This window comes from Streptomyces actinomycinicus, from assembly GCF_016741775.1.
Classification (GTDB): Bacteria; Actinomycetota; Actinomycetes; order Streptomycetales; family Streptomycetaceae; genus Streptomyces; species Streptomyces actinomycinicus.
Map to the genome: position 1 here is coordinate 1 of NZ_JAERRK010000024.1, position 115070 is coordinate 115070.

A 115070-nucleotide genomic window follows, 5' to 3' on the forward strand; every position below is an offset into this window, starting at 1 on the left:
TTCTCGCTGGGGCCCGCCACGGCCCGGGCACGAATCTCGTGCAGCTCGGCGACCCGTCCGCGCGCGTCCGTCGGCTCACCGGTCGGCTCACCCGTCGTCTCTTCCAAAACGGTCATGTAGCGACCTTACGAAGGACCCGAAGGAATGCGAGCCGTCGACTCTGTACAGTCTCCGGCCCGTTTTCCTGGTACCAGTGAACAGAACCATCCCCGCATGCAGCCGTTCCGACTGCTCAGACGGCCGGGTCGTTGTAGGTGTGCCACAAAGAGGTCACCTGAGAGCCACCTCACATTCGTGTGTGGCGCATGCCATCCCCGGAGTGACACGGACCCTCAAACGGCGGTCGGCCGACAGGACCTCGATGCTGTCGTCGACCCGGCGGACCGCGCGCACCGGCCGGTTCCAGACCAGTTCCAGCGGGGCTCCGGTGCGGGGCGGCTCGCTCACGCAGAGGGTGACCGTACGGCCCCGGCGGACGAGGAGCACGCTCGCGGCGGCGGACACGGTGAGGTCCCCCACCGTACCGGCCCGCCAGAAGGTGGCTCCGACGAGGCCGAGGCGGGGTACGGCGACTGCCTGGCGGGCGGTGTCGTCGGCGAGGACGGACAGCCAGTCCCGGTCGGCGGCCCGGGCGGCGGTCTCGGCGCGGGTGGCGCCGGGCAGCAGGACGTAGACGTAGCGGGCGGCCACCGGGTCGGTGCCGTGGTCGAGCCAGAGGGTCCTCCAGCGCCGGGTGCGCCGCTCGGTGGTGCCGCCGGTGTTGATGTCGGCCCAGGCGCCGGTGCGGTCCTCGCACAGGGTGTGCAGCTCGCCGCCGCACGGCAGCACCCAGCCGCCGTGCTCCGCCAGGTGCGCCCAGTTACCGCCGCGCACGAAGGTCTGGGTGCCGTTCTCGCCCAGGTTGCGGTTGTCCACGATCGTCTCGACCGGGACGCCGTCGGCGCAGCTGATCCCGGCGCCGAGGCAGACGATCGCGTCGGCGAGGAAGAACCAGGACTTGCGGGCCTCCAGCGTGGAACCGAGCCCCCTGAGGTGCTGGCCGACGGCCGCGTAGGTGCCGTCGCTGGTGCCGCCGACCCAGCGGACGTCCGGCTTGGGGGCGCCCCACTCGCCGCCGGCCCGGTCGGCGAGCCGCCGGGTCGAGACGGTGGTGCCGGGCAGCCGGTACCAGTCGACGGTGGGCCAGTACCAGTCCGTGTACTGGTCGCCGCGGCCTTTCGGCCACCAGGAGAGCATGCCGGAGCCGGTGTGCCAGCCGCGCGGGTTCTCGCCGTTGCCGCATTCGTAGTGGGCGATGCGGTCGCCGGCCATGGCGAGGGCGGCGGTGAAGCGGGGGGTGCGGTGGACGGCGCGGTCCATGGCAGGGAAGAGACGGTGACCGAGGGGTTCCGGGGTCGCGGCCCCGGGTGAGGCGGCGATGGCGTGCAGCCGCGCGAGGTCGGCCACCCCGAACTGCCGCGACGTCAACACCGGTACGGTCGTGTCCCGTTCGATCCACCCCTTGATGCGGCCGTGCCAGCGGTCTCGCTCCGGCTCGCTCGCGCCGGCCGCGAGGAGGGCGATGGCCGCGATGAGGGCGTGCCCGTGGTAGTGGTCGCTGCGCACGATCCGCAGGTCGTCCGCCCACAGGAGTCCCCGGCTGATGGCACGGCCGTTGACGCAGTCCATCACCAGTCCGTCGTGGATCAGGGGCGCGTAGGCGTGCTCGACGCCGTCCAGGACGTTCTGCCGGGCCGGGTCCTCCACCTCCCACGCGGAACCGGCGAGCAGCGCGAACAGCCGCCCGAGACCGTCGAGCAGGACCTGGCCGTAGGTGCCGGAGTAGGCGACCCAGAGGTGCTGGACGAAGGAGCCGTCGGCGTAGAGGCCGTCGCCCCGGGTGACGTACGGGAAGACCGGCGAGAGGGCGTCCCGGGCCAGGGAGATCCGGCCGGGGTCGCGCCCCAGGATGCCGCGCAGGGCGACCGAGCGGCACAGGTCGACGCGGTTGGCGCCGGTGGAGGTGCCGGAGTAGTCGGTGAGCAGCGCGTCCGGGATGAAGTGGTCGACGGCCGTGCAGACCGCCGCGACGCGGGCCGCGCCGAGGTGGTCGTACAGGGCGGCCGTGATGTCCGTGAGCAGGCGGGGGCTGCCGATCCGCCATTCCCACCAGTTGCCGTAGGGGACGGTGGCGGGGTGGTAGACGGTGGCGGCGAGGTGGTCGAGGCCGCGGAGGAGGCCGGCGAGGAGTCCGGGGTCACCGGTGGCGCCCGTACCGCTCTGCACGTAGGCCTGGGCCATGGTCCACAGACGGCCGTAGCTGAAGGTGATGCCGGACGGCGGGTCGAAGGGGTGTCCGGGCCAGAGGGAGGTGGGGGCGGGGGCCATGGTGGCCTGGAAGTGACGTGCGTCCGTGCCGAGTTCGGCGAGCCGTGAGGCGTACGGTTCGGCGGCCGGGTCGTACCCGGCACCCAGCGCGATGCCGAGCCAGCGGCGGCGCAGGGCGTCGTACGGGTCGTCGGCCGCCCGTGCTCCGGGCGCCGGGGTCGTGGCGAGGGCGGCGGCCAGCAGCAGCGCGCGCCGGGTCATGCCCATGGGCCGGTCACCGCCCTCCCGCCGGCTCAGCAGCCGCCGCAGTTGTAGTACAGGACGTCCCAGTGGGAGCCCTCGTCGGCGTAGACGTTGCCGGAGCCGGACCGGTACTGCGGGGCTCCGTCGCCGCGCAGGCCGATGTAGGTGAAGTTGTTCTTGACGTACGAGGTGACGCAGGTGTTCTTGCCGTAGTCGAGCTTGTAGCCGTTCCAGTGCGAGTAGGTGCCCGAGGCATGGCCCGTCTCGGTGCCGCCGGTGATGTTCAGGGCGCAGCCGCTGGCTCCCTTGAGGGTCTGGGCGCCCTGGGCCGTGGCGAGGTTGAGCTGCTCGAAGGACGTGCAGGTGGGGTTGTTGCGGTCGGAGCAGTTGCCCGAGGACGACCAGGTGATGCCGACGTTGCGGAACATCTGGGTGGCGGTGGCGTGGCTGATCTTGGAGACGGCGAAGGCGTCGCCCGCGGTGCCGACGACGGCGACGCCGGGCGCGACGACAAGGGCGAGAGCGGTCAGAAGGGTGCGGACCTTCAGGGGCTTCATGGGGACCTTCCTGCGGTGGGCCGGGCTGCTTCGTGGGTCGGCTGTGCAGGTGGTGCAGGCAGATGGTGCCCGAGGCGCCGCCCGGTCCGCCAGAGGGCCGGCCCACTGACCCTGTGTGACGGTGAAGGCACGCACCGGATGATGTTGAAAATTGAACGGAATGGGTCTACCGTCGGAGGTGCTGGTTCGTTAAACGTTCAACTAGGAGCACGTCATGGGCATCTTCAGCCGCAAGGTCACCACCCCCGCCACCGCCACCCCGGCCGCCGCCGGCCCCGACCTGACCGCACTGAGCGGCGACTACACGATCGACCCGTCCCACACCACGATCGGCTTCGTCGCCCGGCACGCCATGGTCACCAACGTGAAGGGCAACTTCCAGGACTTCACCGGGACGCTGCACCTGGACGGCGCCGACGCCGCCAAGTCGACCGCCGAGATCGACGTCCGGATGGCGAGCATCGACACCGGCAACGCCGACCGGGACGGCCACCTGAAGTCGGCCGACTTCTTCAAGATCGACGAGTTCCCGGCGATGACGTTCCGCTCCACCAAGGCCGAGGCCCTGGGCGGCGACGACTACCGCATCACCGGCGACCTCTCCCTGCTCGGCGTCACCCGGCCGCTCACCATCCACCTGGAGTTCAACGGCGCCGCGAAGGACCCGTTCGGCAACGACCGCGTCGGCTTCGAGGGCAAGGCCGAGATCCTGCGTTCCGAGTGGGGCCTGACCTGGAACGCGGCCCTGGAGACGGGCGGCGTGCTGATCTCCGACAAGATCAAGCTGGTCTTCGACATCTCGGCGATCAAGAACGCGTGAGAACTCGCACCGCACGGGCTTGCCCGGGTGCCGCTCCTCCACCCCCCACTCGTCCGCGGGGGCGGCACGGATCAGAAGCCCCCGCCGAAGTCGCCGCCCCCGCCGTCTCCCCCGCCGAAGCCACCGCCGTCGCCGAAGCCTCCGCCGAAGTCGCCGGGGTCGAAGTCGGTGCCGGAGACGTCGCCGCCCTCGTAGCCGCCGGAGCCGTAGTCGCCGAAGTCGCCGTACCCGGTGCCGTAGTCGGCCGCGTAGGACGGGGTGGCCATCATGCCGCCCAGCAGCGTGCCGACGAGGAGGCCGGGCAGCAGGCCGCCGCCGAAGTAGCCGCCGGCCCAGGGGCCGTAGGCGGGACCCGCGTCCCAGTAGGGGCGGCGGCCGTACTCCGTGTCGACCTCGCGGATCACCGGGTCGCGGCCGTCGGCCAGCCGGGTGGCGTCGGCCGCGCAGACCGGGACCTGGCGCGGGGCTCCGCCGGGCGGGGTCCAGGTGGCGTCGGTGACCGAGGGTCCGTGCCGGGGGTCGAAGAAGCAGGGCGGGCGGCGCTCAGGCAGGGGGCGGTGTTCGCGCCGGGCGGCGAGCTGGGCCAGGGAGAAGCGGCCGTCCTCCAGCGCCTCGGTGACCCCTCGGACGTCCTCCGGTCTCGCCGCCGCGGCCATGCGCTGTTTGGCGGAGTCGTAGGCGTCCAGGGCGCGCTCGTAGTCGGCGCGCATGGCGTCGTCGACGCCTGCTTCCGAGGGGTGGAAGTCGAGGCGGTCGAGTTCCTCGCCGAACGCGGTGACGTCCTCGTCCACGACCACCCGCAGCCGGTCCAGCGCGGCCCGCTGCTCCTGCTCACGGCGTCGGCGGCGCCGGCGGACCAGTGCGTATCCGCCGGCGCCGGCGGCCACCAGCACCACGCCCGCCGTGACGAGCGCGGTGGTGGAGGTTCCGCCGCCGTCACCGGCCGGGCCGCCCCAGCTCTTCGGGGCGTGCCCGCCCATGTTGGCCAGGGCACGGTCGGTGAAGTCGGTCAGCTGGGCCTTGGCGTCCTCGCCCTGGACGCTGGTGACCAGGTTCCGCCGGGCCGCGGCCGACATGACGGAGGAGTCGGCGCGGGCGTCGAAGCGGTCGCCCAGGCGGATGCCGTACAGGCCGGTGACACCGGTGGCGGAGCGCAGGTTCGCGAAGAGGTTCGTCGTGGGGTAGCCGGCCGGGAGGACCGTGATGAACAGGGGTTTGCCGGCGTCCTTGATCCGTTCGGCGAGTGTGTCGGCGTCTGCCGCGGACAGCTGGTCGCGGGCCGCCGGGTCGACGTAGACCGGGCCCTTGCGCAGGGCCTCCGCGATCGTGGAGACGCCGGTGTCCGCCCTGGCCCCGGGCGTGAGCGCGAACACGCTCGCCAGCATCAGGGTCAGGAGGGCCAGCAGTGGGGGGAGGCTTCGGGTCCGCGGAACGGCCTTCATACCTCGAAACTACCCGAAGCCACCCCAAACCGGTCAGGAAATCGGCGCTGAAGGTCAGGCCGCCCGGCAGGCCTGTGGGCGCACCATCGCTCCTCGGTACACAAGTACGACGCCGGCCTCGCCGGCGGACAGGCCGGAGACTTCCGCGTGGTGCCCTGCGCGGTTCGCGGCGGCATCCTCGAACCGCACGTTCCGGGCCGCCCGGGCCGGGAAGCCCGTGCTGATCGCCGGCCGGGACCCGCCCCGGGGCGACCGGCACGCCCTGACACGGGTCGCGCTCCCGCCGGGCACGGCTCTCACGCCCGTGGGCGGCCGGCTGGGCATCCCCTTCGACGGCCACACGGCGGGCTCAGCGGAGTGAATTCTGCGGGAGGGGGCCCTGGCTGTCGCGCCCGGTGACCCAACGAGCCGAGGCGGCACCCCCGTTCGCATGACGGGCCGTCACGAGTGAAGGCGACCGGACGATGCGCCGCGTTGCGATGTGCTGGGCGTCGCGGCCGGTCGAGGCCGGTGCATCCCCGGAAAGCGCCGTCCGATCCGGCCCCATGAGGGTGGCTCACCCGCCCGGATGCGCTCGGCGGGCAACTGATCGCGTGGGTGTGCATGGTGAGTCCATGAACACTACACCTCAGCTCAAGAAGGCCGTTGTCCGGATTCCGCGAGCGTTCGCGGTGACCGCCACCGTAGGCATCGTCTGTGCGGCGGGGCTGGCGACTGCCACGTCCGCCGTGGCCGCGGCACCCGCCGCACACGTCGCCACCAAGGCCGCCCCGGCCCTCGCCCACGGCGGCGGGGGCGGAGAGGACTTCCAGTGCGGAAACGGACTCCTGCCCATCCTCAACTTCTGCAACTGACGCACAACCGAGGGCAGTTCCCGCCCGCGAATCACACGACCGCGACCGCACCACTGCACGACCGCGCATGAGAAGCAGACACCCTTCCCAGGGCGGTCAGGAACAGGGACAGGACCCCTCTCCCTGACCGCCCTGTCCATCCGCAACGTCAAACACCAGGCCCCGTCCGGCATTTGCCGGACGGGGCCTCGACTTTGCGCCACGAACCCCGGGTTCGCATCAGGGTGGCAGCAGGGCGGTTCCCGGCATGGACCTTGCTCAACTCTCATGGTTCACTCATGACTTAGATCACAGCGTGAGTTAACTAGGGCGCACAGCCGCCAAGACGTCCCGTCAGCTCTGCCGACCCGAGAGGAAGGGCACGCACCATGAGGAGAACCCCCCGCGCCGTCCGGCTGCTGCTGGCCGGACTGCTCTCCGCCGCCGGCGCCGGCGTGGCCGCACCCCCCGCGCAGGCGGCCGGTGAGCAGGTCACCGCCTATCTCACCACCACCGACGACTCCGCAGGACGGCACGTCGTACGCGGCCTCCAGGCGCAGACGCCGTTCTCCTTCCAGTCCGGGACGGGGGGTGCCGGCGAGAACATCACCGTGGACGAGAACACCCGGTACCAGACCTTCACCGGCGGCGGCGCCTCCTTCACGGACACCGCGGCCTGGCTGATGAACAGCAGCGGCGCGCTGTCTCAGGCGACCCGGGACGCGACCATGCGCAAGCTGTTCTCGCCGACGGACGGCATCGGCCTGTCGTTCCTGCGCAACCCGATGGGCGCCTCCGACCTCGCGCGCTACGGCTACACGTACGACGACGTGCCGGCCGGCCAGAGCGACCCGTCCCTGGCCGGGTTCTCCATCGCGCACGACCTGGCGGACGTCGTCCCGCTGACCAGGCAGGCGCTGCGGCTGAACCCGTCCCTGACCGTCATGGCCTCGCCGTGGACGGCACCGGCCTGGATGAAGGACAGCGGCTCGCTCAACGGCGGCTGGCTGAAGGCCGAGGACTACGGGGCGTACGCCGCGTACTTCGTGAAGTACCTCCAGGCGTACAAGGACCAGGGCGTCGACGTCTCGTACGTCACCGCGCAGAACGAGCCGACGTGCTGTTCCGGCTACCCGTCGATGAGCTGGAACGCGAGTGGCCTCGCCTACTTCACCAGGAACGAACTGCTGCCCAGGCTCCAGTCGGCGGGCCTCACCACCAAAGTGCTGGCGCACGACTGGAACTGGGACGTCTACGACTCCTACGCCGCGCAGACGGTGGACGACGCGGCCGTCCGCAACCACCCCAACTTCGGCGGGATCGCCTGGCACGGCTACGGCGGTGACATCGCCAGGCAGACCGCCGTGCACAACCGGTACCCGGCGCTGGACGCCTTCGGCACCGAGCACTCCGGCGGCACCTGGATCGCCGACCAGCAGCGCGAGGACATGTCCAACATCATCGACTACACCCGCAACTGGGCGAAGTCGGTCACCAAGTGGTCGCTGGCCGTGGACCAGAACAAGGGCCCGCACAACGGCGGCTGCGGCACCTGCACCGGCCTGATCACCGTGCACGACGGGGACGGCGCGAGCGGGACCGTCGACTACACCGTCGAGTACTACACGATGGGTCACCTCACCAAGTTCGTCCGCCCGGGCGCCCAGCGGATCGCCTCGACGGAGTCCGCCGCAGTACCGAACGTGGCCTGGCGCAACCCGGACGGCAGCAAGGCCCTGATCGCCTACAACGGCTCCTCCGCGGCGAAGACGCTGACCGTCGACTGGGGTGGGCAGCACGCCACCTACTCGCTGCCCGGCAGGACGTCGGCCACCTTCACCTGGTCCGGCACGCAGTCCGGCGGTGGCGGCAGCACCGGTGCCTTCGTGGGACTGGCCGGCAAGTGCCTGGACGTCGCGGGCGGTTCGAGCGTGAACGGTACGGCGGTGCAGCTCTACGACTGCAACGGCTCCACGGCCCAGCAGTGGACCGTCCAGGCCGACGGCTCGGTCCGGGCGCTCGGCAAGTGCCTGGACGTGACGTCCGGTTCCACGGCGGACGGGGCCAAGGTCCAGCTGTACGACTGCAACGGAACCGGTGCCCAACGGTGGTCGTACAACGCGGCCACGGGCGACGTGGTGAACACGGCGGCGGACAAGTGCCTGGACGTCACGGCCAATTCGCCGGCGAACGGGGCCCGGGCCCAGATCTGGTCGTGCACGGGGGCCGCCAACCAGAAGTGGACCCTGCGGTAGGGCGCGGCGCCGGAGCGCGCGACGCACAGGGGCCGGGTGGCGGGGTCCGTCGGCGGGATGCCGCCGCCCAGCGGCTGGGGGACGATGAGGAGGAACGGCCGTTCCCGGCCCCGGCGACCCTGGAGTCCTCATGACGACACCGCAGGACCTGTTCCTCGTCAGCCTGGACATCCCCCGCCAGCAGCCCGTCGAGCAGGGGGACCTGTCGCTGGCGCTGGCCGGGGCCGAGCTGATCGATCTCCTCGGCGCCCGGGCACTCACCGTGGAGGACGGGCGGATCGTGCCGGGGCCGGTCCTGACCACGGGTGACCGGCTGCTGGACGAGGCGGACGCGGCGCTGGTCCGCACGGAGCCCTACGAGACGGTCGAGGACTGGCTGTGGCGGCGCGGGCAGGGGCTGGCCACGGCCTACCGGGACGTCCTGGAGTCCGACGGGCAGCTCACCGGGCAGCGCCGGCGCTGGTTCGCGCTGCGCGACCGGGACGACCCGGCCGCCGACACCCCGGCCCGCCGGCACGCGGCCGACCGCTGGTGGTCCCACGAGTCCGTCCTGGCGGGCCTCGCCTCCACCCTGGGCATCCCGGACGACCGCCCGGCCGCGCCCGAGCCCGACGACGAGCAGGTCGTCACCGTGCTGGTGGCGGTCGGCGACGCGGTGACCGAGCTGGAGGCGGTCCGCGAGCGGCGCCGGATCGAGAACGTCGCCTTCGACAACATCTGGCGGGCGCCCTGAACCGGGACCGGCGGGCGCCTCGAGCCGCGGAGGACCGGGCGAGCCGCACGGCACGGGCTGAGCCCCGCCGAGAGCGGCCGGGGGGGACCGGGCGGGCCGCGTGTCACAGGATCAGCTGGCCGATGCCCAGCAGGTTCCCCTCGCTGTCCCGGAACCACGCGCCCCACTCCCCGCGCGCACCCTTGCTCGGGTAGTTGCCCTCGATCTCGGCGATGCCGTCCCGGGTGCGGAAGCCGGGCACGGCGACCTCCTCGAAGACGACGCCCCGGCGGCGCAGCTCCGTCACGGCCGCCTGGATGTCGTCCACCTCGAAGGCCATCTGGGTGAAGGTGCCGGGCGAGGCCCCCGTCGAGCGGAACACGACGAAGTCGACGCCCGCGCACCGGTACAGCAGCCCGCCGGGCCGCTCGTCCGCCGGGTACAGGCCGAGCTTCTCGGCGTAGAAGCGCCGGGCCCGGTCCAGGTCCCGCGCGGGCAGCCGGGTCGCCACGCGGGCCCCGGCCAGCACATCACTCGCGTGTGAGGTCATGCCTCCACTGTGACTACCGGGCCGGCTCCACGCCCGCGCGGAGGAGGCCGTACGTGTACGCGTCCTCCAGGGCCTGCCAGGAGGCGGCGATGACGTTCTCGGCCACGCCGACCGTGGACCACTCGCCCTTGCCGTCGGAGGTGGAGATGAGCACCCGGGTGGTGGACTGGGTGCCGTGCTTGCCCTCTAGGATGCGGACCTTGTAGTCGACGAGGTCCAGCTGGGCGAGCTGCGGGTAGATCTTCTCCAGTGCCACGCGCAGCGCGCGGTCCAGGGCGTTGACCGGGCCGTTGCCCTCCGCGGTGGCGACGATCCGCTCGCTCTTGGCCCACAGCTTGACCGTGGCCTCGTTGGCGTGGGTGCCGTCGGGCCGGTCCTCGACGATGGCCCGCCAGGACTCGACCTCGAAGTACTTCAGCGGCCCGCCCTCGACCTCGGCGCGCAGCAGCAGCTCGAAGGAGGCGTCGGCGGCCTCGTACGTGTAGCCCTGCAGCTCCCGCTCCTTGACCCGCTCGACCACCCGGCCGACCACCTCGCGGTCGCCGCCCAGGTCGATGCCGAGTTCCTTGCCCTTCAGCTCGACCGAGGCGCGGCCCGCCATGTCGGAGACCAGCATGCGCATGGTGTTGCCGACCAGCTCGGGGGCGATGTGCTGGTACAGGTCCGGGTCGACCTTGATCGCGGAGGCGTGCAGGCCGGCCTTGTGCGCGAAGGCGGACACGCCCACGTACGGCTGGTGCGTGGAGGGGGTGAGGTTGACGACCTCGGCGATGGCGTGCGAGATCCGGGTCATCTCGCGCAGCTTGCCGTCGGGCAGGACCTTCTTGCCGTACTTCAGCTCCAGGGCCGCGACGACCGGGAACAGGTTGGCGTTGCCGACGCGCTCGCCGTAGCCGTTGGCCGTGCACTGCACGTGGGTCGCGCCGGCGTCGACGGCGGCCAGCGTGTTGGCGACCGCGCAGCCGGTGTCGTCCTGGGCGTGGATGCCGAGCCGGGCGCCGGTGTCGGCGAGGACGGTGGAGACGACCGCGTGGACCTGGGCGGGCAGCATGCCGCCGTTGGTGTCGCAGAGGATGACGACGTCGGCGCCGGCCTCCGCCGCCGTACGGACGACGGCCTTGGCGTACTCCGGATCGGCGCGGTAGCCGTCGAAGAAGTGCTCGCAGTCCACGAAGACCCGGCGGCCCTGTTCCTTCAGGTACGACACGGTGTCGCGGACCATCTCCAGGTTCTCGTCCAGGGTGGTGCGCAGCGCCAGCTCCACGTGCCGGTCGTGTGACTTGGCGACCAGGGTGATCACCGGGGCGCCGGACTCCACCAGGGCCCTGACCTGCGGATCCTCGGCGGCTTTCGCATGGGCGCGGCGAGTGGCGCCGAAGGCGACCAGCTGGGCGTGCTTGAACTCGATCTCGGCCTGCGCGCGGGCGAAGAACTCGGTGTCCCGGGGGTTCGCGCCGGGCCAGCCGCCCTCGATGAAGCCCACGCCGAAGTCGTCCAGGTGCCGTGCGATGGCGAGCTTGTCCGCGACGGTGAGGTTGATGCCCTCGCGCTGCGCGCCGTCCCGCAGCGTCGTGTCGAAGACGTGGAACGAGTCGTCGAGCTCGCTGGTTGCCGTCTCGGTCATGGTCTCAAGGCTCCTGTTGTGGATCTTCGGTCTTTACCGGATTGACCGGCTCCACCGTTCCTCCATGGTCCCTCGCGCTCCGCTGCCGGCTGCGGGTGGGCCGGAAAACGAAAAAACCCCTCGCGGGTGCGAGAGGTCTGCGCGCGGGTCGAGGACGACGGTGGCCACCCGCACCTGGTCGTACGAGGTGGTCACTGCGGACCGGCGCGCCTGCTGCCAATAATCATGGCGAACGAGAGCACGGGGGAAGTGTGGCACAACCCGGCCCCCGGCTCCTCGTCCGTCTCAGGATGCGGGCGTCAGGCTGGACTCCTCCGATCCCCCTCCGGTTCCCCGGCCGGCCCGTACCCGGCCCAGGTCCAGGTCCTTGGTCTCGCGCATGCCGGCGTACACCACCAGGGACACGGCGGCACACCCCGCCACGTACCAGTAGAAGCCCGACTCGATGCCGGCGTCCTTGAACCACAGGGCGACGTACTCGGCGGTGCCGCCGAAGAGGGCGTTGGCGAGGGCGTAGGGCAGGGCCACGCCGAGTGCGCGCACCCCGGTCGGGAACAGCTCGGCCTTCACGCAGGCGTTGATGGAGGTGTAGCCGGTGACCACGACTAGGGCGAGCAGGGCGAGACCGAGGGCGGGCCAGTAGCCGTCCACGTGGCCCAGCAGGGTCATGACCGGCACGGTGAGGAGGGTGGAGCCGACCGCGAAGGTGATGAGCAGCGGGCGGCGGCCGATGCGGTCGGACAGGCGGCCGGCGAGCGGCTGGAGACAGGCGAAGACGATCAGCGCGGTGAAGGAGACCAGGGTCGCCGTCTCCTTGGACAGCCCGGCCGAGTTGGAGAGGTACTTCGTCAGGTACGTCGTGTACGTGTAGTAGGCCACCGTGCCGCCCATGGTGAGGGCGACGACCAGGAACGCCTCCCGGCGGTGCCGCCACAGGGCGCGCAGGGTGCCGCGCTCCGCGGAGTGTGAGGTGTCCTCCTCGTACACCTCGGTCTCCAGCATGTTCCGGCGCAGGTAGAAGATGACGGCGGCCCCGAGCGCGCCGACGACGAACGGGATGCGCCACCCGTAGCTGCGCAGGGCGTCGTCGGACATGGTGCGCTGCAGGACGATCAGCAGGCCGAGGCCGACGATCTGGCCGGCGGTCATGGACACGTACTGGAAGCTGGAGGCGAAGCCGCGTCTGCGCGGGTCCGAGGCCTCGGTCAGATAGGTGGCGCTGGCCGCGTACTCGCCGCCCACCGACAGGCCCTGGAGCAGGCGGGCGACCAGCAGGACGAACGCGCCGCCGTAGCCGGCGACCGCGTACGTGGGCGCCGCGGCGATGAGGACCGCCGACGCCGACATGAGCGTCACGGTCAGGGTGAGCGCCGCCTTGCGGCCCTTGCGGTCCCCGACCCGGCCCAGCAGCCAGCCGCCCACGGGGCGCATGAAGAAGCCGACGGCGAAGATGCCGGCGGTGTTCATCAGCTGGGCGGTGGGGTTGCCCTTCGGGAAGAACGCGCCGGCGAAGTAGGTGGCGAAGCTCGCGTACACGAACCAGTCGAACCACTCGACCATGTTGCCCGCCGAGCCGACCCAGATCTTCTTCCAGTGTTGTCGTCCCATGGGCCGTTCCTGCCCATGACGGAGGGAACGACTCCTCATCCGTGGTTCCCGTGCGGCCCAAGCTCCGCACGGGGTGGCGGACTTGAACCTGACACCGGTGTCAACTCCTAGCGTGGCGGCGGACGAGAACCGAACCGTTTGCGAGGGAACCGACGATGGGTGAACTGACCGGCAAGGTGGCACTGGTGACCGGCGGCAGCCGTGGGATCGGCGCGGCGATCGCGACGCGGCTGGCCGGCGAGGGGGCGGCGGTCGCGCTGACCTACGTCCGGGCCGAGGGCCGGGCGCGCGAGGTCGCCGAGCGGATCGAGGCGGACGGCGGCCGGGCCGTGGCCGTCCGGGCCGACCTGACCCGGCCGGACGACGCGGCCGGGGCCGTGGAGCGGACGGTGCGGGAGCTGGGCGGCATCGACGTCCTGGTGAACAACGCGGGCTTCCTCGCGTACGGGCCGCTGGACGAGGTGTCCGCCGAGGATCTGGACCGGGCGCTCGCCGTGGACGTGCGGTCGGTGTTCCTGGCCGCCCGGGCCGCGGCCCGGCACATGGGCGACGGCGGGCGGATCATCAGCATCGGGTCGTGCTTCAACGGGCGCGTGCCCGCAGGCGGCTTCGTCCTCCAGGCGATGGCCAAGTCCGCACTCGTCGGACTGACCAAGGGGCTCGCCCGCGAGCTGGGCCCGCGCGGCATCACGGCGACCGTCGTGGACCCGGGCCCGATCGACACGGACATGAACCCGGCCGACGGCGAGACCGCCGCCTTCCAGCGCTCCCTCACGGCCCTGGGCCGCTACGGCGAGGCCGAGGACGTCGCCGCCGCGGTGGCCTACCTGGCGGGCCCGGGCGGCCGTTACGTCACCGGCACGGCCCTGGCCGTGGACGGCGGCTACACCACCTGACACCGGGCGGCACTGACGAACCGGCCCGGGGACGGGCGCCCCCGGAGGGGCGCGGGGAGCTGCGCGGCAGGCCACGACGGACCAGCACGCCACACGCAGCGGGCAGCCCCCGAAGGGGCGCACGCACCGCGTGGCCGGCGGCGTTCAGCCGCCTCCGCCGAGCAATGCGTCCGCGATGAACTCCCGCACGTGCGCGAGCACTTGCTCCCGGTCCGTGCCGCGCAGTCCGATGGCGACGTGGATGGAGAAACCGTCGAGCAGCGCCCGTAGCCTCGCCGCGAAGCGGTCCGCGTCGACCCGCCGGAACTCGCCGCGCGAGACGCCCTCGGCGATCAGCGCGACAAGGTCCCGGTGCCAGGCGTTCTCGATGGCGGCCTGGCGGACCCGGGCCTCCTCGTCGGCGTTCTGCGACCGGTTCCAGACCTCCAGCCACAGTGTCCAGTGCGGATCGCGGTGGCCGTCGGGAACGTACAGGTCGACGTAGGCCGCCAGCCGGTCCCGGGCCGGTTCCGGCCGGTTGAGCAGCCGGGCGCGCTCCGCGCCCAGCCGGCCCTCGCTCCACTCCAGGGTCTGCAGCAGCAGTTCGTCCTTGGAGTGGAAGTAGTACAGCAGATGGCCGCTGCTCATCCCGACCTCACGGCCGAGCCCCGCCATGGTGAGCTTCTCCAGACCGCGCTCGGCGATCATGTCCATGGCGGTGGCGAGCACCTCCTCGCGCGGCGGCGCGTTCTTCCGCGCCCGTGCCGCACCGCCCATCACTGACTCCTACATGTTCATGCCTTCGGCTGCTGCTGGGTGATGCAGTGGATGCCGCCCCCACCCGCAAAGATCGTACGTGCATCCACCAGGGTCACCGTCCGCTCGGGGAACAGGCGGCGGAAGATGCCCGCGGCGATCTCGTCGCGCGGGTCGTCGAAGCCGCACAGCACGACTCCGCCGTTGCAGAGGTAGTGGTTGATGTAGGAGTAGTCGGCCCAGTGGCCGTCGGCCTCCAGCACGGTCGGGGCGGGTACCTCGACGACCTCCAGCTTGCGGCCCCGGGCGTCGGTCGCCGACTTCAGCAGGCCGATGACCTCCTTGGTGACCTCGTGGTCGGGGTGCGCCGGGTCCGGCTGGTGGTGGGCGACCACGACACCCGGGCGGGCGAAGGCGGCCACGATGTCGACGTGGCCGAGGGTGCCGAAGCCGTAGGGCGGGTAGTCGCCGGTCAGGCCGCGCGGCAGCCAGATCGCCTTCTCCGTGCCGAGGTGCGCGTGGATCTCCGCCTCGACCTCCGCCTTCGACCAGTGCGGGTTGCGCTCGGGGCCGAGCTGCACGGTCTCGGTGAGCAGCACGGTGCCCTCGCCGTCGACGTGGATCGCGCCGCCCTCGTTGACGAGTGCGCTGCTGTAGCTCTGCGCGCCCGCGAGGTCGGAGACGTACGCGGCGATCTTGGAGTCGTGCTCCCAGCGGGCCCAGTCCTGGGCGCCCCAGCCGTTGAAGGTCCAGTCGACGGCGGCCAGTCCGCCCTTGCCGTCGGTCAGGAAGGTGGGCCCGATGTCCCGCATCCAGGCGTCGTCCAGCTCGCGCTCGACGGTCTCGACACCCGGGCCGAGCAGGGTCCGGGCCTCCGCGGACTGGCCGGGGCCGCACACGACCGTCACCGGCTCGAAGCGCAGGACGGCGCGGGCCACCGACGCCCAGGCCGTGCGGGAGCGGCGGAGGTCGTCCGGGTCGTCGAAGGTGGGGTTGGGGCTGGGCCACGCCATCCAGGTCCGCTCGTGCGGGGTCCACTCGGCGGGCATCCGGAAGCCGTCGGCGACGGGGGTGGTCATGTCGCGGGTCCTTAGAGGAAGTAGAGGCGGTTGAGGGAGACGGAGTCGGCGGGCTCGGAGCGCAGCGGTTCGCCGTCGAGGGTGACCAGGCCGGTGCGCTGGTCGACGTCGACCGCTCCGACGCGGGCGTTCAGCCGCAGGTCGGCCGGGCCGATGCCGCGGGTGCCGCGCACGGCGACCCGGCGGCGGCGCGTCGGCATGGTGTCGTTGCCCTGGTCGACGGCGGCCCGGGCGACGAAGGCGACCGAGATGTCCGCGGCGGTGGCCCCGTACGAGCCGAACTGCGGGCCGAGTACGAGGGGTTCGCAGGTGTCGGTGGCCGCGTTGGGGTCGCCGACCACGCCGTACGCCGGGAAGCCGGACTTGAGGACCAGCTGCGGCTTGGCCCCGAAGTACTCCGGGCGCCACAGCACGATGTCGGCGAGCTTGCCGACCTCGATCGAGCCGACCTCGTGGGCGAGGCCGTGCGCGAGGGCGGGGTTGATGGTCAGCTTGGCCATGTACCGCAGGACACGGGCGTTGTCGTCGCCCTCGCCGTCGCCGTCCATCGGGCCCAGCTCGGCCTTCATCTTGCCCGCCATGGCGAAGGTGCGGCGGACCGTCTCACCGGCCCGGCCCATGCCCTGGGCGTCGGAGGAGGTGATGCCGATCGCACCCAGGTCGTGCAGCACGTCCTCGGCGCCCATCGTGCCGGCCCGGATCCGGTCGCGGGCCATGGCCGCGTCGCCGGGCAGGTCGGTCTTCAGGTCGTGGACGGAGACGATCATGCCGTAGTGCTCGGCGACCGCGTCCCGGCCGAAGGGCAGGGTGGGGTTGGTGGAGGAGCCGATGACGTTCGGGACCCCGGCCATCTTCAGCACGTTGGGCACGTGTCCGCCGCCGCAGCCCTCGATGTGGAAGGCGTGGATGGTGCGGCCCTCCAGCACCTTCAGGGTGTCCTCGACCGACAGGCACTCGTTCAGGCCGTCGCTGTGCAGGGCGACCTGGACGTCGTGCTCCTCGGCGACCCGCAGGGCGGTGTCCAGCGCGCGGGTGTGGGCGCCCATGTCCTCGTGCACCTTGAAGCCGGAGGCACCGCCCTCGGCGAGGGCCTCGATCAGCGGCGCGCTGTGCGAGGACGAACCCCGGCCCAGGAAGCCGATGTTGACCGGCCAGGCGTCGAAGGCGTTGAAGGCGTGCTTCAGGGCCCACGGCGAGTTGACGCCGACGCCCCAGACCGGGCCGAACTCCTGCCCGATGATCGTGGTCACGCCGGAGGCGAGGGAGGCCTCCATGATGCGCGGCGACAGCAGGTGGACGTGGGTGTCGACGGCCCCGGCGGTGGCGATGAGGCCCTCGCCGGACACGATCGACGTGCCGGTGCCGACGACGACGTCCACGCCGTCGAGGGTGTCCGGGTTGCCGGCCCGGCCGATCGCGCAGATGCGGCCCTCGCGGATGCCGACGGAGACCTTGCGGATGCCCTGCGCCGCGTCGATCACGACGACGTTGCTGATGACGACGTCGCAGGTGTCGCGTACGGCGGCGGCCTTCAGGTGCAGTCCGTCGCGTGCGGTCTTGCCGAAGCCGGCGAGGAACTCGTCGCCGTACCTCTGGGAGTCGGACTCCACGCGGACGGTCAGCCCGGAGTCGCCGAGGCGGATGCGGTCGCCGGCGCGGGGGCCGTGGGTGGCTGCGTAGGCGTGCGGGTCCACATGGATCGACCGGCTCACCTCTCGTCCCTTCGAGCGGCTCATCGCTTCTCGCCTCCTTCCGGCGTCACTCCGAGGTATCCGCAGGCGGCGGCCCTGCGCAGGGCCTCCTGCCTGGCTCCGGGCGCGTCCAGCGGCCCGTCGACGAGACCGGCGAAGCCGATCGCGACGCGCTCGCCGCCGATCGGCACGAGCCCGATCTCCTCGCTCTCCCCCGGCCCGAAGCGGACCGAGGAGCCCGCGGGCACGGCGAGCCGCATGCCGTAGGCCTGCGCCCGGTCGAAGTCGAGGCGCGGGTTGGCCTCGAAGAAGTGGAAGTGGGAGGTGACGGAGACCGGCACGGTCGCGGTGTTGGTGACGCGGAGCCGGACGTCCGGCTCCGGGTCGGCGTGCTCGGGGCCGGGCAGCAGCGCGCCCGGGGCCTGTTCGCCGAGGCCGCCGCCGATGGGGTCGGAGACGACCGCGAGCCGGGAGCCGTCGTCGAAGACGGCCTCGACCATCACCTCGGTGACGACGTCGGCGACGCCCGGCAGCACGTCCTGCGGGCCGAGCACCGAGCGGGCCGCCTCGATGGCCTCCGCGAGCCGCCGGCCGTCCCGGGCGGCCTCGCAGACGGTGTCCGCGATCAGCGCGGTGGCCTCCGGCACGTTCAGCCTGAGGCCGCGCGCCCGGCGGGCCCGGGCCAGCTCCGCGGCTCCGAAGAGCAGCAGCCGGTCACGTTCCGTGGGGGTCAGTCTCACGACGCGGCACCTCCTTGCCTTCCACACATTAGAGCATCACTCTAAACACAGAATTCATGAAACAGAAGCATTGACCCGGCGCCGCAGTTCACGTCACATTGAACGTCGCTCAAACCAGAAGAGGCGGCCGTCGAAGGAGACCAGCCATGCCGATAGAACAGCGCGGAGTCGACACCATCCCGGACGAGGAGCGGACCAGCGGTCCGCGTGACCTCGTCTCGATCCTGGTCGGCTCCAACCTCTGCCTCGGGGTGATCATCTTCGGCTGGCTGCCGCCGTCCTTCGGGCTCGGCTGGTGGGCGTCGGTGAGCGCGATCGTGGCGGGCACGGTCGTCGGCACCCTGTTCACGGCACCGCTCGCGCTGGTCTCCCTGCGCACCGCGACCAACCTCTCCACCTCCTCCGGCGCCCAGTTCGGCGTGCGGGGCCGGCTGGTCGGCTCGGTGGTCGGACTGCTGCTGGCCCTCGGCTACACCGCGCTGACGGTGTGGATCGGCGGGGACGTGATGCTGGACGTCCTCGGCCGGCTCCTCGGAGTGCCGGCGAACGGGGTGTCGTACGCCCTCGTCTACGCGGTGCTCGCCGCGGCTACCGTCGCGGGCGCGGTCTACGGCTACCGCGTGCTGCTCGCCATGTCCCGCGTCCTCGCGATCGGCATGACGGCCCTGCTCCTCCTCGGCGTCCTCGCCTACGCGCCGCACTTCACCACCGCCGCGCTGCCCGGGGCCGGCGGCTATCTGCTGGGCTCCTTCTGGCCCACCTGGTTCCTGGCCGCCGTGGCGGCGGGCCTGTCCGGCCCCATCGCCTTCATCACGCTCCTGGGCGACTACACCCGCTACGTCTCGCCCGCCCGCCACACCGGCAGGCGCGTCCTGCACGCCACCTGGCTCGGCCTGGTCCTGGGACTGCTGGTGCCGCAGCTGTTCGGCACCTTCACGGCGTACGCGGCCCGCGCGGCCACCGACTACGCCGGACCGCTGGTCGCCGCCTCCCCCACCTGGTACCTGGTGCCGCTGCTGCTCGCCGCGACGGCCGGCTCGGTCGGCAACGCCGGCCTGATGCTGTACTCCATGGGCCTGGACCTGGACGCGATCCTCCCCCGGGCCTCCCGTGCCCGCGCCACCTACACCGTGGCCGTCGTCGCCACGGGCTGCGTCTTCGCCGGCCACTACGCCTGGAACGCCCAGTCGGCGATGACGTCCTTCGTCCTGCTGCTCACCGCCATCGGCACGCCCTGGGCGGTCATCACCCTCATCGGTTTCGTCCGCTGCCGCGGTGTGTACGACGCCGACGCCCTCCAGGTCTTCAACCGCCGCTCGCGGGGCGGGATCTACTGGTACCGGGCCGGCTGGAACGTCCAGGCCGCGGCCGCCTGGGCGACCGGCGCCCTGGTCGGCCTGCTGGCGGTGTCCCTGCCGTCGTACGAGGGCCCGCTGCTGGGCCTGACCGGCGGGGTGGACTGCAGCTTCCTGCTGTCGGGCCTGGCCGGCGGGGTCACCTACCTCCTGCTGACCGCCCGCGGCGCCGGCGCGCCCGCTGCCCCGCAGGAGCCGGCCGAGCCGGGTGAGCGGGGTGAGTCGGCCGCCGCGGTGGCCGCCGGGGGCTGACCCGGGCCCCACATGGACGGCCCGGGCCGGCCGAGGACGGACGGCCGGCCCGGGCTTCTTCTCCGCGCGATGCCTGGCGGTGGCTAGCCGACGCGGTGCATCCAGCCGTGCTTGTCCTCGGTCATGCCGCGCTGGATGCCCAGCAGGGCCTCGCGCAGCCGCCGGGTGACCGGACCCGGCGTGCCGTCCCCGTGCGTCCACTGGTCCGTCTTGGTCTTGGCGTGACCGATCGGCGTGACCACGGCCGCCGTACCGCAGGCGAAGACCTCGGTCAGCGCGCCGGACGCGGCGTCCGCGCGCCACTGCTCGAGGGTGATCGTGCCCTCCTCGGCGGTGTAGCCGAGGTCCCGGGCGACCTGGAGCAGGGAGTCGCGGGTGATGCCCTCCAGGATGGACCCGGTGAGCGACGGGGTGACGATCCGGTCGCCGTAGACGAAGGCGACGTTCATGCTGCCGCTCTCCTCGACCTTGGTGCGGGTCACCGCGTCCAGGTAGACGACCTGGTCGCAGCCGTGCGCGGCGGCCTCGGCCTGCGGCAGCAGGGAGGCGGCGTAGTTGCCGCCGGTCTTGGCGTCGCCGGTGCCGCCCGGGACGGCGCGGACGTGGTCCTCGGCGATCCAGATGGTGACCGGCTTCACGCCGCCGGCGAAGTACGCGCCGGACGGGGAGGCGATCAGCATGAACAGGTACTCGTTCGCCGGGTGCACGCCGAGCGCGGCCTCGGTGGCGAACATGAACGGCCGCAGGTACAGGGACGCCTCGCCACCGTGCTCCGGCACCCAGTCGGCGTCCTGGGTGAGCAGCGCGTCCAGCGCCGCGATGAACAGGTCCTCGGGCAGCTCGGCCATGGCCATGCGGCGGGCGGAGTTGCGGAAGCGGCGGGCGTTGGCCTCCGGGCGGAACAGCGCGATCGAGCCGTCCGGATGACGGTATGCCTTCAGGCCCTCGAAGATCTCCTGGCCGTAGTGCAGGACATGAGTGGAGGGGTCCAGGGAGATCGGGCCGTACGGGACGAGCTGGGCGTCGTGCCAGCCGCGGCCCTCGGTCCACTTGATCGTCACCATGTGGTCGGTGAAGTGGCGGCCGAAGCCGGGGTTGGCCAGGATCGCCTCGCGCTCGGCAGCGGCGAGCGGGCTGGCGGACGGCTTGAGCTCGATCGTGGGCGTCGTCATCAGTGCTTGTCCTTCACCGGTTGTAGTGACGGGCCGCGCTCACGCCTGTCCTGCCGGCCGTCGGTGCTAGGACGTCCGAGCATTCCCTCATGACGCGACCCCGCGTTCGATTATCGCGCGGGGGTGTCAGCGGACGGAACCGGGGTGAAGCGGTCCAGGGGTTGATGGTGGCACCCGGCGAGGCACAGGAAAAGCCGCCGGGTGCGGTTGCGACCCGGCGGCTTGCTGTGTAGCGCGGCGGGTCAGCCTGCTACGCGTACGGCGAGCGCGTCGCCGATCTCGGAGGTGGAGCGGGCGGGCTTGCCCGCGCGCTCGGTGAGGTCGGCGGCGACGGCCGCGTCGATGCGGTCGGCCTCGGCGTCGTGGCCGAGGTGGCGCAGCAGCAGGGCGACGGACAGGACCGTGGCGGTCGGGTCGGCCTTGCCCTGGCCGGCGATGTCCGGGGCCGAGCCGTGGACCGGCTCGAACATCGACGGGAACTCGCGGCTGGGGTTGATGTTGCCGGAGGCGGCCACGCCGATGCCGCCGGAGACGGCCGCGGCGAGGTCGGTGATGATGTCGCCGAAGAGGTTGTCGGTGACGATGACGTCGAAGCGGCCCGGGTCGGTGACGAGGTAGATCGTCGCCGCGTCGACGTGGATGTAGTCCGTGGTGACCTCGGGGAACTCCCGGGCCACCTTGTTGAAGACGTTCGTCCACAGGTGCCCGGCGAAGGCCAGCACGTTGTTCTTGTGGACCAGCGTGAGCTTCTTGCGCGGGCGGGCCTGGGCACGGGCGAAGGCGTCGCGGACCACGCGCTCGACACCGTAGGCGGTGTTGACGGACACCTCGGTGGCGACCTCGTGCTCGGTGCCCTTGCGGATGGTGCCGCCGTTGCCGGTGTACGGGCCCTCGGTGCCCTCGCGGACGACGACGAAGTCGATCTCCGGCTGACCCGCGAGCGGGGTGGCGACACCCGGGAGCAGCTTCGAGGGGCGGAGGTTGACGTGGTGGTCGAAGGCGAAGCGGAGCTTGAGCAGGAAGCCGCGCTCCAGGACGCCGGACGGCACCGACGGGTCGCCGATCGCGCCGAGCAGGATGGCGTCGTGCTGCTTGAGCTGCTCCAGGTCCGCGTCGGTGAGGGTCTCACCGGTGGCGTGGTAGCGCCGGGCGCCGAAGTCGTAGTCCTTGGTCTCCAGCTTCACATCCTGCGGAAGGACGGCGGAGAGGACCTTCAGACCCTCGGCCACGACCTCCTGGCCGATGCCGTCACCGGGGATTACTGCGAGATTGATGCTGCGAGACATGTCCGCACCCTACTCCTCGTCCCATGTGATGACACACCCTGTCCGCCATACGGACACCCGGAAGAGTTGCGGGCGTCCTCCCGTCGGCTGGCGTTCACCCGTACGTGGGAAGGGCGTTGGGCTCCGGTGGAAGGTTCCCGGACATGGAGACCCCTGACGTCGGCATCCCGCGCCCGCTGGCCGAGCGGCTGAGCATGGCCGAACAGTACGAGTACCTGCGCACCCGCGTACTGCCCCGCCGCACCCTGGTGACGGCGGGCGCGCTGGCGGGCGGTCTGCTGACGGGCTGCGCGGCCACGTCCGCCGGGAAGCCCGGCGCGGCCGGCACCCGGGCCCCCGCCTCGGCCACCTCGAAGGCGCCCGGCTCGGTGGTCCGTCCGTTCGGCCGGCACCTGGCCTTCGGCGGCGACCCGCGCACGCAGATGCGGATCTCGTGGCAGGTGCCGTTCGCGGTGAAGCGGCCCTATGTGCGCATCGGCCTGCGCCCCGACGACCTCGGGCGCCGCGTGCCGGCCGAGGTGCGCGCGCTGCACACGCCCGGGGTGCAGGGGGTGCGGCCGGCGCTGGAGCAGTACTACGTGCACGCGGCCGTGGACGGCCTCGCGCCGGGCACGACGTACTACTACGGGGTGGGCCACGAGGGCTGGGAGCCCACCGCCGCCGCACACCGGCCGGCCATCGCCTCCTTCCGCACGGCGCCCGCGCGTCCGGAGCGGTTCGTGTTCACGGCCTTCGGCGACCAGGGCGTGGGCCGGGCGGCGCACGCCAGCGACGATCTGGTGCTGCGGCAGAAGCCCGCCTTCCATCTGCACGCCGGCGACATCTGCTACGCGGACGTCAACGGGACCGGGCACGAGTCGGACGGCTACGACCCCGGTTTCTGGGACCTGTTCCTGAAGCAGAACGAGCCGGTGGCACGGTCGGTGCCGTGGATGGTGACGACCGGCAACCACGACATGGAGGCCTGGTACTCGCCGGACGGCTACGGCGGCCAGCTGGCCCGCTTCTCCCTGCCGGAGACCGGCTTCGACCCGCACGGCACACCGGGCGCGTACGCCTTCACCCACGGCAACGCCGCCTTCGTGGCGCTGGACGCCAACGACGTGTCGTACGAGATCCCCGCCAACCTCGGGCTCAGCGGCGGCCGGCAGACGGCCTGGCTGGACCGGACCCTGCGGCGGCTGCGCGCCACCAAGGGCATCGACTTCGTGGTCGTCTTCTTCCACCACTGCGCCTACTCCACCTCCCAGCACGCCTCGGACGGGGGCGTGCGCCGGGAGTGGCTGCCGCTGTTCGCGAAGCACCAGGTGGATCTGGTGATCAACGGGCACAACCACGTGTACGAGCGCACGGACGCGATCAAGGCCGGGAAGGTCGGCCGGGCGGTGCCGGCCGGCGGCTCCACCGACCCCACCCGGGACGGCATCGTGTACGTCACCGCGGGCGGCGGCGGCCGGGACCTGTACGGCTTCCCCAACGGCGTCAAGGACAGCTACGAGGGACACGTCACCCGGCACGAGGCGGTGGAGTCCTTCGCGTGGACGAAGGACAAGGACCGTACGCCGGAGACGGTGGAGTGGTCCCGGGTGCGCTACACCGGTTTCTCGCTGCTCTCGGTGGAGGTACGGGCCGGCGCGTCGCCGCGGCTCGCGGTGTCCGCACTCGGGCAGGACGGGCGCCGGATCGACCACTTCGAGGTGCGTCGCGGCGGGTGACCGGCCGCCCCGGAGGCCGGCGGCGCGGGCCGCGCCGCGCCCCTCGCGGGCACGGCGGCCTGGCTGACGGTCCGGCTCAGTGGCCGGTCTCGCCGCCGTTGTCCCGGCGGTCCAGGGCGCGCTGGAGGGCGGCGGCGGCGTTCTTGCGGTCGGACTCGGCGGCGCGGGTCACGTGGCGGACCCGGCGGCGGACGGTCGTCTCGGCCATGGGAATCGACTCCTTCGACGGAACGCGGAGCACGGCGGTGAGAGGGGTTTCGAGACGCCGGAAGGGACGGGGAGCGTCGGCCGCAGGGGTTGCCTGCACGGGCCGGCTCACGACCGCCATTCGCTGGATCGAGCGAGACGTTCGGCTCCTACAAACGTAAGCGAGCCGGCCGCATCTGTCTGCCCAATTACTCGGACTTCCTACTATCTGAGACGGCGGACCGGCTCACACCGCCCTGAGCTGCCCCCTTCGTGCGTCCGGGGGACCTCCTTGCGCAGCCGGTCGGACGCCGGTCGGCCCCGTCAGGTGACGTCTCCGTCCCGCCAGTCGAAGACCAGCTCCCCCGCCGGGTCGAGGGGGCCGGCGAGGGCGGGCCGCAGGTGGACGCCCCCCTCCTCGTCCGGCAGCCGGACGATCCCGTCCGGCGAGAGTGCGTGCACCTGGCCGGGCCACCGCTGCCAGCCCCGGGCCGCGTACAGCAGGGCGCCCTCGTCGCTCGCCGAGAGGGCGCCGAGGTCGTAGGCCCGGTCGATCACCCGCTCCAGCCCGGCCATCACGCGCCCGCCGAGGCCGGTCCGCCGTACGTCGGCCCGTACTGCGACGGCCTCCACGTAACCCGTGCGCAGCCAGCGCCCCCGGTGCCGCACCCGGCGCATCACGACCGAGCCGTGCGCCGCGAGCCCGGCACCGTCCTGGACGAGCGCGTGCATGCCGCCCAGTCCGTGCTCGAAGTCCTCGTCGGAGAAGTCGCCGTCGAAGGCCGCGTCCAACAGGGCGCGGACGGCGCGGAGTTCGGACGGGTCGAGGCCGGCGGTGTGGACGAGGCGCGGGCTGAGGGTCATGGCGCCAGTATCGCGCCCGGCGCTGCGGCCACGGCGGCCGGCCCGTGCCCGGCCGGCCTCACCCGCCCCGGGGCGAGGGCCCGGAGCCGGGCACGGAACCGGCCCGGAGCCGGACCAGGAGTCGGACCGGAACCGGACCAGGAATCGAGCCCGGAATCGAGCCGGGAGCCGGACCTGGAACCGGCCCGGAATTGGGCACGGCCCGGAGAGCCCGCTCGGGTGGTCGGGCTCTCCGGGCCGTGGTCGCAGGGGGCCGGGTCAGCCCATGTGCGGGTAGGTGTAGTCGGTCGGCGGGACCAGGGTCTCCTTGATGGCCCGGGTCAGCGTCCAGCGCAGCAGGTTCTGCGGCGCGCCGGCCTTGTCGTTGGTGCCGGAGGCGCGGCCGCCGCCGAAGGGCTGCTGGCCGACGACGGCGCCGGTCGACTTGTCGTTGATGTAGAAGTTGCCCGCGGCGTAGCGGAGCTTCTCCATCGTGTACGCCGCAGCCGCGCGGTCGCCCGAGACGACCGAGCCGGTGAGGGCGTAGTCCGAGACCGACTCCATCTGGGTCAGCATCTCGTCGTACTTCTCGTCCTCGTAGACGTACACGGCGAGGATCGGGCCGAAGTACTCGGTACGGAAGACCTCGTTCTCCGGGTCGGTGCACTCGATGACGGTCGGGCGGACGAAGTAGCCGACCGAGTCGTCGTAGGAGCCGCCCGCGACGATCGTGCAGGACGGGTCGGCCTTGGCGCGGTCGATCGCGGCCTTGTTCTTGGCGAACGAGCGGTCGTCGATCACGGCGCCGATGAAGTTCGACAGATCGGTGACGTCACCCATGGTCAGGTAGTCGACCTCGGCCGCGAACTCCTCCTTGAAGCCGGAGTTCCAGATGGACGCCGGGATGTAGGCGCGGGAGGTGGCGCTGCACTTCTGGCCCTGGTATTCGAAGGCACCGCGGGTCAGGGCCGTCTTGAGGACGGCGCGGTCGGCGCTCGGGTGGGCGACCAGGAAGTCCTTGCCGCCGGTCTCGCCGACCAGACGCGGGTAGGAGCGGTACTTCTCGATGTTGTTGCCGACCGTCTTCCACAGGTACTGGAAGGTCTTGGTCGAGCCGGTGAAGTGGATGCCCGCGAGGTCCCGGTGCTCCAGGGCGACCTTGGAGACCTCGATGCCGTCGCCGGTGACGAGGTTGATGACACCCTTGGGCAGGCCCGCCTCCTCCAGCAGCTGCATCAGCAGGACGGCGGCGTGGGTCTGGGTCGGGGACGGCTTCCAGACCACCACGTTGCCCATCAGGGCGGGGGCGGTGGGCAGGTTCGCGGCGATGGCCGAGAAGTTGAACGGCGTGATCGCGTAGACGAAGCCCTCCAGCGGGCGGTGGTCCAGACGGTTCCACACGCCCGGGGAGTTCGCCGGGGGCTGCTCGGCCAGGATCTGGCGGGCGTAGTGGACGTTGAAGCGCCAGAAGTCGACCAGCTCGCAGGGGCTGTCGATCTCCGCCTGCTGGGCGGTCTTGGACTGGCCCAGCATGGTGGAGGCGGCGATCGTCTCGCGCCAGGGGCCGGCCAGCAGCTCGGCGGCGCGCAGGATGATCGCGGCGCGGTCGTCGAAGGACATGGCTCGCCAGGCCGGGGCGGCGGCCAGGGCCGCGTCGATGGCGTCCCGGGCGTCCTGCTGGGTGGCGTTGCGCAGGGTGCCGATGACGGACTTGTGGTTGTGCGGCTGGACCACCTGGATGGTCTCGCCGCCGCCCATCCGCTTCTCGCCGCCGATGGTCATCGGCAGGTCGAGCGGGTTGTCGGCCAGCTCCTTGAGCTTGGCCTCCAGGCGGGAGCGCTCGGGAGAGCCGGGGGCGTAGCCGTGCACCGGCTCGTTGACGGGGGTGGGGACCTGGGTCACAGCGTCCATGAGATCCGTAACTCCTTGTACGTGAGCGGGTGTTCGGGCTCAGCCCTTGCTGACCATGCTGCGGACGAAGAACCGGAGGTTGGCCGGCTTCTCCGCCAGACGGCGCATGAAGTAGCCGTACCAGTCGGTGCCGTATGCGGTGTAGACGCGCATGCGGTGGCCCTCGGCGGCCAGCCGCAGGTGCTCGTCACTGCGGATGCCGTACAGCATCTGGAACTCGTACTCGTCGAGCTTACGGCCGGCCTTGTGGGCCAGCTCCTGGGCGATGGCGATCAGGCGCGGGTCGTGGGACCCGATCATCGGGTAGCCCTCGCCCTCCATCAGCGTCTTCAGGATGCGCACGTAGGCCTTGTCGATCTCGTGCTTCTGCTGGTAGGCGACCTCGGCGGGCTCCTTGTAAGCGCCCTTGACCAGACGCACGCGGCTGCCGGACTCCGCCAGGCGGCGGGCGTCGGCCTCGGTGCGGAAGAGGTAGGCCTGGATGACGCAGCCGGTCCCCGGGAAGTCCTTCCGCAGCTCCTCGTGGATGGCGAACATCGAGTCCAGGGTGGTGTGGTCCTCGGCGTCCAGGGTGACGGTCGTGCCGATGGCGGCGGCGGCCTCGACGACCGGGCGGACGTTGGCGAGGGCCAGCTCGTGGCCGCCCTCCAGCGCCTGGCCGAACATGGACAGCTTGACCGACATCTCGACCCGCTCGCCGAGCTGCAGCCCGGCGAGGTGGTCGATCAGCGCCAGGTAGGCGTCCCGGGCGGCGGTGGCCTGCTCCGGGGAGGTGATGTCCTCGCCGACGACGTCCATCGTCAGCTCCAGACCCTTGTCCGTCAGGTCCTTGACGATCGGGACGACGTCGGCCACGGTCTCGCCGGGTATGAAGCGGTCGACGACCTGCTTGGTGACCGGGGCCGCCGAGATCAGGCGTCGCATCCGGTCGCTGCGCGACGCGGCGAGAATCACGGGACCCAGCACGGGGCACCTCCACAGACAAGCACCAGAACGGCCGTTACCCGACCATTCGGGTACGGCACGGAGAACCACCGTGAAACCTAAGGATCTCTCCGATCGTCGGCCATCGACAGCTGTCACGCATCCGTGCCCGGGATCTCAGACAGATGTATGAGGCCGGCCGGGAAATGGGGGAGAATGCCCGAGTGGCGGCGGAATACAGGGCGGACTACCAGGAGCTGGTGGACGAGATCTCGGAGTTGCTGGGCGCGCCGGCGACGCTGGAGAACCGCGACTTCGAGCTGATCGCTTTCGGCGCGTACGACAGCGAGGACGAGCTGGACCCGTCCGACCTGGACCCGGTGCGCACCCGCTCGATCCTGACCCGGCGCTCCACCTCGGCCGTGCGCTCCTGGTTCGAGGGCTTCGGCATCACCCGGGCGACCGGGCCCGTGCGGATTCCGCCGGGCCCGCAGGCCGGGGTCTACCGCGGCCGGATCTGTCTGCCGGTCCGCCACCGGGGTGTCGTCCTCGGCTACGTCTGGCTGCTGGACGGCGATCCCGGGCCGACGGACGCCCAGCTGAACGCCGCGCTGCAGGTGGCGGGCCGGATCGGTCCGCTGCTCGCCGACGAGGCGGAGGCCGGGGCAGGGCTGAGCCGGGAGCTGCGGGCGGTGCTCACCGCCGAGCGCGACTGGCAGCGGGACATGGCGGTGGCCGACCTGCGCACCGCGCTGGGCGTCCGCGCGGACGGACCGCACACGCTGGTCTGCGTCGCGCCCTGGCCCTCGGCCGACCCGGACGACGCCCCGGCCGCCCGCACGATCCCCCACGCCACGGCGCTGTGCACGCTTCCGTGGGGGACGTCGGAACAGAGCCTCGCCGTGCTGGTGCGGCTGCGGACCACGGAGCTGAGCACGCCGGCGCTGACGGCGGCCACGCGGGTGCTGCAGGAGGCCGAGGGGGAACGGGGAGCGGGCGCGGCGCGCGGGGCCGGCGCCCGGGTGGCCGCGGCGGCCGCGGCGGGAGTCGCCGGGCCGGCCAGGGCCGGGGGCGGCACCGGATGCGCCGCCGGGGTCGGCGAGCCCCGCGCGGGCCTCACCGATCTTGGGACGGTGTGGCAGGAGGCCGCCGCCGCGGCGCGCGCCGCACTGGCCGAGCCGCGGTTCGGGCCGGTCGCCGAGTGGGCGCGGATCGGGCCGTACCGGCTGCTGACCGCGCTGCCCGCGCAGGCCGCGCACGACCGCGTGGTCGGCCCGCTGCTCTCCCCCGCCCACCGGGAACTGGCCCGCACCGCGGAGGTCTACCTCGACTGCGCGGGCCAGGCCGGCCGCACGGCCTCCGAGCTGGGCATCCACCGGCAGACGCTGTACTACCGCCTGTCCCGGGTGGAACAGCTGACGGGCCTGGACCTGGACGACGGTGAGGACCGGCTGCTGCTCCACATGGCACTGAAACGGGCACGGCTGTGACCGGCCCGGGCTTCACCGCACCGGACCGGGCGCCGCCGTGACCGGCCCGGGCTTCGCCGCACCGGACCGGGCGCCGCCGTGACCGGCCCGGGGCTCGCCGCCGGCGGGCCGGATGCGGCTGTGACCGGCCCGGGTCTCACCGTCCGGCGGGGCGGGCACCGGTGAGCGTGGCGAGGGTCTGACGCAGGACGTCGTCGCCGGGCGGGGGCTCGGGCCAGCTGGCCGCGATGTGGCCGTCGGGCCGGACGAGGAGCGCCCCCTGCGGGCCGAGGCCGCAGGGGCCGGTGTGCTCCTTCGGGAGGGGCTCGATGCGCAGCGGCCAGGAGTCGCCGGGGTCTGTCGCCCAGGGAGCGGGATCCGGGGTGAGCAGGGTGAACCATTCGCCGCAGACGTCGAGCGTGGAACGGCCGCGGCCGAGCCAGAGGTGCGGCATACGACGGCCCGGGGCGGCGGTGGGAACGTACTCCGCGTTCGCGTACGCGTCCTCGTCCGGAGCCGTGTCCTGGTCCGCGTCCGGAGCCGTGTCCTGGTCCGCGTCCGGCGGGTGGACCGGCCCGCGGGTGTCGGGGCCGGGGAGAACGGCGGTGGAGCGGTAGGTGACGCCCAGCACCAGGCCGAGTTGTGCGAAGTACCGTTCGGACCAGGGGACTTCGGCCGGACTCGCGTCCGCCTCGCCGGTCCGTAGCTGTTCGTGGCGCCGGCTCTGCACCCGGCCCATGAGCCGGGCGTTGGCCACCGCCTGGCGGAGCGTCGCGTGTGCGACGGGCCGGCGTTCCGTGTCGTAGGTCTCCAGCAGGCCCGGGTCCGCCCAGCCGCGCAGCACCCCCGCCAGTTTCCAGCAGAGGTTGTGCACGTCGGCGACGCCCGCGTTCATGCCGAGACCGCCGATGATCGGGACCGCGTGCGCGGCATCGCCCGCCAGCAGGGTCCGGCCGTGCCGGAAGCGGTCGGCGACGAACGCGTTCATCACCCAGTGCTGGACGCGCACCACCTCGGGCCGTACGCCGGCACCGGGGCCGAGGGTCTGCTCGACGACGGCGGACCAGTCGGCGTGCGGGGCGTCCTCGGGCGTGGGCCCGAACCAGGCCCAGCCCCCCTCGGGGTAGAGCGGGGCGATGGAGCCGTGCGGGGTGAAGTAGACCCCGGCGGGCTGCCGGGCGCACCAGCGGCCGAGGTCGGCGTCGAACACGACGGTGGTGAAGCCGCCCAGTTCGCCCGGCCCGGTGGTGCCGATCCCCAGCAGCCCCCGGACCGTGGAGTTCGCGCCGTCCGCGGCGAGCACGTACCGGGCCCGGACACGGGTCCCGGCACCGCCCCGGCGGCCGGCGAGCGAGGCCACGACGGCGTCGGCCTCCTCGGTGAGCCCGATGAGTCCGGTCCCGAAGCGCACGGGTGTGTCCGCCGCGCCGAGGAGGGTGGGCTCCAGCCGGTCCTGCGAGGTGACGACGCCGGTCACGGGGCTCTCCGGCACCGGCGCACGGACGCCGGCCATCGCCGCGGTGGCGAAGTCGGGACCGTGCAGGGTGTCGCGGAAGCGGACCCGGCCGTACTCGGGGGCGAACGCGCGGGCGGCGATCCGTTCGGCGAGCCCGAGACGGCGGAAGATCTCCATCGACCGCACGTTCACCAGCCGGGAGCGCGGGAACGGCGACAGCTGCCGGTGTCTCTCCACCAGCAGACTAGGTACGCCCCAACGGGCCAGCAGCGCCCGGGCGGTGAGCCCGGCCGGTCCGCCGCCGACGATCAGCACCGCCGTGTCCGCCTCGGGCAAGGACGCCTCCGACCGGGTCCGAGCGGCTGCGGTCCGGCTCATGGGCTCACTGTTCCGCGGCCGCCGGCCGGCCGCAACCGCGCGTCGGTGCGCCGGGGAGGTGCGGCGGCGCGTCAGTGCTTCGCGGCGCCCTGGATCACCCGTCGCAGCCCCTCGGTGAGCTGCTCGGCGGTGGTCGCGGAGTCCGGGTCGAAGAGCCACTGGACCATGAGGCCGTTGAGGAGGGTCTGGTAGAGACGGCCCTCGGTCTCGGCCTCGTCCTCGTCGAGGTCGGCCTCCGGGACGCCCCTGAACAGCGACACGAGCCCCGTACGCCCCTCCTTCTGCGCCTCGGCCAGCAGCTTGCGCACCTCCACGATCCGCTCGTCCTGGAACATCAGCTCGAAGCTGAGCAGCCAGATCGCCCGCGATTCGGGGACGGTGCGGATGATGGTGCCCCACACCTCCTGGAAGCGCTCGAGCGAGCCCCCGGGCTGGGTCATCTCCCCGCCCAGGCCGGGGTCGAAGTTCTCCCCCACGGCCTCGATCAGCGAGATGTACGCCTTGACCAGCAACGCGTCCTTCGAGCCGTAGTGGTAGCCGATCGACGCCAGGTTGGTGCCCGACTCCTTGACGATGTCCCGCGCGGTCGTGCGCAGGAAGCCCTTCTCCAGCAGGCAGCGCTTGGCGCCTTCGAGCAGATCCTCACGGTGTCCCATGCGCCCAGCCTAACCCTCGATCCATACAACCGTCCTAGACGCATGACTTATACAAGCGTTCTAGACAAGCGTGTAAGACGCTCGTACAGTTCTCGGCATGACGAACTCGACGAGCACCACCCCCGGCGCCGCAAGCGCCCCCGTCCGCGCCGGACGCCGCGAGTGGACCGCGCTCGGTGTGCTGATGCTGCCCCTGCTCCTGGTCTCGATGGACGTGTCGGTCCTGTACTTCGCGACCCCCGCGATCAGCGCCGACCTGCACCCCAGCGGCACGCAGCAGCTGTGGATCTTCGACATCTACGGCTTCGTCCTGGCCGGACTGCTGATCACGATGGGCGCCCTGGGCGACCGCATCGGCCGCCGCAAGCTCCTCCTGGCAGGCGCCGCGGCCTTCGGCGGAGCCTCACTCCTCGCGGCCTACGCCGACAGCGCCGAGACCCTGATAGCGGCCCGCGCGATCCTCGGCATCGGCGGCGCCACCCTGATGCCGTCCACGATGGCCCTGTTGCGCACGCTGTTCGCCGACCCGGCCCAGCGGGCGAAGGCGATCGGGCTGTGGTCCGGCGTGATGACCGGCGGCATCGCCCTCGGCTCGGTGATGAGCGGCATCCTGGTCGAACACTTCTGGTGGGGCTCGGTCTTCCTGGTCAACCTGCCCGCGATGGTGCTGCTGCTGGCCCTCGGCCCGATCCTGCTGCCCGAGTCGAAGAGCCCTGAGTCCGGCCGGTTCGACTGGCTGAGCGTTCCGCTGTCGATGGCCGCCGTGCTGCCCCTGATCTACGGCCTGAAGGAGATCCCGTCCGAGGGCTGGCACCCGCTGTACGTCGTCTCGGTCACCGTCGGCCTGCTCTTCGCCGCCCTGTTCGTCCACCGCCAGCGCACCAGCGCCTCCCCGCTGATCCCGCCGGCCCTGCTGAAGGGCCGCGGCTTCGCCCCGGCACTGGTCCTGAACCTCGTCGCCGCCCTCGCCATGCTGGGCTCGGCCATCTTCACCACGCAGTACCTGCAGTCGGTCCTCGGCAAGGGCCCGCTGGCGGCGGCCCTGTGGAGCCTGCTGCCCTCGGTGTTCATCGGTTTCGCCGGTCCGGTCACCGCACAGCTCGTCCAGCGGGGCGTCAACCGCGGCCACGTCGTCGCCGGCGGCTTCGCGGCCATGACGGCCGGCTACGCGATGCTCGCCCTCATCGGCACCGACTCGCTGTGGCTGGTGCTGGCCGGGGCCGGGGTCCTCGCCTGCGGAATGGTCGCGATCACGTCCCAGCTGGTCGACCTGGCCATGGGCAGCGTCCCGGTGGAGCGGGCGGGCTCGGCCTCCTCGCTGCTGGAGACCGGCACCGAGTTCGGCGGCGCGCTGGGCATGGCGGTCCTCGGCTCCATCGGTACGGCGGTCTACCGCCACGAGATGCCGTCCACCGCTCCGGCCGCGGCCCGCGAGACCCTCGGCGACGCCCTCGTCACGGCAGCGCGGCTGCCCGGCGGAGCCGGTGAGTCCCTGCTCGCCACGGCCCGGGAGGCGTTCACCAGCGGCTTCCAGGCCGCGGCGATCGCCGGGGCGGTCGTGACGGCGCTGGCGGCGGCGGGCGCGGCGGTGAGCCTGCGCAAGGCCGGGGCCGGGGACGACGCGTAGGGGCGAGCAACAGCACACGAGAACGCCGGAGGGGCTGACTGCCGTCAGCCCCTCCGGCGTTCTTGCGCGTTCTCGTGTGGTCGAGCAGGTCCGGCCCACCGGGTCCGGTGGGCAGGGGCCCGGAATCAGACCAGGTTCACCGAGCGGGCGGACGTCGCACCGATCTCGGAGGCGACCTCGGCCAGCACGCCCGCGGCCACCGTGTCGTCGACGGTGAGCACGGCCAGCGCCTCGCCGCCCGCGCGGGCACGGGCGACCTGCATGCCGGCGATGTTCAGCCCCGCCTCGCCGAGGATGCGGCCGACGGTGCCGACGACACCCGGACGGTCCTCGTAGCGCAGGACGACCATGTGCTCGGCGAGCGCGAGGTCGACGTCGTAGTCGCCGACCGCGACGATCTTCTGGACGTGCTTCGGGCCGGCCAGCGTGCCGGAGACCGACACCTCCTCGCCGGTGCCCAGCGTGCCGCGCACGGTGACCACGTTGCGGTGGTCGGCGGACTCGGAGCTGGTGGTCAGGCGCACCTCGACCCCGCGCTCCTGCGCGAACAGCGGGGCGTTGACGTACGACACCGTCTCGTCGACGACGTCCTCGAAGACACCCTTGAGCGCGGACAGCTCCAGCACCTTCACGTCGTGCTGGGTGATCTCGCCGTAGACCTCGACGTCCAGCCGCACGGCCACCTCACCGGCGAGCGCGGTGAAGATGCGGCCGAGGCGCTCGGCGAGCGGCAGACCCGGCTTGACGTCCTCGGCGATGACACCGCCCTGGACGTTGACCGCGTCCGGCACCAGCTCGCCGGCGAGGGCGAGGCGGACGGACTTGGCGACGGCGATACCGGCCTTCTCCTGCGCCTCGTCGGTGGAGGCGCCCAGGTGCGGGGTGCACACGACCTGGTCCAGCTCGAAGAGCGGGGAGTCGGTGCAGGGCTCCTTGGCGTACACGTCGAGGCCGGCGCCGGCGACGCGGCCCTCCTTCAGCGCCGCGTACAGCGCCGCCTCGTCCACGATGCCGCCGCGGGCCGCGTTGACGATGCGCACGCTCGGCTTGACCTTGCGCAGCGCCTCGTCGCCGATGAGGCCGAGGGTCTCGGGGGTCTTGGGCAGGTGGACGGTGATGAAGTCGGAGACCTCGAGCAGCTCGTCCAGGGACAGCACCTTGACGCCCATCTGGGCGGCCCGCGCGGGCTGCACATAGGGGTCGTAGGCGACGACCTTCATGCCGAACGCGGACATGCGCTGCGCGACCAGGGCACCGATGCGGCCCAGACCCACGACGCCCAGCGTCTTCTCGGCCAGCTCGACGCCCGTGTACTTGCTGCGCTTCCACTCGCCGTTCTTCAGCGCGGCGTTGGCCTGCGGGATGTTGCGGGCGGTGGACAGGAGGAGACCGCAGGCCAGCTCGGCGGCGGTCACGATGTTCGAGGTCGGCGCGTTGACGACCATCACGCCGGCCTTGGTGGCGGCGGAGACGTCGACGTTGTCCAGGCCGACACCGGCCCGCGCGACGACCTTGAGCCGCTTCGCGGCGGCGACGGCCTCGGCGTCGACCTTGGTGGCCGAGCGGATCAGGATCGCGTCCACCTCGGCGATGGCCGGCAGCAGTTCGGCGCGGTCCGCGCCGTTGCAGTGCCGGATCTCGAAGTCCGGACCGAGTGCGTCGACGGTGGCAGGCGACAGCTCTTCAGCGATGAGTACGACGGGTTTCGAGCTCACGTGAGTCCTCACATGTGCGATGCGGACGGCCGTCCCGACGGCCGCAGGCGGTGGAGGGGGGCTAGCCGCGGAAGACGCACGACGCTGTGGGCCTGACGCGTTGTTGTGCAGCAGTCTAGTGGCGGGGCGGGGATCGCATTACGCCTCGGCGTAAGGATCACTCGAGTGGGGCTGGACGGGGTGGACAACAGGGGCCGGGACAGTCCGTCCCGGCCCCTGCCGTAAGGCTTACGCCTCCTCGTCGACCCAGCTCATCAGCTTGCGCAGCTGCTTGCCGGTGGTCTCCAGCAGGTGCTCGGAGTCCTGCTGCTTGTACTCGTTGTACTTCTTCAGACCGCCGTGGTACTCGTCCATCCAGTTCTTGGCGAAGGTGCCGTCCTGGATCTCGGCGAGGACCTGCTTCATCTCGGCCTTGGTGGCGTCGGTGATGATGCGCGGACCGGTGACGTAGTCGCCCCACTCGGCGGTCTCGGAGACGGACCAGCGCATCTTCTCCAGGCCGCCCTCGTACATGAGGTCGACGATCAGCTTCAGCTCGTGCAGGCACTCGAAGTAGGCGATCTCCGGCTGGTAGCCGGCCTCGACCAGGGTCTCGAAGCCCGCCTTGACCAGGGCCGCGGTACCACCGCAGAGGACGGCCTGCTCACCGAACAGGTCGGTCTCGGTCTCCTCGGTGAAGGTGGTCTTGATGACGCCGGCGCGGGTGCCGCCGATGCCCTTGGCGTACGACAGGGCGAGCGCGAAGGCGTTGCCGGAGGCGTCCTGCTCCACGGCGGCGATGCACGGGACGCCGCGGCCCTCCTCGTACTGACGGCGGACCAGGTGGCCCGGGCCCTTCGGGGCGACCATGCAGACGTCGACGCCGGCCGGGGGCTTGATGAAGCCGTAGCGGATGTTCAGGCCGTGGCCGAAGAACAGGGCATCGCCGTCCTTGAGGTTGTCCTTGACGGACTCCTCGTAGACCTGGGCCTGGATCGGGTCCGGGACCAGGATCATGATGACGTCGGCCTCGGCGGCGGCCTCGGCCGGGGTCACCACGCGCAGGCCCTGCTCCTCGGCCTTGGCCTTGGACTTCGAGCCCTCGTGCAGACCGACACGCACGTCCACACCGGAGTCACGCAGCGACAGGGCGTGGGCGTGGCCCTGGCTGCCGTAGCCGATGACCGCGACCTTGCGGCCCTGGATGATGGACAGGTCGGCGTCGGCGTCGTAGAACAGCTCGGCCACTTTGGGTTCTCTCCTTGGTGTGCAGGTTGTGCGTCCCACCGTATGACGGTGGGCGGGAAGGAAGTTTCGGGGTCTCGGCATACGGGCGACCGGCGCTCCACCGGCCGCCCGGTTTCAGCCTTACGCAGATCGGTCGAGCGCGCGCAGCGAGCGGTCCGTGATCGAACGGGCTCCACGGCCGATCGCGATCGTGCCGGACTGGACCAGCTCCTTGATGCCGTACGGCTCCAGCATCTTGAGCATCGCGGACAGCTTCTCGCCGGAACCGGTGGCCTCGATGGTCACGGCCTCCGGGGAGACGTCGACGGTCTTGGCGCGGAACAGCTGCACGATCTCCACGATCTGGGACCGGGTCTCGTTGTCGGCACGGACCTTCACCAGAACGAGTTCGCGCTGCACGGCCTGACCCGGCTCCAGCTCGACGATCTTCAGCACGTTGACGAGCTTGTTGAGCTGCTTGGTGACCTGCTCCAGCGGCAGGTCCTCGACGCCCACCACGATGGTGATGCGGGAGATGTCGGGGTGCTCGGTGACACCGACCGCGAGCGAGTCGATGTTGAAGCCACGGCGGGAGAACAGGGCGGCGATCCGGGCGAGGATGCCCGGTGTGTTCTCCACCAGGACGGAGAGCGTGTGCTTGGACATGGTCTTCTTCGTCTCTCTCGCTCAGTCGTCTTCGCTGTCGCCGAAGTCGGGGCGGACGTCCCGGGCGGCCATGATCTCGTCGTTGGAGGTGCCGGCGGCGACCATCGGCCACACCATCGCGTCCTCGTGGACGATGAAGTCGATGACGACCGGGCGGTCGTTGATCGAGTTCGCCTCCTCGATGACCTTGTCCAGGTCCTCCGGGCGCTCGCAGCGCAGGCCCACGCAGCCCATGGCCTCGGACAGCTTCACGAAGTCCGGCACGCGGGTGCCCTTGGCCTCCGGGTTGACGTCGTCGGGGCCGCTGTGCAGCACGGTGTTGGAGTAGCGCTGGTTGTAGAACAGGGTCTGCCACTGGCGGACCATCCCGAGGGCGCCGTTGTTGATGATGGCGACCTTGATCGGGATGTTGTTCAGGGCGCAGGTGGTCAGTTCCTGATTGGTCATCTGGAAGCAGCCGTCGCCGTCGATCGCCCAGACCGTCTGGTCCGGGGCACCGGCCTTGGCGCCCATGGCGGCCGGGACCGCGTAGCCCATCGTCCCGGCGCCGCCGGAGTTCAGCCAGGTGGCGGGCTTGTCGTACTTGATGAAGTGCGCGGCCCACATCTGGTGCTGGCCGACGCCCGCCGCGAAGATCGTGCCCTCGGGCGCGAGCTGCCCGACGCGCTCGATGACCGCTTGCGGGGAGAGCGAGCCGTCCTCGGGCTGGTCGTAGCCGAGCGGGTAGGTGTCGCGCCAGCGGCTGAGGTCGCTCCACCAGGCGGTGTAGTCGCCCTTGTGGCCCTCGCTGTGCTCCTTCTGCACGGCCTGGACCAGGTCGGCGATGACCTCGCGGGCGTCGCCCACGATCGGCACGTCGGCCGCGCGGTTCTTGCCGATCTCGGCGGGGTCGATGTCCGCGTGGACGATCTTGGCGTACGGGGCGAAGCTGTCCAGCTTGCCGGTGACCCGGTCGTCGAAGCGGGCGCCGAGGGCGACGATCAGGTCGGCCTTCTGCAGCGCGGTGACGGCGGAGACGCTGCCGTGCATGCCGGGCATGCCCACGTGCAGGGGGTGGGTGTCGGGGAACGCGCCGAGCGCCATCAGGGTGGTGGTGACCGGGGCCCCGGTCAGCTCGGCGAGGACCTTCAACTCGGCCGTCGCGCGGGCCTTGAGGACACCGCCGCCGACGTAGAGGACGGGCCGCTTGGCGGAGGTGATCAGCTTGGCGGCCTCGCGGATCTGCTTGGCGTGCGGCTTGGTCACCGGGCGGTAGCCGGGCAGGTCCATCACGGGCGGCCAGGAGAAGGTGGTCCGCGCCTGGAGGGCGTCCTTGGAGATGTCCACCAGGACCGGGCCTGGGCGGCCGGTGGAGGCGATGTGGAACGCCTCCGCGATGACCCGCGGGATGTCCTCGGCCTTGGTGACGAGGAAGTTGTGCTTGGTGATCGGCATGGTGATGCCGACGATGTCCGCCTCCTGGAAGGCGTCCGTGCCGATCGCCGAGGAGGGGACCTGGCCGGTGATCGCGACGAGCGGCACCGAGTCCATGTGCGCGTCGGCGATCGGCGTGACCAGGTTGGTCGCACCCGGGCCGCTGGTCGCCATGCAGACGCCGACCTTGCCGGTGGCCTGCGCGTAGCCGGTGGCCGCGTGGCCGGCGCCCTGCTCGTGCCGGGCCAGGACGTGGCGGACCTTGGTGGAGTCCATCAGCGGGTCGTACGCCGGGAGGATCGCACCGCCGGGAATGCCGAATACCGTGTCCGCGCCGACCTCCTCGAGGGAGCGGATGAGGGACTGCGCACCCGTGACGTGCTCGACGGGGGCGGACTGCTGTCCTCCGGAACGGGGCCGCGGCTGCGGATGGTGGGCCCCGGTGGCCTGCTCGGTCATCGGCATTCTCTTCTCGATGCTGAGGGTTTTTGCGAGGTTTGGGCGGAGTCAAAACGCTGCACGAAAGTCACTCGTGCAACAAAAAACCCCTCGTGCCGGGAGGCAAGCGAGGGGAGCGCGCCGGGGAGGTCGCTGGGGATTCCGGATCGTCCTCCGGTGGTTCCCAGCTCAGCCGACGCGCTGTCCAAGTACGAGAATTCGGGTGCGCATGGGACTGACCCTCCCCCCGGCACGCACCACGTGTCAAGTAGGTGGGACGGGAGTCTCAGAATGTGAACGAAGGGCACTGCCGCCTCCGAGAACAGCGGGCACACCCCCTGTGTACACCCTGTTCGGCTCGCGCGCGCTGCCCGCGAACGCCGGTTCCGCCGGAGCGTGCGGCACCGGGTAATGGCCGGATCCGAGCGCCCGGCGCAGCCGGTACTCGTCGAGCGCCCCGGCGAATGCCATGCCCTGCCCATGGGTGCAGCCCATCGCGCGCAGTGCGACGACCTGCTCCGGCAGGTCCACGCCCTCGGCGACCGACTGGAGCCCGAGGTCGCCCGCGATCCGCAGCAGACCACTGGTGATCTTGTGCAGGCGCGCGGACTCGACCACGCCCTCGATCAGGCTCCGGTCGAGCCTGAGGATGTCCACGGGCAGCCGGCGCAGGGCCGTGATGGCCGCGTAGCCGCTGCCGAAGCCGTCCAGCGCGATCCGCACCCCGAGCCGGCTGAGCGTGGTCAGCCGGCGCTCCAGTTCGTCCAGGGAGACCCGCGGATCGGTGTCGGACAACTCGACGACCAGCGCGCCCGGCGGCAGGCCGTGCCGACTGAGCAGCGCCTCCACGGAGCCCAGCGGCGCCGAGCGGTCCAGCAGCCGCCGGGCGCTCAGCCGGACGGCCACGGGCAGAACGACCCCGGTGGCGGCCCGCTCGGCGGCCTGCTCCACGGCCTCCTCGAGGATCCAGCGGTCCAGCTCGGCGGTCTTGTCACTGTCCTCGGCGACCCGCAGGAACTCGGCCGGCGTGAACAGCACCCCCTGCGAGGAACGCCAGCGCGCCTGAGCGGAGACCGCCTTGATCCGGCCGTTCTGCAGACACACCACCGGCTGGTGCAGCAGCGTGAACTCCCCGTCGTGCAGCGCGGCGCGCAGGCGCGTGGCCAGCTCCGCCTTGCGGACGACGTCCTGCTGCATCTGGGGCCGGTACAGCTCGACCCGGCCCTTCCCGGCGGATTTCGCGCGGTACATCGCCAGGTCGGCGTTGCGCAGCAGCTCTCCCGCGCCGAGGCCCGGCTCGGCGAAGGCGGCGCCGATGGAGGCGTTCACCCGGACATCGTTGCCGTCGATGGCGTACGGGTGGGAGAGGGTCACCCTGAGGCGGTCGGCGAGCTCCAGGATGTTCCGCTCCCGGGCGGCACGGTCCCGGGTGCCGTCCCCGACGATCAGGGCCGCGAACTCGTCGCCGCCCAGCCGGGAGGCGGTGTCCCCCTGCCGGACCGCTTCCTGGAGTCTGCGGGCCGCCTGCACGAGCAGTTCGTCCCCTGCCTGGTGCCCGATCGTGTCGTTGACCGCCTTGAAGCCGTCCAGGTCGATGAAGAGCACGGCCGTGCCGCGCAGGGCGGCACCCCGGTCGCTGGCGCGGCGGCCGGACAGGGCCTGCTGCACCCGCTGGGTGAACAGCGCGCGGTTGGGCAGGTCGGTGAGCGGGTCGTGCTCGGCGTTGTGCTGCAACTGCGCCTGCAGGCGCACCCTTTCGGTCACGTCCCGGCTGTTGAAGATCAGCCCGCCGTGGTGGCGGTTGACGGTCGACTCGACGTTGAGCCAGCCGCCGTCGCCCGAGCGGAACCGGCACTCGATGCGCGTGGTGGGTTCCTCGAGCGGGTTGGCGGCGAGGAAGCGGCGCACCTCGTGCACCACGCAGCCCAGGTCCTCCGGGTGGATGAGACCGGCCAGCTCGGTGCCCACCAGTTCCTCGGCGGGGCGGCCGTAGACCCCGGCGGCGGCCGGGGAGACGTACCGCAGGATGCCGTTGGGCGCGGCGATCATGATGACGTCGCTGGAGCCCTGCACCAGGGACCGGAAGTGGTTCTCCTTCTGCGCCAGTTCCTGGGTGAGGGTGATGTTGTCCAGCAGCATGATGCCCTGCCGGATGACGAGCGCCAGCACCACGGCACCCGCGGTGATCAGCACGACGTGATCGGGTCTGCGGCCGTTGAGGACGTTGTACAGGATGCCCAGGGTGCACACGGCTGCGGCGAGGTACGGGGTGAGGGCCGCGAGGGAGCCGGTGAGCGGCCGGCCGGCCGGGTACCGGCTGTGTTCGCCGCCCGGTGCGGGCGCCGGGTACCGGCTCTGTTCACCGCCCGGCGCGGGCAGGGCGGCGTACTGGTGGCCGGTGCTCCGCTGCCCGGGCACGTGCTCGTGGACCACGCGGGTGTGCCCGTCCGCCGCACCCGCGTCCTGGGCGCCCCGGCTGCGGGGGGTGGCCCAGGGGGCGTAGGCGAGCAGCAGGGAACCGGCGAACCAGCCCGCGTCCAGCAGTTGTCCGGAGCGGTAGCTGCTGTGCAGCAGCGGCGAGGTGAACAGCGCGTCGCACATGACGGTCAGCGCGAGCGCGCCGATCGCGGTGTTCACCGCCGTACGGTTGCCCGGCGCGCGCCGGAAGTGCAGCGCGAGGACCATGCTGACCAGCGCGATGTCGAGCAGCGGGTACGCCAGCGACAGCGCGGTCTGCGCCACGCCGGCCCCGTCGAACCTGGCCGTCTGGGCGAGGGCGAGGCTCCACGACAGGGTGAGCAGCGAGCCGCCGATCAGCCAGGCGTCCAGCCCCAGGCAGATCCAGCCCGCCCTCGTCACCGGTCGCTTGGCGAGCACCAGCAGGCCCACGATGGCGGGCGGCGCGAAGCACAGGAAGAACAGGTCCGCGTAACTGGGACTGGGCACGTCGACGTCCAGGACGACCTCGTACCACCCCCAGACCGCGTTGCCCAGGGAGGTCATCGTGGCCGAGAGGGCGAACAGCAGCCAGGCCGAGCGGAAGCGGACGCGCGAGCCACGGGCGTACTGGAAGCAGGAGACGGCGGCCGCGCCGGCCGCCGCGCTCAGTCCGAAGTCGCCCATGATGTCGGCGACTTCCTTGGTGCCCCAGCCGAACGCGGCTCCGGCACCGTAGGCCGCGCAGACGAGGGCGAGCACGAGCTGCTCCACGAGGCGCGGGCTGTCGCCGACCGTCGGCCGGCGTGGCGGCGCCTGCTGCGGGTGCGGTGCGCGCACGGCCCCGTCGAGGGGGCTCGTGACCGAGGGCGGCGCGCTCACCGGGGCCTCCCCGTACGCGCGGCTCCCGGGTCCCGGCGGTCCCGGCTCGCTGGATGCGCATGCCTGCGGCGGCCGCTGTGCCTGCGGTGCTGCTGACTGTGGTGGCTGGTGTGATGGCCGCGCCGGCGCGCGGCCGTCCGCCAGGGTCGCCGTCGGCGGCTCCGCCGCGTCGGATCGTTCGTCCATAGGCCGTGCATCGCCCGTCGCCCCCCTCACAGATCTCAACTGTCCATCCCCGGCGCCGAACGGTCAGCGGCGCAGCCCCTGTCCGGGACGATACACCAGGATCGTCACTCAGGGACATAGCTTCTCTACGCTCCGTGACGACCAGCGGCGATGCGGGCACGGCCCGCGTCCGAAAGGTTGCGGAGGGTGCCTGGAAGCGGGATTACCGCCCGTTTGCGCCCGTCGTGAGGATCACGTTCCGCAGGGGCTCGCCGTTCACGAACCGGGTCAGCTGGTCGGCGATCAGCCGCTCGGCGCGCGGCAGGAAGGCCGAGGAGGGCCCGCCCACGTGCGGGGTGATCAGCACTCCGGGCGCCTGCCACAAGGGATGTCCCGGCGGCAGCGGCTCCGGATCGGTCACGTCCAGGGCGGCGGTGATCCGGCCCGTCTCCACCTCGGTCAGCAGCGCGTTCGTGTCGACCACGGGCCCGCGTGCGACGTTCACGAGCAGCGCCCCGTCCTTCATCCGCGCCAGGAAGCCGGCGTCGACCAGGCCCAGGGTGGCCTCTGTGAGCGGCGTGCAGAGGATCACGACGTCCGCTTCCGGGAGCAGTGAAAGCACATCGGTGATCGGGTGCACAAGACCGCGCGCCGTGGTGCGCCGGGAGCGCGCGATGCGCGCCACCCGCGCGACTTCGAACGGTGCGAGCCGGTCCTCGATCGCGGCTCCGATGGACCCGTACCCGACGATGAGGACGTTCTTGTCGGCGAGCGAAGGCCGGAACACGCCCTCCCAGTGCTCCTTCTCCTGGGCGCGCACGAAGCCGGGGATGCCGCGCAGCGCGGCGAGGGTCAGGGTGAGCGCCAGCTCGGCCGTGCTCGTCTCGTGCACCCCGCGCGCGTTGCACAGCTGCACGCCCGGCGCGATGGCCGACATCCGTGCGGTGATGTCGTCGACGCCGGCGGTGAGCGTCTGGATGACCCGGACGTTCGTCAGCTGCTCCAGCGGACGCACCTTCACCGGCCACCGCTTCATGTACGGCACCACGTAGAAGACGCACTCGGCGGGGTCACCGGGAAACGGCTGGTCACCGTCGTCTCCCCCGTCCCAGAACAGGTACCGGGGGCCGTCGGGCAGTCCCTTGATCTCCTCGGGCGGAAGGGGAAGCCACACGTCTGAAGTCATGCGAGGAGGCTATGTCAGGCGCCTGCGCGTGCAGAGGTTAGGTTGGTGGCCGGTCAGAGGGAGGTTCACGAGCAGGTGGAGCGCAGGACGATCGGCGCGGGGGGACTCGCGGTGGGGGCCGTCGGACTCGGGTGCATGCCCATGAGCTGGGCGTACAGCGGATCACGGCAGCGGGGCGAGGAGTCGGTGAGAACCGTGCACCGGGCGCTGGATCTGGGCTCGGACCTCCTGGACACGGCGGACATGTACGGCCCGTTCACCAACGAGCTGCTGCTGGGCAGGGTGCTCAAGGAACGGCGCCGGGACGCCTTCGTGTCCACCAAGGTGGGTCTGCTGGTGGGCGAGCAGCACATCGTGGCCAACGGCCGCCCCGGCTACGTGAAGCGGGCCTGTGACGCCTCGCTGCGCCGGCTCCAGACGGACGTGATCGACCTGTACCAGCTGCACCGCGCCGACCCCGAGGTGCCCGTCGAGGAGACGTGGGGCGCGATGGCGGACCTGGTGCGGGCCGGGAAGGTACGGGCGCTCGGCCTGTGCGCGGTCGGGGCGCGCGGCGGCCGCCGCTCGGGGTCGGGGCTGTACGACGGCACGCTGCGCCAGTTGCAGCGGGTGCAGCAGGTGTTCCCGGTGAGCGCGGTGCAGGCGGAGCTGTCGGTGTGGTCGCCGGAGGCGCTGCAGGCGCTGCTGCCGTGGTGCGCCGCGCGCGGCGTGGGCTTCCTGGCGGCGATGCCGCTGGGCAACGGCTTCCTGTCCGGCACGCTCACCCCGGGCGAGGGCTTCGAACCGGACGACGTGCGCGCACGCCACCCCCGGTTCACCGCCGAGATGATGGCGGCCAACCAGCCGATCGTCGCCGGTCTGCGGCGCATCGCCCGCCGGCACGGCGAGGACGTCACCCCGGCGCAGGTGGCGCTGGCCTGGACGCTGGCGCAGGGCCGCCACGTGATCGCGCTGCCGGGCACCAAGCAGGAACGCTGGGCCGCTCAGAACGCGGCGGCCGCCGGGCTGCGGCTGACCGGGAAGGACCTGGCGGAGGTGTCCCGGCTGCCGGCGGCCCAGGGGTCCTGGGACTGAGGTTCCCGCCCTCGTTTTCCCGGGATCGGGAACCCGAGGCCCAGGGGTCCTGGGACTGAGGTTCCCGCCCTCGTTTTCCCGGGATCGGGAACCCGAGGCCCAGGGGTCCTGGGGCTGAGGTTCCCTCCCTCGTTTTCCCGGGATCGGGAACCCGGGCGGCGCGGGCGGAGTATGAGAGGGAGAGAGCCTGCCTGGGACCGCCGCCCCGAAGGGAACCGTGATCGTGCGACGTCGAGCTGTACCGGCCGTCCTGGCCGCGACCGCCCTCCTGCTGACGGCCGCCTGTTCCTCCGGGGGCGGGGGCTCGCCGGGCAGGACGCCGGCGGCCACGGCGTCGGGCGCCGGCCCGTCCGGGCAGGGCACGGGGTCGGCGCCCCCGGCCCAGGGCTCGGTGAAGGTGCTGCGCACGGTGGCCGAGGGCCTCAAGACGCCGTGGGGACTGGCTCCGCTGCCCGGCGGCGACGGCGTGCTGGTCTCCTCCCGGGACGAGGGCACGATCACCCGGATCGACGGGAAGACCGGCCGGAAGACCGAGCTGGGCACGGTGTCCGGGGTCTCGCCGGCCGGTGAGGGCGGCCTGCTGGGCATCGCCCTCTCCCCCGACTACGCCTCGGACCACATGATCTACGCCTACTTCACCTCGGCCTCGGACAACCGCGTCGTCCGCATGCTGTACGACGAGCAGCGGCCGGCCGGTGAGCAACTGGGCGCCCCGGACACGGTGTTCAAGGGCATCCCCAAGGGCTTCATCCACAACGGCGGCCGGATCGCGTTCGGCCCGGACGGCATGCTGTACGCCGGCACCGGCGAGAGCGGGCGGCGCGGCCTCGCGCAGGACCGGAAGTCGCTGGGCGGCAAGATCCTGCGGCTGACCCCGGAGGGCGAACCGGCGCCGGGCAACCCGTTCCCCGGTTCGCCGGTGTACTCGTACGGCCACCGGAACGTCCAGGGGCTGGCCTGGGACGACAGACAGCGGCTGTTCGCCTCGGAGTTCGGCCAGGACACCTGGGACGAGCTGAACGCGATCAAGCCGGGCGACAATTACGGCTGGCCGGAGGCCGAGGGCAAGTCCTCCGAAGCCGGCGTGCACGACCCGCTGGCGCAGTGGCACACGGACGACGCCTCCCCCAGCGGCATCGCCTGGGTGAACGGCGTCATCTGGATGGCGGGCCTGAAGGGCAACCGCCTGTGGCGCATCCCGCTGAACGGCACGTCCGCCTCGGCCGCCCCGCAGGCGTTCCTCCGGGGCACCTACGGCCGTCTGCGCACGGTGGCGGCTGCGGACGGCGACAGGGTCTGGCTGGTCACCAGCAACACCGACGGCCGGGGCACGCCGAAGAAGGGCGACGACCGGGTGCTGGAGGTACAGGTGAAGTGATCCCGGCCCGCAGGTGGGAACCGGCGGCGGCCTTCACCGAGGCCGCCTCAGCCGTCGCCGTCCCGGCCCGGACGGCCTTCGGCCGGTGGCTTTTCCGGCAGCCGTATCACCGCCGTTCCGGAGGCCAGGTCTATGGGCCCGCGGCCGGGATCGTTGTCGCCGACGTCCTCGCGGGTCAGTTCGAGCCGGTTCTCCTCGTCCCGGGTGTGCTTGCGGCCAGGTGCGAACAGTTCCTCGAAGGCGTTGAACACGGCTCCCCCTCACTGCCGGTCTTCCCGGACCACTCCAGCGTAGGGCTCAGCCCGGCGTTTCGGCGGGGAGCGGCTGCGCGGCGAACAGTTCCAGCCGGTGCGCCACCGCCGCCGCCTCGCCCCGGCCGGAGACGCCGAGCTTGCTGAGGATGTTGGACACGTGGACGCTCGCGGTCTTCGGGGAGATGAACAGCGCCTCGGCTATCTGGCGGTTGGTGCGGCCGGCCGCGACCAGGCCGAGGACGTCCCGCTCCCGGCTGGTGAGGCCGAGCGCCGCCGCCGGGTCGGCGGGGGCGGAGTCCCGGCCCGGGCCCGGCCGTGGCCCGGGGCCGAGGGTGAGGCGGGCCCGCTGGGCGAGGCGGGCGACGGCGTCGGCCAGGGGGCGGGCGCCGAGGCGGTCGGCCACCTCGGCGGCCGTCCGCAGCAGTTCCACCGCGCGCTCGCGTTCGGCGTCGCCGCCCTCGGCCAGCAGCACCCCGGCCAGGCGGTGACGGACCCGGGCGAGGTCGTACGGGCGGTCCAGGCACTCGAAGGCGGTGACGACCGGCGTCCAGGTGTCCTTGGTGTCCCGGCCCTGCGCCCGCAGGAGTTCGGCTCGGGTCCACTGCCCGTAGGCCGACCAGAGGGGGACGTCGGTGGTGAGGGTCCGTGCGGCGGCCGAGAGGCGGTCGAGGGTCTCGGCACGGCCGGGCTGGGCGGCCGGGAGGGTACGGACGCCGGCCTCGGCGGTCGCGGCGGCCAGCAGCAGCGGCCAGGCCAGGCGGTGGGTGCCGGGCGGGAAGCCGGCGTCCAGGGCCGGGAGCAGTGCCGCGCGGGTGTCGGCCGTGCGGCCCTCCGCGGCGGCGATGCCGAGGGTGATGCGGGCCAGCGGCAGGGACTGCTGGGGTCTGGGGTCGTGGGTGCCGTACCAGGAGCGGGCGGAGGCGAGCTGGCGGCCGGCCTCGGCGAGGTCGCCGCGGTGCAGGGCGAGGTGGGCCAGGCGCAGGGCGCCCGCGCCGCGCGGTTTGGCGCTGTGGTCGCCGTGGGTCGCGTGCGCGGCGGCCTCGGCGGCCTCCTCCCACCGGCCGAGCGCGTAGAGCGCGTCGGAGAGGTTGCCCCAGGCCCAGGCGCCGGAGTCCAGCAGTCCGTACCGGCGGCAGAAGTCGATGCCCTCGCGCAGCAGCGGGACGGCCTCCCGGTCCCTCCCGACGCTGCGCAGCGCGGACGGCAGGTTCACGTAGGCGCGGCCCGCGACCGGGTGCAGGCCCTCCTCCCGGGTCTCGCGCAGGACCTGCCGCATCTGCTCGAGGCCGGTGCGGTGGTCGCCGGCCTCCACCGTCAGGCCGCCCAGGGTGAGCAGGGCGTGCAGTTCGGTCTCCCGGGCACCCACCATCCGTGCGTACTGCACCGCCCGTTCGGCGGCGGCGAGGGCCTCGGGGCCGGGGCGGTGCTGCATGGACCAGGTGGCGGCGACCGCCAGTACCTCGGCGTGCACCTCGGACGGCGGCAGGCCGCGCACCAGGTCCTGGGCGGTGGCCAGTTCCTGCCAGCCGTCGCCGCGGGCCATGGCCTGCACCAGCCGGGAGCGTTGCACCCAGAACCAGGCGGCGCGCAGCGGGTCCGGCTCGTCCTCCAGGAGGCGGACGGCCCGCTTGGTGATCTTCAGGGCGCGTTCGCGTTCGCCGCCGAAGCGGCCCGCCACGGCCGCCTCGGCCATCAGGTCGAGGTAGCGCAGCGGGGTGGTGACCGGGTCGCAGCCGCACGGGGGGTAGACCTCCGTGTAGTCGACCGGGCGCAGGGCGGCGCGCACCTCTTCGGGGGCGCTGTCCCACAGCTCCATCGCCCGTTCCAGCAGCCCGAGTTGTTCGGTGTAGGCGTGCCGGCGGCGGGCGACGACGGAGGCGGCCAGGACGGCGGGCAGGGCCTTCGCCGCGTCGTGCGCGTGGTACCAGTAGCTGGCCAGGCGCATCACGCGGGCGTCGGCGGGGACGAGGGTGGGGTCGGTCTCCAGGGCCTCGGCACACCGGCGGTTGAGCCGGGAGCGTTCCCCGGGCAGCAGGTCGTCGGCGACGGCCTCGCGGACCAGGGAGTGCCGGAAGCGGTAGCCGTCGCCGGCCCGGGTGACGGTGAGGATGTTGGCACCGACGGCGGCGCGCAGCGCGTCGATGAGGTCGTCCTCGGAGAGCTGGGCCACGGCGGCGATCAGCCGGTACTCCACCGTCGAACCGCCCTCGGCGACGATCCGGGCGACCCGCTGGGCGCTCTCGGGCAGTGCCTCGACGCGCACCAGGAGCAGGTCGCGCAGGGAGTCGGACAGGCCGGTGCAGTTGCCGTCGTAGGTGGCGACGGCGAGTTCCTCGATGAAGAAGGCGTTGCCGTCGGAGCGTTCGTAGATCTCGTCGGCCTGGGCGGGGTCGGGTTCGGCGGCGAGGATGCCGGCGAGCTGACGGCCCGCCTCCTCACGGGTGAACCGGGCGAGTTCGATGCGGCGGACGGTGCGCAGCCGGTCGAGTTCGGCGAGCAGGGGGCGCAGCGGGTGGCGGCGGTGGATGTCGTCGGAGCGGTAGGTGGCCAGGACCAGCAGGCGGCCGGCGCGCAGGGTGCGGAAGAGGTAGGCGAGCAGGTGGCGGGTGGAGGCGTCGGCCCAGTGCAGGTCCTCCAGGACCAGCACGACGGTGTGGGCGGCGGCGACCCGTTCCAGGAGGCGGGCGGTGAGTTCGAACAGGCGGGCCATGCCCTGTTCGTCGTGACGGCCGGCGCCGGCCTCGCCGAGATCGGGCAGCAGCCGGGCCAGTTCTTCCTCCTGGCCCGCCGCAGCGGCGGCGAACTCCTCCGGCACGGCGTCGCGCAGGGCGCGCAGCGCGGTGGAGAACGGCGCGAACGGCAGACCGTCGGCACCGATCTCCACACAGCCGCCGACCGCGACGACCGCGCGCCGGGCGGCGGCCGTGGCGAACTCCTCCACGAGGCGGGTCTTGCCCACGCCGGCCTCACCGCCGAGCAGCAGCGCCTGCGGCTCGGCCGCGGCGGCACGGGCGAGCGCGTCGTTCAGCGTGTCCAACTCGTCGGTACGGCCGACGAAAACGGGACTGACGGACCTGGTCTCCACGGTCCCGAGCATCGCACGGGGCCGGGACGCCGGGGCACCGGTTTTCCACAGGACCGGTCCGATCGTCGTACCGGTAACCGGATCTGTCGTACCGGCAGACGAAAGGGCCGTACGACTCTGCCGGAGAGTCGTACGACCCTGGGGTGCTGAGCGGCCGACCCCCGTACGGCCGCCCTCCCCGGCCGTGGTCACGCGGTGCGCGGCAGCCGGTGCCGGCGGGGCCGGTCGGTATGGGACTCGGCGGCCGCGGTTCCGTCACCGGCGCTCGCCGCCCGGCGGGCGGCGCGGCGGGAACGTACGGCTTCCCGGGCCAGGCGCTCCTGCTGGGCCACACGGCGCAGTTCGGCGGAGCGGACCCGGTGGAGGTCGAGTGCGTGCATGGCGGTCTCCTTCGGAGAGTCGGTGTCGTGCGTCGCTTTCTGCGATGCCTTCACTTTCGTCTCTCAGGGAGGTGCGCCACATCGGGAGAGTTCCGCATCTTCGGGCGGCCGGCGGCCCGCACGCGCGCGTAAGGGGCCTCAGGGCGTCCATAAGGTGGTACCGGACTCCCTAAGGCCCCCGGGAGCTGCGGCTTCTCAGCCGGCCGAGGGCAGGCCGAGCAGTGCGTCGGAGTACTTCAGGACGGCCAGGAGCAGACCGATGACGCCGAGCGAGACACCCGCCCAGGCGACCGACCTGATCCAGGCGGCCTGGGGGCGGCCGGGGGCGCCGAACGCGGGACGGGCCAGTACGACGACGCCGGTGAGCAGGGCGGTCAGGGCGAACAGGCCGGCCCACAGGGCGGTGGTGTGCCAGGCGTCGCCGTAGACCTCCTTGATCTGCTGGGAGACACCCGCCGTGGTGGAGGTCCGGAGCTGGCCGACGAGCTGCTCGCGGGCGGATGCGACGGTGCCGATCCAGCCGCCGGTGAGGGAGACCAGGCCGAGTGCGGCGGAGACGACGGCACCGGCGCCCTGGCCGACCCCCGAGCGCACCACGTCACCGACGGCATCCACCCCGTCCAGGCCGTCCGCGCCGTCCAAGCCGTCCAAGCCGTCCAAGCCGTCCAGGCCGTCCGCGCCGTCCACCGCCCCGTCGGCCGTCCCGTCGGCCGCCCTGGGCTCCTCCGCGGTCGCCGTCCTCGGCGCCTCGGCGGTCGCCGTCCTCGTCTCGTCGTCCTTGTGCGCCCCGGTGCCGCCCGTGGCGCCTTCCGTTGTCTTCGTTGCCATGCCCGGCACCGTACGGACGCTGTCTGAGAGGTCTCTTAATGATCGCCGTGCGCGGTACCCGCGCGTGCCGCACGCCACTCGGGCGCGAGGACCGCCCAGATCTCGGTGCTGGTGCGCACCCCCCGGTGCAGGTAGTTCTCGCGGAACAGACCCTCGCGGGTCATGCCGAGCCGCCGGGCCACGGCGATGCTCGGCTCGTTGGCCGCGGACACGTACCACTCCACGCGGTGCATGCCGCGCTCCTCGAAGGCCCAGTCGAGCAGCACCCGCATGCCGCGCGTGACCAGTCCGCGCCCGGCCGCCGCCGGCTCCAGCCAGCAGCCGGCCTCGCAGACCCCGCCCGGGGTGTCCCAGACGCGGAACAGCAGCCCCCCGACGAGCGTGCCGTCGAGCCAGATGCCGTGCACGCTGCCGGCGTCGGCACTGCGCTTGTCGGCGTACGACTTCAGCCAGGCGTGCGCGCCGGCGAGGTCGGACACCACGTCCGGCAGGCCGACGTGGCGGCCGATGAACTCCCGGCCCCGGTCTATGTTGGCCAGGAGTTCCGCGGCGTGCCAGACCTCGAGGGGCTTCAGTTCGGCGCCGTCACCGAGCGATGTCGCGTACATCGTGCTGCTCTTCCTTCCGCAGTTCGTCCACCGGGACCCGGCCGAGCCTCTCATGCGCGGCGCGGCACTCGGGCGGCTCGGTGCCTCGGGGCGACGGCGGCGGCCAGGGCGATGCCGAACATGGCGATGACTTGTCCCCGCTGAGCACGGACGCGAGGAAGGCCGAGACCATGATGACCGCGGCGGAGTCGGTCACGCGGCTGGTCCCGGTGAGGCCCGGGCGGACGGCGCGCCGGTTGTCACCGGTCTCCAGCCACTCCCCGTACATCCGGCTGACCAGGAAGACCTGGCGGTCCGTTCCGTCCGGCGCTTCAGTCGAACTGGTCTCCGAGTGCCATGACCATCGTCCCGGCGACCAGCAGCCACAGGGCCCTGCGCGTACGGCCCGTGGCACCGAGGACGGCGGCGGGGGCGCACACGGCGGCGCCGAGCGCGTAGGCGGCGGGGACCAGGGCCGGGGCGGAGCCGGTGAGCCGGAGCAGCGCGGCGGCCAGTCCGGCGAGGGTCAGCAGCGCCCCGCTGCCGGCGGCGGTCCAGCGGGCCCGCCGGGCGTCCCCGGCCTGCTCCTCCGCGTCGTCCGCCGCCGCCTCGTGCGCGTCGTCCGTCCCGGTTATCGCGGGCTCGGTGTCGGAATCGGTGCTTCCACTCATGGCGGGCGAGCGTAGCGCCTCCGGCCGGGTGACCGGACGCGGGGCCGGTCCCGAACGGCCCGCTGACCCGGGAACGCGACGGCCCCGGAGGACACGCCTCCGGGGCCGTCGCAGGGCCGTGCGGCAGCCGGCTCAGCCCTCGCTGACGCCCAGCTTCTCCAGGATCAGTTCCTTGACGCGGGCCGCGTCGGCCTGGCCGCGGGTGGCCTTCATGACCGCGCCGACCAGGGCACCGGCCGCGGCCACCTTGCCGCCGCGGATCTTGTCCGCGATGGCCGGGTTGCCGGCGATGGCCTCCTCGACGGCAGTGGTCAGGGCGCCCTCGTCCGAGACGACCTTCAGACCGCGCTTGTCGACGACCTCGTCCGGGGTGCCCTCGCCCGCGAGGACGCCCTCGATGACCTGGCGGGCCAGCTTGTCGTTCAGGTCACCCTTCGCGACCAGCTCGGTGACCCGGGCGACCTGCTGCGGGGTGATCGCCAGCTCGTCCAGGGCCGTGCCGGACTCGTTGGCGCTGCGCGCCAGTTCGCCCATCCACCACTTGCGGGCGGAGGCCGCGTCGGCACCGGCGTCGATCGTGGCGACGATCGGGTCCAGCGCACCGGCGTTGATGATCGCCTGCATGTCGGTTCCGGAGATGCCCCACTCGGCGAGGAGCCGGGTGCGGCGGGCCAGCGGCAGTTCGGGCAGGGCCGCGCGGATCTCCTCGACCCACTCGCGCGAGGGCGCGACGGGGACCAGGTCGGGCTCCGGGAAGTACCGGTAGTCCTCGGCCTCTTCCTTGACGCGGCCCGAGGTGGTGGACCCGGTGTCCTCGTGGAAGTGGCGCGTCTCCTGGACGATCGTGCCGCCGGAGGACAGTACGGCCGCGTGCCGCTGGATCTCGAAGCGGGCCGCACGCTCCACGGACCGCAGCGAGTTGACGTTCTTCGTCTCCGAGCGGGTGCCGAACTTGTCGGCGCCCTTGGGCATCAGCGACAGGTTCACGTCGCAGCGCATCTGGCCCATCTCCATGCGGGCCTCGGACACGCCGAGGGCACGGATCAGCTCGCGCAGCTCGCGGACGTACGCCTTCGCCACCTCGGGAGCGCGCTCACCGGCGCCGACGATGGGCTTGGTGACGATCTCGATGAGCGGGATGCCGGCGCGGTTGTAGTCCAGCAGGGAGTGGGACGCACCGTGGATACGGCCGGTGGCGCCGCCGACGTGCGTCGACTTGCCGGTGTCCTCCTCCATGTGGGCGCGCTCGATCTCCACGCGGAAGGTCGTCCCGTCCTCCAGCTGTACGTCGAGGTAGCCGTCGAAGGCGATCGGCTCGTCGTACTGGGAGGTCTGGAAGTTCTTCGGCATGTCCGGATAGAAGTAGTTCTTCCGGGCGAAGCGGCACCACTCGGCGATCTCGCAGTTCAGCGCGAGACCGATCTTGATCGCCGACTCGACGCCGGTCGCGTTGACGACCGGGAGCGCGCCGGGCAGGCCGAGGCAGGTCGGGCAGGTCTGCGAGTTGGGCTCGGCGCCCAGCTCGGTCGAACAGCCGCAGAACATCTTCGTCTTGGTGCCGAGTTCGACGTGGACCTCGAGGCCCATGACGGGGTCGTAGGACGCCAGCGCGTCCTCGTACGACACCAGGTCGGTCGTGGTGGTCACGGTGAAACTTCCCTCTCAGCCCAGCAGGACGTCGTCGTCGCCCAGCCGCTTCAGCTCGCGGTAGAGGATGGCGAGGCCGGTGACGATGGCGGCGGCGGACACGGCGGCGTCGATCAGGCGCAGCGTGTCGCTCTCGGCGCGGGCCAGCTTGGCCTGCTTGGCGACACCGACCGCGCCGAACGCGGTGGTGGCCATGGTCAGGTACAGGCCGGACTTGGACTTCTTGAAGCCCTTGGCCTTGGACAGTGCCTTGCTCACAGCGACGGAGCCTCCTCCAGCAGCGGGTGCCCCCACTTTTCCACGAAGGCGGCCTCGACGGCGGCGCCCACCTTGTACAGCCGGTCGTCCTGCATCGCCGGGGCGATGATCTGCAGGCCCACCGGGAGGTTGTCCTCCGGGGCGAGGCCGCAGGGCAGGGACATGGCCGCGTTGCCCGCCAGGTTGGTCGGGATGGTGCACAGGTCCGCGAGGTACATCGCCATCGGGTCGTCGGCGCGCTCGCCGATCGCGAAGGCGGTGGTCGGCGTCGTCGGCGAGACGATGACGTCGACCTGCTCGAAGGCCTTTTCGAAGTCCCGCGTGATGAGCGTGCGGACCTTCTGCGCCGAGCCGTAGTACGCGTCGTAGTAGCCGCTCGACAGGGCGTACGTGCCGAGCATGATGCGGCGCTTGACCTCGGGGCCGAATCCGGCCTCACGGGTGAGGGAGGTGACCTCCTCGGCCGAGCGGCTGCCGTCGTCACCGGTCCGCCGGCCGTAGCGCAGGCCGTCGAAGCGGGCGAGGTTGGAGGAGCACTCGGACGGCGCGATCAGGTAGTACGCCGACAGGGCGAGGTCGAAGGACGGGCAGTCCAGCTCGACGATCTCGGCGCCCAGCTCCTTGAGCAGCTCGACCGACTCGTCGAAGCGCTGGATCACGCCGGCCTGGTAGCCCTCGCCGCGGAACTGCTTGACCACGCCGACGCGCATGCCGGCGACGGAGCCGTTGCGGGCGGCCTCGACGACCGGCGGGACCGGGGCGTCGATGGAGGTGGAGTCCAGCGGGTCGTGCCCGGCGATCACCTCGTGCAGCAGCGCCGCGTCCAGGACCGTACGGGCACAGGGGCCGCCCTGGTCGAGGGAGGACGAGAAGGCGACCATGCCGAAGCGGGACACCGCCCCGTAGGTGGGCTTCACGCCGACCGTGCCGGTGACGGACGCCGGCTGGCGGATGGAGCCGCCGGTGTCGGTGCCGATGGCGAGCGGGGCCTGGAAGGCGGCGAGGGCGGCGGAGGAGCCACCGCCGGAGCCACCGGGGATCTTGGTGAGGTCCCAGGGGTTGCCGGTCGGGCCGTAGGCGCTGTTCTCGGTGGAGGACCCCATGGCGAACTCGTCCATGTTGGTCTTGCCGAGGATCACGACGTCGGCGGCCTTCAGCCGCTTGGTGAGCGTCGCGTCGTACGGCGGGATCCAGCCCTCGAGGATCTTCGAGCCGACGGTGGTCGGCACGCCCTCGGTGGTGAAGATGTCCTTGAGCGCGAGCGGGACGCCGGCCAGCGGGCCGAGCTTCTCGCCGCGGGCCCGCTTCTCGTCCACGGCACGGGCCTGGGCGAGGGCGCCCTCGCGGTCCACGTGCAGGAAGGCGTGCACCTTCTCGTCGACGGCCTCGATGCGGGCGAGGTGGGCCTCGGTGACCTCGACGGCCGTCAGCTCGCCGGAGGCGATCTTCTCGGCGATCTGTGCGGCCGTGAGCTTGATGATGTTGCTGTCCGTCATGGTGGTCACTCCTCCCCCAGGATCTGCGGCACCTTGAAACGCTGCTGCTCCTGGGCCGGGGCGCCGGAGAGCGCCTGCTCGGGGGTGAGCGAGGGACGGACCTCGTCCGGCCGCATGACGTTCGTCAGCGGCAGCGGGTGCGAGGTCGGCGGTACGTCTTGGTCGGCGACCTCGCTGACGCGGGCGACCGCGCCGATGATGTCGTCCAGCTGGCCCGCGAAGTGGTCGAGTTCTTCGGGCTTCAGCTCCAGACGCGCCAGCCGGGCGAGGTGGGCGACCTCCTCGCGCGTGATGCCAGGCATGCAGCGATCCTCTGGGGTGAGTGTGGGTGTATTGGGGCCAATCCTATGGGGCGGCCCCCGGTAGCCGTGAAACGGTTTCCCCGGGGCCCGCCGTCAGGGGCGCCTGTTGTCCCACACGGCGCTCTCCAGGAAGTGGTTGTCGTACCGGTCCTGCACGGCGAGCAGGCTTTCCCGGGAGGCCTCGCCGAGCGCGACACGGCGCAGATGGCGGAAGTACTCGAAGCGCTCGACGCCCGGGGTGAGGACGATGAGCAGGTCGGCGTCGGCACCCGGCACGGCGGCGAAGGCGTGCGGCCTGCCGGGCGGGACGACGACCAGGTCGCCGGGGCCGGCGGTGACGACGTCGTCGCCGGACAGGATGTCGGCGGCGCCGTCCAGCAGGAAGAACATCTCGGCGGAGTTGTCGTGCCAGTGCGGCTCGGCGCCGTCGGCGCCCGCCGTGAGGGTGACGCGCTGGGTGGACAGGGCGCCGCCGGTCCGGCTGCTGTCGGCCAGCAGCCGGACGGTGACGGGCGCGCGGCCGACGACCTCCGCCTCGGCCGCCCGGACGATCACGGACTCGTCGAACTTCGGAACGAACAGGGACATCTCGAAACCCCCTGGTGACGGTGGGCCCGCGGTCGGACGGGGACGAGCGGTGCGGCGCTGATCAGCGCGAGGCGCGGTGGCGAAGTGGACACCTGAGGCGGCGGTCTCCGCACCGCCGTGCGCAGCACTGTCAGCGTGTCGACGAGAGGGACGAGTGCCACGCAGGCCATGAACCACGCCTCGGCGCGGGCGCCGGTGAGCAGGGCGGGGAAGATCAGCCCGAGGGTGCCGTCCCCAGGTCCCTGGACGGGCGGGCGGGCACGGGCGTCGCCGCGCGGGCCGGCCGGGGCGGGCGGGAAGACTACTCGGCGGCCGGCAGAGCCGCAGGCGGCCGTTGCCACCCCCGCGATCCCCGCGCCAGCAACCACGCCGTCGCCTCCTCCGGCGGCATGGCCGCGGCGACCAGCCACCCCTGCACGGCGTCGCAGCCCAGATCCCGCAGCCGCTCCCACGTCTCGTCGTCCTCCACACCCTCGGCGACGACGAGCAGGCCGAGCGAATGGGCCAGGTCGACGGTGCAGCGCACGATCTCGGCGTCCTCGGTGTCGACGGCCAGCCGGGCCACGAAGGAACGGTCGATCTTCAGCTCGCTGACCGGCAGCCGCCGCAGATGTACCAGCGAGGAATAGCCGGTGCCGAAGTCGTCGAGGGACATCTTCACGCCGTGCCCGGTGAGCCCGGCGAGGGTGTCGGCGGCCCGCTGCGGGTCCTCCAGCAGGACGTGTTCCGTTATCTCCAGCTGGAGCGCTCCGGCCGGGACCCCGTGCCGGGCGAGGCGCGCGGCGACCGACCCGGCGAACCCCGGGGTGTGGACGTCACGCGGGGAGACGTTGACGGCGACCGGGACCCTGAGGCCCTGCGCACGCCACTTCGCGACCTGCCCGAGCGCGGTCTCCAGCACGTACTCGGTGAGGTGGGGCATCAGCCCCGAGGACTCGGCTATCGCTATGAACTCGTCCGGCGGCACCTTCCCGCGCTCGGGATGCACCCAGCGGACCAGCGCCTCGAGGCCGGCCACCTGTCCGTCGAAGCGGACCTTGGGCTGGTAGTGCAGCTGGACCTCCTGCGCGTCCAGGGCGCGGCGCAGGTCGCCCAGCAGGCCGAGGCGGTCCGGGGTGTTGGAGTCCCGCTTGGACTCGTACACCTCGACGCCGGTACGGTCCCGCTTCGCCTGGTACATCGCCACGTCCGCCCGGCGCAGCAGGCCTTCGGCGTCGAGCGCGTGGTCGGGGAAGACCGCGACGCCCGCGCTGGCCTCCAGCACGAGGGTGAGTCCGTCGAGGTCGAGCGGGGAGCTGAGGGCGGCGACGAGGCCGCGGGCGACGCGCGTGGCCGACGTGGTGGAGTCGGCGACGGGCAGTAAGACGGCGAATTCGTCCCCGCCGAGCCGGGCGGCCTCGGCGCCGCGCGGCAGGGCGAGCCGCAGCCGGTCGGCGATCTGCAGGAGCAGCCGGTCGCCGGCGAGATGGCCCAGGGTGTCGTTCACCGAACGGAACCGGTCGAGGTCGATGAGCATGAGTGCGGCGCGGGCTCCGATGCGCTCGGCGTCGTCGAGCGCGGTCCATATCCGCTCCTGGAGCCACTGCCGGTTGGGCAGGCCGGTCAGCGGGTCGCGCAGTTGCTCCTCGGCGCGGGCGCGGGCCATCCAGAGCGTGGAGTCCAGTGCGACCAGGGGGATGGCGAACAGCGGGAGCAGGATCGGCTGCGCGTCGGCGACGACGCACAGCAGGGGCGCGATGCCGAGCAGCGCCAGGGCGACCAGGCCCTGCCGGACCAGGGCGGAACGGGCGACGGTGGGCACCCCGCCGCCGCGTGGCGCGTGCAGGTACCACAGCAGGCCACGGCTGACGGCGAGGTAGGCACCCGCGACCAGGACGACCTGGGGGGCCGTGGCGAGGGTCCAGGTGTCGGGCCGCCAGGGCTCCTCGACGCTCGGGACCCGGCCGAACGCGCCCAGCAGCAGGGCGCCGGCGCCGATGCCGAGGATGTCCACCGCACCGTGCAGCACCCCTTGGCGCCAGCGGTGCCGGCGGGCGATGCCGACCAGGACGACGACGGTGAGGCTGACCAGGCCGGCCGGCACCCAGCCGTACAGCAGCAGTACGGCGAGGGTGAGGGCGGCGCCCGATCCGGTGCCGCCCCACCAGCGGGCGCGGCCCAGCATGACGAGGTGGCCGACGATGATCCCGGTGAGCAGGGCCAGCGACCAGCCGACGGTGCCGCCGGGGAAGAGGGCGTGGTGGCCGATGTAGGCGCGGTAGAAGGCGGCGCCCAGCAGGAATCCGGCGGCGGCGACCACGGCCGCGGGCAGGGCCGGCCAGGACACGTGCCGTTCGGTGTCGGTGTCGCCGCCGGCCAGCCCCGGGACGGGCCGCACGGCCAGGGGCAGGGCTGCGTGCGCGTCGGTGACGGCCGCCGGTACGGCCGGACGCGGCTGTGCGCCCGTGCGTCCGTCGGCCCGCCCGGTCCACCGGCTCCCCCGCCATGCGCCCGCGCGGCGGCGCAGGCGCAGCCGTGACTCCGGCGCGGCGCTCTCGGTCGGTTCCATTCCCGTCCCTCTCACAGCCGGCGGTGCCCACGCCACGCGGCCCGATGACCGACAACCATCAGCAGCTCCGCGTCGAAGAAACCTTCCCCGTGCCTCTGGAGTGCACGGAGATGCCCCAGCCGCAGCTGGGCACGGCGGGCGCACACCTCAACAGTAGGCCGCAGAAGGCTTCCACGGGCAGCGGTCTCCGACGGTTGCCCGAATACGCCCGGGCCACCCGTATGCAACTGATATGCGCCGATCGGGTGGCCTTCAACCGCTACTCCCCGGTCGGAAGCGCGACTTCGGCCGCCGCTTCGGGCCCCTGTTCCAAGAGGACGTTGAAACCGTCCTCGTTCAGAACCGGCACCTTCACTTGCATGGCCTTGTCGTACTTCGAACCAGGGTTGTCACCCACTACGACGAATGAGGTCTTCTTCGAAACCGATCCGGTCACCTTCGCGCCCCGGCTCTGCAGCGCCTCCTTGGCGCCGTCCCGGGTGAAGTTCTCCAGCGTGCCGGTCACGACGACCGTGAGCCCCTCCAGCGGGCGCGGCCCCTCGTCCTCGCCGGACGACTCGTCCTCCAGCGGGACTCCGGCGGCCTTCCACTTGCGGACGATCTCGCGGTGCCAGTCCTCGGCGAACCACTCCTTGAGCGCGGCGGCGATGATCGGACCGACGCCGTCGGTGGCCGCCAGCTCCGCCTCGGTCGCCTGTTCGATGCGGTCGACGGAGCGGAACTCGCGGGCGAGGGCCTGCGCGGCCACCGGTCCCACATGCCGGATCGACAGCCCGTTCAGGAAGCGGGCCAGCGGACGGGCCTTGGCCGCCTCGATGTTCGCCAGCAGGGCCAGCGTGTTCTTCTTCGGCTCGCCCTTCTGGTTGGCGAAGACCGTGACGACCTTCTCCTCGCCGGTCTTGGGGTCGCGCCTGGGCAGGCCGCTGTCGGGGTCCAGGACGTAGGCCTTGATGGGCAGCAGCTTCTCCACCGTGAGGTCGAACAGGTCGCCCTCGTCCACCAGCGGCGGGTCGGCCGGCTCCAGCGGCCGGGTGAGCGCGGCGGCGGCCACGTCGCCGAAGTGCTCGATGTCCAGGCACTCGCGGCCGGCGAGGTAGGAGACGCGTTCGCGCAACTGGGCGGGACAGGTGCGGGCGTTGGGACAGCGGAGGTCGATGTCGCCCTCCTTCATGGGCCGCAGCGCGGTGCCGCACTCGGGGCACTCGCCGGGCATCACGAACTCCCGCTCGCTGCCGTCGCGCAGGTCGGCCACCGGGCCGAGGATCTCCGGGATGACGTCACCGGCCTTGCGGATGACGACGGTGTCGCCGATGAGGACGCCCTTGGCCTTGACGACCTCCTGGTTGTGCAGGGTGGCGAACTCGACCTCGCTGCCCGCGACCGTGACCGGCTCGACCTGGGCGTACGGCGTGACGCGGCCCGTGCGGCCGACGCCCACCTTGATGTCGACGAGCTTGGTGTTGACCTCTTCGGGGGCGTACTTGTAGGCGATCGCCCAGCGGGGGGCCCGCGCGGTGGAGCCGAGCCGCCCCTGCAGGCGGATCTCGTCCAGCTTGACGACGACTCCGTCGATCTCGTGCTCGACGGAGTGGCGGTTCTCGCCGTAGTGCGCGATGAACTTCCGTACACCGTCGAGGCCGTCGACCACGCGGTTGTGCCGGGAGGTGGGCAGGCCCCAGGACTTCAGCAGGTCGTACGCCTGCGAGAGCCGGGTCATGCCCGTGAAGCCCTCCAGGGCGCCGATGCCGTGGACGACCATGTGCAGGGGCAGTGTCGCCGTGACCTTGGGGTCCTTCTGGCGCAGGGAACCGGACGCGGAATTGCGGGGGTTGGCGTACGGCTTCTCCCCGGCCGCCACCCGGCGCGCGTTGAGGTCCGCGAAGGCCTCCATCGGGAAGTAGACCTCGCCGCGGATCTCCACCAGGTCGGGCACCTCGTCGCCCTCGAGGCGGTCCGGGATCTCCGCGATCGTCCGGACGTTCTGCGTGATGTCCTCGCCGGTGCGGCCGTCACCGCGGGTCGCCGCGCGGGTGAGGCGGCCGTTCTCGTAGGTGAGGTTGACGGCGAGACCGTCCACCTTCAGCTCGCACAGGAAGTGGTAGTCCTGGTCGCCCAGCTCCCTGGCGATGCGGTCGGCCCAGGCGGCCAGCTCGTCGTCGTTGAAGGTGTTGTCGAGCGACAGCATCCGCTGCCGGTGCTCGACCGCGGTGAACTCCGTCGCGTACGACCCCGCGACCTTCTGGGTGGGCGAGTCCGGGGTGCGCAGCTCCGGGTACTGCTCCTCCAGGGCCTCCAGCGTCTTCAGGAGCGTGTCGAACTCCGCGTCGCTGATGACGGGAGCGTCCTTCACGTAGTACCGGAAGCGGTGCTCCTCGACCTGCTCCGCCAGCTGCGCGTGCTTGTCGCGGGCCTCGGCGGGCACCGCCGTCGTCTCCGCCTGCTTGTCGCCGGCCACCGTGTTGTCCTCCCGTTACTCAGGGTTGTCCGCGAGGGATCTCGCCGCCCGGACGCAGTGGGCGAGCGCCTGGCGTGCGTAGGCGGGGGAAGCACCCGCCAGACCGCACGCCGGGGTCACCGTGACCGCCTCCGCGAGCAGCCCCGGGTGCAGGCCCAGCCTGCGCCACAGCGTCCTGACACCCATGACGCTACCGGCAGGGTCTGACAATGGGCCGTCCGTGCCCGGCACGACACCGGTGAACAGCCGCGTCCCGGCTTCGACGGCCTCGCCGATCGCCTCGTCGTCACGCTCGGTGAGGAGTGCGGCATCGAAGGAGACCGCTGCCGCGCCGGCCCGCCGCAGCAGCGCGAACGGCACGTCCGGGGCGCAGGAGTGGACGACCACGGGGCCGCCGCTGTGGGCACCGACGACGTCCCGGAGCGTGGCCTCGACCAGCTGCCGGTCCACGGCCCGGTGCGTGCGGTAGCCGCTGGCGGTGCGGACCCGGCCGCGCAGGACGGCGGTGAGCGAGGGTTCGTCGAGCTGCAGGACGATCCGGGCGCCCGGGACGCGGCGCCGCACCTCCGCGAGGTGCAGGCGCAGCCCCTCGGCGAGCGAGGCGGCGAGGTCCCGGCATGCGCCGGGGTCCGACAGCGCGGCCTCGCCGTTCTTCAGCTCCAGGGCGGCTGCCAGCGTCCAGGGCCCGACGGCCTGCACCTTCAGATCGCCCTCGTAGCCCTGCGTGAACTCCTCCAGGGCATCCAGGTCCTCGACCAGCCAGGACCGGGCCCGCCGGGTGTCCCGGCCCGGCCGGTCGCCGATCCGCCATCCGCTGGGCTCCACGCGCGCGTACAGCTCGACCAGCATCCCGGCGGTCCGCCCGATCATGTCGGCGCCGGGCCCGCGCGCGGGCAGCTCCGCGAGGAAGGGGAAGTCCTCGAAGGATCCGGTGGAGGTCTTGGCGGCCTCACGGGCGTCACCGCCGGGGAGGGACCCGACGCCGGTGGCGCCGGCGAACCTGAACACGCTGTTTTCGCTCACCGGGGCAGCCTACGGAACCCCGCGCCCGGGTCAGCGCCCCGGCCGGACCGTCAGGTCGTTGACCTCCGCGTCCCGCGGCAGGTCCAGGGCCATCACGATCGTCGTGGCGACCGACTCGGGGTCCATCCACCGGGAGGCGTCGTACTCCTTGCCCTCCTGCTGGTGGACCTTGGCCTGCATGGGACTGGCGGTGCGGCCGGGGTAGACCGTGGTGACCCGGACGCCGTTGCCGTGCTCCTCCTGGCGCAGCGAGTCGGCGAGGGCCTTCAGACCGTGCTTGGAGGCGGCGTACGCGGACCAGCCGGCGTTGGCGTTGAGGCCGGCGCCGGAGTTGACGAAGATCACCTGCCCGCGGGCGGCGCGGAGCTGGGGCAGGAAGTGCCGGGTCAGCTCGGCGGGGGCCACCAGGTTGACGTTGAGCTGGTGGCGCCAGGTCTTCGGGGTCAGGTCGCCGACCTCCCCGAGGTCCACGACCCCCGCGATGTGCAGCAGCGAGTCCACGCGGTCCGGGAGGGACTGGTGGGAGAACGCCCAGGACAGCTTGTCCGGGTCCGCGAGGTCGCCGACCAGGGTCCGGGCGCCCGGGTAGGCGGCGGCCAGTTCCTTGGCACGGCCCGCGTCGCGCGCGTGCAGCACCAGTTCGTCGCCGCGCGCGTGCAGCCGGCGGGCCACGGCCGCGCCGATGCCGGAACCGGCTCCGGTGATCACATGTGTAGCCATGCCCGCCATGCTCGCATCAGTGACCGGCGGCCTGCTCCTCCAGGTAGGCCAGCGCCCCGGCCGGCTCGTCCGCGAAGAAGACCAGCTCGGCCAGCGGGCGGGGCAGGAAGCCCTCGGCCTCCATGCGGCGGAACTGCTCGCGCAGGCCGTCGTAGAAGCCCGCCGTGTTCAGCAGCACGACCGGCTTCTCGGTGCGGCCGTGCTTCTTCAGCTCCAGGATCTCGGTGGCCTCGTCCAGGGTGCCGGTGCCGCCCACCATGATCACCACGGCGTCGGCCTTCTCCAGCAGCAGCTTCTTGCGCTCGGCGAGGTCGGCGGCGATCACCATCTCGTCGGCGCCGGGCCGCGCCTTGTTCGCCAGGAACTCCACGGAGACGCCCAGCAGCCTGCCGCCCGCCTCGTGCACACCGTCGGCGACCACCTTCATCAGGCCGACGTCGGAGCCGCCCCAGACCAGCGTGTGGCCGGCCTTGCCGAGCAGTTCCGCGAACTCGCGCGCGGGGCGCGTGTACCGCTCGTCGAGGTCGGCGGCGGACAGGAAGACGCAGATGTTCATGGGCTCTACCGTACGGTCCGCGGCCCGGCCGGGAAGAAGCGCGGCCCGTACGGTGCTGATCCGGTATGACCCATGGACACACGATCACGATCGACAAGAGCGAGCGGCACGTGCGCGTGGTGCACGGCGGCCAGGTGCTGGCCGAGACCGACCGCGCCCTGGAGCTGCGCGAGACGGGCTGTCCTGTGCGGTACTACATCCCCGCCGAGGACGTACGCCTCGATCTGCTGGCGCCCTCCGACACGCACACCGTCTGCCCCTTCAAGGGCACGGCGTCCTATTGGTCGCTGCCGGACGCGGCCGACCTCGTCTGGGCGTACCCGGACCCCTTGCCGCGGGTGGCGGAGATCAAGGACCACTACTGCTTCTACGAGCCCGACGTGTCGTGACCGATGAGCCGGGTGCCGTGCGGCAGTCTGCACGGCCATGGACAAGAAGACGACTTCCCGCGACGGCACCTCCCTCGCGTACGAAGTGACCGGCCGGGGGCCCACGGTGATCCTGGTGAGCGGCGCGATGTCCACCGGCGGCACGATGGCTCCCCTGGCCCACCGGCTCTCCGGCCGTTGCAGGGCCGTCGTCTACGACCGCCGGGGCCGCGGCGGGAGCGGGGACACGCCGCCGTACGAGGTGGCCCGCGAGGTCGAGGACCTGGCCGCGCTGACCGACGCCGTGGGCGGCGACGCCGCGCTCTTCGGGGTCTCCTCGGGCGGTGCGCTCGTCCTGGAGGCGGTGGCGAGCGGGCTGGCGGCCCGGCGGGCTGCGGTGTACGAGGTGCCGTACGCCGACCATCTGGAGGGCGGGGCCGCGCGGGAGGCCGTCTACAAGGAGCGGCTGAACACGGCGCTCGCTCAGGGCCGGCGCGGGGACGCGGTGGAGCTGTTCCTGCGCCTGACCGGCCTCGCGGAGGAGATGATCCAGGGCGCCCGTCAGTCCCCGATGTGGGCCGGCATGGAGGCCGTCGCCCCCAGCCTCGCCCACGACGACGCGGTCATGGGCGACGGCCTGCTCCCCCGGGCCCGGCTCGCCGCGATCCCCGTCCCCGTGCTGTCGGTCGCGGGCGGCGCGAGCCCGGAGTGGATGCGTACGGCGTCCCGGGAGATCGCGGAGACGGTCCCCCAGGGCACCTACCGGGTCCTGGAGGGCCAGACCCACATGGTGGAGCCGGACGTGCTGGGGCCGGTACTGGCGGAGTTCTTCGCGAGGTAGGCGCCCGGGCGGGCTGCGTCGGGGGATGTTCCGTCAGCAGCGGACGCCGAGCGGCTCGCCGCGTGCCTGCGCGCGCCGGCGGTACTCAGGCCGTCGCCGCCGCCGCGCGCGTGGTGGACGCGATCGTCGCCGAGCCCACCACACGGGTGCCGTCGTACAGCACGATCGCCTGGCCGGGGGCGACGCCGCGGACCGGCTCGGTGAACGTCACGCGCAGTTCGCCGTCGACCGGCTCGGCGGTGACCTCGGTCTCGCCGCCGTGAGCACGCAGCTGGGCGGTGTAGGTGCCGGGCCCGGTGGGGGCGGCGCCGCACCAGCGCGGCTTGATCGCGGTGAGGGCGGTGACGTCAAGGGCGGCGGCCGGGCCGACGGTGACCGTGTTGCTGACCGGGGAGATGTCCAGGACGTAGCGCGGCTTGCCGTCGGCGGCGGGCGTGCCGATCCTGAGCCCCTTGCGCTGGCCGATGGTGAAGCCGTACGCGCCCTCGTGGGTGCCCAGCTTGGCGCCGGACTCGTCGACGATGTCGCCCTCCGCCTTCCCGAGCCGCTTGGCCAGGAAGCCCTGGGTGTCGCCGTCGGCGATGAAGCAGATGTCGTGCGAGTCGGGCTTCTTGGCCACGGCCAGGCCCCGGCGCTCGGCCTCCGCACGGATCTCGTCCTTGGTGGTGACCGTGTCCCCGAGCGGGAACATCGCGTGCGCCAGCTGCTTGTCGTCGAGCACACCGAGGACGTACGACTGGTCCTTCGCCATGTCGGAGGCGCGGTGCAGCTCGCGGGAGCCGTCCTCGTTGACGATCACCTTGGCGTAGTGGCCGGTGCAGACCGCGTCGAAGCCGAGGGCGAGCGCCTTGTCCAGCAGCGCGGCGAACTTGATCTTCTCGTTGCAGCGCAGGCACGGGTTCGGGGTGCGGCCGGCCTCGTACTCCGCGACGAAGTCCTCGACGACGTCCTCGCGGAAGCGGTCGGCGAGGTCCCACACGTAGAAGGGAATGCCGATGACGTCGGCCGCGCGGCGGGCGTCGCGGGAGTCCTCGATCGTGCAACAGCCCCGCGCGCCGGTACGGAAGGACTGGGGGTTCGCGGAGAGCGCGAGGTGCACGCCGGTGACGTCGTGACCTGCTTCCGCGGCGCGCGCGGCGGCGACGGCGGAGTCGACCCCGCCGGACATGGCGGCGAGGACGCGGAGGGGGCGGGTGCGCTGCGGGGTGTCAGTCATAGCCCTTCCAGGGTACGGGGGCGTGGGAACCAGGTCCGCCGGACATCCGTTGGAGATCGCAGGGGCGTGCGACGGGGGTGACGGCGAGCGATGACGACGGGGGCGGCGATGGCTGCGGGGAAGGGCGCGGGGAAGGACGACTCGGACCGGCGGCCGAGCCGGCGGGTGCTGCTGGCCGGCGGGGCCGTGGCGGCGGTGGGTACGGCCGTGCTGGCCCGCGAGGAGCTGTCCCGGCTGTGGTGGCGGCTGCCGGGTGTGGAGAAGCCGCGGGTGGCGGGCGCGGTGGACTTCCGGGGCGCGCGGTGGGTGGCGGCGTCAGCTGCGAACTACCGGCGGGCGGACCGGCCGGCCGACTATCCGGTGGACCGTGTGGTCATCCATGTCACACAGGGCGGCTACGCGTCGGCGGTGAAGGTGTTCCAGGACCCGGCGCACGGTGCCGCGGCGCACTACATCGTGCGCAAGGACGGGCGGGTCACCCAGCTGATCCGGGAGCTGGACGTCGCCTTCCACGCGGGCAACCGGGGGTACAACGAACGCAGTGTCGGCATCGAGCACGAGGGGTTCGTGGAGAAGGCCGACTCCCTCACGGACGCGATGTACGCGTCCTCGGCGCGGCTGACGGCGGCGATATGCGGGCGCTACGGGATACCGGTGGACCGCGAGCACATCATCGGGCACGTGGAGGTCCCGGGGACCGACCACACGGATCCGGGGCCGTACTGGGACTGGGCCCGCTATCTGCGCCTGGTGCGCCGGGCCGGCTGACGGCGGAGCGGGGCGCGCTGCCCGGGCTCCGCGGGCCGGCTGACGGCGGAGCGGGGCGCGGTGCCCGGGCCCGCGTGACGACGAGGACCGGGCACGCCGGCCGCGCGACGCCCGGGCTCGGGCGCCCCGGCCCGCCGGCGAGGCGCTACGTCAGTCCCGCCGCGCGGGCCCGTTCCACCGCCGGGCCGATGGCCTTCGCCACCGCCTCGACGTCCGCCGCCGTGGAGGTGTGGCCGAGGGAGAAGCGGAGGGTGCCGCGGGCCAGGTCCGGATCGGTGCCGGTGGCGAGGAGGACGTGGCTGGGCTGGGCGACGCCCGCGGTGCAGGCGGAGCCGGTCGAGCACTCGATGCCCTGGGCGTCCAGCAGGAGCAGCAGCGAGTCGCCCTCACAGCCGGGGAAGGTGAAGTGCGCGTTGGCCGGCAGGCGGCCCCCGGGGGCCGGGTCGCCGCCGAGGATCGCGTCCGGGACCGCCGCACGGACGGCGTCGATCAGCTGGTCGCGCAGTGCGCCGATCTCGCGCGCGAACCACTCGCGCTGCTCGGCGGCGAGGCGGCCGGCCACGGCGAAGGAGGCGACGGCGGGTACGTCGAGCGTGCCCGAGCGGACGTGCCGCTCCTGACCGCCGCCGTGCAGCACGGGCACGGGTGAGTGCTCCCGGCCGAGGACGAGGGCGCCGATGCCGTACGGGCCGCCGATCTTGTGGCCGGAGACGGTCATGGCGGCCAGGCCCGAGGCGCCGAAGTCGACCGGGACCTGACCGAAGGCCTGCACCGCGTCGGCGTGCAGCGGTACGCCGAACTCGGCGGCGGCGTCGGCGAGTTCACGGACCGGCAGGATCGTGCCGATCTCGTTGTTGGCCCACATCACGGTGGCCAGGGCGACGTCGTCGGGGTTGCGGGCGATGGCCTCGCGCAGGGCCTCGGGGCGGACCCGGCCGTAGGAGTCGACGGGGAGGTACTCGACCGTGGCGCCCTCGTGCTCGCCGAGCCAGTGGACGGCGTCGAGGACGGCGTGGTGCTCGACGGGGCTGGCCAGCACGCGGGTCCGGGCCGGGTCGGCGTCGCGGCGGGACCAGTACAGGCCCTTGACGGCGAGGTTGTCGGCCTCGGTGCCGCCGGAGGTGAAGACGATCTCGCTGGGGCGGGCGCCCAGCGCTTCCGCGAGGGTCTCGCGGGATTCCTCGACCGTGCGGCGTGCCTGCCGGCCGGATGCGTGGAGGGAAGAGGCGTTGCCCGTGATGCTCAACTGGGCGGTGAGTGCCTCTGCCGCCTCCGGGAGCATCGGGGTCGTCGCGGCGTGGTCGAGGTAAGCCATGGTGAGGTGATTCTACGGCGCCCCCCGCGGTCGGCCTCGGCCCCGTCCCGGTTACGGCCCCGGGCACAGCGGGCTCCGCCGGCCGGGGCGCCTCGCCCAGGACTCGGTCGGCGGCGCACCCGGCACGGATACGCCCGCACCGGTGAGCACGGACCCGCCCGCTCCGGGGGCATGGACCCGCCCGCTCCGGTCGGCACGGACCCGCCCGCTCCGGTCGGCATGGATCCGCCCGCTCCGGTGGGCGCGGGCCGGGCTCACAGGCTCCAGGAGACCGTTCCCGAGATCTCCATCGCCGTCACCAGGACGGCGAGGTCGGCGACGCCCAGGGTCAGGCCGAGGTAGGCCCGGCCGCGGCGGGACGTGCCGCGCCAGAGGGCCACCGCGGCCAGCACGATGGCGATCGGGCCGAGGAAGAGGTTGAGGACGAGCAGGCCGAGGAGGCCGAGGATGAAGGACGCCACGGCCATGCCGTCGGCGTCGCGCGTGCGCGAACGGATGTCGGTGCGGCTCGGGGCCGGTGCGGTGAGGTGCATGGCTCTCAGCTCCTGATGGTCCTTCGAGTGGGTCAGTTGGCCGAGGTGTGCCGGCGGCGGCCGTGGCGCTCGCGCAGCGCGAAGACGCCGAGCCAGACGGCGATGACGGCGGCCAGGACGGCGGTGACGGTCAGTGGCGCGTGGGCGACGGTGCCCAGCACCACACCGAGCAGCATGAGTGCGGCGACGAGGAACAGCATGGGATCAGATCCCCCCTCCGAGATGCCTCGTGTTCAGCCGGTGTGAAGTTTCGGTGAACAGTTGTAGTAACAGTTGTTCACTGACTTCGAGTCTAGCGTGTCCGACGGCTTTTCAATTCCAGAGAACAGTTGTTAACTGATGACATGAGTCACACCCTCGGCATCCGGCAGGCCCAGAAGCAGAAGACCCGGCAGGCGTTCCTCGACGCGGCGCTCGCGCTGCTCGAGGAGCAGAGCCTGAGCAGCCTGGGCCTGCGCGAGGTCACCCGGGCCGTCGGGGTCGCCCCGACCGCCTTCTACCGGCACTTCCGCTCGACCGCCGACCTCGGTGTGGCGCTGGTCGACGAAGCGCTGGGCAGCCTGCACCCGATGGTGCGGACGACGGTGTCCACCACGGGCGACAGCGAGGAGCGCATCTGGCGTGCCATCGAACTGATCGCCCGTCATGTGGACGCGTACCCCGCACACGTCCGTTTTATCGCCCGTGAACGGCACGGCGGGGTCCAGCCGGTACGCGAGGCCATCCGGGCCCAACTGGTCCGGTTCGCCGAGGAGGTGAAGACCGAGCTGGCCAAGGACCCGGAGGCGGCGGGCTGGAGCGACGACGACCTGCTGATGCTCGCGCACCTCTACGTGGACCAGATGCTCATCACCGCGTCCTTGTTCCTGGAGGCGCTGGAGGCCCCGGCGGAGGAGCGGGAGCGGGTGACGCAGCTCGCCACCCGCCAGCTGCGGCTCATCACCATCGGCCGCGGCCACTGGCTGGACTGAGCCGGCGCGTACGCCCGCCCCGCCCAGCCGCGCATACGCCCGTCCCGCCCCAGCCGCGCATGCGCCCGTCCAGGCCGGCCCGGCCCGCCCCGGCTTCCGTGTGCCTGCCCCGCCCGGCCGCGCGTTCAGGCGCCCGGCGGGCGGCCCTCCCCCTCGTACAGGGCCGTGACGGACCGGGCCCCGGCCAGCAGTTCGGCGCGCGCCTCAGGCGGGTCCAGGACCTCCACCCGGTCGGAGAACGCGAGGAGCTGGCGTACCGCGCGGAGCGACGGGTAGACCAGCCGGGCGGTGACCCACTCGCCGGCGCCGTCGTCGTCGGGGGGCGCCTTCAGCATCGAGGCCGTGATCCGCTGGAACATGTCGAGGAACTCGCGCCGAAGCCGGACGGTGACCTCGACGCCGCCCTCGCGCTCCTCCACCTGGCGGCGCAACGCCTCCCACGCGTCCGCGAGTTCGATCCCGGGCCGGCGCCGGACCGGCTCGTCCAGCAGCCGGGCGGTGCGCACCCGGTCGGCGCGGAACAGCCGGGGCCGGCCGCGCCGGTCGGCGACGAGGTACCAGACCCCGGCCTTGGCGACCAGGCCGTAGGGGTCCACGGTGTAAGTGCGGGGCTCCCGCTCGCCGCCGTGCCGGTAGCGCAGCCGCAGGCGCCGGTCGGAGAACACGGCGTCCTGCAGCGCCTGGAGGTCGACGGCCTGCTGCGGGCCGCTCAGCCAGCGGGTGGCGTCGACCAGGATGCGCCGGCTGGTCACCTCGGCGGCCGGCCGGTACGGAGCCGGCAGAGCGGCCATCACCTTGCGCAGGGCGGAACCGAGGGCGGCTTCGAGGCCGAGCGCCGCGTGGGCGTCCTGCGTGGCGAGGATGAACAGGGCCCGGGACTCGTCGGCGGTGAGCCCGGTGACGTCGGTGCGGAAGCCGGCGAGGAGTTCGATGCCGCCGTGCCGGCCGCGCTCGGCGTACACCGGGACGCCGGAGGCGGACAGCGCCTCGATGTCCCGGTAGATGGTCCGGACCGACACCTCGAGCCGGTCGGCGAGTTCGTGCGCGGGGACGCGGCCGCGGGTCTGCAGGAGCAGCAGGATCGACAGCAGGCGGTCGGACTTCACGCGCCCAGAGTCCCGCCGTCGTACGGGCTTTCGCAAATGCTGACGGAAGTTGTCAGGTTATCCCGGGACCCTCGTCGCACCGACCACCGAGGGAGAGCCACACCATGACCACCACCGGCTTCACCGACCCGCGTCCCGTCTACGCCCGTGCCACCGAGCAGGCGGCGGCACTGGTCAAGACGGTGCGCCCCGAACAGCTCGACGGCCCCACGCCCTGTACCGAGTTCGACGTCCGCGGCCTGCTGGGGCACATCGTCGGCGGCACCCGGCGGATCGCCGTCGTCGGTGAGGGCGGCGACGGACTCGCCGTCGACCCGTCCGCCGAGGGCGTCGCGGACGACGGCTGGGCCGCGGCCTACGACGAGGTGCGCGTGCGCGTGCTGAAGGCCTGGGAAAGCGACGAGCGGATGACCTCCCCGGTGCGCGTGCCGTGGGGCGAGGTCCCCGGCCACGCGGCGCTGTCGGGCTATGTCATGGAGATCGTCACCCACACCTGGGACCTCGCCGAGGCGCTCGGCCACCCGCACGAACTCGATCCGGAGCTGGCCGAGTTCGCCCTGGCCACCGCGCAGCAGGTGCTGCCCGACTCGCGGCCCCGCGACGCGCAGACCCCCTTCGGGGCACGCCGGCCGGCCCCCGAAGGAGCCGGCCCCTACGCGGAACTGGCCGCCTGGCTGGGCCGCACGCCGCTCGACCGGGCCTGAGGCACCCGCGCGAGCGGGCCTGAGGCACCCGCGCGAGCGGGCCTGAGGCACCCGCCCGACCGGGACCGGCGCGCCCCCCGACCGGGACCGGCGCGCCCGTTCGGCCGGGACCGGCGCGCCCGCCCGACCGGGACGGCGCGCCCGTGCGGCCGGGGCACGGATCCCCGGTCCGGCGCCACGGGGTTCTCGTTCAGCCGAGCCTGACGCGGGCGAGCTGGCGGGACTGCGCGACCAGGCGGTCCTCGCTGTCCCAGACCTCGGCGTCCTCCTCCAGGAAGCCCCCGGCGAGGTTGCGGGTGGTGATCGACACGCGCAGCGGGCCGGGGGCCGGGCGGTGCCGGACGTGGACGGTGAGTTCCACCGTCGGCACCCAGCCCTTGAGGCCGATCTCGAAGGCGGTGGGCGGCAGGGCGTCCACCGTGAGGAGCAGCGACAGCGGGTCGGCGTCACGACCGTCGGCCAGGCCGAACCAGGCGCGCATCTCGCCCTTGCCCGAGGGCGCGCCGAGCGCCCAGCCGAGGGTGGCGGGGTCCAGCTTGAGCATCAGACGGTCGGTGATGGCCGAGCTGCCGGGGATGGGAGCCGGTGCGTCGTCCGGGCCGAAGCACTGCTCCAGCGGCGGGATCGGGGGTGGGGCGGCCGTCGTGCGGACGTCGTCGGGGAGGGTGGTGAGGTCACCGTAGGAGGCGAGGACGCGGATGCGTTCGACCTCGTTGCCCTCGTCGTCGCACTGGAAGAGCGAGGCCTGGCCGGTGGAGAGGGTGCGGCCGGTCCGGACGGTCTCGGTGCGGACGACCGCCGGGCCGGGCTGCGAGGCGGTCAGGTAGTGCGCGGACACGGTGAACGGGTCCGGGTGCGGAAGGGTGTCCGCGAGGGCCCGGCCGAGCACGGACAGCAGGTAGCCGCCGTTGACGGCGTTGATGATGGTCCAGCCGGCCGAGAGGTCGATGTCGTAGACACCGGGCTCGCGCCGGGTGACCGCGGTGTCGCGGTCGAACTCGCTGTCGCCGGCCACGGCCCGCGGCGGCGGTCCTCCCGCTCGAGCGAGGCCGAGAGCGGGAGACGGGGCGGAAGCTGCTTCTGGCATGCCTGAACGGTACAACAGGTGATTACTAAGCGGTAGCTTTTTGTGTGACGGCCGGATGACGGGATCCGGCCACGGGGTGTGATTCCGGAAACTTCTCGGCAAGTGTCCGGACACGTCCACAACCGGGCGCCGCCGTTTCCCCTCTATCGGGACATGAGCCTCACCGGGACTCCGTTCCTCTACACGACGGTCGTGCTGTCCGTGATCGCCCTCATACTCCCGCTCGTCCTGTGGTCGCGGATGCGCGGCCCCAGCGTGCTGCGGGCCGCGGGCCGGGTCGTGATGCTGCTCTTCGCCCAGGGCACGGCCGTCACGCTGGTCTTCGTCCTGGTCAACAACCAGAACAACCTGTACGACAACTGGGCCGACCTGCTCGGCACCGGGAACCACGTCCCGCGCGCCGCCGATCTCGGCCGGGACGGCACCGGCGGCATCTCGGTGAAACGATTGCCCAAGATCAAGCAGACCTTCGAGCCGGCCCGGGGTCCCCGCATGCACGCGGCCGGCGGAGTACGGGTCACCCAGCTCGAGGGCCGGATCTCGGGTGTGAACGCCGAGGTCTACGTCTGGCTGCCGCCGCAGTACGACGACCCGGCCTACCGCCACGAGAAGTTCCCGGTGGTGGAGCTGCTGCCGGGCTACCCCGGTTCGGCGAAGGCCTGGTTCGGCTCGATGAGGACCCACCAGCAGCTGCTGCCGCTGATGAGGAGCGGACAGGTGGCGCCGTTCATCCTGGTCGCGCCGCGCACCAATCTGCTGGCCGGCGTGGACACCGGCTGTGCCAACATCCCGGGCCAGGTCAACGCCGACAGCTGGCTCAGCCTCGACGTGCCGAAGATGGTCACGGACAACTTCCGCGCCCTGCCGGCCCCCCGGGGCTGGGCGGTGGCCGGGTACTCGGCGGGCGCGCACTGCGCGGTCAAGCTGGCCGTGGCCCACCCCGACCGGTACCGGGCCGCGGTGAGCATGTCCGGTTACAACGACCCGATCGGCGAGCGCAACTCCCTCGCCGCCCAGACCCCCGCCCTGCGCGCGGCGAACAACCCCTTCCTGCTGCTGAGGAAGGCGGCCGTACCCCCGCGGGTCGCGGTGTACGCCTCCGGCGAACCCGGTGACGGCTACCAGGCGGGGACGGCCCTGGAGTCCATCGCCAAGGCGCCGACCACCGTGCACGTGGTGTTCCTGCCGCGCAGCGCGGGCGGGCACAACATGGCGCTGTGGCGGCCGCAGGTCCCCGCGGCGTTCCGCTGGCTGACTCTGCAGATGGGCCAGAACCGGGCCTACGGACAGGACGGGTCGCCCGCCGGAGCTACTCCTCGGTCACCGTCGACCGGCGGTTCCACGCGCGAGGCGCTCGCCAGTGGAACCGCATCGCGAGCAGGCGCAGCACGAAGGCCGTGACGACCGCGAGCCCGCTGGTGAACGGGGTGAGGGCGTCGTAGCGGAGGCACAGCACGACCATGGTGGCGCCGACGATCGCCGGAACCGCGTAGAGGTCACGGTCCCAGCGCAGCAGCGAGGGCACCTCATTGGCCAGTACGTCCCGGAGCACACCGCCGCCGACGGCGGTGGCGAGGCCCAGTGTCGCCGACGCGGTCAGGCCGAGTCCGTAGCTGTACGCCTTCGTCGTGCCGCTCACACAGAACAGGCCGAGGCCCGCCGCGTCGAAGACCAGCACGGCAGCCTGGATGCGTTCCACGTGCGGGTGCAGGAAGAAGACGACGAGCGTGGCGAGCAGCGGGGTGAGGAAGTACCCGAGGTCGGTGAAGGCGGCCGGGGGCGTGGCCCCGATCACCAGGTCGCGGAACAGTCCCCCGCCCAGCGCGGTGACCTCGGCGAGGACGGCGATGCCGAAGACGTCGAAGTTCTTCCGGACGGCCAGCAGCGCGCCGGAGATCGCGAACACGAAGATGCCGATCACATCGAGCGTGTGCTGGACGGAGGGACTGAAGAGTTGCTGGAGCTGCACCCTGACATTCTCTCCTGTCAGAGGGTGTGAACCTTACAAAGCCAGGCTCACAGGGCAGGTTTCCCTGGCGTGAACAGCCAGGTGCCGAAGAGATCGTCCAGCTGCTGCCCGCTGACGTGCTCGGCGAGGCGCACGAAATCGTCGGTGTCCGCGTTGCCGTACCGGTGCAGCTTCGTCCAGGCCGGCAGCAGCCTGAAGAAGGTGGTGTCGCCGATGCGCTCACGCAGCACCTGGAGCGTCATCGCGCCGCGCTGGTAGACGGCCGAGGCGAACATCGTGTCCCGCTGCGGGTCGCCGGGCGCGATCTGCCAGAAGGGGGAGTCGGCGGGGCGGCCGTTGTAGGCGGCGAGGAAGGAGTCGTGGGCGGAGCGGGTGCCCTGGTGCTCGGCCCACAGCCACTGGGCGTAGCTGGCGAAGCCCTCGTTGAGCCAGATGTCCTTCCACTGCGCCACGCTCACCGAGTCGCCGAACCACTGGTGGGCCAGTTCGTGCACGATCGTCGACTCGCTGCGCACCGCCGAGTAGGCGGGCTTGCTCTGCACCTCCAGCGAGAACCCGGCCTCGGGCATGTCGTCCACGATGGCGCCGGTCTCCTCGAACGGGTACGGCCCGAAGACCTGCGACCAGTAGTCGGTGGCGGCGGCGGTGACGGCGTACACGTCGACGCCGTTGCCGCCCTTCAGGACGGGGTCGACGGCCACGTAGATCGGGATGCCGCCGGGCGTCCGCCCGGTGCGCACGTCGAACTTGCCGATGGTCGCCGTGGCGAGGTACGTGGCCATCGGCCTGCTCTCCCGCCAGTGGGTGTACGTCGAGCCGTTGCGGTCGTACGTCGACACCAGCCGGCCGTTGGAGACGGCGGTCAGACCGGCCGGGGCCTTGATCCGGATGTCGTAGGTGGCCTTGTCGGCAGGGTGGTCGCTGGACGGGAACCAGGTGGAGGCGGCGTTGGGCTCGCACGCGACGAAGACTCCGTCGGCCGTCTTCATCCAGCCGTACTCGGAGCCGAACACGATGGGCCCGCCGAGGGGCTCCGGTACGCCGCCGTACGTGACGGTCACCGTGAACCCGCGCCCCTCGCGCAGGCGGTGCCGCGGGGTGACGGTGACCTCGTCGCCGTCACGGGTGAAGTCCGCGCGTCTGCCGTCGACCACGATCCGCGTGATCTCCAGCCGCTGGAGGTCGAGGTCGAAGGAGGAGAGGGTGCGGGTGGCGCGCGCGGTGAGGGTCGTACGGCCGTCGAGGCGGCCGGTGCCGGGGTCGTAGGCGACGTCGAGGTCGTAGTGGCGGACGTCGAAGCCGCCGTTGCCCAGCCGGGGGAAGTAGGGATCGCCGATGCCGGGGGCGCCCGGGGCCGGGGCCGCGGAGGCGGCGATGACGAGGAAGGAGGCCGCCGCGGTGGCGAGGGCCCCCAGACGTGCCGAACGGGAGAGTGCCATGAGTCGTCCCTTTCAGGCATGTGCCGGTCAGTGACTGACACGGACGACTCTGCGCTCTCCCGTCCGGGCATGTGCATGACTTTGCCCAGTCGTCATGTGCTACTTGTCGGTTGACTCCTGGGACTCCGCCTCGGCCGACTCCCCGGACTCCGCCTCGGCCGACTCCTGGTCCCCGGCTTCGGCCTGACGACCCGTCTCCTCGGCGGCAGCCTCCGGCTCCCCGGAGGGAGCGTCGGCACCGGCACCGGTACCGGCGGCGGGGGCCTCGGCAGCGTCCTCGGCAGCGGGAGCGGCCTTCTCGGTGGAGACCTTGGCACCGGGCCCGGTCTTCTCCGCGGACGCGGCTCCCCCGGCAGCGGAAGCCTCGGCCTTGCCGGACGCGGCGGCCTCCTCAGAGGCGGCAGCCTCCTCGGACGCGGCGGCTTCCTCGGACGCGGCGGCCTTGTCGGTCGCCGCCGGCTCCTTCTCCACCGGACCGCCGCCGGCGACCGCGTCCGGGACCAGTTCCGACGCCTTCTTCGCCGCCGACAGCAGAACCGTGTCCTGCGGAGCCTGGTCGGCGAAGTTCTCCGGGTGGTGGCAGGCGACCCGCTGACCCGGCGTCAGCTCCACGAGCTGCGGCTCGGTCGTCTTGCAGATCTCCGTCGCCTTCCAGCAGCGGGTGTGGAAGCGGCAGCCCGACGGCGGGGCGATCGGGGACGGGACGTCACCGCGGAGCAGGATGCGCTCGCTCTTGGCCCCCCGGCGCTTCGGGTCCGGCACCGGCACCGCCGACATCAGCGCCTTGGTGTACGGGTGCATCGGCCTCTCGTACAGCGAGGTACGGTCGGCCAGCTCGACGATCTTGCCGAGGTACATCACCGCGATCCGGTCCGAGACGTGCCGGACGACCGAGAGGTCGTGCGCGATGATCACGTAGGTGAGGCCGAGTTCCTGCTGGAGGTCGTCCATGAGGTTGACGACCTGCGCCTGGATCGACACGTCGAGCGCGGAGACCGGCTCGTCGGCCACGACCAGCTTCGGCTTCAGGGCGAGCGCGCGGGCGATGCCGATGCGCTGGCGCTGGCCGCCCGAGAACTCGTGCGGGTAGCGGTTGTAGTGCTCCGGGCTGAGGCCGACCAGCTCGAGGAGCCGCTGGACCTCCTTCTTCACCCCGCCCTCGGGCTCGACGCCCTGGAGCCGGAAGGGCGCCGAGACGATCGAGCCGATGGTGTGCCGGGGGTTCAGGGAGCCGTACGGGTCCTGGAAGATCATCTGGATGTCGCGGCGCAGCGGGCGCATCTGCCCGGTCGACAGCCGCGTGATGTCCCGGCCCTCGAAGGTGATCTGGCCGCCGGTCGGGTCCTGGAGGCGGGTGATGACCCGGCCCATGGTCGACTTGCCGCAGCCCGACTCGCCGACCACGCCCAGGGTCTCGCCCTTGCGGACCTCGAAGTCGATGCCGTCGACGGCCTTCACGGCGCCGACCTGGCGCTGCAGGATGCCCTTCTTGATCGGGAAGTGCTTGGTCAGACCCTCGACCTTGAGCAGCACCTCACGGTCCGCGGAGCCTTCGGCCGCCGACGCCTGCTGCGGGATCACAGCCTCGTCCGTCTTCTTGGTCTCACTCACAGCTTCGGCGCAATCTCTTCGGTCCAGATCCGCTGGCGGTCCTCGGCCGAGAGGTGGCAGGCGGACCAGTGCCCGGTGCTCACCTGCTCCAGCTCGGGGCGCACCGTGCGGGTGACGTTCCCCTTGGGGATGTCCGCGTACGGGCAGCGCGGGTTGAAGGCGCAGCCCGAAGGGACGTTGATGAGGCTCGGCGGGGAGCCCTTGACCGGGATGAGCCGTTCGGAGGTCTCGCGGTCGATGCGGGGCATCGAGCCGAGCAGGCCCCAGGTGTAGGGGTGCTGCGGCTGCTCGAAGACCTCGCCGGCCGGACCCCGCTCCACGCACCGGCCGCCGTACATCACGAGGACGTCGTCGGCGATCTCGGCGACCACACCGAGGTCGTGGGTGATCATGATGACCGCGGAGCCGAACTCCTTCTGCAGGTCGCGGATCAGGTCGAGGATCTGTGCCTGGACGGTCACGTCGAGGGCGGTGGTCGGCTCGTCCGCGATGAGCAGCTCGGGGTTGTTCACCAGCGCCATGGCGATCATGGCGCGCTGGCGCATACCGCCGGAGAACTCGTGCGGGTAGCCGTCGACACGCTTGGCGGGCTCGGGGATGCCGACCCGGTCGAGCATCTCGATGGCCCGCTTGCGGGCGACCTTCTTGCTGACGTCGTGGTGCACCCGGTAGGCCTCGACGATCTGGTCGCCGATCTTGTAGTAGGGGTGCATAGCGGACAGCGGGTCCTGGAAGATCATCGCCATCTCGCGGCCGCGGAGCTTGCGCACCTCGTCCGGGGCGGCGTTGACCAGTTCCTTGCCGTCCAGCCAGATCTCGCCGGACATCCGCACGTTCTTGCCGCGGGTGCCGAGCCGGTGCAGGCCCATGATGGCCAGCGAGGTGACGGACTTGCCGGAGCCGGACTCGCCGACGATGGCGAGGGTCTGGCCCTTCTCCAGCGAGAAGCTGACCCCGTCGACGGACTTGACCACACCGTCGTCGGTCGGGAAGTGCACCTTGAGGTCGCGGACCTCCAGGAAGGCTTCGGGTGCCTGGCGGCCGGACGTGGGCTCGCCCACTGCGGCGCCGGTCTTGGAGAGTTCGGTCACGAGAGCCTCACCCGCGGGTCGGCGGCGGCGTAGAGCACGTCCACCACAAGATTTGCGATCACGACGAAGAAGGCGGCGAGCAGGGTCACGCCGAGGATCTTGGGCAGGTCGTTGTCGGTGATGCCCTGCACCGCGTACTGGCCGATGCCGTGCAGCGAGAACACCGATTCCGTGATCACGGCACCGCCGAGCAGCAGGCCGATGTCCATGCCGAAGACGGTGATGATCGGGGTGAGGGCGGCGCGCAGTCCGTGCCGGGTGATGACGGTGCCCTCCCGCAGGCCCTTGGCGCGGGCCGTGCGGATGAAGTCCTCGTTCATCGTCTCGAGCATGCCCGAGCGGGTGAGCCGGGCGTAGATGGCGGAGTACAGCAGCGCGAGCGAACACCACGCGGGGAAGAGGGTGTTGGCCCACTGCGAGGGGTTCTCCGTGAGCGGGACGTATTCGCTGCCGAAGATCGGCCACTGGTACCTGAAGAGCAGGATCGCCAGGTTGCCCGTGAAGAACATGGGCAGTGAGACGCCGGTGAGCGCGATGCCCATGAAGGCGCGGTCGAGAACCGAGCGCGGCTTCAGCGCGGAGATGACACCGGCGATCACACCGGAGACCAGCCACAGCACGGCGGCACCCACGGCGAGCGAGAGTGTGATCGGAAGGCGGGAGGTCAGCTCCGGCCAGACTGCCTGGTGGTTCTTGAAGGAGTAACCGAAGCAGGGTGCGTCGCAGTGCACCGTGGTGGGACCGATGCTGTAGTCGGCGCCGGCCACGATCCCCTTGATGAAGTGCCAGTACTGGACGTAGACGGGCTGGTCCAGACCCAGGTTGTGCTTCACCGCGGCGATGTCCGCCTTCGACGGAGCCTTGCCGATGTACTGCTGCGCCAGCTGATCCGCTGTCTGGCCGGCGAGCCGTGGCAGCAGGAAGAAGATGGCAAAGGTGACCGCGGAGACGACCAGCAGCAGGATCACTGCCGCGAACGTCCGGCGGAGGATGTACGAGATCACGGGGACCGGCGCTGGTGCCCGCGGGCCGCGAAGCCCGCGGGCACCAATGCCTTCACCTGCCTTCCGGGGCTGCTACTTCGACGCGACGCCGATGTTGAGGTAGTCGTACTGACCGCTGAAGGCCGCCGTGGAGACCAGGTTGGTGTAGTTCTGCGGTCGGGCGAGCAGGACCTTGAAGTAGGTCAGCGGGACCAGGACGGCGTCGTCCATGGTCTTCTTGTCGATCTGCGTGTAGAGGCTGTTGCGCTCGGTAGTGTCCTGGGTGCCGATCGCCTTGCCCAGCAGAGCGTTGACGTCCTTGTTGTCGTACTGCGCCAGGTTGGTGTTGCCGGACTGGCTGATCGCCTTGCCGTTCAGGATCTGCTGCAGGAAGCCGTAGCCGGAGGGCCAGTCGGCACCCCACTGCATCATGATCAGACCGAGGTTCTGCTTCTCGGTGAACTTCGGCACACCGGCGTAGTCGGTGAAGTACTTGCCGGACGGGTACTGCTTCAGGCTGGCGTTGATGCCGACCTTCTTCAGCGAGTTGATGATCGCCGTGGCGGCGTCGATCTCCTGCGGACGGTCCGAACGGGCCGAGATGTTGGTGGAGATGGACGACTTGCCGCAGGCCTTCAGCTGCTCCTTGGCCTTGGCGACGTCACCCTTGTTGCCGGAGGTCGCGTAGACGTCCGACTTGGCGTAGCCGGGGATGTCCGGCGGCAGCACGGTGGACGCGATCTCACCGCGGATCGGGCCGCCCTCGGCGGTCTGCACGGAGACCTTGTCGATCGCGTACTGCACGGCCTTGCGGCACTCGATCTTGTCGAACGGCGCGACCTTGGTGTTGATCGCCATGTAGACGAGACGACCGCCGAAGGTGTTGTCGGTGCCTGCCTTCTTGTCCGGGTCGGTGACGACGTCGGCCTGGGTGGAGGCCTGGACACCGGCTCCGGCCAGGTCGATCGCCTTGCCGGCGAGGACGTCCTGGTCGATCGTCTCCGGGTTGACCTTCAGGTTGACGACGATCTTGTCCGGCAGCTGCTTGCGCAGCGGGTCGGTCTTCGCGTCCCAGTTCTCGTTGCGCACCAGGACGGCCTGCTTGCCGTCCTCGTAGCTCTGGAACTTGTAGGAGCCGGAGGACACGATGTGCTTGACGTAGTCGACGCCCTTGTCCTTGGCCTGGGGCACCGGCGCCGTCTGCGGGGCGGCGACCAGGTAGTCGAACTCCTGGAAGGCCTGCTTCAGGTGGAAGACGACCGTGGTGTCGTCCGGCGTCTCGATGGAGGACAGGCCCTTGGCGCTCTTGTCCTTGTAGGGGCCCTTGTACTTGTCGGCGTCGGCCATGAACTGCTGGAAGTAGTTCGGGCCGAGGGAGAGCACGTCACGCGCGAAGTTGGAGCGCTCGACGGCGTACTTGACGTCCTTCGAGGTGATCGGCGAACCGTCCTCGTACTTCAGGCCGGGACGCAGCTTGTACGTCCAGGTCTTGCCGCCGTCGCTCGGGACGCCCTTACCCGCCGCGAGGTCCGGGACCAGGGTGTTGCCCTCTTCGCCGGCGCCCGGCTTGAAGGTCATCAGCGGGCGGGCCCACAGCCGGCTGAGGTTGTACATGTACGCGTAGTAGGTGTTGCCCGGGTCGAACGAGTCCGGGACGTCGGACAGCTCGTAGGTGAGCGTGCCGCCCTTCTTGTCCGACGCGTTGACGACGCCCTTGGTCGCGGCGTTGGCCCCGGCCGACTTGGTGTTGCCGTTCTCGTTCTTGTTGTCATCGGCCTTGCTGCAGCCGGCAATAAGCAGGCTGGCGGAGCCGATGGCCGCGATCGCGGCCAGCGCTGACCTTCGCATGATGGGCGCTTTCCCCTCCATTGTCGGAAACTTTTCGGGCTCTCTGCGGCCGGCGTCAGCGGCTGCGCGGGTCGAGAGCATCACGGAGACCGTCACCGAGCAGGTTGAACGCCAGCACGGTCACGAAGATGGCGAGTCCAGGGACGATCATGAACTGGGGGTCGACCTTGTAGAAGTTGACCGCCTCGCGGAGCATGCCGCCCCAGGACGCCTGCGGGGGCTGGATGCCGACGCCGAGGAAGCTCAGGGACGCCTCGAAGAGGATGTTGGTCGGGATGAGCAGCGTCGAGTAGACGATGATCGGGCCGACCAGGTTGGGCATCAACTCGCGGAAGAGGATGTACGGCGCCTTGGCGCCCATGCCCCGGGAGGCGTCGACGAACTCGCGCTCACGCAGGGCGAGGGTCTGACCGCGCACGATCCGGCCCAGGTAGGGCCAGTTGAAGAAGCCGATGACGAAGATCAGCACACTCAGGTGGAGCGGCAGTCCGTTGAGGCCGAAGGCGCCGCCTTGCAGCGTGGCGGAGATGGAGATGGCGAACAGCAGGAGGGGGAAGGCGAGGAAGGTGTCCATCAGCCGGCTGATGATCGAGTCGACCCGTCCGCCGTAGTAGCCCGCGATGACGCCCATGATGGCGCCGATCACGTTGGACAGGATGGTGGCGCCGAAGGCGACCACCAGCGACACCCAGGAGCCCTCCAGGACGCGGGTGGCGATGTCCCGGCCGAACTTCGGGTCCACGCCGAGCGGGTGGTCCGCGCTCATGCCGCCCCAGCTGCCCTTGGGCAGGGAGGTGTTGGGGTCGATCAGGTCCTGGTTGAAGGCGTTGGGGTCGAGCCCGAGCAGGGCCTGGATGGGCCGCGAGAGGATCGCGAGGAGGATCAGCAGGATCACGATGATGCCGCCCGCGACGGCGACCCTGTCCTTCTTGAACCGGTTCCAGGCGATCTGCCCCAGGGAACGACCCTCGATCTGCCCCTTACCGGCACCCTCCAGCACAACCTCCGGCTGTGCCTCGGCTGCCGCCCCGGTGGTCTCGATCGGTGCGGTCACGGTGAGCGACCCCTCTCGCCGGTGGTGACCGGCCTGCGCCTGCCGCGGATTGCGGCTTTGTCGACTTGCCATCGATCACGAGGTCTCCGCCTCGTGTCTGAGTCGCGAGTCTTCAGCGTCGCCGCGATCACCCGCCAGAGCTGGCGTCGAAAGTATGCGCAACCGTGATGCAGTGAAGGGGATTCCGTTATCCGAACAGTGGGTAACGACCCTCGGACGTGGGTCAGTTGGGGCGGAATGGCGAATTTGCACTGTTCTGGACGTAGCGCCGGGATCTACGCGCGCAGAAGTGTGTCGGCCGTGTAAATTCTGCGCCCGGGCCCCAAGAGGCCCCTTGTGCGGGCTCGTTGATCAGTAGCCGCCGTGCACCGGAGGGTAGCCGTAACCGGCCGCCGGGGCCTGCGGCGACGTGGGGGCCTGCAGCTGGGGCTGCGGCGCGGCGGCGTGGGCCTCACGGTCGTAGAAGGGGCGCGCGTTGGCCCGCATCCACATCACCACCGGGTCGTAGTCGTCGGTCATGGCGACCGTCGACACCGGCAGTCCCTCCGGGACCGCACCGACGGACTGCTGCATCATCGCGCGCACCGAGTCGACGGCGGCCGGCGAGGTGTCGTACACGTCGAGGCCGATGACGAGGTACGGCGCCCCGAGCGCCGGCTGCACCCAGGCGCGGCGCAGGGTGCGGAGGGCCGGGGTGCGGTGGGCGTTCTGCGCGAGCAGGGCGTAGAACTGCGGGATCTCGATGCCGGGCTCCGACAGGCGGAGCGGGCCGGCCGGCTGGCGGTCCAGGCCGGTGGCGATGCGGCGCAGGTCGAGCCAGGGGATGCCGACGCCGCCGCCCGGGGCGTGCGGGTTGAGCCAGAGGCCGTAGTGGTCCGGGTAGAGGGTGCGGGCCACGTCCAGGCCGTCGGCCACCTCGTAGGAGCGGTTCCAGCCGCTGGCCGACAGCTCCTGGGCGGAGGTGACACACGGGGCGTAGTGGGAGCCGTCGACCTCCATGTCCCCGTACTGGGCGTCCGGGGAGCCGGCCTGACCGTGCCACAGGAGCATCCAGATCTGGCCGGAGGAAGGGGTGACGAGGGCGCGGAGCAGGGCCTCGTAGGCGTCGTAGCGTCCGGGCGTGACCTGGCGCAGCGTGTTCTCCACGCTGCCGCTGTGGCTCGCGCTCACCTGTCATGCCCTTCTCTGTCAGTGCCCCGCGTTCGGAGACAGCTTATGCGCCCGGTGGCTCGGGGCCTTCGGTTCGTGCGCGCGTGCGGGTGTGCGGTGGGGACGCGCGCGGCTCCCCGCGCCCCCGGAGCCCGCTGCCCCACGGCCCGCTGATCAGTGTCCGTACTGATAGAAGGGGCGGACGTTGTCCTTCAGCCAGCCGGCCACCGGGTCGTCGGTCACGTCCAGCAGGACCAGGTTCACCGGCCACTTGACCGGGACTTTGCCCAGGGCCTTGCCCAGGGCCTCCAGCGGACGGGCGCGCAGGTCACCCTCCCACTGGGAGAGTTCGACGCCCACGAACATCACCGGGTCGGCCGTCTCGACGGCGGCCAGGCAGCGGCGGGCGGTGCGGACCACGCCCGTCTCGGCGAACTCGGCCGAGGCGGCGGCGAGGAAGTCGACCGGGTCGTCCTGCCAGTCGGGCTCGAAGAGCCGGACCCGGCCGCCGGTGCCGGGGCCGTCGAGCGGGGTGCGCCCCGCGCGGCACAGCTCGGCCACCGCCTCGGGCGGCAGCGGTATGCCGACCACACCGCCCGGGTTCACGGCCATGCCCGCCTGCGGCGGCAGCCCCTGGGCGAACTCGACGGCGGGGGCGATGGTGTACGACATGTGGGAGCCGGCCACCTGGCGCAGCTGCTCCTCGGAGCTGAACACCGGGACGTACACCTGGCCCTCGATCTCGAGGGTGGGCAGGTCCAGCGGGCCGCTGTCCGGGCCGCCGCCGCCGGGCAGCGGGATCCACAGGAAGCTGCGGCCGAGCACCTCGACGATCCGGCCGCCCGCCGAGGGGACGCCGAGGGAGGCCGACAGCGCCTCCTCCAGCTCGTTGCCGGGCCAACCGCCGTGCGGGTGGGGGTGCGCCTGTGCCGGGAAGTCCGCGGGAAAGTCCGCCGGGAAGTCCATCTGCCTACCGCCTGCTGGTCATCACTGCTGTGAGCAAGAAGGCTAGCGGGTGGCTGTGACAGCCCCTCACCGAGTGAAGCCGACGCGGCTCAGCACGCCCGCGGCGTCCCGGTCCAGCAGCACCGCCGAACCGCAGCCGGCGGGCAGCTCGCCCTTCTCCACCGCGCGCAGCAGACGGTCGGTCGCCCGGCGGTGCCGGCTGAAGGCGTAGCGGGAGACGCCCCGGCCGCGCTCGCGCTGGCCCTGCCGGGCCGTCTCGGGGTGCACGTCGAGCAGGAGCAGGTGCAGGGTGCCGCCGCGGCGCCGGGCCTCACGGGCCAGCCAGGCGCGCACCCAGGCCTGGGTGCCGCAGTCGTGCACGACGATCCCCTCGCCGGTGCGCAGGGCACGGCGCAGTCCGGCGTAGTGGGCGAGGCGGACCAGCGGGCGGTAGAGCGCGTAGGGGAGGCGGCGGGGGACGCGGGCGTCCCAGCGGTCGCGGGTGTCCTGGGAGTCGATGCGGTGGCCGGTGACCGCGCGGTGCATGAGGGTGGACTTGCCGCTGCCGGGCAGGCCGGTGATCACCACCAGGTCGCCGGCGCCGAAGAGCAGGGCGTGCGGGCTGCGGCCGGCGCGGTCGCGCAGGTCGCGGACGACCGGTGCGGTCCGGTCCGCGCAGTGCTCGCGGGCCGGGGCGGAGGGCTGCTTCGGCATCGCGATGCCGGCGTTCGTGGCGTAGGCCGAGGTCCTGTTCACCGTGATCGTCCTCCCCATGGGCTCGGTCCCTCTCATGCCCGTTGTATGTAAAGAGAAGGTAATGGGCAACGGTAGGGGGTTCGTGCGCGTAGTGCCACAGCTCGGTTACAGATGCGGGGCCCTGACGGGTGGGGGTGCGGCGTGCAATGATGTGGCCGCCAACTGCATACCGGCCGTTTGAATCCGCGCGGGAGAGTTCCCAGCAGCCTTCGCTGGGGCGCCGAAGGAGCAAGTCCCTCCCTTGAATCTCTCAGGCCCCGTTACCGCGCGGGCGAGGCACATCTGAAAAGCGGGCCGCTGTGTCAGTGGCCCCACCCAAGGTGCAAGCCGTGGTCGTCCCTGTGGCGGTCGCGGCGAACCTCTCAGGTTCCGATGACAGATGGGGAGGAAGTTCCTCGCCCTCCCCCACGCTCGGCATTCGCTCGCGCGGGGGGACCCCATGTCTGCCCTGGGAGACGACCGACCGATGAGCAGTACAGAACTCCGCCATACCGCGCTCGACGCCGTGCACCGCTCGCTGGGCGCGACGATGACCGACTTCGCCGGCTGGGACATGCCCCTGCGCTACGGCTCCGAGCGCGACGAACACCTCGCCGTGCGGACGAAGGCCGGTCTCTTCGATCTCTCCCACATGGGCGAGATCACCGTCACCGGCGCCGAGGCGGCCGCCCTCCTGAACCACGCCCTGGTGGGCAACATCGCCTCGGTCGGCGTCGGACGCGCCCGATACACCATGATCTGCCAGGCCGACGGCGGCATCCTGGACGACCTGATCGTCTACCGGCTCGCCGAGACCGAGTACATGGTCGTGGCCAACGCCTCCAACGCCCAGGTCGTGCTGGACGCGCTGACCGAACGCGCCGCCGGCTTCGACGCCGAGGTCCGTGACGACCGGGACGCGTACGCGCTGCTCGCGGTACAGGGTCCTCAGTCCCCCGGCATCCTGAAGTCCCTCACCGACGCCGACCTGGACGGTCTGAAGTACTACGCCGGCCTGCCCGGCACCGTCGCCGGCGTCCCGGCGCTGATCGCCCGCACCGGTTACACCGGCGAGGACGGCTTCGAGCTGTTCGTGAAGCCGGAGCACGCCGTGGAGCTGTGGCAGGCGCTGACCAAGGCCGGCGAGGGCGTCGGTCTGGTCCCCTGCGGTCTGTCCTGCCGGGACACGCTCCGCCTGGAGGCGGGCATGCCGCTGTACGGGCACGAGCTGACCACCGCGCTGACCCCCTTCGACGCCGGCCTCGGCCGCGTGGTGAAGTTCGAGAAGGAAGGCGACTTCGTCGGGCGCGCGGCGCTGACCGAGGCCGCCGCCCGCGCGCAGGAGAACCCGCCGCGGGTCCTCGTCGGGCTGATCGCCGAGGGCCGCCGCGTCCCGCGCGCCGGGTACGCCGTCGTCGCCGGCGGCGAGGTGATCGGCGAGGTCACCTCGGGCGCCCCCTCCCCCACCCTGGGCAAGCCGATCGCCATGGCGTACGTCGACGCCGCGCACGCGGCGCCGGGCTCCGCGGGCGTCGGCGTGGACATCCGAGGCAGTCACGAGCCGTACGAGGTCGTGGCGCTGCCGTTCTACAAGCGCCAGAAGTAGACACTGGGCGCGGAACGTCCCCGTGACGTGACCCTGCGCACATTTCCGCTGCTCACGAGCAGTTCCAGCAGTCCCCCTTTCACCACCACTCCCGCGCGTACAGGAGAATTCAGGCCATGAGCAACCCCCAGCAGCTGCGCTACAGCAAGGAGCACGAGTGGCTGTCGGCCGCCGAGGACGGCGTTTCGACGGTCGGTATCACCGAGTTCGCGGCGAACGCGCTCGGCGATGTGGTCTACGCCCAGCTCCCCGAGGTCGGCTCCACGGTCGCCGCGGGCGAGACCTGTGGTGAGCTGGAGTCGACCAAGTCCGTCTCGGACCTGTACTCGCCGGTCGCCGGCGAGGTCACCGAGATCAACGAGGACGTCGTCAACGACCCGTCGCTGGTGAACTCCGCCCCCTTCGAGGGCGGCTGGCTGTTCAAGGTACGCGTCACCGAGGAGCCGGCCGACCTGCTCTCCGCCGACGAGTACGCCGCCCACACCGCCGGCTGAGGAGTCGTAGCCGTATGACTGTCCTGAACACGTCCCTGCACGAGCTGGACCCGGAGATCGCGGCCGCGGTCGACGCCGAGCTGCACCGTCAGCAGTCGACCCTGGAGATGATCGCCTCCGAGAACTTCGCGCCGCTCGCGGTGATGGAGGCCCAGGGCTCGGTCCTCACCAACAAGTACGCCGAGGGCTACCCGGGCCGCCGCTACTACGGCGGCTGCGAGCACGTCGACGTCGCCGAGCAGATCGCCATCGACCGGATCAAGGAGCTGTTCGGCGCCGAGTACGCCAACGTGCAGCCCCACTCCGGCGCCTCCGCGAACCAGGCGGCCCTGTTCGCGCTGGCCCAGCCCGGGGACACCATCCTCGGCCTGGACCTGGCGCACGGCGGTCACCTGACCCACGGGATGCGGCTGAACTTCTCCGGCAAGCAGTTCGACGTGGTCGCCTACCACGTGGACGTCGAGACCGGCCTGGTCGACATGGCCGAGGTCGAGCGGCTCGCCAAGGAGCACCGCCCGAAGGTGATCATCGCCGGCTGGTCGGCGTACCCGCGGCAGCTGGACTTCGCCGAGTTCCGCCGGATCGCCGACGAGGTCGAGGCCTACCTGTGGGTCGACATGGCCCACTTCGCGGGCCTGGTGGCCGCCGGGCTGCACCCCAACCCGGTGGAGCACGCGCACGTCGTCACCTCGACCACCCACAAGACGCTGGGCGGCCCCCGCGGCGGCATCATCCTGGCCAAGAAGGAGTTCGCGAAGAAGCTGAACTCCTCCGTCTTCCCGGGCTTCCAGGGCGGCCCCCTGGAGCACGTGATCGCGGCGAAGGCGGTCTCCTTCAAGGTCGCCGCCTCGGCGGACTTCAAGGAGCGCCAGCAGCGTACGGTGGAGGGTGCGCGCATCCTCGCCGAGCGGCTGACCGCCCCGGACGCCCGTGAGGCCGGGATCAACGTGCTCTCCGGCGGCACGGACGTGCACCTGATCCTGGTGGATCTGCGTGAGTCCGAGCTGGACGGGCAGCAGGCCGAGGACCGGCTGCACGAGGTCGGCATCACGGTCAACCGCAACGCGGTCCCGAACGACCCTCGCCCGCCGATGGTCACCTCGGGTCTGCGCATCGGTACGCCGGCCCTGGCGACCCGCGGTTTCACGGCCGAGGACTTCGCCGAGGTCGCGGACGTGATCGCGGCGGCGCTGAAGCCGTCCTACGACGCGGAGGGCCTGCGGGCGCGCGTGAAGGCGCTCGCCGACAAGCACCCGCTCTACGCGGTTCTGAACAAGTAAGTCACGTTTCACGGGGCACCGCGCACACTGGAGGTACCGGCGTGCGCGGTGCCCGCGCCCTGTACCACCGGTTTTCGCACCGCCCCTTGCACCACCCCCGTATTGAGGAGTCATCCGTGGCCATCTCGGTCTTCGACCTGTTCTCGATCGGCATCGGCCCGTCCAGCTCCCACACGGTCGGCCCGATGCGCGCGGCGCGCATGTTCGCCCGCCGGCTGCGCAACGAGGACCTGCTCGGATCCGTCGCGTCCCTGCGCTGCGAGCTGTACGGCTCGCTGGGCGCGACCGGACACGGGCACGGCACCCCGAAGGCGGTGCTGCTCGGCCTGGAGGGCGCCTCGCCGCGCACGGTGGACGTGGAGACGGCCGACGAGCGGGTGGAGGGGATCAGGGCGGCGGGCCGTCTGAAGGTGCTCGGCGAGCACGAGATCGCCTTCTCCTTCGACGACGACCTGGTCCTGCACCGGCGCAAGGCCCTGCCGTACCACGCCAACGGCATGACGATCTGGGCCTTCGACGGCTCGGGGGCCGAGCTGCTGTCGAAGACGTACTACTCGGTCGGCGGCGGCTTCGTCGTGGACGAGGACGCGGTGGGCGCGGACCGCATCAAGCTGGACGACACGGTCCTGAAGTACCCGTTCCGCACGGGCGACGAGCTGCTGCGCCTCACCAAGGAGACGGGGCTGTCCATCTCCTCGCTGATGCTGGAGAACGAGCGGGCCTGGCGCACCGAGGAGGAGATCCGCGCCGGGCTGCTGGAGATCTGGCGGGTGATGCGCGAGTGCGTGCAGCGCGGCATGTCCCGTGAGGGCATCCTGCCGGGCGGCCTCAGGGTCCGGCGCCGTGCGGCCGTCTCGGCCCGCCAGCTGCGTGCCGAGGGCGACCCGCTGGCGCACGCCATGGAGTGGATCACGCTCTACGCGATGGCCGTGAACGAGGAGAACGCGGCCGGCGGGCGCGTGGTGACGGCCCCCACCAACGGCGCGGCCGGCATCATCCCGGCGGTCCTGCACTACTACATCAACTTCGTGCCCGGTGCGGACGAGGACGGGGTGGTCCGCTTCCTGCTCGCCGCGGGTGCGATCGGCATGCTCTTCAAGGAGAACGCCTCCATCTCGGGCGCCGAGGTCGGCTGCCAGGGCGAGGTCGGCTCCGCCTGCTCCATGGCCGCGGGCGCCCTCGCCGAGGTGCTCGGCGGCTCCCCCGAGCAGGTGGAGAACGCGGCCGAGATCGGCATGGAGCACAACCTGGGCCTGACCTGCGACCCGGTCGGCGGCCTGGTCCAGATCCCGTGCATCGAGCGCAACGGCATGGCCGCGGTGAAGGCGGTCACGGCCGCGAAGATGGCGATGCGGGGCGACGGCTCGCACAAGGTGTCCCTGGACAAGGTCATCAAGACCATGAAGGACACCGGCGCCGACATGAGCGTGAAGTACAAGGAGACGGCCCGGGGCGGTCTCGCGGTGAACATCATCGAGTGCTGACGGGCGAGGTCCGGCAGGCGCCGGCCCCGGCTGCGGCTGCGGCTGACAGGCGACGGCCGACGGCGGTGGCCGCAGGCGGTCGCCGCCGGGCCGTGGCAGGCGGGCGGCCGACGGACGCCGGCCGAGGAGGGGGCAGGCTGTGCACGCGGTGGTGGCGGAGGTCTGGCGGGGCGACTTCCTGGAGTCGGTGCACCACGGGACGGTCCATGCGGCCGGCCCGCGGGGACGCACCGTGCTGAGTGTCGGTGAGACGGACCGCCCCCTGTACCCGCGGTCGGCCAACAAGCCGCTCCAGGCACTCGGCATGCTGCGGGCCGGCCTCGGCCTGGACGGCGAACTGCTGGCGCTGGCGTGCGCCAGCCACTCCGGCGAGGCGTTCCACCTCGACGGCGTGCGCAGGATCCTCCGGGGCGCCGGCCTGGACCCGGGTGCGCTGCGGTGCACGCCGGGACTGCCCCTCGGCGAGGACGCGCTGCGCGCCCACCTCATGTCCGGCGGCGGCCCCGCCCCGCTGACGATGAACTGCTCGGGCAAGCACGCGGCGATGCTCGCCACCTGCGTCGCGGCCGGCTGGGACACGGCCACGTACCTGGACCCGCGGCACCCGCTGCAGCGTGCCCTGCGCGAGACCGTCGAGGACCTGGCCGGCGAGAAGGTCGCCGCCACCGGGGTCGACGGCTGCGGCGCGCCGCTGTTCGCCCTCGGCTACCGGGGTCTGGCGCGGGCGTTCGCCACGCTGGCGACGAGCGCGCCCGGCACCCTGGAGCACCGGGTCGCCCGGGCGATGAACCGGCACCCCGAGTACGTCGGCGGCACCGGCCGGGACGTGACCCGGCTGATGCGGGCGCTGCCCGGCTCGGTGGCCAAGGACGGCGCCGAGGGCGTCTACGCGCTGGCGCTGCCCGACGGCTCCTCCGTCGCCCTGAAGATCGCCGACGGCTCCCGGCGGGCCCGCCCCGTCGTCATGGTGGCCGCGCTGCGCAGGCTCGGCGTGGCGACGGACGCGGACGAGACCCTCGCCGGCCTGGCCACCGTCCCGGTCCTCGGACACGGCGAACCGGTCGGCGCGGTACGGGCCGCGCGGGCACTGCGCGCGTAGGACGACGGCGCTCGCGCGTCGCCCGGACGCCTCCTCCCGGTCATTCCCCGGACGTGTCGGCCTGTGACGGTCACGGGAAGCCGGCTGTACACGTCGGTACGAGGAGTGACTGTGCCCGGTTCCCCGCTCGGCGGACTGCCCGTGATGTGGCTGCGCGACAACTGCCCGTGCGCGCGGTGCCGTGATCCGCGTTCCGGGCAGAAGCTGTTCCAGATCTCTTCGCTGCCCGCCGGGCTGCGCATCGACTCGGCCGTCGAGAGGGACGGGACCGTCGAGGTGCTCTGGGCGCCCGACGGGCACCGCTCGGTGTACCCGGCGTCCTGGACGGCGGCCCACCGGCAGGGCGGGCCGGGCCGCCGGGATCCGCGCACCGAGGACGGCAAGGAACTGTGGACGGCGCGCGACCTGGCCGGGCGGCTGCCGGAGGCGGACTGGACCGCGTACCTGGAGGATCCGGCCGTACGCGCGCGGATGCTGCAGTCCGTGCTGCGGCTCGGCTTCATGGTGCTGCGCGGGGTGCCCCCGCACGAGGGCGAGGCGCTCGATGTGGCGGAGACCTTCGGGTTCGTCCGCGAGACCAACTACGGCAGGCTCTTCGACGTACGCGTCGTGCCCGACCCGAACAATCTCGCCTTCACCTCGGCGGCCGTCTCGCCGCACACCGACAACCCCTACCGTGATCCGGTGCCGACGCTCCAGCTGCTGCACTGTCTGGTCAACGACGCGGAGGGCGGCGACTCCGGTCTGGTGGACGGGTTCGGGGCGGCCGCGCTGCTGCGGCGCACGGACCCGGAGGCGTTCGAGGTGCTCACGCGGACGCCGGTGCCGTTCGTGTTCCGGGACGCGGACACCGAGCTGCGTGCCGAGCACCCGCTGATCGGCACCGATCCGCTCGGCCGGGTGCGCGAGGTGCGGTTCAACAACCGCTCCACCGGCACCCTGCGGCTGCCCGCCGGACAGCTGGAGGCGTTCTACCGCGCCTACCGCACCTTCGCCGAGCTGCTGCTCCGCCCGGAGCTGCGGCTGGACCTGCGGCTCGCGCCGGGCGACTGCCTGGTGTTGGACAACACCCGTCTGCTGCACGCCCGTACCGCGTTCGCCCGGGACGGGGCACGGCACCTCCAGGGCGCGTACGCCGATCTGGACGGGCTGGCGAGCACGCTGGCGGTGCTGCGGCGGGCGGACTCCCTGGCGCCGCTGGCCGCGTTGTTCGCCGGGGCGGGGTCGGCGGAGTACCTGGGCGAGCCGGTGTCCATGGCCCAGCACATGCTGCAGGCCGGAGCCCTGGCCGAGGCCGCGGGCGCCCCGCCGCACCTGGTGGCCGCCGCTCTGCTGCACGACGTCGGGCACGTGGACGGGGACGTGGTCACCGGGCGCGCCCTGATGTCCGGCAGCGACAACCGGCACAGCCACACCGGTGCCGACGCGCTGGGCCGCTGGTTCGGGCCCGAGGTCACCGAGCCGGTGCGGCTGCACGTGGCCGCGAAGCGCTATCTGTGCGCGGTGGAGCCGGGGTACCACGCCCGGCTGTCCGAGGCGTCGAAGTACACGCTGGAGGTCCAGGGCGGGGTGATGAGCCCGGTGCAGGCGGCCGAGTTCGCCGCGCTGCCGGGTGCCGCCGACGCGGTCGCCGTGCGCCGCTGGGACGACGAGGCCAAGGACCCGGACGCCTTCACCCCGCCGTTCGAGCACTTCCTCCCGCTGCTCACCGGGTTGCGGCGCGACTAGCGAGCCGGCAGCAGGGCAAGCCGGGAGCGAGGCAGGCGGGGCCCGGGGCAGGTCCGGGAGCAAGGCAGGCGGGGCCCGGGGCAGGTCCGGGAGCAAGGCAGGCGGGGCCCGGGGCAGGTACGGGAGCAAGGCAGGCGGGGCCCGGGGCAGGTACGGGAGCGAGGCAGGGGGGCGGAGGACGGCCGCGGGGCGGGAGCGGAGGCGGGACCGGCCGCCGTGGGCCGGCCCCGCCTCATGCCCGTCACACCGTGTGGACGGTCCCCGCGTAGCGCTGGGCGAAGCGGGTGCCGGTGCCCGCGGTGACCGTGACGTCGTACCGCCCCTCCTCGGTGCGCCACGTCAGCCGCCTGCGGTCACCCGCCCCCACCCATACGGTCCGCTCCTCGCCGCCGAAGTCGTTCGGCGTGAGCGTGAAGGCCACCTCGGTGCCGCCGGCGTTGCGCAGCTCCAGTTCCACGGCGCCGTGCCGCAGGGCGGCCGTGACCACGGGGACCGCCACGTCGTCCTGTCCCCCGCGGACGACCGTGCCGGAGAAGCGGCGGACGAACCCGTCGGCGCCGTACACGGAGAAGTCGTAGCGGCCGTCGGTGGCGGCGGCGTCCCAGACGTAGGTGCGCGACGAGCGCGCCGGGACCGTGAACGGGGTGCCGGTGAAGGGCAGGGCGGTGGTGGGCAGCACGGTGAAGTGGTAGCCGGCGGTGCCGTCGTTGGTGAGGGTGCAGGTGACCTTGCCGGTGGCCCGGTCGACGGTCACGTCGGCCCACGGCCGGTACGGCAGCGGGCGGCGCGGGCGGTGGCCCTCCTCCTGCACGGGCATGGACTGCTGGGCCGGCACCTTGACCGGCGGCAGCGCGTTGCCGGCGTCGGCCTTCGCCATCAGGGCGACCGTGTCGGGGAGCCCGGGAATGCTGTAGTCGGGCCTGCCGAAGTCGAAACAGCTGGTGAGGTCGCCGCAGACGGTGCGCCGCCAGTCGGAGATGTTGGGTTCGCGCACACCGGTGACGCGTTCGAGGAAGCGCAGCACCGAGGTGTGGTCGAAGACCTGGGAGTTGACCCAGCCGCCGCGCGACCAGGGCGAGACCACCCACAGCGGGACACGGGCGCCCAGGCCTATCGGCCTGCCGTCGGCGAACTCGTCCTTGGTGCCGGGCTCGGGGAACGGCGGGATGACGTGGTCGAAGTACCCGTCGTTCTCGTCGTACATGAGCAGGAAGACGGTGTGCTTCCACACGTCGGGGTTGGAGAACAGCGACTGCAGCGCGGTGTTCACCCAGTGGGCGCCGTAGTCGGGGCTGGCGTTCGGGTGCTCGCAGAACAGGTAGGGAGCCACCAGCCAGGAGACGGTGGGCAGGGTGCCGTCCTTGCAGTGCTGGTCGAAGGCCGTGAGGTCCCACTTCGTCATCGCGTTGACGTGGCGCGGGTCGTCCTTCGGGAACTCGTGGAACTGCTTGAAGTACGACAGGGCGTTGTCGTCGTAGTCGCCGTGGCGGTCGTCGGAGCCGTCCGGGTTGTGGTAGACCCGCCAGGTGATGCCGGCCTGCTCCAGGCGCTCGGCGTACGTCGTCCAGTCGGCCACCGGGTTGCCCGTCACCGGGGTGTTGTCGGTCCAGGGGCCGGTGGTGCCGTCCGTACCGGGGCCGGCGGTGCCGGTCCACAGGTAGAGGCGGTTGGGGTCGGTGGGGCCGTTCAGCGAGCAGAAGTAGCCGTCGCAGAGGGTGAAGGCGTCGGCGAGCGCGTACTGGTACGGGATGTCCTCGCGGGTGAAGTAGCCCATGGTGCGTTCGCCCTTGGCGGCGACCCACTTGTCCATGGCGCCGCCGTTGACGGCCGTGTGGCCGGTGTCCCAGTCGTGCGGGAGGCCGCCCGCGTTCTGCGCGTTGTACTTCGTGGTGTCCATGCGGAAGGGCAGGAGGTGGCCCTCCTTGCGGCCTCTGGCGGGCTGCCGGAACACCGGGTCACCGCTGCGCAGGACGGCGGCCTGGCGGTCGCCGAAGCCGCGGACGCCGCTCAGGGTGCCGAAGTAGTGGTCGAAGCTGCGGTTCTCCTGCATCAGGATGACGACGTGCTTGACGTCGGCGATGCTGCCGTGCGTGGCGCCGGCGGCCCCGGCCGTGCCGGGGAGTCCGGTGGCGAGGGCGGCTCCGGCCGCGGCGGTGCCGATGAAGGAGCGGCGGCTGATCTCGGTCATGGAGGTGAGTCCTTCGGTGCGTCGGGGGGTCAGCCGCGGGCGGGGAGGGAGAACGTGACGACGGCGGCGGCGTGGTCGGAGGGCCAGCCGTTGCCGGCGGTGTCCGGTACCGGCCGGGGCCAGCCGGTGCACAGGGTGTGCGCCTCCAGGACCTTGAGCCGGCCCGCGAACTGGACCTGGTCGATGCGGTCCTGCGGTTCCGCCCCGCCGCCCTCGTGCCGCGGCCTGACGGGGGACCAGGTGGTGCCGGGCTCCTTCACCGGGTCGGGGTGGGCCGCGCGGAAGGCGTCGACGAGGCCGGCCCGCTCCAGCGCCTCGGTGACGGGCCAGCGGACCCGCCCCATTCCCGCGTGCGCGGACGCCGTACGGCTCGTCCAGTCGTGGTGGGACGGCGAGGCGAGTCCGGCCGCCAGCACGACGGGCCTCCGGGCGGCCAGCTCCGGCCGCAGCGCGGCGACCAGCGCCTGCACCTGCCGGTAGCGCGCCGTCTCCTTCTCCGCCGCCTCGACCTGCGCGGGCGTCCGGCCCGCCGCGAGGGCGTACGGCCCGTAGTCGCCCTCGTCCAGCTGGGCCGACCACAGGCGTACCGTGCGGTCGCCGGGCAGTCGCAGGGTCGCCGCGGTGGCCGGCAGTTCCGGGGCGGGGGCGACGGTGTCGGTGAGCGGGTAGCGGCTCACGAGACCCAGGCCGCCGGCCTGGTGGGCGTGCCAGCCGAGCGCGCCGGCGAGCTTCTCGGCGGCGCCGTCGGCGCACTCCTGGAGGGCGACGGCGTCCCAGCCCTGGGTGAGCACCAGGCGCAGCTGCTTCTCCAGGGCGCCGTCGACGTGGGTGCCGCCGTCCCAGAGGTTCAGCGTGGCGACCTTCAGCCGCAACCGGTCGCGGGAGGCACGCACCGGGACCTGCACGGTGACGGTGTCGGAGCCGGCGACGCCGTCGGTGACCGAGACCACCATCCGGCCGGGCGTGCGCGGCGCGAGGACGGGCGCCGTGCCGCTGACCGTTCCGTCGGCGGCGACGGACAGCCACCGGTCGCCGGAGAGGCGCTCGAAGGCCGCGCTGCCGGGGGCGTTGCCCTGCGGCCGGATCCACAGTCCGCCGAGCTTCACCGTGAACGAGGTGCCCGCGGTCTGCGCGCCGGTGGTGACGGCGTCCACGACCGCGTACGGGCGCGGGTCGACCGGGCGGGCCGCGACGCTGAACGGGGCGGTGCGGGCGAGCACGCCGTAGCCGTCCTTCGCCAGCAGGTACGCGGTGTACGAGCCGCTGCCGAGCCCGGAGGTGTCGAGGGTGACGTCACCGGTGGCGCCGGGCGTGTACTCCCAGGCGAGGGAGGAGCCGTGACCGGGCTGCCGGTCGCCGTCGTACACGCCGACCCAGTTCTTGGCGTCCGGTGCGTCCGTCGTCCAGTGGAAGGAGAGCTTGTCACCCTCGTGCGGGGTGGGCGTGGTCAGGGTGACGGAGTCCCCGGAGGGCGCTCCGGCGAAGCTGAACGGCTCGGTCCGGGCCAGGACGCCGTAGCCGTCCTTGGCCAGCAGACAGGCGGTGTACGGCCCGCCGCTCAGCTGGGAGGTGTCCAGGGTCGTCTGTCCGGTGGCGCCGGGAACGTACGCCCAGACCAGGGGGTTGCTGCCGCTGCCGGGCAGCCGGTCGCCGGCGAGGACGCCGATCCAGTTCTTGGGGTCGGGCGTGTCCGTCGCCCAGGTGAAGGTCACTTTGTCGCCGCGTTGCGGGGGTGCCGGGGTGGCGCGGGTGATGCTGCTCCCGGCTGCGGTCTCGGAGGGGGATGACACGGTGACGGGCTCCCAAAGTTGTATAGATAACTTTGACCCCAGCTAGCCTTCCTCCGGCGACTCCCACATGAACGCCAGATGGCCACGTTCCAGTGCTCAGAAGGGAAATCGGATCGCACCGGTCCCCGGAAGGCGCCCCTGGGGCCGCCCCGGGTGAACACCTGCTGTGCACAGCACGTCGTGAGTGCCCGACTCCTGCGCATCCGGACGCCGTCCTGGGGCCACCCCGCGGCAACCACCCCGCCGTACGCTGAACGCCGACTCAACTCGCCTATTCAAAAGGGGACTTGACCGCATGCGAGCAGTGAGACGGCTGGCGGCGCTGCTGAGCGCCGCCGCGCTTGTGCTGGTGGTACCCGACTCCGCCCACGCGGCCGCGCCGAAGTTCTCCGGGACGACGGCCATCGGCACGCACAACGCCTACGAGAAGTCCAAGTACCCGTACTTCGCCCAGGCCCTGGACTCCGGCGCCTCGCTGCTGGAGCTGGACGTGTACGCCGACACCCTCAGCCACCGCTGGCGGGTCAGCCACAGCAACCCGTGGGGCAACGACAACAACTGCGAGGCGGCGAAGGCACCGGGCGAGCTGTACGGCAAGAGCCGCAACCAGGACCTCGGCGGCTGCCTGGACGACATGGCCGCCTGGAACCAGCTGCACCCCGACCACCCGCCGATCGTCGTCAAGGTCGAGTTCAAGGTCGGCTTCAACGACAGGGCCGGCCTCGGCCCCGACGAGTTCGACACGCTCGTCCGGCAGAAGCTCGGCAGCAGCGTCTACAAGCCGGCCGACCTGCTCGCCGGGACGTACCCCTCGCTGGACTCCGCCGCGAAGGCGGACGCCTGGCCCTCCCGCGACGCGCTCAGGGGCAAGTTCCTCTTCGAACTGATCCCGGGCACGGTGGAGAAGGCCAACCCGTTCGACCACTACTGGACGGACGAGGAGTACGGCGACCATCTGCGTGACCTGTACGCCGTCGGCCGTACCGACCAGGCGCAGGCCTTCCCCGCGGTACTGGGCGCCGAGAACGGCGATCCGCGCACCGGCCGCTACGACGCCTCGATCCGTCCCTGGTTCGTGTTCTTCGACGGCGACGCGGCGACCTACGTCGGCAACGGCTACGACACGTCGTTCTACTCCGCCAACCACTACATCCTGATCACGACGGACGCCCCCGGCGTGTCCCCGGCGATCTCCTCCACCGACCCGACGGACGCCGAGGTCGCCGCCCGCCTCGCCCTGCTGGCCGGGAACCACGCGAGCCTGATCACCTCCGACTGGTCGGCGAAGTCCGCGTCGGTGCTGGGCTCGGTGACCACCCGGGGCTGAGGTTCCGGCGGGCGCGCACGGGGGACAACCATCACATGCTGCATGGCATCGACGTAAGCGCCTACCAGTCCTCGTCCTATGCCACGAACGGCCTCTCCTTCGTCTTCGTCAAGGCGACGGAGGGCCGTTCGTACGTCAATCCCCGGCTGGCCGCGCAGACGAAGAGGGGCCGCGACGCCGGACTGGTCGTCGGCTTCTACCACTTCCTGTGGCCCGGGAACCTCACCGCCCAGGCCGAGTACTTCGTCCAGCACGCCCCGGAACGCCGCGGCGACATCCTCGCCGTCGACTGGGAGACCACCGGCGACGGCACCCGCGCGAGCAACGCCGAGAAGGACCGTTTCATCCGGAAGGTGAAGGAGTTACGCCCGCACAACCGGGTGGTCCTCTACACGAACCGTGACTTCTGGCTGACGGTCGACACGACCTCCTACGCCGGCGACGCCCTGTGGATAGCCGACTACGTGTCCGCCGGCAAGCCCCGCATCAAGGCCAAGTGGCTGTTCCACCAGTACACCAGCGACCCCCACGACAAGGACGTGGCGAACTTCGCGACCGCGGCCGCACTCAGGGAGTGGGCCGGCGGCGCGTGAGGGCACCGGCCAGGTCAGCCCCTGAAGTCCGCCGGGCGTTCCGGTGACGCCTCGGCGAGGGCCTTGCGCACCGCGTCCACGCCTGCGCGCAGACCGTAGACGGGGGTGCCGGGCTGCTGGCGCCAGGAGTCGGCGACGGTGCCCGCGTCGACCGTGTCGAAGCCGAGTTCGTCGATCAGGTCGCGGACGGTCTTCTTGGCCGTCTCGTCGTCGCCGGCGACCGGGAGGGCCATGCGTTCGGGGTCGCCCGCGGGGCGGGGGCGGTCCAGGATGTCCTGGGCGTAGGTGCCGTTGAAGGCCTTGATCACCGGGTGGCCGAGGTGCTGCTCGGTCCAGCGGCTCTCGGTGAGGCCCTCGTCCTCGATGGCGGCGATCCGGCCGTCCCGCTGCTGCGGGTAGTAGTTGCCGGTGTCGATCACCGCGACCGGGTCGGCGGCGCCGTCCAGCAGCCCGGCGGGCAGGCCCGGGACCGCCTTCAGCGGGACGGTGACGACCACCACCTGGGCGCCCTTGGCCGCGTCCACAGCCCGGACCGCCGTGGCGCCGGTCTCCTCGGCCAGTTCCCGGAGCGTCTCCGGGCCGCGGGAGTTGGCCACGGAGACGTCGTGTCCGAGGGCGGTGAGCCGCCGGGTGAGGTTGCCGCCGATGTTTCCCGCACCGATGATGCCGATCTTCATGGCTGACCTTCCGGATGATTCATGCACGTGCATGCCTCTGTCACGGGGGTCAACCACACCGGCCGCCGGCCTGTTCCCGCGCTCCGCCGACCGGTTCGCGCGCAGCGCCGCCGCGGGGCGGCCCACACCTCGGAGCAGGCGCGCAGGGGTGCCCCTCCCCGTGCGGGACGGGCACCCCCTGCCGTCATCGGGTCACTTGCTCAGGTAGGCCCAGAACTCGTCGAACGACAGCACCTTGTCGCCGTTGAGGTCGCGGGTCCTGATGATGGCCTCCGCGACCGTCTCGGTGACGTTCCAGTCACCTTCCTGGGCCAGGGCGGACTTGAACTCCGCTGCGGTGATGAAACCGTCACCGTCCGCGTCGATCCGCTGGAACTGCTTGCGTGCTTCCTCGATGTCCGCCACCGATCCGCCCCTTTTGTTCGTGTTTCTCATGCCGTGCTGGCGTACTGACGCTGGTCAGATTAACGGCCCCCGGAGATGCGGGGTGCGGCGACCACCCGGGGGGCTCCCCGGCGCGCGGGGGCGGGGCCGCCGGCCGGCCGACGGCGGAAAGTCCGGTGCCGTCGCCGGTCCACGGCCGTGACGGCGCGTCCGGCCGGTCCGGCTCAGCGGAAGATGCCGGTGTGCCCCAGTGAGTAGCGGCCGGGCTGGGGGTAGACGGCGAGGCCGTGGGGGCCGCTGCCGACCTTGATCCGGGCCAGTTCGGTGCCGGTGCGGGTGTCGATGGCGTACACCTCGGCGTTGTAGCGGCCGGAGAGCCACAGCACCTTGCCGTCGGCCGAGACCCCGCCCATGTCGGGGCTGCCGCCACCGGGCAGGCGCCACTTCCCGGTGAGCCGCTTGCGGGTGAAGTCGAAGAGGGAGATGGTGCCCTCGCCCCGGTTGGAGATGTACATCACGCGCGAGTCCCGGCTGACGTAGAGGCCGTGGGCGCCCTTGCCGGTGGCGAGGAACGTGGGCCGGGTGAACTTGTCGCCGTCGAGGATCCACACGCCGTCGGCGACCATGTCGGCGATGTAGAACAGCTTGCCGTCCGGGGAGATCTTGACGTCCTGCGGCATGGCGCCCTTCAGCGGCAGCCTCTCCTGGGCGACGACCTTCATGGCGGCCGTGTCGACCTTGAGGACCTCGCCGCTGAACTCGCAGGAGACGATGAAGTAGCGGCCGTCGGCGGAGAAGTCGGCGTGGTTGACGCCGTAGCAGCTGACCGGGACGGCCTTGACGACCTTCATGGTGTGCGCGTCCCGGAAGACGAGCTGACGGTCCATGGAGGCCATGACGACGGCGTACTTGCCGTCGGGCGTGAAGTACAGGTTGTACGGGTCGTGCACGTCGACCGGCTTGCCGGCCTTGCCGGTGCGCGGGTCGATGGGGGTGAGGCTGTTACCGAGGTCGTTGTTGACCCAGAGGGTCTTCAGGTCCCAGGACGGTACGACGTGCTGGGGCTGGCGGCCGACCGGGATGGTCTCGACGACCCGGTAGGTCGCGGGGTCGATGACGGTGACCGTGTCGGAGTTGGTGTTGGGGACGTAGACCCGCGCGGGGAAGTCCTTGACCACGGGCGAGAGCCGGCCTGGCCGGTCGGCGGCGTAGAGGTCGGCCGGGTCCTCCACCGGCGGCATCCCGGGCAGCACGTTCACCTGCGGCTGCTTGCGCACCTCCGGCTGGACCGGCGCCTTGCTGGCGACGGCCTCGTTCTCGTGCCGGGCGCCGCCGCCGCACGCGGACAGCAGGGTCAGGGCGGTGACGGCGGCACCGGCGGCCAGCAGGCGGGCGGCTTTCGTGGTTCGCATCAGCTCAGCAGCTCCGTGGTGGTGACCGCGCGCATTCCGCGGCGGCCGAGTTCGTTCAGGACGTCGGGGAGGGCGGTGACGGTGTCCGCATAGCCGAAGTGCAGGCTCACCACGGATCCGTTCCGCACGTCGGCGAGCACCTTGCGGGTGACGGCTGCGGCGCCGGGGCGGGTGTAGTCGAGCGAGTCGACCTCGTACGACAGCACGTGCGGGTAGCCGGCGGTGCGGGCCAGCCGGGCGACGAGCGGAGTGGCGGTCGCGGTGCGGGAGGGGCGGAACCAGGTGCCGATGGACCCGGTCAGCCGCTGGAGCCGCTCGGCGCAGTCGGTGATCTCCCGGCGCGCGTCGGCCTCGGACATGGCGTTGACGGAGACGTGCCGCTGGGTGTGGTTGCCGAGGTCGTGGCCGCCGTCGAGGATGCGGCGGGCGAGGTCCGGGTGCGTGTCCAGCCAGCTGCCGACGGCGAGCACGGTCAGCCGGGCGCCGTGCCGCTCGGCCGTGGTGAGCAGGGTGCGGGCGAGTGCGGGATCGCCCTGGCCGTGGAAGGTGAGGGCCACCTGGGCGCGGGTGCGCGGGCCGTGCGTGATGTGGACGGGCAGACCGGGGTAGGCGCGCGGAACGGGGGCCGACGAGGGGCGCGCGGAGGGGGAGGCGGGGACCGGGGCGGGGGTCGTCGTGGGGGTGGGGGTGGCACGGGGCGCGGCGGCCTGGCCGGTGCCGCAACCGGCGGTGAGCGCACCCCCGGCGACGACACCGGCGCCCGCGCGCAGCACCCCGCGTCGGTTGGTGGTGGTCACTCGCACCATTTAAGGGGTGGTTGGTACGAAAACCGCCGATTAGCCCGATGGTGGGGCCCTTTCGGGTCGCGGCGCCCGGAGTCCGCTAGCGGTCGGCGACCCGCATCTCGAACCAGGTCGTCTTGCCCCGCGGCAGCAGGTCGACGCCCCAGCGGTCGGAGAGCTTGTCCACCAGGAACAGGCCGCGTCCGCTGACGTCCAGTTCCTGGACCGGCATCAGACAGGGCAGGCCGCGCGAGGGGTCACGGACCTCCACCCGGATCCAGCCGGTGCGGCGGCGCATGCGGAGGCCGAAGACGCGGGCGCCGGTGTGCCGTACGGCGTTGCCGACGAGTTCCGACACGAGCAGGACGGCGTCCTCGGCGAGCTTGGGGGTGAGCCGCCAGGTGCGCAGGACGACGACCTGGGCGAGGCGGCGCGCGGTGGCCGCGGACTCCGGGCGGGACGGCAGCGGGACCTCTGCCTCCGTCGGGTTTCCGAACAGTTCGAGCGCCTTCAGCGCCTGTTCGTCCTCGACCGCGGGAGACCAGCGTGCCGCGGCAGTACGGCCGTGTCCCCGTGGCTGTTCGATGCCCTCCAGCCCCGCCATGCCCCCATGATGGCCGCCCGCGGCCGACTTGGGGGCCGTTCCGCAGGAATACGCCCCCCGTACGCCCCCGCTCCACTCCAGGCGACCGTCATATGCCGTAGGCATGGCACCGTCCGGTGCGGCCCGACTGACCTGCGACGACGGATCGCTCCCGGGCAATCGCCGATCTCCCTCGATACGGCAGACTTAAGGTTGCCTTAAGGCTTCCATAAACCGCCCCATCGAGGGACCCGGATGAGACGACGCGTCGACGGCAGGGCCACCCGCGCGAGTCAGCGCGAAGTCCGCACGGCTGACGCTCAGCGGAACTTGGCCTTGCCCGGCCCCTCCTCCACGAAGCTGCGCATGCCCTCGGCGCGGTCCTCGGTGGCGAACAGACCCGCGAACCAGTTCCGTTCGACGGCGAGGCCGGTGTCGATGTCGGTCTCCAGGCCGGTGTCGACGGACTCCTTGGCCGCGCGCAGCGCGATCGCCGGACCCTGGGCGAGCCGGGCGGCCCAGGCGTGGGCCTGCTCGTAGACCTCGGCGGCCGGGACGACCCGGTCCACCAGGCCGATGGCGAGGGCCTCGTCGGCCTTGACCTGACGGCCGGTGAAGATGAGGTCCTTGGCCTTGGAGGGGCCGACCAGCCGGGGCAGCCGCTGGGTGCCGCCGGCGCCCGGGATGAGGCCGAGCAGGATCTCGGGCTGGCCGAGCTTGGCGTTGTCGGCGGCGATCCGGAAGTCGGCGCACAGGGCCAGCTCGCAGCCGCCGCCCAGCGCGTAGCCGGTGACGGCCGCGACGACGGGCTTGGGGATGCGGGCCACGGCGGTGAAGGAGTCCTGCAGGGCGCGGGCGCGCAGGACCATCCCGGTGTGGTCCATGTCCTGCATCTCCTTGATGTCCGCGCCCGCCGCGAACACCCGCTCGCCGCCGTAGATCACCACGGCGCGCACGTCGTCGCGGCGCGTGGCCTCCTCGGCGAGTTCCTTCAGCCGGTCCTGGGTGGCCACGTCCAGCGCGTTCATCGGCGGCCGGTCCAGACGCAGCGTGCCGACGCCTTCGGCGACTTCGAGAGTGACGGTCATGAAGGCAGGTTAACGGGGACTAACGGCTGCCGGGCCGGTGCGGTCGGTCACATTCGGCCGGGGGTCCGGGGGTTGCCCCCGGACAGGCACAGCACGGGGACTAACGGCTGCCGGGCCGGTGCGGTCGGTCACATTCGGCCGGGGGTCCGGGGGTTGCCCCCGGACAGGCACAGCACGGGGACTAACGGCTGCCGGGCCGGTGCGGTCGGTCACATCCGGCCGGGGGTCCGGGGGTTGCCCCCGGACAGGCACAGCACGGGGACCAACGGCTGCCGGGCCGGTGCGGTCGGTCACATTCGGCCGGGGAGAACGGCAACGGGCCCGGTGCCGTGGGTTCCGGCACCGGGCCCGTACGTCGGCCGGGGCTCACTTCTTCCAGTCGGCCCAGGACATGTTCCAGCCGTTGAGGCCGTTGGCCGGGTCCACCGTGCGGTCGTCGGAGTTCTTCACGACCACGACGTCCCCGATCATCGAGTGGTTGAAGAACCAGGCCGCCGGGACGGAGCTGTCGTAGCCGCCGCGCACGTCCCGCAGGCCGACGCAGCCGTGGCTGGCGTTGAAGTTCCCGAAGGCGCCGCCGCCCCAGTAGTTGCCGTGGATGAAGGTGCCGGAGGTGGTGAGGCGGATGGCGTGCGGGACGTCCTTGATGTCGTACTCGCCGCCGTAGCCGACCGTCTCGCCGTTCATCCGGGTCACCGTGAGCTTCTCGCTCATGACCATCTGCCCGTTCCACGTGTCGTAGCCGGGCTTGCCGGTGGTGACCGGGATGGTTTTGACGGTCTTGCCGTCCTGGGTGACCTTCATCGTGTGCTTCTTGGCGTCCACGACGGAGACCTGGTTGCGGCCGATGGTGAACTTCACGGTCTTGTGCTGCTCGCCGTAGACGCCGTCGCGGCCCTCGACGCCGTCCAGGTCGAGGTCGACGGTGACCTTCGTGCCTTCCTTCCAGTACTGCTCGGGACGGAAGTCCAGGCGGTCGTTGCCGAACCAATGGCCCTCGACGTCGACGGCAGGCTCGGTCCTGATGCGGATGGCCTTCTCGACGTCGTCCGGGTTGGTGATGCCCCGCGTGAAGTGGACGGAGAACGGCATGCCGACGCCGACCGTGGAGCCGTCCTCGGGCGTGAAGGTGCCGGCGAAGGTGTTCTGCGGGGTGAGCGTCGTGAAGCTGGCGTCCTCGGCGGACTCGCGCCCCTCGGAGTCCTTCGCGACCGCGTGCACGGTGTACTTGGTGGCCGCGGCCAGGTGACGCGACGGCGTCCAGGAGGCGCCGCCCCCGGTGATCGCCCCGGCGACCTTCGCGCCCTTCTCGTCCTTGACCGTGACCTCGGTCAGCTTGCCCTTGGCGACGCTGACCTTGAGCGCCCCGCTGGTGTCGACGCCGGTGGCGCCGGACTTGGGCGCGATGGTGACGGCGGCCGCGGACTGTCCGCCCTTGACGGCGTCCTTGCCCTTGCCGTTCCCGGAGCCGGCCCCGGAGTCCTCGCCCCCGCCGCACGCGGCGAGCGACAGCACCAGGGCGCCGGCTATCGCTGCCAGTCCCCTACGGCCTCGCCGTCCCCTCGCCGACGCCCCCGTTACAGGCCGCATGTTCAATTTGTTCTCCCCTCGCCGGGCCTCCCCGGCCCGCTCCCCACCACACTGCTGCGCGCATATTAACTGCCAGGTTTTGAGCAAGGCGTCAGGGGAAGGTCACCGTTCTGTCGCAACTTCCGCCTGACGTCCTCACCGCGCACCGCACCCCCCCACCTGGTTATTTCACCGCGCTGCCGGCCTTCCACTCCTTCCAGGCCATGTTCCATCCGCCGAGGCCGTTGTCGGGGGCGACGGTCTTGTCCTTGCTGTTGACCACCTCGATGACGTCACCGACGAGGCTGCGGTCGAAGAACCAGCCCGCCGGGGTGTCCGAGCTGCCGCCCTTCACGTCCATCAGACCCACGCAGCCGTGGCTGACGTTGGTCTGGCCGGGAGCGTCCGGGGCCCAGTAGTTGCCGTGCAGGAAGGTGCCGGAGTCGGTGAGCTTCATGGCGTGCGGGACGTCGGGGATGTCGTACTCGCCGCCGAATCCGACCGTCCGGCTGTTCATGCGGGTGACCTCCAGCATGTCCATCACCACCATCTTCCCGTTGTACGTCGGGTGCTTGGGGGCACCCGCGGTGATCGGGACGGTGGTCAGGAGCTGCCCGTCGCGCCGTACGGCCATGGTGTGCCTGGCCGCGTCGACCAGCGAGACCTGGCTGCGGCCGACGGTGAAGGTGAACGTCTTGTCCTGGAGCCCGTAGACGCCACGGGCGCCCTCGACGTCCCGCAGGTCCAGGTCGACGGTGACCTCGGTGCCGGGCTTCCAGTACTGCTCGGGGCGGAAGTCCAGGCGGCCCTTGCCGAACCAGTGCGGGCGGATCTCGACGGGGGGCCGGGCGGTGACGTGGACCGCGCTTTCGACGGCGGCGCGGTTCTCGATCTCCCGGCTGAAGGAGAGCGAGACGATCATCCCGGTGCCGACGGTGGCGCGGTTCTCCGGGGTGACGTAGCCGATGAACCGCTCGTCGGGGACGTAGGTGGTGAACGTGGTGTGCCGGGCCGAACGGCGGCCGTGCGCGTCCAGCGCCACCACGTCGACGGTGTAGCGGGCGGCCAGCGCCAGCCCGTTCCCGTCCGGCCGCCAGGACAGGCCGTCCTCGCTGATCCGCCCCGGGACCGGGGTCTCCTGTGCGTCCTGCGACCGCACGACCGTCACCTTCTCCAGGCGCCCGCCGGGCACCCGGACCTGGAACCGTTCGCCGGGGCGTACGCCCTTGCTGCCGTCGTCGGGTGTCACCCGGATGACGTCCTCGGGGGCCGGGGGCTTGACCAGCGCCCCGCCCATGCCCAGCGGCCCCGAGCCGTCCGAGGAGCAGCCCGCCAGCAGCCCCGCCCATGTCAGTACCGCGGCCAACGCGGCCCCCGCGCGCCGTGCGCGTCCTTGTACGTGCCTCACACCGGGCTCAACGACCGTGCCCGCTCCGGGGAAACGTGAGTGCGAGCCACGCGCTGGGCAGAACAGAGGGAAGGACGACACGGGGAGCCTCCCCAGAAGGGGTGTCCCCAGCCCGGCCGGAGCCGTCGGGGCGCGGTCGTGCCGTGGAACCGGGGGTTGCCGAAACGCTCCCCCGGCTGCTCGGCACGGCCGACCGCGCCCCTCGGGCGAGCCACTGAGAAGAGGGGCCGACAGTGACGAGCGCAGCCGAGCAGCGGGCACCGGCCGAGGAGCCGGCCGCCGGGAGCGGGCAACCGGCGGCGGTGAACGGCGCGCGGCGGGCCGTACCGCCCGTCCCGCCCGTGTGGCCCGGTGCACCGACCCCGCTGGGGGCACGGTTCCGGGTCGGCCCGGACGGGGTCGCAGGCACCAACTTCGCGCTGTGGGCAGCCGGGGCGGAGGGGGTGCGGCTGTGTCTGTTCGACGAGGGGGGCCGGGAGACGCGGATCCCGCTGACCGAACTGACGCACGAGATCTGGCACGGCTTCGTGCCGGGCGTGATGCCGGGGCAGCGGTACGGCTTCCGGGTGGACGGGCGCTGGGATCCGTGGACCGGTGCCCGCTGGAACCCGGCCAAGCTGCTGCTCGACCCCTACGCCCGCGCGGTGGACGGCGAGTTCGGGCTGCCGCCGGAGGTGTACGGGCACGTCCGGGACTGGCCGGACCAGCAGGTGGCCGACACCGTGCGCGACGAACGGGACTCGGCGCCGCACGTGCCGAAGGGCGTGGTCGTCCATGACGACGACGACTGGTCCGACGACCGCCGCCCCAAGACGCCGTGGGCGGACTCGGTCATCTACGAGCTGCACGTGCGCGGCTTCACCAGGCTGCACCCGGACATCCCCGGGGAACTGCGCGGCACCTACGCCGGGCTCGCCCACCCGGCCGCGATAGCGCACCTGACCGGACTGGGCGTCACGGCCGTCGAACTGCTGCCCGTGCACCAGTTCGCGCACGAGGACCACCTGCTGCGCCGGGGTCTGAAGAACTACTGGGGCTACAACTCCATCGGCTACTTCGCCCCGCACGCCGCCTACGCCGCCTCCGGTACGACCGGCCAGCAGGTCGGCGAGTTCAAGCGGATGGTGCGCGCACTGCACGCGGCCGGCATCGAGGTCATCCTCGACGTGGTCTACAACCACACCGCGGAGGCCGGCGAGCTGGGGCCGTCGCTGTCCCTGAAGGGCATCGACAACCGCGGCTACTACCGGCTCCAGGACGACGCCCGCCGGTACGCCGACTACACCGGCTGCGGCAACACCCTGCACGTCGTCCAGCCCCAGGTGCTGCGGCTGATCACCGACTCGCTGCGGTACTGGGTGACCGAGATGGGTGTCGACGGCTTCCGCTTCGACCTCGCGGCGGCGCTGGCCCGCTCGATGCACGACGTCGACATGCTGTCCCCGTTCCTCGCGGTGATCGCCCAGGACCCGGTGCTGCGCCGGGTGAAGCTCATCGCCGAGCCCTGGGACATCGGCTCCGGGGGCTACCAGGTGGGGGCCTTCCCACCCCTGTGGACCGAATGGAACGACCGCTACCGCAACGCCGTCCGGGACTTCTGGCGGCACGCCCTGCCCGACGTCCGCGAGATGGGCTACCGCCTGTCCGGCTCCAGCGACCTGTACGCCTGGGGCGGCCGGCGCCCCTACGCCTCGGTCAACTTCGTCACCGCGCACGACGGTTTCACCCTGCGCGACCTGGTGTCGTACGAGTCCAAGCACAACGACGCCAACGGCGAGAACAACCGGGACGGCACGCACGACAACCGGTCCTGGAACTGCGGCACGGAGGGCGAGACCGACGACGAGCGGGTGCGGGCGCTGCGGCGCCGGCAGCTGCGGAACCTGCTGACCACCCTGCTGCTGTCCACCGGTGTGCCCATGCTGGTGGCCGGCGACGAACTCGGCCGCACCCAGCGCGGCAACAACAACGCCTACTGCCAGGACAACGAGATCAGCTGGCTGGACTGGTCCCTGCTGGAGGATCCCGGCTGGCGGGCGCTGTGCGAGCTGACCTCGCGGCTGATCGCGCTGCGCCACCGGCATCCGGTGCTGCGCCGGCGGGCCTTCTTCTCCGGCCGGGCCCAGACCGCGGACGGGCTGCGCGACCTGGCCTGGTTCACCGCGCGGGGCGCGGAGATGACCGAGGGAGACTGGTACGCGCCCGCGGCCACGCTGGGCATGTACCTCTCCGGGCGGGACATCCCGGGCCGGGACGAGCGGGGCGCGCCGGTGGTGGACGACAGCTTCCTCGCCGTCCTGCACGCGGGCGACCGGCCGACGGACTTCGTGCTGCCGGGACCGCCGTGGGCGGAGCGGTACGAGGTGGTCGTGGACACCTCCGCGGAGGAGCAGGCGGTGGCGCCGGGCACGGTCCACCCGGCCGGGGCCGAGATCACGGTGCAGGCGCGGGCGGTACTGCTGCTGCGGGTCGCCTGATCCCGCCCGGGAGGCGGTGCGAGAGACTCTCCCGGGCCTGTGCGCCGCCTGTGCGTGACGCGGATCACGTTCGCCTGGTGCAGCGCGGGCGGGGGTCCAGGGCCTTTCCCCTGGTGTAGACAGCCGGCGAGGACGGGGACCGTGGGGATGGAGCAGACCAGGGCCGGTGAGTACGACGCGTTCGTGGCGGCCCGCTGGTCGGTGTTGTTCCACCTGGCCCGTCTGCTCACCGGCGGGGACCGGCACCGCGCCGAGGACCTGTTGCAGGAGTCCTTGGTCAAGCTGTGGTTCGTCTGGGCGAAGGTCGCCGACGAGGCGCCCGAGGCCTATGTCCGCAAGGTGCTGGCGCGGGCCGCGGCCCGGTCGGCCCGGCGGCGCTGGTGGGGCGAGCGGCCCGTGGAGGTGCTGCCCGAGGTGGCGGCGGCCGGCGACATGTCGGCGACCGTGGCCGAGCGTTCCCGGCTGGAGGCGGCGCTCGCGCAGCTGACGCCGCAACAGCGGGCCGCCGTGGTGCTGCGCTACTACCAGGACCTGCCCGACCGGCAGGTCGCGGAGGCCCTGGGCTGCCCGGTGGGCACGGCCCGGTCCCATGCCGCGCGCGGGGTGGCCCGGCTGCGCCGGCTGCTGGCCGACGTCATCGAGCCGGTGGGGTGAGGGAGAACCCATGGACCGCATGGATCGCACGGACGGCTATGACGCCTTGGACGGTATGGCGCACGGGGAGCGCCCGGAGTACGGGGAGCGCCGGGGCCGGCCGGACCGTACCGGCCCCGCCCTGGGCACCGGCCGCACGGACGGGGCGGAGCGGACGGAGGGCATGGATCAACCGGACCGTTTCGAGCGGCAGCTGACGCGGCTCATGCACCAGGACCGGCAGCCCGCGGCCTTCGAGAACCGGCACCGGGAGGCGCTGCGCGCGGGCGTGCGGGCCCGGCGCCGGGTGCGTGCCGCACGCCGGGCCGCCGGTTCCGTGCTGGCGGTGGCCGGCCTCGGCCTGGGGCTGTTCCTGTGGCCGCACGGCCGGACCGACGACCGGCCGACCGCACCGCACCCCCGGCCGATGATCAGCCCGAGTCCGGCTCCGAGCACCTCGCCGTCCCCGACGCCGACGCCGACGCCGCCCCTGTCACCGAGCGCGCCGCCGTCCTCGACCTCGACGGACTCCCCGACGCCGGACGACACCTGGACCACCTCCGCACCGCCCTCGCGCACCGAGACCTCGGCCACCGCCACGCAGTGGCCGCCGTCGGCCACGGCCGGCTCCCGGGACGGCAGCGCCACACCGCCGGCCACGGCGACGGTGAGTGCGACCGGCGAGCCGCCGGACGAACCCACCTCGGCGATCAGCCCCTCCGGCTAGCCGCCCTTGCCCTCCGCCCACGCAAGCGCTTCCTTCAGTACGCCCAAAGAACCGGAACAAACAGGGACTTACGTGATGAACCTCCGATCGGGCCGGTCACCGGCTGCGGCACCCGCGCCGCTGCGCGCGCCCCTGCCGACGAGCGCCGAGGAGCCCGTCCTCGACGTGGCGGTGCCGGTGTTCAACGAACAGAAGGACCTGGAGCCGAACGTCCGCCGGCTGCACGCGCACCTGCGGGACACCTTCCCCTACGCGTTCCGGATCACCATCGCGGACAACGCGAGCACCGACCGCACCCCGGCCATCGCTGCCAGGCTGGCCCGTGAACTCCCCGAGGTGACCTCGCTGCGGCTGCCCGAGAAGGGCCGCGGCCGGGCGCTGCAGGCCGCCTGGTCGGGTTCCCGGGCGCCCGTCCTGGCCTATCTCGACGTGGATCTGTCCACCGGGCTGACCGCCCTGCTGCCGCTGGTCGCCCCGCTGATCTCGGGCCACTCCGACGTGGCCATCGGCACCCGGCTCGCGCCCGGCGCGCGGGTGGTGCGCGGGACCAAGCGCGAGGTCATATCCCGCGCTTACAACGTCCTGCTGCGCTGCACGCTCGCCGTCGGTTTCTCGGACGCCCAGTGCGGTTTCAAGGCGGTCCGGCGGGAGACCGCAGAACGGCTGCTGCCGCTCGTGCGGGACGGGGAGTGGTTCTTCGACACCGAGCTGCTGGTGCTCGCCGAGCGGTCGGGGCTGCGGATCCACGAGGTTCCGGTGGACTGGGTCGACGACCCCGACAGCAGCGTCGACATCGTCGCCACCGCGCTGGCGGACCTGCGCGGGATCGCACGGATGCGCCGCGCCCTGGCGCGCCGCCGGCCGAGGCCGGTGACCGGATGACCGCGACCCTGCCCGACATACGCACGCCGGTCTCCCGGTCCGGTTCCCGCGGCCGGCTGCGGGCCGCCGCCCGCCACCACGGGCCGGTCCTCGCCATGTTCGGCGCGCTGAAGCTGGCCGGCTTCTGCTCCTTCATGTATCTGCTGTCCTCCACCGGGTCCTACCGCACCAGGCACCCCCGGTTCGGCGGCGGGGCGCACGCCTGGGACGTGCTGGCCACCTGGGACGGCTGGTGGTACCAGCAGATCGCCCTGCACGGCTACGACCCGAAGCTGGTCCCCGTCCCGGGTGCCACCGGACTGATCACGCTGGAGGGGAACTCGGCGGCGTTCTTCCCGCTGTACCCGGCCCTGATGCGGATCACCTCGGCGGTCACCGGCCTCGGCCCGTACGGCGCCGGGATGCTGGTCTCGGTCGTCGCCTCCTTCGCCGCCGCCCTCGGCGTCTACGCGGTCGCGGACCGGTTCGGGGGGCGGCGGGCCGGGCTCGCGGCGGCCGGTCTGTGGGCGGTGTGGCCGGGCTCCGGGGTGGAGTGGGCGGTCTACTCCGACTCCCTGTACGTGGCCCTGGCCGCGTGGGCCTGCCACGCCGTTCTCACCCGCCGCTGGCTGACCGCCGGCGTGCTCACCTTCGCGGCCGGCCTCAACCGGCCCACGGCAGGTGCGCTGATCGCCGCGCTCGGCGTGGCCGCGCTGCTGTCCCTGCGCTGCCGGGAGGACGGCGTCCTGCGCCCGCTGCTCGCCATGGCCGTGGCCCCGCTCGGGCTGTTCGGCTATCTGCTGTGGGTCGGCGACCGCATGGGCGACCTGGGCGGCTACTTCAGGCTCCAGTCGGGTGCCTGGGCGCACACCTTCGACTACGGCGAGCAGACCCTCGACGTGCTGACCTCCGTACCCGTGGGCAAGTTCGACTACCTCTTCGCCTACCCCTTCGCGGACTTCATCTCGGTCGGTGTCATCCTGCTCGCCTGCGGACTCCTGCCGCTGCTGCTGCGGCTGCGCCCGCCGGCGGTGCTGGTCGTGTACACCGTCCTCACCCTCGCCCTGGTCCTCGGCAGCCAGCAGATCGTCGCCAACATCTCCCGCTATCTGCTGCCCTGCTTCCCGCTGTTCCTGCCGCTCGCGGTCGGGATGCGCCGGCTGAGCCTGCCCGTGCAGTGCACGCTGCTGGGCATCGCGGCGCTGGCCTCCGGCTCGTACGCCGGGTACGCGCTGTTCGAGCTGGGGGTGCCGTAGGGCTACGCCAGGCTGTCCCGCCACGCCTTGTGGAGGTCCGCGAACCGGCCCGTGCCCGCGATGAGTTCGCCGGGGCGGCCGTCCTCGACGATCCGGCCGTGTTCCATCACCAGCACCCGGTCCGCGATCTCCACGGTGGAGAGCCGGTGCGCGATCACTACGGCGGTACGGCCCCGCAGCACCGTCGCCATGGCCTGCTGCACGGCCCGCTCCCCCGGGATGTCCAGGGAACTGGTCGCCTCGTCCAGGATCAGCACCGCCGGATCGGCGAGCAGCGCCCGGGCGAAGGCGACCAGCTGGCGCTGGCCGGCGGAGATGCGACCGCCGCGCTTGCGGACGTCGGTGTCGTAGCCGTCGGGCAGGGCGCTGATGAACTCGTGCGCGCCGATCGCCTTCGCGGCCTGCTCGATCTCCTCGCGGGTGGCGTCGGGCCGGCCGATCGCGATGTTGTCGGCGACCGTGCCGGAGAACAGGAACGCCTCCTGCGTCACCATGACCACCCCGCGCCGCAGTTCGGGCATCGCCAGCTCGCGCAGATCGACGCCGTCCAGCAGGACACGTCCGGCGGAGGGGTCGTAGAAGCGGGCGAGCAGCTTGGCCAGGGTCGACTTGCCCGCGCCGGTGGAGCCGACGACCGCGACCGTCTGCCCGGCCGGCAGGGTCAGGTCGAAGCGGGGCAGCACCTCGCCGCCGGTACGGTAACCGAACCGCACCCCGTCGAAGACGACCTCACGGCCCGGGATGTCGCCCTTCGGCGCCGGGATGCCGCGGGGCCGGACCGGCTCCGGCACGGACGGGGTCTGCGCCAGCAGGCCGGCGATCTTCTCCAGGGAGGCGGCGGCCGACTGGTAGGAGTTCAGGAACATGCCGAGCCGGTCGATCGGGTCGTACAGCCGGCGCAGATACAGCACCGCCGCGGCCAGCACGCCCAGCTCCAGTGAGCCGGACGCCACCCGGTGGGCGCCCCACAGCACGATCCCGGCGACCGCCGTGTTGGCGATCAGCCGGGAGCCGGTCACGTAGCGGGCCATCTCCAACAGGGCGTCCCCGTTGGTGCGCTCGTGCCGCTGGTTCAGCTCGGCGAACTCGCGGTCGTTCGCGGCCTCCCGGCGGAAGGCCCGCACCGGCCGGATGCCGTTCATGGTCTCCACGAACTTCACGATCACCGCCGCGATCGCCGTGGACCGCGCCCGGTAGACCCGCCCCGCGCGCCGCTGGTAGATCCGCACGAGCAGGTACAGCGGGACGAAGGAGGCCACCGCGAGCGCGCCCAGGCCGAGGTCCAGCCAGAGCAGCAGTGCCGCGATGTAGACGAAGGACAGCACGACGGTCACCAGTTCCTGGAGGCCGTCGTTGAGGAGTTCGCGCAGCGACTCGACGTCCGTGGTGGACCGGGAGATCAGCCGGCCCGAGGTGTACCGCTCGTGGAAGTCGACGCTCAGCGCCTGCGCGTGCCGGAAGATGCGGCCCCGCAGATCCAGCAGCACGTCCTGGCTGACCCGCGCGCAGGCCTCGATGAACGCGAACTGGAGCACGCCCGAGGCCAGGGCGCACAGCAGATAGGCGACTCCCACCGCGATCAGCGGGCCGTGCCGGTCGTCCCGGAACGCCGGGACGGCGGTGTCGATGGCGTACGCCACCAGCAGCGGGCCCACCTGCACCGCCGCCTGCTGGAGGAGCAGCAGGAGCGTGGTGAGCGCGGCGCGGCCCTTCGTGGGGGCGAGCAGCGAGCGCAGCAGGGCGGAGGTGGCGCCGGGCGGGGTGGGCAGCACGTCCTGGTCGAAGGGGTCGCCGCCGTCCGGGCGGTTCCCGCCGCCGCTGTCCGTGGTGGGGGCGGGGGCGGTCGTGGTCGTCATCGCTGCTCCTCCTGCTGTGCCCCGGACATCAGATGGGCGTACTCGGCGTTCGTGCGCAAGAGTTCGTGGTGCGTGCCCACGGCGGCGATGCGTCCGCCCGAGAGCAGGGCGACCCGGTCGGCGAGGAGCACCGTGGACGGCCGGTGGGCCACGATCAGTGCGGTGGTGTCGGCGAGGACCTGGCGCAGGGCGGCCTCCACGGCGGCCTCCGTGTGCACGTCCAGGGCGGACAGCGGGTCGTCCAGCACCAGGAACTCCGGCCGGCCGACCACGGCGCGGGCCAGGGCGAGGCGCTGGCGCTGGCCGCCGGAGAGGCTGAGGCCCTGTTCGCCGACCTGGGTGCCGGTGCCCTGGGGGAGCGCGTGCGCGAACTCCGCCTGGGCCACGGCGAGGGCACGGTCGAGATCCGGTTTCCCGGCGCCGTGCGGGGCTCCCATGAGGACGTTCTCCCCGACGCTCGCGGAGAACAGCGTGGGTTCCTCGAAGGCCATGGCGACCTTCGCCCGGAGTTCCTCGCGGGGCATCGCCGTGATGTCGACGCCGTCGAGGGTGATACGGCCGGAGGTGACCTCGTGCAGGCGGGGGACGAGCGCGGTGAGCGTGGTCTTGCCGCTGCCGGTGGCGCCGACCAGGGCCATGGACTCGCCGGGGCGGATGTGGAGGTCGATGCCTGTGAGGAGGGGCGGGGAGCCGGGGGGAGCGTCGGGATAACGGAACGCGACGTTCTCGAACCGGAGCCCGGTGCCCGTGGCGGTG

At 72.1% G+C, this 115070-nt stretch carries 97 protein-coding genes, 3 pseudogenes and 2 riboswitches (1 of these 102 running past the window's edge); of the genes and pseudogenes, 31 read left to right on the top strand and 69 right to left on the bottom strand.

Annotation, left to right across the window (positions count from 1 at the left end; translation table 11 throughout):
• Window positions 1–270 precede the first annotated feature (270 nt).
• The gene (locus tag JK359_RS32380) at window positions 271–2574 is read right to left on the bottom strand and encodes a polysaccharide lyase 8 family protein (protein ID WP_201843163.1); all 2304 of its coding nucleotides are present in this window, start codon (window positions 2572–2574) and stop codon (window positions 271–273) included.
• Window positions 2575–2600: 26 nt separating this feature from the next.
• The gene (locus JK359_RS32385; RefSeq protein ID WP_201843164.1) at window positions 2601–3107 is read right to left on the bottom strand and encodes a hypothetical protein; all 507 of its coding nucleotides are present in this window, start codon (window positions 3105–3107) and stop codon (window positions 2601–2603) included.
• A 214-nt stretch (window positions 3108–3321) separates the two neighbouring features.
• On the opposite strand from JK359_RS32385, the gene JK359_RS32390 reads away from it, so the two are divergent.
• Window positions 3322–3927 (top strand): YceI family protein, encoded by a 606-nt coding sequence (locus tag JK359_RS32390; protein ID WP_201843165.1) that lies wholly within the window; start codon window positions 3322–3324, stop codon window positions 3925–3927.
• 71 nt (window positions 3928–3998) lie between these two features.
• Here JK359_RS32390 and JK359_RS32395 read toward each other — a convergent pair whose 3' ends face one another.
• Window positions 3999–5369, bottom strand: a complete 1371-nt coding sequence (locus JK359_RS32395; protein ID WP_201843166.1) for a hypothetical protein — start codon at window positions 5367–5369, stop codon at window positions 3999–4001.
• A 108-nt stretch (window positions 5370–5477) separates the two neighbouring features.
• On the opposite strand from JK359_RS32395, the pseudogene JK359_RS39475 reads away from it, so the two are divergent.
• From JK359_RS39475 to JK359_RS32410, 4 genes and pseudogenes are all read left to right on the top strand, one after another.
• Window positions 5478–5730: pseudogene (locus tag JK359_RS39475) on the top strand (NAD-dependent protein deacetylase 1); the annotation flags it as partial.
• A gap of 253 nt (window positions 5731–5983) precedes the next feature.
• Window positions 5984–6223, top strand: coding sequence for a hypothetical protein (locus tag JK359_RS32400; RefSeq protein ID WP_201843167.1), 240 nt, complete (start codon window positions 5984–5986; stop codon window positions 6221–6223).
• A 368-nt stretch (window positions 6224–6591) separates the two neighbouring features.
• Entirely contained in the window at window positions 6592–8457 is a 1866-nt protein-coding gene (locus JK359_RS32405; RefSeq protein ID WP_201843168.1) for a ricin-type beta-trefoil lectin domain protein, read from the top strand.
• A 130-nt stretch (window positions 8458–8587) separates the two neighbouring features.
• Window positions 8588–9190 carry a GOLPH3/VPS74 family protein gene (locus tag JK359_RS32410; RefSeq protein WP_201843169.1) on the top strand — a complete coding sequence of 201 codons (603 nt, stop codon included), beginning with the start codon at window positions 8588–8590 and terminating at the stop codon, window positions 9188–9190.
• Between the two features lie 103 nt (window positions 9191–9293).
• Here the strand turns inward: JK359_RS32410 and JK359_RS32415 are convergent, their stop codons facing one another.
• The 3 genes from JK359_RS32415 to JK359_RS32425 form a co-directional block, all read right to left on the bottom strand.
• Window positions 9294–9719, bottom strand: a complete 426-nt coding sequence (locus tag JK359_RS32415; protein WP_201843170.1) for a VOC family protein — start codon at window positions 9717–9719, stop codon at window positions 9294–9296.
• 13 nt (window positions 9720–9732) lie between these two features.
• On the bottom strand, window positions 9733–11343 hold the full coding sequence (cimA, locus tag JK359_RS32420) for a citramalate synthase (protein ID WP_201843171.1): 1611 nt from the start codon (window positions 11341–11343) through the stop codon (window positions 9733–9735).
• Window positions 11344–11628: 285 nt separating this feature from the next.
• Complete coding sequence (locus JK359_RS32425) at window positions 11629–12951, bottom strand: MFS transporter (protein WP_201843172.1); 1323 nt, start codon at window positions 12949–12951, stop codon at window positions 11629–11631.
• A 155-nt stretch (window positions 12952–13106) separates the two neighbouring features.
• Between JK359_RS32425 and JK359_RS32430 the strand changes: the two genes are divergently transcribed.
• Window positions 13107–13847, top strand: coding sequence for an SDR family NAD(P)-dependent oxidoreductase (locus JK359_RS32430; protein WP_201843173.1), 741 nt, complete (start codon window positions 13107–13109; stop codon window positions 13845–13847).
• A 144-nt stretch (window positions 13848–13991) separates the two neighbouring features.
• Here the strand turns inward: JK359_RS32430 and JK359_RS32435 are convergent, their stop codons facing one another.
• The 4 genes from JK359_RS32435 to ureA are packed head-to-tail and all read right to left on the bottom strand — an operon-like array spanning window position 13992 to window position 18092.
• Complete coding sequence (locus JK359_RS32435) at window positions 13992–14603, bottom strand: TetR/AcrR family transcriptional regulator (RefSeq protein WP_201843174.1); 612 nt, start codon at window positions 14601–14603, stop codon at window positions 13992–13994.
• A gap of 17 nt (window positions 14604–14620) precedes the next feature.
• A complete protein-coding gene (locus tag JK359_RS32440; protein ID WP_201843175.1) occupies window positions 14621–15661 on the bottom strand; it encodes an agmatine deiminase family protein in 1041 nt (346 codons plus the stop codon).
• An 11-nt stretch (window positions 15662–15672) separates the two neighbouring features.
• The gene (locus JK359_RS32445; RefSeq protein ID WP_201843176.1) at window positions 15673–17397 is read right to left on the bottom strand and encodes an urease subunit alpha; all 1725 of its coding nucleotides are present in this window, start codon (window positions 17395–17397) and stop codon (window positions 15673–15675) included.
• Window positions 17394–18092, bottom strand: a complete 699-nt coding sequence (gene ureA / locus JK359_RS32450) for an urease subunit gamma (RefSeq protein WP_201843177.1) — start codon at window positions 18090–18092, stop codon at window positions 17394–17396. The genes JK359_RS32445 and ureA overlap by 4 nt, the downstream gene beginning before the upstream one ends.
• A gap of 146 nt (window positions 18093–18238) precedes the next feature.
• Between ureA and JK359_RS32455 the strand changes: the two genes are divergently transcribed.
• Window positions 18239–19699 (top strand): cytosine permease, encoded by a 1461-nt coding sequence (locus tag JK359_RS32455; RefSeq protein WP_201843178.1) that lies wholly within the window; start codon window positions 18239–18241, stop codon window positions 19697–19699.
• Between the two features lie 83 nt (window positions 19700–19782).
• On the opposite strand, the gene JK359_RS32460 is transcribed toward JK359_RS32455, so the two are convergent.
• Both JK359_RS32460 and JK359_RS32465 read right to left on the bottom strand, forming a co-directional pair.
• Complete coding sequence (locus tag JK359_RS32460; protein WP_201843179.1) at window positions 19783–20871, bottom strand: branched-chain amino acid aminotransferase; 1089 nt, start codon at window positions 20869–20871, stop codon at window positions 19783–19785.
• 242 nt (window positions 20872–21113) lie between these two features.
• Entirely contained in the window at window positions 21114–22157 is a 1044-nt protein-coding gene (locus JK359_RS32465) for a 3-isopropylmalate dehydrogenase (protein ID WP_201843180.1), read from the bottom strand.
• Between the two features lie 143 nt (window positions 22158–22300).
• On the opposite strand from JK359_RS32465, the gene JK359_RS32470 reads away from it, so the two are divergent.
• Window positions 22301–23872, top strand: coding sequence for a purple acid phosphatase family protein (locus JK359_RS32470; RefSeq protein ID WP_201843181.1), 1572 nt, complete (start codon window positions 22301–22303; stop codon window positions 23870–23872).
• Between the two features lie 76 nt (window positions 23873–23948).
• On the opposite strand, the gene JK359_RS40000 is transcribed toward JK359_RS32470, so the two are convergent.
• The 4 genes from JK359_RS40000 to JK359_RS32485 form a co-directional block, all read right to left on the bottom strand.
• Window positions 23949–24080: a hypothetical protein gene (locus tag JK359_RS40000; RefSeq protein WP_269139060.1), complete on the bottom strand. Its 132-nt coding sequence runs from the start codon at window positions 24078–24080 to the stop codon at window positions 23949–23951.
• 302 nt (window positions 24081–24382) lie between these two features.
• On the bottom strand, window positions 24383–24922 hold the full coding sequence (locus JK359_RS32475) for a GNAT family N-acetyltransferase (RefSeq protein WP_201843182.1): 540 nt from the start codon (window positions 24920–24922) through the stop codon (window positions 24383–24385).
• Window positions 24923–25180: 258 nt separating this feature from the next.
• Complete coding sequence (gene pruA, locus JK359_RS32480; protein WP_201843183.1) at window positions 25181–26812, bottom strand: L-glutamate gamma-semialdehyde dehydrogenase; 1632 nt, start codon at window positions 26810–26812, stop codon at window positions 25181–25183.
• A gap of 39 nt (window positions 26813–26851) precedes the next feature.
• Window positions 26852–27778: a proline dehydrogenase family protein gene (locus JK359_RS32485; RefSeq protein ID WP_201843184.1), complete on the bottom strand. Its 927-nt coding sequence runs from the start codon at window positions 27776–27778 to the stop codon at window positions 26852–26854.
• A gap of 164 nt (window positions 27779–27942) precedes the next feature.
• Here JK359_RS32485 and JK359_RS32490 point away from each other — a divergent pair, with 164 nt between their 5' ends.
• Window positions 27943–29226 (top strand): PucR family transcriptional regulator, encoded by a 1284-nt coding sequence (locus JK359_RS32490; protein ID WP_201843185.1) that lies wholly within the window; start codon window positions 27943–27945, stop codon window positions 29224–29226.
• A gap of 136 nt (window positions 29227–29362) precedes the next feature.
• Here JK359_RS32490 and JK359_RS32495 read toward each other — a convergent pair whose 3' ends face one another.
• Together JK359_RS32495 and JK359_RS32500 are read right to left on the bottom strand one after the other, a co-directional pair.
• Entirely contained in the window at window positions 29363–31039 is a 1677-nt protein-coding gene (locus tag JK359_RS32495; protein WP_201843186.1) for an FAD-dependent monooxygenase, read from the bottom strand.
• A 71-nt stretch (window positions 31040–31110) separates the two neighbouring features.
• Entirely contained in the window at window positions 31111–31695 is a 585-nt protein-coding gene (locus JK359_RS32500) for a TetR/AcrR family transcriptional regulator (RefSeq protein WP_201843187.1), read from the bottom strand.
• Window positions 31696–31792: 97 nt separating this feature from the next.
• On the opposite strand from JK359_RS32500, the gene JK359_RS32505 reads away from it, so the two are divergent.
• Window positions 31793–33322, top strand: coding sequence for an MFS transporter (locus JK359_RS32505; RefSeq protein ID WP_201843188.1), 1530 nt, complete (start codon window positions 31793–31795; stop codon window positions 33320–33322).
• A gap of 125 nt (window positions 33323–33447) precedes the next feature.
• Here JK359_RS32505 and serA read toward each other — a convergent pair whose 3' ends face one another.
• The 6 genes from serA to JK359_RS32535 all read right to left on the bottom strand — a co-directional run bounded on the left by serA (window position 33448) and on the right by JK359_RS32535 (window position 43429).
• A complete protein-coding gene (gene serA, locus JK359_RS32510) occupies window positions 33448–35037 on the bottom strand; it encodes a phosphoglycerate dehydrogenase (protein ID WP_201843189.1) in 1590 nt (529 codons plus the stop codon).
• Window positions 35038–35265: 228 nt separating this feature from the next.
• On the bottom strand, window positions 35266–36264 hold the full coding sequence (gene ilvC, locus JK359_RS32515) for a ketol-acid reductoisomerase (RefSeq protein ID WP_201843190.1): 999 nt from the start codon (window positions 36262–36264) through the stop codon (window positions 35266–35268).
• 120 nt (window positions 36265–36384) lie between these two features.
• Window positions 36385–36909 carry an acetolactate synthase small subunit gene (ilvN, locus tag JK359_RS32520; protein ID WP_201843191.1) on the bottom strand — a complete coding sequence of 175 codons (525 nt, stop codon included), beginning with the start codon at window positions 36907–36909 and terminating at the stop codon, window positions 36385–36387.
• 21 nt (window positions 36910–36930) lie between these two features.
• Entirely contained in the window at window positions 36931–38781 is a 1851-nt protein-coding gene (locus tag JK359_RS32525; RefSeq protein ID WP_201843192.1) for an acetolactate synthase large subunit, read from the bottom strand.
• A gap of 243 nt (window positions 38782–39024) precedes the next feature.
• Window positions 39025–42078, bottom strand: coding sequence for a putative bifunctional diguanylate cyclase/phosphodiesterase (locus JK359_RS32530; protein WP_201843193.1), 3054 nt, complete (start codon window positions 42076–42078; stop codon window positions 39025–39027).
• 388 nt (window positions 42079–42466) lie between these two features.
• Window positions 42467–43429: a 2-hydroxyacid dehydrogenase gene (locus JK359_RS32535; protein ID WP_201843194.1), complete on the bottom strand. Its 963-nt coding sequence runs from the start codon at window positions 43427–43429 to the stop codon at window positions 42467–42469.
• A 75-nt stretch (window positions 43430–43504) separates the two neighbouring features.
• Here JK359_RS32535 and JK359_RS32540 point away from each other — a divergent pair, with 75 nt between their 5' ends.
• Both JK359_RS32540 and JK359_RS32545 read left to right on the top strand, forming a co-directional pair.
• Complete coding sequence (locus tag JK359_RS32540) at window positions 43505–44503, top strand: aldo/keto reductase (RefSeq protein WP_201843275.1); 999 nt, start codon at window positions 43505–43507, stop codon at window positions 44501–44503.
• Between the two features lie 217 nt (window positions 44504–44720).
• Complete coding sequence (locus tag JK359_RS32545) at window positions 44721–45881, top strand: PQQ-dependent sugar dehydrogenase (RefSeq protein ID WP_201843195.1); 1161 nt, start codon at window positions 44721–44723, stop codon at window positions 45879–45881.
• Window positions 45882–45928: 47 nt separating this feature from the next.
• Here the strand turns inward: JK359_RS32545 and JK359_RS32550 are convergent, their stop codons facing one another.
• From JK359_RS32550 to JK359_RS32625, 17 genes and pseudogenes are all read right to left on the bottom strand, one after another.
• Window positions 45929–46132, bottom strand: coding sequence for a DUF6191 domain-containing protein (locus tag JK359_RS32550; RefSeq protein WP_201843196.1), 204 nt, complete (start codon window positions 46130–46132; stop codon window positions 45929–45931).
• Window positions 46133–46178: 46 nt separating this feature from the next.
• Window positions 46179–49232 (bottom strand): helix-turn-helix transcriptional regulator, encoded by a 3054-nt coding sequence (locus JK359_RS32555; protein ID WP_201843197.1) that lies wholly within the window; start codon window positions 49230–49232, stop codon window positions 46179–46181.
• A gap of 176 nt (window positions 49233–49408) precedes the next feature.
• Window positions 49409–49600, bottom strand: a complete 192-nt coding sequence (locus JK359_RS32560) for a hypothetical protein (protein ID WP_201843198.1) — start codon at window positions 49598–49600, stop codon at window positions 49409–49411.
• A 195-nt stretch (window positions 49601–49795) separates the two neighbouring features.
• Window positions 49796–50428 (bottom strand): hypothetical protein, encoded by a 633-nt coding sequence (locus JK359_RS32565; protein ID WP_201843199.1) that lies wholly within the window; start codon window positions 50426–50428, stop codon window positions 49796–49798.
• 35 nt (window positions 50429–50463) lie between these two features.
• The gene (locus JK359_RS32570) at window positions 50464–51036 is read right to left on the bottom strand and encodes a GNAT family N-acetyltransferase (protein ID WP_201843200.1); all 573 of its coding nucleotides are present in this window, start codon (window positions 51034–51036) and stop codon (window positions 50464–50466) included.
• Window positions 51014–51331, bottom strand: a pseudogene (locus JK359_RS39480) (MMPL family transporter); the annotation flags it as partial. The pseudogene JK359_RS39480 and the gene JK359_RS32570, both read right to left, overlap by 23 nt.
• 16 nt (window positions 51332–51347) lie before the next feature.
• A complete protein-coding gene (locus JK359_RS32575) occupies window positions 51348–51686 on the bottom strand; it encodes a hypothetical protein (protein WP_201843201.1) in 339 nt (112 codons plus the stop codon).
• 132 nt (window positions 51687–51818) lie between these two features.
• Window positions 51819–53333, bottom strand: a complete 1515-nt coding sequence (gene gatB, locus JK359_RS32580) for an Asp-tRNA(Asn)/Glu-tRNA(Gln) amidotransferase subunit GatB (protein WP_201843202.1) — start codon at window positions 53331–53333, stop codon at window positions 51819–51821.
• A 15-nt stretch (window positions 53334–53348) separates the two neighbouring features.
• Window positions 53349–53591, bottom strand: coding sequence for a hypothetical protein (locus JK359_RS32585; protein WP_201843203.1), 243 nt, complete (start codon window positions 53589–53591; stop codon window positions 53349–53351).
• Window positions 53588–55087, bottom strand: coding sequence for an Asp-tRNA(Asn)/Glu-tRNA(Gln) amidotransferase subunit GatA (gatA, locus tag JK359_RS32590; RefSeq protein ID WP_201843204.1), 1500 nt, complete (start codon window positions 55085–55087; stop codon window positions 53588–53590). Before gatA ends, JK359_RS32585 begins: the two co-directional genes overlap by 4 nt.
• 5 nt (window positions 55088–55092) lie before the next feature.
• A complete protein-coding gene (gene gatC / locus JK359_RS32595; RefSeq protein ID WP_004925108.1) occupies window positions 55093–55389 on the bottom strand; it encodes an Asp-tRNA(Asn)/Glu-tRNA(Gln) amidotransferase subunit GatC in 297 nt (98 codons plus the stop codon).
• Window positions 55390–55482: 93 nt separating this feature from the next.
• Window positions 55483–55977: a cupin domain-containing protein gene (locus JK359_RS32600; RefSeq protein WP_201843205.1), complete on the bottom strand. Its 495-nt coding sequence runs from the start codon at window positions 55975–55977 to the stop codon at window positions 55483–55485.
• Between the two features lie 301 nt (window positions 55978–56278).
• Complete coding sequence (locus JK359_RS32605) at window positions 56279–58525, bottom strand: putative bifunctional diguanylate cyclase/phosphodiesterase (protein WP_201843206.1); 2247 nt, start codon at window positions 58523–58525, stop codon at window positions 56279–56281.
• A gap of 259 nt (window positions 58526–58784) precedes the next feature.
• Window positions 58785–60980 (bottom strand): NAD-dependent DNA ligase LigA, encoded by a 2196-nt coding sequence (ligA, locus tag JK359_RS32610; RefSeq protein WP_201843207.1) that lies wholly within the window; start codon window positions 60978–60980, stop codon window positions 58785–58787.
• 15 nt (window positions 60981–60995) lie between these two features.
• Complete coding sequence (locus tag JK359_RS32615) at window positions 60996–62003, bottom strand: methionine synthase (protein WP_201843208.1); 1008 nt, start codon at window positions 62001–62003, stop codon at window positions 60996–60998.
• A gap of 30 nt (window positions 62004–62033) precedes the next feature.
• Entirely contained in the window at window positions 62034–62732 is a 699-nt protein-coding gene (locus JK359_RS32620; protein ID WP_201843209.1) for an SDR family oxidoreductase, read from the bottom strand.
• A 7-nt stretch (window positions 62733–62739) separates the two neighbouring features.
• Window positions 62740–63279 (bottom strand): LOG family protein, encoded by a 540-nt coding sequence (locus JK359_RS32625; RefSeq protein WP_201843210.1) that lies wholly within the window; start codon window positions 63277–63279, stop codon window positions 62740–62742.
• A 65-nt stretch (window positions 63280–63344) separates the two neighbouring features.
• On the opposite strand from JK359_RS32625, the gene JK359_RS32630 reads away from it, so the two are divergent.
• On the top strand, window positions 63345–63668 hold the full coding sequence (locus tag JK359_RS32630; RefSeq protein WP_201843211.1) for a DUF427 domain-containing protein: 324 nt from the start codon (window positions 63345–63347) through the stop codon (window positions 63666–63668).
• 37 nt (window positions 63669–63705) lie between these two features.
• The gene (locus JK359_RS32635; RefSeq protein WP_201843212.1) at window positions 63706–64488 is read left to right on the top strand and encodes an alpha/beta fold hydrolase; all 783 of its coding nucleotides are present in this window, start codon (window positions 63706–63708) and stop codon (window positions 64486–64488) included.
• 85 nt (window positions 64489–64573) lie between these two features.
• On the opposite strand, the gene mnmA is transcribed toward JK359_RS32635, so the two are convergent.
• A complete protein-coding gene (gene mnmA / locus JK359_RS32640) occupies window positions 64574–65704 on the bottom strand; it encodes a tRNA 2-thiouridine(34) synthase MnmA (protein ID WP_201843213.1) in 1131 nt (376 codons plus the stop codon).
• A 108-nt stretch (window positions 65705–65812) separates the two neighbouring features.
• Between mnmA and JK359_RS32645 the strand changes: the two genes are divergently transcribed.
• Entirely contained in the window at window positions 65813–66472 is a 660-nt protein-coding gene (locus JK359_RS32645; protein WP_201843214.1) for an N-acetylmuramoyl-L-alanine amidase, read from the top strand.
• Between the two features lie 145 nt (window positions 66473–66617).
• Here the strand turns inward: JK359_RS32645 and JK359_RS32650 are convergent, their stop codons facing one another.
• The 3 genes from JK359_RS32650 to JK359_RS32660 form a co-directional block, all read right to left on the bottom strand.
• Window positions 66618–67787 (bottom strand): cysteine desulfurase family protein, encoded by a 1170-nt coding sequence (locus JK359_RS32650; RefSeq protein WP_201843215.1) that lies wholly within the window; start codon window positions 67785–67787, stop codon window positions 66618–66620.
• 254 nt (window positions 67788–68041) lie between these two features.
• On the bottom strand, window positions 68042–68320 hold the full coding sequence (locus tag JK359_RS32655; protein ID WP_201843216.1) for a DUF4190 domain-containing protein: 279 nt from the start codon (window positions 68318–68320) through the stop codon (window positions 68042–68044).
• A 32-nt stretch (window positions 68321–68352) separates the two neighbouring features.
• Window positions 68353–68520, bottom strand: coding sequence for a hypothetical protein (locus JK359_RS32660; RefSeq protein ID WP_201843217.1), 168 nt, complete (start codon window positions 68518–68520; stop codon window positions 68353–68355).
• A gap of 144 nt (window positions 68521–68664) precedes the next feature.
• On the opposite strand from JK359_RS32660, the gene JK359_RS32665 reads away from it, so the two are divergent.
• Window positions 68665–69291 carry a TetR family transcriptional regulator gene (locus JK359_RS32665; protein ID WP_201843218.1) on the top strand — a complete coding sequence of 209 codons (627 nt, stop codon included), beginning with the start codon at window positions 68665–68667 and terminating at the stop codon, window positions 69289–69291.
• Window positions 69292–69416: 125 nt separating this feature from the next.
• Here JK359_RS32665 and JK359_RS32670 read toward each other — a convergent pair whose 3' ends face one another.
• Window positions 69417–70397: a helix-turn-helix transcriptional regulator gene (locus JK359_RS32670; RefSeq protein ID WP_201843219.1), complete on the bottom strand. Its 981-nt coding sequence runs from the start codon at window positions 70395–70397 to the stop codon at window positions 69417–69419.
• Between the two features lie 104 nt (window positions 70398–70501).
• Here JK359_RS32670 and JK359_RS32675 point away from each other — a divergent pair, with 104 nt between their 5' ends.
• Complete coding sequence (locus tag JK359_RS32675) at window positions 70502–71101, top strand: TIGR03086 family metal-binding protein (RefSeq protein WP_201843220.1); 600 nt, start codon at window positions 70502–70504, stop codon at window positions 71099–71101.
• Between the two features lie 190 nt (window positions 71102–71291).
• Here the strand turns inward: JK359_RS32675 and JK359_RS32680 are convergent, their stop codons facing one another.
• Window positions 71292–72188 (bottom strand): thioesterase family protein, encoded by an 897-nt coding sequence (locus tag JK359_RS32680; protein ID WP_236678804.1) that lies wholly within the window; start codon window positions 72186–72188, stop codon window positions 71292–71294.
• Between the two features lie 153 nt (window positions 72189–72341).
• Here JK359_RS32680 and JK359_RS32685 point away from each other — a divergent pair, with 153 nt between their 5' ends.
• On the top strand, window positions 72342–73589 hold the full coding sequence (locus tag JK359_RS32685; RefSeq protein ID WP_201843221.1) for an alpha/beta hydrolase: 1248 nt from the start codon (window positions 72342–72344) through the stop codon (window positions 73587–73589).
• On the opposite strand, the gene JK359_RS32690 is transcribed toward JK359_RS32685, so the two are convergent.
• The 10 genes from JK359_RS32690 to JK359_RS32735 form a co-directional block, all read right to left on the bottom strand.
• The gene (locus tag JK359_RS32690) at window positions 73498–74157 is read right to left on the bottom strand and encodes a trimeric intracellular cation channel family protein (RefSeq protein WP_201843222.1); all 660 of its coding nucleotides are present in this window, start codon (window positions 74155–74157) and stop codon (window positions 73498–73500) included. The genes JK359_RS32685 and JK359_RS32690 overlap by 92 nt on opposite strands.
• 47 nt (window positions 74158–74204) lie before the next feature.
• A complete protein-coding gene (locus JK359_RS32695; RefSeq protein WP_201843223.1) occupies window positions 74205–75596 on the bottom strand; it encodes a M1 family metallopeptidase in 1392 nt (463 codons plus the stop codon).
• Between the two features lie 99 nt (window positions 75597–75695).
• Entirely contained in the window at window positions 75696–77207 is a 1512-nt protein-coding gene (locus JK359_RS32700; protein WP_307788370.1) for an ABC transporter ATP-binding protein, read from the bottom strand.
• Window positions 77204–78298: an ABC transporter ATP-binding protein gene (locus JK359_RS32705; RefSeq protein WP_201843224.1), complete on the bottom strand. Its 1095-nt coding sequence runs from the start codon at window positions 78296–78298 to the stop codon at window positions 77204–77206. Before JK359_RS32705 ends, JK359_RS32700 begins: the two co-directional genes overlap by 4 nt.
• Complete coding sequence (locus tag JK359_RS32710; RefSeq protein WP_201843225.1) at window positions 78295–79302, bottom strand: ABC transporter permease; 1008 nt, start codon at window positions 79300–79302, stop codon at window positions 78295–78297. The genes JK359_RS32705 and JK359_RS32710 overlap by 4 nt, the downstream gene beginning before the upstream one ends.
• A 72-nt stretch (window positions 79303–79374) precedes the next feature.
• Window positions 79375–81129, bottom strand: coding sequence for an ABC transporter substrate-binding protein (locus tag JK359_RS32715; RefSeq protein WP_443729092.1), 1755 nt, complete (start codon window positions 81127–81129; stop codon window positions 79375–79377).
• 55 nt (window positions 81130–81184) lie between these two features.
• The gene (locus JK359_RS32720) at window positions 81185–82183 is read right to left on the bottom strand and encodes an ABC transporter permease (protein ID WP_201843227.1); all 999 of its coding nucleotides are present in this window, start codon (window positions 82181–82183) and stop codon (window positions 81185–81187) included.
• A gap of 351 nt (window positions 82184–82534) precedes the next feature.
• Window positions 82535–83353, bottom strand: coding sequence for an enhanced serine sensitivity protein SseB C-terminal domain-containing protein (locus JK359_RS32725; protein WP_201843228.1), 819 nt, complete (start codon window positions 83351–83353; stop codon window positions 82535–82537).
• Between the two features lie 153 nt (window positions 83354–83506).
• Window positions 83507–84298 carry an enhanced serine sensitivity protein SseB gene (locus tag JK359_RS32730; RefSeq protein ID WP_201843229.1) on the bottom strand — a complete coding sequence of 264 codons (792 nt, stop codon included), beginning with the start codon at window positions 84296–84298 and terminating at the stop codon, window positions 83507–83509.
• Window positions 84299–84364: 66 nt separating this feature from the next.
• On the bottom strand, window positions 84365–85033 hold the full coding sequence (locus JK359_RS32735) for an AAA family ATPase (RefSeq protein ID WP_201843230.1): 669 nt from the start codon (window positions 85031–85033) through the stop codon (window positions 84365–84367).
• 178 nt (window positions 85034–85211) lie between these two features.
• Window positions 85212–85309: riboswitch (glycine riboswitch) on the top strand.
• Window positions 85310–85422, top strand: a riboswitch (glycine riboswitch).
• A gap of 77 nt (window positions 85423–85499) precedes the next feature.
• Between JK359_RS32735 and gcvT the strand changes: the two genes are divergently transcribed.
• The 6 genes from gcvT (at window position 85500) to tmpA (ending at window position 92703) form a co-directional block, all read left to right on the top strand.
• Entirely contained in the window at window positions 85500–86618 is a 1119-nt protein-coding gene (gcvT, locus tag JK359_RS32740) for a glycine cleavage system aminomethyltransferase GcvT (RefSeq protein WP_201843231.1), read from the top strand.
• Between the two features lie 116 nt (window positions 86619–86734).
• Window positions 86735–87112, top strand: a complete 378-nt coding sequence (gene gcvH / locus JK359_RS32745; protein ID WP_201843232.1) for a glycine cleavage system protein GcvH — start codon at window positions 86735–86737, stop codon at window positions 87110–87112.
• A gap of 14 nt (window positions 87113–87126) precedes the next feature.
• On the top strand, window positions 87127–88392 hold the full coding sequence (gene glyA, locus JK359_RS32750) for a serine hydroxymethyltransferase (protein ID WP_201843233.1): 1266 nt from the start codon (window positions 87127–87129) through the stop codon (window positions 88390–88392).
• Window positions 88393–88508: 116 nt separating this feature from the next.
• Window positions 88509–89876 (top strand): L-serine ammonia-lyase, encoded by a 1368-nt coding sequence (locus JK359_RS32755; RefSeq protein WP_201843234.1) that lies wholly within the window; start codon window positions 88509–88511, stop codon window positions 89874–89876.
• 139 nt (window positions 89877–90015) lie between these two features.
• Window positions 90016–90975 (top strand): asparaginase, encoded by a 960-nt coding sequence (locus tag JK359_RS32760; RefSeq protein WP_201843235.1) that lies wholly within the window; start codon window positions 90016–90018, stop codon window positions 90973–90975.
• A gap of 111 nt (window positions 90976–91086) precedes the next feature.
• Window positions 91087–92703 carry a 2-trimethylaminoethylphosphonate dioxygenase gene (tmpA, locus tag JK359_RS32765; protein WP_307788372.1) on the top strand — a complete coding sequence of 539 codons (1617 nt, stop codon included), beginning with the start codon at window positions 91087–91089 and terminating at the stop codon, window positions 92701–92703.
• A gap of 241 nt (window positions 92704–92944) precedes the next feature.
• Here the strand turns inward: tmpA and JK359_RS32770 are convergent, their stop codons facing one another.
• Window positions 92945–94891 (bottom strand): phosphocholine-specific phospholipase C, encoded by a 1947-nt coding sequence (locus JK359_RS32770; RefSeq protein ID WP_201843236.1) that lies wholly within the window; start codon window positions 94889–94891, stop codon window positions 92945–92947.
• 29 nt (window positions 94892–94920) lie between these two features.
• Window positions 94921–96681 (bottom strand): endonuclease/exonuclease/phosphatase family protein, encoded by a 1761-nt coding sequence (locus tag JK359_RS32775; protein ID WP_201843237.1) that lies wholly within the window; start codon window positions 96679–96681, stop codon window positions 94921–94923.
• 295 nt (window positions 96682–96976) lie between these two features.
• Between JK359_RS32775 and JK359_RS32780 the strand changes: the two genes are divergently transcribed.
• Window positions 96977–98008 (top strand): phosphatidylinositol-specific phospholipase C domain-containing protein, encoded by a 1032-nt coding sequence (locus JK359_RS32780; RefSeq protein WP_201843238.1) that lies wholly within the window; start codon window positions 96977–96979, stop codon window positions 98006–98008.
• A 35-nt stretch (window positions 98009–98043) separates the two neighbouring features.
• The gene (locus tag JK359_RS32785) at window positions 98044–98601 is read left to right on the top strand and encodes a glycoside hydrolase family 25 protein (protein WP_201843239.1); all 558 of its coding nucleotides are present in this window, start codon (window positions 98044–98046) and stop codon (window positions 98599–98601) included.
• A 14-nt stretch (window positions 98602–98615) separates the two neighbouring features.
• Here JK359_RS32785 and JK359_RS32790 read toward each other — a convergent pair whose 3' ends face one another.
• The 8 genes from JK359_RS32790 to JK359_RS32825 form a co-directional block, all read right to left on the bottom strand.
• Window positions 98616–99278 (bottom strand): NADPH-dependent F420 reductase, encoded by a 663-nt coding sequence (locus JK359_RS32790; RefSeq protein WP_201843240.1) that lies wholly within the window; start codon window positions 99276–99278, stop codon window positions 98616–98618.
• Window positions 99279–99470: 192 nt separating this feature from the next.
• The gene (locus tag JK359_RS32795; protein ID WP_030179761.1) at window positions 99471–99683 is read right to left on the bottom strand and encodes an EF-hand domain-containing protein; all 213 of its coding nucleotides are present in this window, start codon (window positions 99681–99683) and stop codon (window positions 99471–99473) included.
• 203 nt (window positions 99684–99886) lie between these two features.
• Window positions 99887–101074: a YncE family protein gene (locus tag JK359_RS32800; RefSeq protein ID WP_201843241.1), complete on the bottom strand. Its 1188-nt coding sequence runs from the start codon at window positions 101072–101074 to the stop codon at window positions 99887–99889.
• Complete coding sequence (locus JK359_RS32805; RefSeq protein WP_201843242.1) at window positions 101074–101880, bottom strand: polysaccharide deacetylase family protein; 807 nt, start codon at window positions 101878–101880, stop codon at window positions 101074–101076. Before JK359_RS32805 ends, JK359_RS32800 begins: the two co-directional genes overlap by 1 nt.
• A 76-nt stretch (window positions 101881–101956) precedes the next feature.
• Window positions 101957–102460: an ATP-binding protein gene (locus JK359_RS32810; protein ID WP_201843243.1), complete on the bottom strand. Its 504-nt coding sequence runs from the start codon at window positions 102458–102460 to the stop codon at window positions 101957–101959.
• 299 nt (window positions 102461–102759) lie between these two features.
• The gene (locus tag JK359_RS32815; RefSeq protein ID WP_201843244.1) at window positions 102760–103527 is read right to left on the bottom strand and encodes an enoyl-CoA hydratase/isomerase family protein; all 768 of its coding nucleotides are present in this window, start codon (window positions 103525–103527) and stop codon (window positions 102760–102762) included.
• Window positions 103528–103893: 366 nt separating this feature from the next.
• Window positions 103894–105117, bottom strand: a complete 1224-nt coding sequence (locus tag JK359_RS32820) for a L,D-transpeptidase (RefSeq protein WP_201843245.1) — start codon at window positions 105115–105117, stop codon at window positions 103894–103896.
• A 163-nt stretch (window positions 105118–105280) separates the two neighbouring features.
• Complete coding sequence (locus JK359_RS32825; RefSeq protein WP_201843246.1) at window positions 105281–106504, bottom strand: L,D-transpeptidase; 1224 nt, start codon at window positions 106502–106504, stop codon at window positions 105281–105283.
• Between the two features lie 233 nt (window positions 106505–106737).
• On the opposite strand from JK359_RS32825, the gene glgX reads away from it, so the two are divergent.
• From glgX to JK359_RS32850, 5 genes and pseudogenes are all read left to right on the top strand, one after another.
• A complete protein-coding gene (gene glgX, locus JK359_RS32830) occupies window positions 106738–108981 on the top strand; it encodes a glycogen debranching protein GlgX (protein ID WP_201843247.1) in 2244 nt (747 codons plus the stop codon).
• 147 nt (window positions 108982–109128) lie between these two features.
• Complete coding sequence (locus tag JK359_RS32835) at window positions 109129–109635, top strand: SigE family RNA polymerase sigma factor (RefSeq protein WP_201843248.1); 507 nt, start codon at window positions 109129–109131, stop codon at window positions 109633–109635.
• A gap of 10 nt (window positions 109636–109645) precedes the next feature.
• Complete coding sequence (locus JK359_RS32840) at window positions 109646–110341, top strand: hypothetical protein (protein WP_236678807.1); 696 nt, start codon at window positions 109646–109648, stop codon at window positions 110339–110341.
• Window positions 110342–110416: 75 nt separating this feature from the next.
• A pseudogene (locus JK359_RS32845) lies at window positions 110417–111196 on the top strand (dolichyl-phosphate beta-glucosyltransferase); the annotation flags it as partial.
• Between the two features lie 23 nt (window positions 111197–111219).
• Window positions 111220–112458 (top strand): putative hexosyltransferase, encoded by a 1239-nt coding sequence (locus JK359_RS32850; protein WP_201843249.1) that lies wholly within the window; start codon window positions 111220–111222, stop codon window positions 112456–112458.
• Between the two features lie 2 nt (window positions 112459–112460).
• Here the strand turns inward: JK359_RS32850 and JK359_RS32855 are convergent, their stop codons facing one another.
• Together JK359_RS32855 and JK359_RS32860 are read right to left on the bottom strand one after the other, a co-directional pair.
• Window positions 112461–114314, bottom strand: coding sequence for an ABC transporter ATP-binding protein (locus tag JK359_RS32855; protein ID WP_201843250.1), 1854 nt, complete (start codon window positions 114312–114314; stop codon window positions 112461–112463).
• On the bottom strand, window positions 114311–115070 hold the end of the coding sequence (locus JK359_RS32860; protein ID WP_201843251.1) for an ABC transporter ATP-binding protein. The gene runs 1184 nt beyond the window's last position; only the last 760 of its 1944 coding nucleotides appear in the window; its start codon lies off the right edge, out of view; the stop codon is at window positions 114311–114313. The genes JK359_RS32855 and JK359_RS32860 overlap by 4 nt, the downstream gene beginning before the upstream one ends.

Excerpts from the sequence above, each read along its gene's own strand:
- JK359_RS32555 (WP_201843197.1), bottom strand. The coding sequence starts at position 49,232 with ATGCTCGGGACCGTGGAGACCAGGTCCGTCAGTCCCGTTTTCGTCGGC.
- JK359_RS32625 (WP_201843210.1), bottom strand. The coding sequence starts at position 63,279 with ATGAACATCTGCGTCTTCCTGTCCGCCGCCGACCTCGACGAGCGGTAC.
- glyA (WP_201843233.1), top strand. The coding sequence starts at position 87,127 with ATGACTGTCCTGAACACGTCCCTGCACGAGCTGGACCCGGAGATCGCG.
- JK359_RS32395 (WP_201843166.1), bottom strand. The coding sequence starts at position 5,369 with ATGAAGGCCGTTCCGCGGACCCGAAGCCTCCCCCCACTGCTGGCCCTC.
- ilvN (WP_201843191.1), bottom strand. The coding sequence starts at position 36,909 with ATGTCCAAGCACACGCTCTCCGTCCTGGTGGAGAACACACCGGGCATC.
- JK359_RS32695 (WP_201843223.1), bottom strand. The coding sequence starts at position 75,596 with ATGGCACTCTCCCGTTCGGCACGTCTGGGGGCCCTCGCCACCGCGGCG.
- JK359_RS32405 (WP_201843168.1), top strand. The coding sequence starts at position 6,592 with ATGAGGAGAACCCCCCGCGCCGTCCGGCTGCTGCTGGCCGGACTGCTC.
- cimA (WP_201843171.1), bottom strand. The coding sequence starts at position 11,343 with ATGACCGAGACGGCAACCAGCGAGCTCGACGACTCGTTCCACGTCTTC.
- JK359_RS32525 (WP_201843192.1), bottom strand. The coding sequence starts at position 38,781 with ATGACCGAGCAGGCCACCGGGGCCCACCATCCGCAGCCGCGGCCCCGT.
- JK359_RS32675 (WP_201843220.1), top strand. The coding sequence starts at position 70,502 with ATGACCACCACCGGCTTCACCGACCCGCGTCCCGTCTACGCCCGTGCC.
- JK359_RS32800 (WP_201843241.1), bottom strand. The coding sequence starts at position 101,074 with ATGCGAACCACGAAAGCCGCCCGCCTGCTGGCCGCCGGTGCCGCCGTC.
- JK359_RS32425 (WP_201843172.1), bottom strand. The coding sequence starts at position 12,951 with ATGGGACGACAACACTGGAAGAAGATCTGGGTCGGCTCGGCGGGCAAC.
- JK359_RS32815 (WP_201843244.1), bottom strand. The coding sequence starts at position 103,527 with ATGACCGTCACTCTCGAAGTCGCCGAAGGCGTCGGCACGCTGCGTCTG.
- JK359_RS32810 (WP_201843243.1), bottom strand. The coding sequence starts at position 102,460 with ATGGCGGGGCTGGAGGGCATCGAACAGCCACGGGGACACGGCCGTACT.
- JK359_RS32380 (WP_201843163.1), bottom strand. The coding sequence starts at position 2,574 with ATGGGCATGACCCGGCGCGCGCTGCTGCTGGCCGCCGCCCTCGCCACG.
- JK359_RS32430 (WP_201843173.1), top strand. The coding sequence starts at position 13,107 with ATGGGTGAACTGACCGGCAAGGTGGCACTGGTGACCGGCGGCAGCCGT.
- JK359_RS32680 (WP_236678804.1), bottom strand. The coding sequence starts at position 72,188 with ATGCCAGAAGCAGCTTCCGCCCCGTCTCCCGCTCTCGGCCTCGCTCGA.
- JK359_RS32455 (WP_201843178.1), top strand. The coding sequence starts at position 18,239 with ATGCCGATAGAACAGCGCGGAGTCGACACCATCCCGGACGAGGAGCGG.
- JK359_RS32630 (WP_201843211.1), top strand. The coding sequence starts at position 63,345 with ATGACCCATGGACACACGATCACGATCGACAAGAGCGAGCGGCACGTG.
- JK359_RS32435 (WP_201843174.1), bottom strand. The coding sequence starts at position 14,603 with ATGGGCGGTGCGGCACGGGCGCGGAAGAACGCGCCGCCGCGCGAGGAG.
- JK359_RS32835 (WP_201843248.1), top strand. The coding sequence starts at position 109,129 with ATGGAGCAGACCAGGGCCGGTGAGTACGACGCGTTCGTGGCGGCCCGC.
- JK359_RS32400 (WP_201843167.1), top strand. The coding sequence starts at position 5,984 with ATGAACACTACACCTCAGCTCAAGAAGGCCGTTGTCCGGATTCCGCGA.
- JK359_RS32855 (WP_201843250.1), bottom strand. The coding sequence starts at position 114,314 with ATGACGACCACGACCGCCCCCGCCCCCACCACGGACAGCGGCGGCGGG.
- JK359_RS32805 (WP_201843242.1), bottom strand. The coding sequence starts at position 101,880 with ATGGTGCGAGTGACCACCACCAACCGACGCGGGGTGCTGCGCGCGGGC.
- JK359_RS32820 (WP_201843245.1), bottom strand. The coding sequence starts at position 105,117 with ATGCGGCCTGTAACGGGGGCGTCGGCGAGGGGACGGCGAGGCCGTAGG.
- JK359_RS32840 (WP_236678807.1), top strand. The coding sequence starts at position 109,646 with ATGGACCGCATGGATCGCACGGACGGCTATGACGCCTTGGACGGTATG.
- JK359_RS32575 (WP_201843201.1), bottom strand. The coding sequence starts at position 51,686 with ATGAGTGGAAGCACCGATTCCGACACCGAGCCCGCGATAACCGGGACG.
- JK359_RS32445 (WP_201843176.1), bottom strand. The coding sequence starts at position 17,397 with ATGAGCCGCTCGAAGGGACGAGAGGTGAGCCGGTCGATCCATGTGGAC.
- JK359_RS32600 (WP_201843205.1), bottom strand. The coding sequence starts at position 55,977 with ATGTCCCTGTTCGTTCCGAAGTTCGACGAGTCCGTGATCGTCCGGGCG.
- JK359_RS32730 (WP_201843229.1), bottom strand. The coding sequence starts at position 84,298 with ATGGACTTCCCGGCGGACTTTCCCGCGGACTTCCCGGCACAGGCGCAC.
- JK359_RS32415 (WP_201843170.1), bottom strand. The coding sequence starts at position 9,719 with ATGACCTCACACGCGAGTGATGTGCTGGCCGGGGCCCGCGTGGCGACC.
- JK359_RS32620 (WP_201843209.1), bottom strand. The coding sequence starts at position 62,732 with ATGGCGGGCATGGCTACACATGTGATCACCGGAGCCGGTTCCGGCATC.
- JK359_RS32440 (WP_201843175.1), bottom strand. The coding sequence starts at position 15,661 with ATGACCACCCCCGTCGCCGACGGCTTCCGGATGCCCGCCGAGTGGACC.
- JK359_RS32605 (WP_201843206.1), bottom strand. The coding sequence starts at position 58,525 with ATGGAACCGACCGAGAGCGCCGCGCCGGAGTCACGGCTGCGCCTGCGC.
- JK359_RS32645 (WP_201843214.1), top strand. The coding sequence starts at position 65,813 with ATGGCTGCGGGGAAGGGCGCGGGGAAGGACGACTCGGACCGGCGGCCG.
- JK359_RS32470 (WP_201843181.1), top strand. The coding sequence starts at position 22,301 with ATGGAGACCCCTGACGTCGGCATCCCGCGCCCGCTGGCCGAGCGGCTG.
- JK359_RS32390 (WP_201843165.1), top strand. The coding sequence starts at position 3,322 with ATGGGCATCTTCAGCCGCAAGGTCACCACCCCCGCCACCGCCACCCCG.
- JK359_RS32460 (WP_201843179.1), bottom strand. The coding sequence starts at position 20,871 with ATGACGACGCCCACGATCGAGCTCAAGCCGTCCGCCAGCCCGCTCGCC.
- JK359_RS32715 (WP_443729092.1), bottom strand. The coding sequence starts at position 81,129 with ATGCGAAGGTCAGCGCTGGCCGCGATCGCGGCCATCGGCTCCGCCAGC.
- gcvT (WP_201843231.1), top strand. The coding sequence starts at position 85,500 with ATGAGCAGTACAGAACTCCGCCATACCGCGCTCGACGCCGTGCACCGC.
- JK359_RS40000 (WP_269139060.1), bottom strand. The coding sequence starts at position 24,080 with ATGGCCGAGACGACCGTCCGCCGCCGGGTCCGCCACGTGACCCGCGCC.
- JK359_RS32385 (WP_201843164.1), bottom strand. The coding sequence starts at position 3,107 with ATGAAGCCCCTGAAGGTCCGCACCCTTCTGACCGCTCTCGCCCTTGTC.
- JK359_RS32790 (WP_201843240.1), bottom strand. The coding sequence starts at position 99,278 with ATGAAGATCGGCATCATCGGTGCGGGAAACATCGGCGGCAACCTCACC.
- JK359_RS32780 (WP_201843238.1), top strand. The coding sequence starts at position 96,977 with ATGCGAGCAGTGAGACGGCTGGCGGCGCTGCTGAGCGCCGCCGCGCTT.
- JK359_RS32535 (WP_201843194.1), bottom strand. The coding sequence starts at position 43,429 with ATGACTTCAGACGTGTGGCTTCCCCTTCCGCCCGAGGAGATCAAGGGA.
- JK359_RS32465 (WP_201843180.1), bottom strand. The coding sequence starts at position 22,157 with ATGTCTCGCAGCATCAATCTCGCAGTAATCCCCGGTGACGGCATCGGC.
- pruA (WP_201843183.1), bottom strand. The coding sequence starts at position 26,812 with ATGGACGCTGTGACCCAGGTCCCCACCCCCGTCAACGAGCCGGTGCAC.
- mnmA (WP_201843213.1), bottom strand. The coding sequence starts at position 65,704 with ATGACTGACACCCCGCAGCGCACCCGCCCCCTCCGCGTCCTCGCCGCC.
- JK359_RS32770 (WP_201843236.1), bottom strand. The coding sequence starts at position 94,891 with ATGACCGAGATCAGCCGCCGCTCCTTCATCGGCACCGCCGCGGCCGGA.
- JK359_RS32785 (WP_201843239.1), top strand. The coding sequence starts at position 98,044 with ATGCTGCATGGCATCGACGTAAGCGCCTACCAGTCCTCGTCCTATGCC.
- JK359_RS32500 (WP_201843187.1), bottom strand. The coding sequence starts at position 31,695 with ATGGGACACCGTGAGGATCTGCTCGAAGGCGCCAAGCGCTGCCTGCTG.
- JK359_RS32560 (WP_201843198.1), bottom strand. The coding sequence starts at position 49,600 with ATGCACGCACTCGACCTCCACCGGGTCCGCTCCGCCGAACTGCGCCGT.
- JK359_RS32655 (WP_201843216.1), bottom strand. The coding sequence starts at position 68,320 with ATGCACCTCACCGCACCGGCCCCGAGCCGCACCGACATCCGTTCGCGC.
- JK359_RS32850 (WP_201843249.1), top strand. The coding sequence starts at position 111,220 with ATGACCGCGACCCTGCCCGACATACGCACGCCGGTCTCCCGGTCCGGT.
- JK359_RS32495 (WP_201843186.1), bottom strand. The coding sequence starts at position 31,039 with ATGAGCCGGACCGCAGCCGCTCGGACCCGGTCGGAGGCGTCCTTGCCC.
- JK359_RS32490 (WP_201843185.1), top strand. The coding sequence starts at position 27,943 with ATGGGGGAGAATGCCCGAGTGGCGGCGGAATACAGGGCGGACTACCAG.
- JK359_RS32685 (WP_201843221.1), top strand. The coding sequence starts at position 72,342 with ATGAGCCTCACCGGGACTCCGTTCCTCTACACGACGGTCGTGCTGTCC.
- JK359_RS32665 (WP_201843218.1), top strand. The coding sequence starts at position 68,665 with ATGAGTCACACCCTCGGCATCCGGCAGGCCCAGAAGCAGAAGACCCGG.
- JK359_RS32635 (WP_201843212.1), top strand. The coding sequence starts at position 63,706 with ATGGACAAGAAGACGACTTCCCGCGACGGCACCTCCCTCGCGTACGAA.
- gatA (WP_201843204.1), bottom strand. The coding sequence starts at position 55,087 with ATGACGGACAGCAACATCATCAAGCTCACGGCCGCACAGATCGCCGAG.
- JK359_RS32650 (WP_201843215.1), bottom strand. The coding sequence starts at position 67,787 with ATGGCTTACCTCGACCACGCCGCGACGACCCCGATGCTCCCGGAGGCG.
- JK359_RS32570 (WP_201843200.1), bottom strand. The coding sequence starts at position 51,036 with ATGTACGCGACATCGCTCGGTGACGGCGCCGAACTGAAGCCCCTCGAG.
- JK359_RS32660 (WP_201843217.1), bottom strand. The coding sequence starts at position 68,520 with ATGCTGTTCCTCGTCGCCGCACTCATGCTGCTCGGTGTGGTGCTGGGC.
- gcvH (WP_201843232.1), top strand. The coding sequence starts at position 86,735 with ATGAGCAACCCCCAGCAGCTGCGCTACAGCAAGGAGCACGAGTGGCTG.
- JK359_RS32475 (WP_201843182.1), bottom strand. The coding sequence starts at position 24,922 with ATGACCCTCAGCCCGCGCCTCGTCCACACCGCCGGCCTCGACCCGTCC.
- JK359_RS32565 (WP_201843199.1), bottom strand. The coding sequence starts at position 50,428 with ATGGCAACGAAGACAACGGAAGGCGCCACGGGCGGCACCGGGGCGCAC.
- JK359_RS32410 (WP_201843169.1), top strand. The coding sequence starts at position 8,588 with ATGACGACACCGCAGGACCTGTTCCTCGTCAGCCTGGACATCCCCCGC.
- JK359_RS32505 (WP_201843188.1), top strand. The coding sequence starts at position 31,793 with ATGACGAACTCGACGAGCACCACCCCCGGCGCCGCAAGCGCCCCCGTC.
- gatC (WP_004925108.1), bottom strand. The coding sequence starts at position 55,389 with ATGCCTGGCATCACGCGCGAGGAGGTCGCCCACCTCGCCCGGCTGGCG.